Genomic DNA, 115,343 nt, shown 5'->3' with positions numbered 1-115,343 from the left:
TAACTTCAGGTCCGGCGACCGGCCCAGGCGGGGGGCGTGCCCGCGTCGCCGTCCTCCTCACCTGCAAGGAACCAGACGTGAACCTCTCCAGACGCCACTTCCTTGGCGCCGCAGGAACCGCTGCCGCGACCACCTTGGCCGCCGGCAGCGCCTTCCGGCCGGCCGCCGCCGCACCGTCCACGCTTCCGGCGCCCGGCGACTCGGGCATCGAGCACATCGTCGTCGTGATGATGGAAAACCGCTCCTTCGACCACTTCCTGGGCTGGCTGCCCGGTGCTGACGGCACGCAGTCCGGCCTCAGCTACACCGATCGCTACGGCATCCCCCACTCCACCTACCATTTGACCGACTTTCAGGGCTGCGGCCACCCTGACCCCGACCACTCCTACGAGGGCGGCCGGATCCAGTACAACAACGGCAAAAACGACGGTTGGCTGCGGGCGGGTGAGAACGACGAGTTCTCCGTGGGTTACTACAGCGAGACGGATCTTGACTTCTGGCGCCAGGCCGGACCGGACTGGACTGTCTGCGACCGATACTTCGCCGCCACCATGGCCGAAACGTACCCGAACCGCTTCTACCAACACGCTGCGGCCACGGACCGGATCCACAACTCCTCCACCACCTCCACCCTTCCCACCATCTGGGACCGGCTGGCCGCGGCAGGTGTTTCAGGCAAGTACTACTACGGCGACATCCCGTTCACGGCACTGTGGGGAACCATGTACCAGGGCATCTCCCGCCCGTACGCGGAGTTCCTTGCGGACTGCTCGGCGGGCGCTCTACCTTCCGTCTCTTTTGTGGACCCGCGCTTCACGGACGAAGGCTCAGGAACCTCCGGCGACGACCATCCGCACGCGGACATCCGCTCCGGCGAAACGTTCCTCGCCGAGGTCTACAACGCGGTCACGTCCGGCCCAGGCTGGGCGAACACCATGCTGGTGGTCAATTACGACGAATGGGGCGGTTTCTACGACCACGTGCCCCCGGCGACGGCACTCGACACCAGCCCGGAAACAGCGTTGCGCGGATTCCGTGTTCCCTCCTTGGTGGTCTCACCCCGCGCACGCCGCAGATACGTTGCGCACGACGTCTACGACCACACCTCGGTCCTGAAGGCCATCGAGTGGCGCTGGAACCTGCCTCCCCTGACACCCCGGGACCAGGCCGCACGCAATATTGCCGAGGTCCTGGACTTCGGAACGCCCGCAAACCTTGCCGCCCCCACGTATCTGGTCCCGCCCTTTGTGGCCGGCCCTGCCTGCACCCCGGTGGGCCCGCCTCCAGCCGAGGAATGGTCCGGCCTGAAAGAAAAAGCACTTGCTGACGGATGGAAGCTCCCGTGAAAATCAAACTCCGCCCCGCCCTGGCCGCCATGGCCGTGCTTGCCGCCGCCCTCGGCGGAACTGCGGCCACCCTCAACCCCGCCGCCGCCACCAGCGCCCCCACTGCGTCGACACCAAGCCAGGGCTACCTGCCAGGAGCCAACCACGTCTTCGTGATCAACCTCGAAAACAAGGGCTACGACGAAACGTGGGGCCCGGCGTCGGCCGCTCCCTACCTCTCCCAGACCCTGCGCAGCCAGGGCGTCCTGCTGAACCAGTACTACGGCACAGCGCACAACTCCCAGCCCAACTATGTTGCCCAGATTTCCGGGCAGGGCCCCAACGCCCAGATGCAGGCCGACTGCCAGACCTACACGCCGTTCGTGGGCGCCGGCACCGCGAGCCCCGGCCAGGCCGTCGGTGACGGGTGCGTCTTCCCCACTGGCGTTCCCACCGTCGCCGGTCAGCTGAAAGCGGCCGGCAAAACCTGGAAGGGCTACATGGAGGACATGGGCTCTCCCTGCCGGCACCCTGCCCTGGGCGCCGTCGATGATACGCAGAAGGCGCGGGTGGGCGACCAGTATGCGGCGCGGCACAACCCGTTCGTGTACTTCGCGGGGATCACCGGATCGCCCGACTGCGCCGCGAACGACGTCGACCTGACCGCCTTAGCAACCGACCTCGCCTCCGCTGCCACCACGCCCAACCTGTCGATGATCACCCCCAACCTGTGCCACGACGGGCACGATTCCCCCTGCGTTGACGGACATCCGGGCGGGCTTGCGAGCGCCGACGAATGGCTCAAGCAGTGGGTTCCGGCCATCACGTCCTCCCCCGCGTTCAAGCAGGACGGCGTCCTGGTCATTACCTTCGACGAGTCCGACGGGCCGCAGTCGGACGCGAGCGCCTGCTGCGGGGAAGGTCCCGGACCGAACGCTGCGCTGCCCGGCATCACAGGGATGGGCGGCGGCAGGGTGGGAGCCCTGGTGCTGTCTCCGTTCACCAAGGGCGGGACATGGTCCACCACCCCCTACAACCACTACAGCCTGCTGGCCAGCATCGAGGACACATTCGGCCTGCCGTACCTGGGGTACGCCGGAACGCCCGGACTCAACCGGTTCGGACTTGACGTCTACAACGCAAAGGTCTGACGCGCTCAGGGCTCTGGCCGCCGACCCGGATAGCAGCATCGCCGGGCGGGCTCCACACCCTGGCGCTCTTTGACAGCCGAGGGGTAACGCGGGTAACGTGGATCACATCAAAGTAACGCGCGTTACCTAAAGGTGTTGGCCACAAGCCCTCCCGGGAGAGGGCGCGTTTCCTCAAGAAGTACAGGTGACGGTTCAATGGCGGCGGCGGGAAATGCGGCGTCGTCGAAGGACGCCGTTTAGCCACCTCCGGAGATATGACGGTGAGCGCCTTCCAGAACGTGGCACCTGGTGGACGCCGCCCTGACAGCAGGACAGTCGACCACTGCCGGCCAGCAGTTGGTCGACTGTCCGCCGCTAAAACGCTCTTCAGTCTGACCGCGAAATCAACGTCGAAGAGCACATCCCCCACCCACCCTTCACCTTGCTGATGAAGACAGGAAAGAGATATTCCATCATGACACAAAACCCGATTCTTCAGGCCGGCCCAGGCGCCGCCTGCCCGGGTCAGGGCAGCATCTTCATGCCAACCCACGGCCTCTCCATGGCACTGCGGACCGCGCACACGGCCATCAAACGAGAACAATGAACAGCGTCACCCCGACCCTCGACACCTACCGGCCGGCCATCCACTACGCTGCCAGGAACACATGGCTTAACGATCCCAACGGACTGGTCTTCCACGAGGGCGTCTACCATCTCTATTACCAGAACAACCCCTACGGAAACGTTCACAGCAACATGTCGTGGGGCCATGCCACCTCAGCAGACCTGGTCAGCTGGGAGGAACAACCGGTAGCAATCCCCTGCGATGAAACCGAGGAAATCTTCTCAGGCAGCGTCGTGGTGGACACCGGCAACACCAGTGGATTCGGCGCAGACGGAAAAGCCCCCTTGGTGGCCATCTACACGAGTGCATACAAACCGGGTTCCCCCCATCAGGGCACCCAGGCCCAGTCCATCGCATGGAGCACTGACGGCGGCTACGCCTGGACGAAGTATGCCGGCAACCCGGTCCTCACCAGGAACTCACCGGAATTCCGGGACCCAAAAGTCTTCCGCTATGACGGCCCGGGCGGCAGCTACTGGGTCATGGTGGCCGTCGAAGCACATGACTTCACTGTCCTGCTTTACCGCTCGGAAGACCTCAAGAACTGGGAATACCTCAGCACCTTCGGCCCTGCAAACGGCACCGGCGGGATCTGGGAGTGCCCGGACCTCTTCGAGCTGCCGCTGAACGGTGACACCTCGGTCAGGAAATGGGTCCTGACGGTGAACATGAACCCCGGAGGCCCGAACGGCGGGTCGGCAGGCCAGTATTTTGTGGGAGAGTTCGACGGCGCCACGTTCCGCTCCGAGACAAGCCTCACCGAGGGTTTGCAGGATCCGGAGCGCGTACCCGACTACCAGTGGCTTGACTGGGGCCGGGACTACTATGCAGCCGTCTCGTTCAGCAACGTTCCAAAAAACCGGCGGTTGATGATCGGCTGGATGAACAACTGGCAGTATGCCAACCACATTCCCACCGCTCCCTGGCGCAGTCCCATGAGCCTGGTCAGGGACATTTCCCTTGTTTCCGTGAACGGTCAACCCAGGCTCGTTCAGCAACCCGCGCCGGAAGTAAAAGCAACGTCGGAGTCCGGCCCCTTGCAGTGGCTAACCATAAACGGCCAGGCAGCAGTCGAGGGCGGCGCAGCAGTACAGGCCATTGACATCATCTTTACGCCGGGCGGTGCCGAGGAGTTCGGCCTTGTTGTCAGGGGTTCAGCCGACGGCACGGCCGGGACGCGGATCGGGATCCGGCCCCGCAGCGGAGAACTCATCGTGGACCGTACCCGCTCCGGGGACACCGGCTTTCACGAAGCTTTCCCCTCCACCAGCCTCGCTCCGATTGCCGCCCGGCAGGACGGCAGTTACGCGCTCCAGATCTTCGTTGACCACTGCTCCGTGGAAATTTTCGCCAACTATGGGCTCGCCACCGTGACTGAACTGATCTTCCCTGACCGTGCCCAGAAATCCCTCACCCTGTACTCCACTGGGGGCACAGCCGACGCTGCGCTCCAACTCATCGATTTAGGAAAGGAAAAAGCCTGATGGAACACCGCAAGCTGGGATCCTCCGGCCTATACATCAGCGAAATCGCGTACGGAAACTGGTTCACACACGGTGAGCAGATTGACCAGGATGCAGCGACGCAGTGCGTCAAGCAAGCACTGGATTTGGGCATCACCACCTTCGACACCGCCGATGCCTATGCCGGAACCCGGGCCGAGCAAGCGTTGGGCGAGGCGCTCAAAGGGACCCGCCGTGAAAGCGTCGAGATCTTCACCAAGGCCTACTTCCCAACGGGGGACGGCCGGAACGACCGCGGCCTGTCACGAAAACACCTCATGGAGTCCATCAACTCATCGCTGCGCCGTCTCCAAACCGACTACGTCGACCTCTACCAGGCCCACAGATACGACTACGAGACCCCGCTGGAAGAGACCATGCAGGCCTTTGCCGATATCGTCCGGGCCGGGAAAGCGCACTATATCGGGGTCTCAGAGTGGACGACGGACGAGCTACGGTCGGGCGCCGCCCTGGCCAACGAACTTGGCATCCAGCTCATCTCCAACCAGCCGCAGTATTCCATGCTCTGGCGCGTCATCGAACAGGAAATCGTTCCACTGAGCGAGGAGCTGGGCATAAGCCAGATCTGTTGGTCTCCGCTCGCCCAGGGAGTCCTCACCGGCAAGTACGCTCCCGGCGCCGCGGCCCCACAGGGTTCCCGCTTCCGCGCCGACAACGGCGGCCTGAAAAACGACCACCGCTTTCTCAGCGAGGACATCCTCACCCGTGTCCAGCAACTGAAACCCCTGGCCGAAGAGACCGGACTGTCGATGGCAGCCTTCGCTGTCGCATGGGTACTGCAGAACCCCAACGTCTCGGCAGCCATCGTGGGAGCATCCCGGCCCGGGCAACTCGTCGACAACGTCCAGGCTGCAGGAGTCAAGCTTGACCCGGAACTTCTCGTGAGAATCGATGAGATCCTCGGCCCGGTGGTCGAAAGAGACCCGGGGAAGGTCGAGTCCTTCAAGAACCGTCCCTAACCGCCACACGTCCCGGCCGGAAAACGGCTGGGGATGTCCGCGCCCACCAGCGGCTATTGACACCCCTTAGTAACGCGGGTAACTTTGACCACACGCGCAAGGTAACGCGAGTTACTTGCAACCGGGCTGGACAGTTGTCCTCCCGGCAGAACTGGCACTACCCGGCTCAATGAAGACCACTGGAGCATTCAATGGCGAAAAACGCCTCCTCAAGCAAACCCGTTGCTGCACGGCAGCGTGGTGTCACCATGAGTGACGTCGCCAAGCATGCCGGAGTCTCACGGACGGCTGTCTCATTCGTGCTGAGCAACCGCGAAAACGCCAGCATCTCGGAAGAGACGCGGACCCGGATCGCCGACGCCGTCCAGGCCTTGGGCTACCGTCCAAATGCCGGGGCCAGGGCGTTGGCATCCCAGCGCAGCGACTGGTATGGGATTGTCACCGAGATCGTGACCGCACCCTTCGCAGTGGACATCATCAAAGGCGCCCAGGACCAGGCCTGGATCGACCATCGATTCCTGCTTATTGCCCCGTCGGACCAGGGCGATACGGCCGGCCCCAACCAAGGAATGGAGGAGGCTGCCGTTGAGAAGTTGCTGGAGCAGCGGGTGGAAGGCCTGCTGTACGCGGCAACGCACCACCGCGGTGTACATGTGCCCCCAAGCGCGCACGAAGTGCCCACGGTGCTCGTCAACTGTTTCGACCTGGACGGAAAGCTGCCCTCGATCGTCCCCGACGAAAGGGCCGGCGGACGGGTGGCCATCGAACGCCTCCTCCAGGCCGGCCACACCAGGATCGGTGTGATCAACCTGGACCCGGGCATCCCTGCAGCTGTCGGGCGTCTGCAGGGGGTCCGGGAATCCCTGGCCGACGCAGGCCTTGAGCTCGATCCGGAGCTGGTGGTGGCCGGGTATGCAACGGCAGATGGCGGCTATGACGCTGCCTGCCAAATCCTTGACCGGTACCCGGCCAAGGAGAGGCCAACCGCACTTTTTTGCCTCAATGACCGCATGGCCATGGGCGCTTACGACGCCATCAAGGAACGTGGCCTGGCCATCCCCGGTGACATCGCCGTGATCGGCTTCGACAACCAGGAACTCATCGCAGCCTACCTCAGGCCCAAGCTGACCACGGTTGCGTTGCCGTTCGAAAAGATGGGCGCTCTGGGAGTCCAGACGCTTGCCGCCCTTACAGCAGGACAGCCGATCACTGCCGGCCAGCAGTTGGTCGACTGTCCGCTGCTAGAACGCTCTTCGGTCTGACCGCGAAATCAACGTCGAAGAGCACATCCCCACCCACCCTTCACCTTGCTGATGAAGACAGGAAGAGATAAACCATCATGACACAAACCAGGTTCTTTACGTCTGCCCGCATTGCCGCGGCCGGACTGGCCGTAGGCGCGATGCTGCTGACCGGCTGCGCCGCCACCGGCAACAAGCCCGGCGGCACCGACGCCGCGGCCAACGCGAGCGCGTTCCTCACCATTCCCCGTGAAGACATGGGCACGTTCGTGCAGAACTTCAACCCGTTCGCACCCACCGTCAACCCCATGGTCCAGCAGTCCATTTACGAGTCCCTCCTGGTCTTCAACCCGGCCCAGGGGAACACCGTGCCGTGGCTCGCCACCGACTGGAAGGCCGCGGACGACGGCAAGTCCATCACCTTCACCTTGCGCGATGGTGTGAAGTGGTCCGATGGCCAGCCCCTGGTTGCCGACGACGTGGCCTACACGTTCGAGCTTCAGAAGAAGCTGAAGGGCGGCTACGAGTACCTCGACGGCGTGAGCGCAGAAGGCAACAAGGTCACGTTCAACTTCAACAAGCCCTGGTCCCCCGCACTCTACGACGTCGGCCAACTCAGCATCCTGCCCAAACACATCTGGTCCGCACTGGCCGATCCGGAGAAGGAGGCCAACGCCAAACCGGTAGGCACCGGGCCGTACACCGAGGTGGACAGCTTCCAGGCCCAGTCCTTCGTGCTGAAGAAGAACCCCAACTACTGGCAGCCGGAGAAACAGAAGATCGCCGGCATCAAGATGCTCGCCTTCGCCGGGAACGACGGCGCCAACCTCGCCGCAGCCAACGGCGACGTGGACTGGGCTCCGCAGTACATTCCGAACATCGGGAAGACCTTCGTCTCAAAGGACAAGGACCACCGGCACTACTGGTTCCCGCCGACCGGCGCCATGATCAACTGGCAGCTGAACACCACCAGGGCGCCGTTCAACGACGTGGACGTCCGCAAGGCGCTGAGCATGGCCGTGGACCGGGACCAGGTCACCAAGATCGGCATGAGCGGCTACGCCCAGCCCGCGGACTGCACCGGCCTGTCCGGCAACTACGAAACCTGGAAGAACAGCCAGGTCAAGGACAACTGCACCTGGACCAACCACGACGTCCAGAAAGCCAATGAGCTGCTGGACAAGGCGGGCTACGCCAAGGGCGCCGACGGCAAGCGCACGCTCAAGGACGGCAAGCCGTTCGAGTTCAAGATCTCCGTGGGTTCAAGCTCGTCCGACTGGCTCTCGGTTGCCAACGTGATCTCCCAGAACCTGGCAGAAGTCGGTGTGACCGCGAAAGTGGACTCCCCGGACTGGGCCGCTGTTGTGTCAGGCTACGAAACCGGTGACTTTGACTCCGGCATCGTCTGGAGCGCCAACGACCCCAGCCCGTACAAGTACTTCAACACCTCCATGGGCTCCTCCACGGTGAAGCCGGTGGGTACCAAGACGTTCGACAACTACCACCGTTTCGGCGACCCCAAAGCCGATGCCCTGCTGACGGAGTTCGCTACCGCCACGGACCAGTCCAAGCAGAAGGACATTGCCAACAAGCTGCAGGAAGAGTACAACGACGCCGCACCGCTGGTGCCGCTCTTCTCCGGCCCGGAGTGGGGTGCCTACAACGACACCCGCTTCATTGGCTGGCCCACCCAGGACAACCCCTACGCCACCCTCTCGGTTCGCGCACCCACCACGGTTCTGGTGCTGACCAGCCTGGAACCGCGCAAGTAAGGGCCTGGCCGCCCACCGCGCGACACCGCTGGCCGCCGGACTATCCGGCGGCCAGCCCCCACACTTCACCACTCCCGAATTGGAGGGAAACCGTGCGCTTCATCCTGCGCCGCCTGGGTTTCTACCTGATCGCCTTCTGGGCATCCATCACCCTGAATTTCCTGCTCCCCCGCTTCATGCCCGGGGACCCCGTCTCCCGAATGTTCGCCCGCTCCCAGGACCGAATGCAGCCCGAACAGATTGAGGCCCTGCGCAAGTTGCTCGGCGTCGACGACCGGCCCATCTGGGAACAGTACGCCGGCTACCTCCAGAACATCCTCACCGGGCAGATGGGGGTATCGATTTCACGGTTCCCCACACCGGTCACCGAGGTCAACTCGTCCCAGATCGGCTGGACCCTGCTGCTCGGCGGGACCGCCCTGGTGATTGCCGCCGTCGTCGGTAACCTGCTGGGCATCCTGGCAGCGTGGCGCCGCGGCGGCGCGGTCGATTCAGCCCTGCCTCCCGTGCTGGTCTTCATCGGTTCGTTTCCATACTTCTGGCTCGCGATGGGCGCGCTGTACCTGTTCGGCGTGGTGTTGGGCTGGTTCCCGATCCGGCACGCGTTCACGGACGGCCTGGAGCCGGCGTTCACCACCGAGTTCCTCGGAGACGTCGCCGCCCACCTCGTACTGCCGGCGCTGACCATCGTGCTGGTCTCCATCGGTGGCTGGATGCTTGGCATGCGGAACACCATGATCGCCACCAACTCCGAGGACTACATCACCATGGCCGAAGCAAAGGGCCTCCGCCCGGCCCGCATCATGCTCCGGTACGCCGCCCGGAACGCGATGCTTCCGTCCGTCACCAGCTTCGGCATGGGCCTGGGCTTCGTCGTGGGCGGGGCCCTTCTCACCGAGGTGGTGTTCGCCTACCCCGGCGTCGGCTACCAACTCCTCAACGCCGTCCAGGGCCTTGACTACCCACTCATGCAGGGCCTGTTCCTGACCATCACCGCCGCCGTGCTGCTGGCGAACTTCCTGGTGGACATCCTCTACGTCCGCCTCGACCCCCGCGTGCGCAGCAACTGAGCACTGCGTACCCCGTAACCAAGGGACCGACCATGACCAGCGTTATCCTACAGCAGCCAACCGAAGCAAAAGCTGCCCGCAAAACCAACCGCGGCTTCATCCACGGACTCACCACCAACAAGAAGGCCATGACCGGCATGGCCATCATGCTCGTCTTCATCGTCCTGGCGCTGGCCGCGCCCATGCTGTTCCCGGGCGACCCCTCCCGGATCACCGGCATGGCCTCACTGGAACCGGACGGCGAGCACTGGCTCGGAACCACTGCCAAGGGCCAGGACGTGCTCGCCCTGACCGTCCACGGCGCCCGGAGTTCCCTGTTCGTGGGCCTTACCGTCGGGTTTGCGTCAACCTTCGTCGGTATCCTCGTCGGGCTGGCATCGGCCTATTTCGGGAAATTCGTCGACGAAACACTGTCGCTGCTGACCAACGTCTTCCTCCTCCTTCCCGGCCTGCCGCTGCTCGTCATCCTGGCCGCCTTCCTGCCCCCGGGACTGGGCACCGTGATCCTGGTACTCACCGTCACCGGATGGGCCGGCTCGGCTCGCGTTCTCCGGTCACAGGCCCTGTCCATCCGTTCCAAGGACTTCGTAGCTGCCGCCGTCGTGTCCGGTGAGCGCGCTGGCCGCATCATGTTCCGCGAAATCCTGCCGAACATGGCATCAATCGTGATGGGGACACTCCTTGCCTGCGTCATCTACGGCATCGGGGCCCAGGCCGGCCTCGAATTCCTTGGCCTGGGGGACGTCAGCACCGTCTCGTGGGGAAACAACCTCTTCTGGGCCGGAAACGAAGGCGCCCTGCTCACCGGAAGCTGGTGGGTCTTCGTCCCCTCCGGCCTCTGCATCGCCCTGGTGGCATTCGCCCTGGCACTCATCAACTACGCAGTCGACGAAGTAACCAACCCGCGGCTGCGGAAGATCCGCAAACCCGCACCCACCGAAAGGGGCGCGGCACAGTGACCGTCTCCCAGACCTCCTTCGGCTCCCACGAACCAGTCCTCGACGTCAAGAACCTCACCGTCAAGTACATCGGAGACACCCGCTCGACCACGGCCGTGGACAACGTCTCCTTCAGCATCGGCGCCGGTGAGGTGTTCGGGCTGGCCGGCGAATCGGGTTGTGGAAAGTCGACCATCGCCAACTCAATCATGCGGCTGCTCAAGGACCCGGCGAAGATCGCTGCCGGCAGCATCTCCTTCGGAGGCAGGAACGTGCTGGCGATGAGCCAGGACGAGTTGCGCCGTTTTCGCTGGCAGGACGTTGCCATGGTGTTCCAGTCAGCCATGAATTCGCTGAACCCGGTGCTGACCATCGGGGAGCAGATGGCCGACATTTTCACCACGCACGCCGGTTACTCGCGCCAGGAATCCCTTCGACGCGCAGCACAGCTGCTGGAGCTGGTGAGAATCGATCCGGGCCGCCTCAAGTCGTATCCGCATCAACTCAGCGGCGGGATGCGGCAACGCGCCGTTATCGCCATGGCCGTCGCCCTGAAGCCGTCACTTCTGATTCTGGACGAGCCAACCACCGCGCTGGATGTGGTGGTGCAACAGGAGATCATGGCGCAGATCAAGGACCTCCAGCGCGAACTGGGCTTCTCCGTCCTGTTCATCACCCACGACATGTCCCTGATGGTGGAACTCTCCCACCGCATGGCCGTCATGTACGGCGGCCGCATCGTGGAGACCGCCAAAGCCCAGGACATCTACACCACACCCGGCCACCCCTACACCCAGGCCCTCATGGGCGCTTTCCCGCCGCTCACGGGCCCGCGGGTCCCGCTCAAGGGCCTGCCCGAAGGCGTGAAGTTCCAGAACATCCCGGACCTTACCGAAATTGCGCCGCGCCACTTCGTGGCACCGTTTGACGCCGAAGCCGCCGTCTTTGAAGGAGCAGCACAATGAGCCACACCGTCCACTCCCCAACACGGCCGGATGTTTCCACCCGGACCCCGGCCCTGGAGGTGCGCGGACTGGGAAAGTCATTCCACACCGGCGGCCTGTTCTCCAGCCAGACCGTCCGGGCACTGCACCATGTAGACCTCACCATCGGCCGCGGAGAAATCGTGGCACTCGTCGGGGAATCAGGTTCCGGCAAAAGCACCCTGGCCCGCTGTGTCGCGAGGCTTGAGAAACCCAGCGAAGGCGCCATACTGCTCGACGGCGTCGACGTCCTCAAACGCGACCGCTTCCAGGCCTCACGCACGTTCCGCTCCCGGCTTCAGATGGTCTTCCAGGACCCCTTCGGCTCCCTCAACCCCGTACACCGGGTCGAGCACTTCCTGCGACGGTCACTCGTGATTCACGGCAAAGGCGGCTCCGGCCGGCGCGGAACCGAAGAGCAGACCCGGCATCGTCTCGAGGAGCTCATGACCACCGTCGGGCTGCAGGCTGACATGCTCAACTCCTACCCCCACGAACTCTCAGGCGGGCAACGTCAACGGGTCGCCATCGCACGCGCGCTCGCCGTCGAACCTCAAGTCATCCTGGCCGACGAACCAACGTCCATGCTGGACGTCTCAGTTCGCATCGGCGTGCTGAACCTGATGCGGAAACTACGCGATGAACAGGGCATCTCCATGCTCTACATCACCCACGACCTCGCCTCAGCCCGGTACCTCGCGGACCGGACGGCTGTCATGTTCGCCGGCGAAATCGTGGAAGAGGGCGAATCCCTGGACCTGCTGGCCAACCCGGCCCACCCCTACACCCAATTGCTGGTCTCGGCTGTTCCGGATCCGGCCCGTGCCGGCTCCTACGACCCCGTTCAGCGCGCCCGGCTCCGGCAGGCTGTCATGGCTTCCACCACCTGCCGCTTCGAAGGCGATCCGGGTCAGCGCTGCTCAGCCGAGGAACCCGTCCGGCACCAGGTGGGCGATCCGCTGGACCGCCACTGGGTCCGCTGCCACCTCTACCGGCCAGGCGCCGGCGGCGGCCACGCACTCTCAACGGAACCGCAGCCTGCAACCTGAAATCCTGTTTCACAAACGGGCTACCCGTCCCGTCTGTCCTGGCAGGTGCACGGTACATCGAATACGACAGCAGCACCGCCCTGCGCTGCCCGAAAACATCAATATCCATGCTGTAGCAGCACCGAAGCTGTCTACCGAAAGGGAACCCATGCAAAATTTACCCCCTGTCTCCCGGCGTGCCCTCCTCACCGGAAGTGGAGCGGTTGCCTTCACAGGATCGCTCGCACTCTCCGCCTCCCTGGCCCAGCCGGCAGGAGCAGCACCACCAGAGACCCCAAGCGCCACTCCGGCCAAGCCGCCCTTTAAAGGACCAACCCGCATGCGCCCGACTTATCACTTCAGCGTCCCCGACAACTGGAAAAACGACCCTCAGCGGCCCATCTATATCGATGGCGAATACCACTACTACTACCTCTACAACGGCGATTACCTACAGGGTGGTGGAGGCACATCGTGGCGCCGCGCGACCACCACCGACCACGTCTCCTTCCGCGACCGCGGCGTCGCCATTCCAAAGTTCAGCAACGACAACGGCGACTGCTGGTCAGGATGCCTTGTCATCGACGAACGAAACACTGCCGGATACGGCGAGAACGCCGTGATCGCCCTCGTAACGCAGGCGCCCCAAGGCCGCCAGGCCCAATACCTCTGGTACTCCACGGACCGCGGGCGCTCGTTCCAGCCCGGTGACCCGGCCCCGGTCCTGCCCAACCCCGGAGTACAGGACTTCCGCGACCCGAAAGTGATCTGGGACGCCGACCGGGGTCAGTGGTTCATGGTCAACGCCGAAGGGCAGAAGCTCGGCTTCTACACATCCCCCAACCTGCGCTCCTGGCAGCGGGTCGGCGAGTTCATCCGCACTGATCTGGGGCTGCTTGAATGCCCCGACCTTTTTCAAATGACCGCCGACGACGGTACTTCGCACTGGGTCCTCGGCACGAGCGCCAACGGCAAAGGCCGCGGCCTGCCCGCAACCTACGCATACTGGATCGGGTCATTCAACGGCACCTCTTTTGTTCCCGACCAGGCCGAGCCGGAATGGCTGGACTACGGCTATGACTTCTACGGAGCAGTCACCTACCCCCACCACGACACCTCCGGAGCAGAGGATGCCACCCTGCGCCGGGCGCTCGGATGGGCGAACTTCTGGGACTACCCCCACAACACCCCGACCCTGGCGACTGATGCGTACAACGGCGACGACATGATCGTGCGCGATGTCCGGCTGAAGAAGGAAGGCACCAGCTACCACCTCGTCTCAGCCCCGACAGCCGGCCTGAGCGACCACGTTAAGCAAAGCCACCGCCTTGGTGACGTCACTGTCACCGGCACCCGGGACCTCGATATCAACTCACTGGCCTATGACCTGAACTGTGAGCTGAGGTGGGATCCGGCCAGCCCGCCCGCCAACGTTGGTCTTGAGATCTGCCGTGCAGCCGGCGGGGGCCGGCACGTCGCGGCCGGCGCATTCCTCCGCGGCCCCTTCGTGTACGTCAACCGGCGACCCACCATCAACCCAACGGGCGGGGAAAGCCAGACGCCCATCGACCCCTCGGCAGGGCGCCTAACGCTCCGCATCCTCGTTGACCGGACAAGCGTCGAACTGTTCGTAGGAGACGGACGGGTAGTGCACTCACACCGGGTGTTCCCCCTTGACGGGGACAATGGCATCCGTCTTTACGCACACGAGGGAACTGCCACCTTCGGCAACCTCACGATCAACGAAATCAGCGCGCTGTCATAACCCAACGCAAAACGCTACGGACAGGCCATTCTGCCATCGGCCGCCGAATGGCCTGCCCGCTCCCCTACCATCACCTGCCGGAGAGAAGATCATGGCAAACCCCAAAACAACTCCCCATGACGCCCAACGCTTCCTGGACGTCCTGGTTGTCGGCGAAGCACTCGTCGACGTGGTCACCACTCCGGACGGCCAGGTTGAGCATCCCGGTGGATCGCCGGCCAACGTCGCCTACGGCCTAGGGCTTTTGGGCGTCGCCACCGGGCTGCTGACGGCCATCGCCCCGGATGCACGCGGCACACTGATAGAAGAGCACCTACACCGGGCAGGAGTGACTCTCCTGCCGGGATCAAAGCTTCTCGCGCGCACGGCAACGGCCGCAGCAATCCTTGGGCCTGACGGCTCCGCGGAGTACGGCTTCGACATCCACTGGGAATTGCCACCAGCAACGCCTGCCTACTTGCCGAAAATCCTCCACACGGGTTCCATAGCCACCTTCCTGGACCCCGGGGCGGGCGTGGTTAAGGCCCTGATGGAACAAGCCCACGCACAGTGCACCGTGACCTACGATCCGAACATCCGTCCCTCGTTGCTGGGCAGCCATGCAGAAGCGAAAGGGATTTTCGAAGAACTCGTATCCCTGACCGACGTCGTGAAACTCAGCGACGAAGACGCCCACTGGCTCTATCCCAACAAGACCCTTGAGGAAATTGCCGACCATATCCTCCGGCTCGGCACCGGCCTGGCGGTCATAACAAAAGGGGCCGAAGGGTCCCAATTCACCTCCGCTGCCGCAGGCGTCACAATCCCTGCGGTGAGGACCTCGGTCGTGGACACCATTGGCGCCGGGGACTCCTACATGGCCGCGCTCATCCTTGGTCTCCTCACCCGCGGAACTGAAGGCTTCGCCCCTGCTGTCCTGGAGCAGCTGGGACGCACTGCAGCCACAGCGGCGTCCATCACCGTACAGCGGGCCGGAGCCAACCCGCCGACTTTGGACGAACTGAAAGGTGCAGGCGAAGCACCCGACTCCGCAACATCGAGACCCGCAACAGAACAAACCCACGGGAGCACTCCTGTAGTGGCTTCTTTGCCCTGACATGCTTCGACCCGGAAGGTGAAGAGGGTCTCGAGTCCACCGACGTCGGTGGGCTGGGCGCAGCTTCACTCACCTCAACGAAGTCCGCGCAACGTCGGACTATAACGAATGGGTCACGAAGACGCGCCTTATCATTGACAGCGCTGTCAGTAAGCGAGTTAAATCACACTCATGAATGACAGCGCTGTCGGAGCATCACCGAAAGAAGCATCAAAACAGGCGTTGCCCCGACTTGCGGACGTCGCAGCTCATGCCGGGGTTTCCGCCAAGACGGTGTCCCGCGTCGTCAACAACGAAGCCAATGTGCGGCCGCAGGTCCGCGCCCAGGTCCTGCGTTCGGTGGCGGCCTTGGGTTATCGCCCGAACGCAGCTGCCCGTGCCCTGGTTACGCAACGGACCCATCAAATCGGGCTGATCGCAACCGCAAGCTCTCTTTACGGGCCCACCGCGGGATTGTTCAGCCTGGAACAGGCTGCCTGGAAGGCTGGCTATGGCCTGACACTCACCACGGTCAGAGAGGCTTCCGAGGCGCAACTTGAAGAAGCCATTCATTATCTGATGGTGCGTGGCGTTGAGGGAGTGATTGTTTCCGGTGTGGCGGGAGCCCTCCATCTCGAAGCGTCTGCCCTGACTGACATGCCCTTGGTCACCACGAGCCCCATAACGACCGAGTCAGCCAAGTACGTGCTGGTCGACTCGGATCAGGTGGCAGGCACGAGGACTGCCGTCCGCCATCTTTACAACTCCGGGCATCGTCGGATTGCGCACCTTGCCGGACCGCTTAGTTGGGACTCAGCAGCCCAGCGCCGCGACGGATGGCTGCAGGAAGTGGAGGACCTGGGACTAAACCCGGGCCCCCTCCTTGAAGGTGATTGGTCACCCAAGTCCGGATACGAAGCGGCACTGACCCTCGATCGGGCGGCCGCGACTGCCATCGTTGTCGCCAACGATCACATGGCGATGGGCGCCATCCGCGCCTTCACCGAGCAGGGCATGCGCATCCCAAATGACATATCAGTGATCGGCTTCGACGACGTTCCCGAAGCCGCCTACCAAATGGTTCCCCTCACGACGGTTCGCCAAAACTTTTCCTCCGTCGCAGAACGTTCCGTCCGCGAACTCATTCATCTCATTGAGGGACGCGAAGCGGAAAACACCAGCATTCACCTTGCCACCGAACTGATCGTGCGGGCATCCACCGCACCCTACTTCGGCAGTCTGGCCTGACAGGCCAGCTTCACCACCTCCCGTAAGAACGAACACCACCCACGTTCACTGGCGCAGCGGCGCGTCAACCTTACGGGCGAACTGCCGCACCCACGTCACCCTCCCAATAGAAAGCAGAAGTCATGCCACGAGATATTTCACGTCGCTCCGTCCTGGCCGCGTTCCCTTTGGCTGCGCTAAGTGTTAGCGCTCTCACCGCTTGTGGCGGTGGGACGTCCCCGGCGTCGGGCGGCCCCTCCTCCCCCGTATCCCAGGCTGATATTGATGCGGCCATGAAAAAGGACACGAAGCTGACCTTCTGGACGTGGGTGCCGGACATCCAAAAAGAAGTCGACCTGTTCCAGGCCAAGTACCCTGCCGTCAAAGTCGAGGTAGTGAACGTCGGCCAGGGCGGGGCGCACTACCAGAAGCTGCGGGCAGCGATACAGGCTGGAAAGGGTGCACCGGACGTGGTGCAGATGGAGTTCGACAAACTTCCTTCGTTCACCCTTACAGACAACCTGTTGGACCTGTCCCCGTACGGCATCGGTGACCTGAAGGCCGACTACCCGGCCTGGGTTTGGGACGGCGTGACGCCCGGTGGCAAGGGGATCTACGGCGTTCCGCAGGACACCGGCCCCATGGGGATGCTGTACCGCGAGGACTTGTTCACGGCCGCCGGAATCGCCATACCCAAGACGTGGGACGACTTCGCGGCCGCAGTTTCGAACTATCGGGGCAAGAACCCATCGAGCATGCTCGTGAACTGGGCACCCAGCTCGGAGGCGAACATGCTGGGCCTCTTCTGGCAGGCCGGGGGCCGGCCCTTCTCATACGACGGAACAAAGAACGTCAAAATCAACCTCACCGGCGACGCCGCGTGCAAGAAGGTCACCGCCTACTGGAACGATCTCTTCCGTTCCGGGAACATCGGTAACGAACCCGACTTTGCCGACGCCTGGTACCAGGGCCTGAACAACGGAAAGTACGCGGCATGGCTGACAGGTGCGTGGGGCCCGGTGTTCCTGCAGGGAACCGCGAAGAGCACGGCCGGCAAATGGCGCGCCGCACCACTGCCGCAGTGGGACCCCTCGAAGCCCGCCAGCGGCAACTACGGCGGTTCAACCGACGCCGTCCTGAAGTCAAGCGAGAACCCCATTGCCGCTGCCATGCTGGCCCGCTTCGTCAACACGGATGACAAGGCGGCACTGACCCTGGCCAACGAACAGTTCCTGTTCCCGCCGTCGACGAAAACCCTCAAGAACCCCGCCTTCGCCGATGCGGCAGCAAGCTTCTACGGTGGCCAGAAGGTCAACAAGGAGTTCACTGACATCGCTTCGACCGTGCAGGAGGGCTTCCAGTTCCTGCCGTTCAACGACTACGCCGCCAGCAGCTACGACAAGACCATGGGCAAAGCCATCGGCGACCGGGGCGATCTCAACGCCGCCTTGTCCGCTTGGCAGGATGACCTGGTGCAATACGCCAAGGGACAGGGCTTCACCGTTGCAAGCTGAAACCGCTCCCCGGCAAGCACAGCGGACCCCGCGCAGGAAGACGGCGAACATCGCGCGGCGGCGCCAGTACGTGGCAGCCTACGCGCTGTCCATGCCCTTCATGGTCACCTTCATTCTGATGGTCGCGGTACCTCTCGGCTATGCAGGCTATCTCTCCCTCTTCAAGAAGCAACTCATCGGAGGCATCTCGTTTGTCGGCATGGACAACTACGCCCGCGCCCTGACTGACCCGTCCTTCCTGAGTGGAGTCGGCCGTATGGCGCTGTTCCTTGTAATCCAGGTTCCGGTCATGCTTGGCCTGTCACTGCTCTTCGCCCTCATCCTGGACAGCGGGATGCTGCGCCTGCAAAAGTTCATTCGTCTCGGGGTGTTCCTGCCGTACGCGATTCCCAGCGTGATCGCCACACTGATGTGGGGTTACCTTTACGGGAAAGACTTCGGCCCCTTCGCGCAACTGGCCAAGTCGCTTGGGCTTCCGGCGCCGGACTTCCTCGCCGGGGGTAACGTCCTTTTCTCGATCATGAACATCGTGACGTGGGGATTCGTCGGTTACAACATGATCGTGATGTATGCGGCCCTCAGGTCCATCCCCGCCGAACTGTACGAGGCGGCGCGGGTCGACGGCGCCAGTGAGTGGAGGGTGGCGTGGTCCATCAAGATACCCGCCATCAAAGGTGCCTTGCTGCTGACCACGATCTTCTCCGTCATCGGATCATTCCAGCTCTTCAATGAACCGAACCTCCTGCGGGTGATCGCCCCCGCAGCCATCGGTCAGGATTACACGCCGAACATGTACGCCTTTCAGCTTTCCTTCGTCAATCAGGATGCCAACTATGCAGCGGCCATCGCCTTCCTGCTTGGAATCGTGATTATGGCCGTCAGCTATGGGGTTCAACTGACCGCGAACAGAAGGGAAAAGGCATTATGACGGCTACAGTCGCCGACCGACCCGCAACAGGAACCCAGGCTACGGCGCCGGCGCGGCGCAGACGCTCGGGCCGGAGCACGCTCCTGACCGTCGCCATGCTGCTGTGCCTGGTCTATTTCCTCCTGCCGATCTTCTGGCTCGTCGTTGCCTCCACCAAGGCAAACGATGACCTGTTCAGCAGTTTCGGCCTCTGGTTCTCCCACATGAACCTGGCCGAAAACCTGCACAATGTCTTCACCTTCCAAAACGGCGTCTTCCTCCACTGGATGATCAACAGCCTGGTCTACGCCGTCGTCAGTGGCCTGGGCGCATCATCTCTGGCTACTGCCGCGGGGTATGCCTTCGCTAAATACAAGTTCCCCGGTGGTGACGCGATGTTCACCCTCGTGTTGGGCGCCGTGATGATTCCCATGACGGCCCTCGCCATCCCCACGTACTTGCTCTTCGCCGGGGCAAACCTGACCAACACCCCCTGGGCAGTAATCCTGCCGTCCCTTGTCAGCCCGTTCGGCGTGTACCTCATGAGGGTCTACGCCGCCGACGCAGTCCCGGACTCACTCATCGAAGCCGCCCGCGTCGATGGGGCGGGTGAAATGCGCATCTTCTTCCAAATCGTCCTCCGGCTCCTCGTACCCGGCTCGATCACGGTGCTGCTGTTCGCACTCGTCGCCTCCTGGAACAACTACTTCCTCCCCCTGATCATGCTCAACAGCCCTGAACTGTTCCCTCTTCCGGTCGGACTTGCCCAATGGCAGGCAGCATCGGCAGCCGGTTCCGGATCCCAGGCGCTGTTCTCCACCGTCATCACCGGGTCACTGGTTTCGGTACTCCCCCTCATGGCCGCGTTCCTGTTCCTTCAGCGGTATTGGCAGTCCGGCCTCGGCACCGGTGCCGTCAAAGCGTGACGCACCCCTCCTCCTCCACGAAAGTTAAAATCCATGACTGAACGACCCCGCAAAGTACTCTTCGGCGCCGCCTACTACCACGAATACCAGCCCTCCCCCCGCCTCCAGCAGGACCTCGACCTCATGGCAGCGGCCAACATGACCGTCATCCGCGTTGGTGAATCCACCTGGTCCCAATGGGAGCCCGAGGACGGCAAATTTGCCCTGGAATGGATGGCCCCGGTCCTGGACGGAGCCCACGAACGCGGCATCTCCGTGGTCTTGGGTACCCCGACCTACGCCATTCCGATGTGGCTTGCCCGCCGCTACCCGGAAATCGCGGGAGAGCCGAAGACCGGCCAGCAACTGGGATGGGGTGCCAGGCAGGAAGTGGACTACACCCATCCCGCTTTCAAATTCCACGCCGAACGGATCATCCGCAAAATCGTCCAACGCTTCGCGACGCACCCTGCGGTAATCGGCTACCAGGTCGACAACGAGCCGGGCCTCCTCGCATTCCACAACCGCGGCGTCTTCCAACGCTTTACAGACGAACTCCGGCACCAGTACGGAACGGTGGAGAACCTCAACAAGGAATGGGGCCTGGTCTACTGGTCCCATCAGCTCTCCACGTGGGCGGACCTCTGGACACCGGACAACAACGCCCAACCGCAATACGATCTGGCCTGGCGCCGGTTTCAAGCGCGGCTCACCACCGAATTCCTTCAATGGCAGGCCGCCATCGTGAGGGAGTACTCCACCCCGGAGCAGTTTGTCACCACCTGCATCGCGTACGACCGTCCCTCGCAGCACGATCAGGACATGACCCGGGATTTCGATGTCACGGCAGGTAACCCCTATTACGCCATGCAGGACGCGTTCGCCATCCCGCCGTCGAAAAGCTCACCCCAGGGGTGGGCGACCAGCGGCGCCTGGACGCTCTTCCAGAGCGGCGACCGTATGTACTCATCCAAACAGGCACCTTTCCTGGTTACCGAGACCAACGCAGGAGCAATCGGCGGGTCAGCAATGCAGTACCCGGCGTTTGACGGGCAGTGGCGACAGGCTGCTTATGCGTTCATCTCGCGGGGCGCCGAAATGATCGAATACTGGCATTGGGCCACCAACCACTACGGCGCTGAAACCTACTGGGTTGGTGTCCTTCCACACGACCAGAAACCCGGACGCGTCTATCGGGAACTTGCCCAGCTCGGAGCCGAGCTCAAAACTGCAGACAAAGCCCTGGTCGGCCTCACACCGGATGCGAAAGTGGGCATGATCTACTCCAACGACTCCAAGTGGGGCCTGGCCGGCCAGCCCTGCTTCCTGTCCGAGCCGCCCATGACGGGAGACGAACGCTCCTACCAGAAGATCTTCGAAGCCTTCTACCAGGGTGCCTTCCGGGCGGGAACTCCCGTTCGGATCCTGCACGACCGCCAGATCACCGGCACGGAGGGCCAGAGAATGGACCCTGCCCATGTGGCTAAGGAACTGCCAGTCCTGATTGCCGCGGGCCTGTACATTGCGGACGACGAACTCCTGGACTGGCTGCGGGCTTACGCCGAAGCCGGCGGCCACCTCGTATTGGGAATGCGCACCGCATACGCGGACCATGAAGCCCGGGCCCGGCTCGAAACCAAACCTTCCCGCCTCGCCGAACAAGCAGGGGTCAGCTACCAGGAATTCTCGCAGCTCGCCGACCCGCTCAAACTGGAAGCGGCAGAAGGATTCCATCTTTCAACGGGCAGCCTGGCGACCCAGTGGATCGACTACCTCGAGCAGCAGAATGGCACAGCCCTTGCCAGCTACGTCCACCCGCAATTCGGCCGCTACCCCGCCATCACCACGACGACGGCGGGGGCCGGCAGGATCACCAGCGTCGGCACGTTGCCCAATACGGAACTTGCAGCGGACCTGGTGCGCTGGCTGGCCCCGGAAAACGCCTCAGGCTGGGAAGACTTGCCGGAGACTGTCACCGTCCACTCCGCGACAAGTGCTGACGGTGGCCGTCTCCACTTCGTGCACAACTGGGGCTGGGAACCAGCCACGGTTGCCGCGCCGGCTTCCATGGACGACCTGCTCGATGCGGAGAAGACCAACCTCACCAAGATCGAGCTGGGGGCCTGGGACGTACGGGTCCTCCTTGAGACCTCGGAGCAGGACGGCAAGGGCTAACTTGTCGGAGCATCGGGAGGCGGAGGGCCGGACACTCGGGTCCTCCGCCTTACGGGCCGTTCTTACGACCGGCTCTCAATCAAAAACTCACGATGGAGACCAATTGCCGACTACAGCACGCATGGCAGATGTGGCCGTGGCAGCGGGCGTCTCAGTGGCGACCGTTTCCAATGTTCTCAACCAGCCGGACGTTGTCGCTCCGGATACCCGCGAGAAAGTAAGGGAAGCGATGCGCGCCCTGCAATATACGCCGCCCGCCCAGGTGGTACGTCGTTCCGAGCAAGAGCCGGGGACACGCCACCCCAAACCTAACCCCGCGGGGGCGACCGAGTGGGGAACGTGTTCATTTTCAAAGGCGAAATCGGCTGCCCACATCAACCCATATTTCACCGCCGATCAGGCTGACCAGGTCCGGGCGGCCCTTCAGGCCGCCGGACCCGGGGAAGGGTACGCCTCGCTCTCTGATCTCGTGGTTGCCGCGACGATGGAGGAAGTCAAGCGACTCCAACGCAAATACAACGAGGGTCAGACCTGGCCCGGTATTCCTGCCGGAAAGCTCCGGCGGGGACGGCCCACCCTTGGTGAGGCTACGACGCGCAAGGAGTAGCCGTGACCTTCAAGAATCCAGTGCCAACCGGGCTGCCGTGCTGCCTGATAAGTACTGCAGCCGGATCACGCAGCGAGAAGGGAGGGGGCTGGCGTGGCGCACCGGCATGCTGGTTCAGGACGGTTGAGAGGACCCGTCCTCCGCCGGCGTGGCGCTCGAGGCAGGCGTGTGGTCTGCAGCAAGCGCCTGGCGGCGACGGTAAATCTGGATACCGATAGCCACCGGTATGGCAGTGACGGCGACTGCCCGCATCCACGGCCTGTCCAAAACATGACCGGTGAGGGCATCCAGGGAAACCCGCCCTGGTCCCCCGATCGCGAAGGACGTGGCCGCAAGCCCGAGCACTGCGGGGTATTCCAGGCCGCCGTCCATGGCGAAGAAGCCGTTCGGCGCGTGCACACTGGCCGCCACCCCCATGGTGGTAGCAGCGGCCGCTCCCGCCGCAGGCGTGGCGAACCCCAGGGCAAGCGCCAGCCCGGCACCGGCTTCACCGAGACCAGCCAGCATGGCACTGGTCTTCGCAGGGCGGAAGCCCATGGCATCCATGCCCTTGCTGGTCTCCTCAATACCGCCGCCGCCAAACCAACCGAAGAGTTTCTGCGACCCGTGTGCGACGAGCACACCGCCAAGCGCGGCACGGAACAGGGTACGGGCCGCCGTGGTGGCGGCCGGCGTTACATTTTCATTACTCACGCTGATGAACCCTTCGGTCAGTGGTGCGGGATCAAGCCTTGACGCCATTCTAGGACTCAGGAGACGGGGAATGCTGGGGACTGGAAAGATAACGGCCCGGCGACCGCGGCGCACGTGACGGCTTTGTCATGGGCGAGGTGGCTGATGGCTGACGTGGCCGTAGTTGGAATCTTCGTGGCCTGCATGGGCTTCGTGTAGTGGATCGGTCAACTTTTGACTGGCGTCGCCGGGCAAGACGGAGCGTAGGGCGGACAGTGAATGCTGATGCGCTCAGGTGGCTGATCCTGCTGGCAAGACTGGGCTTGTTCGGCTACCTGCTGGCCAAGACCTTCCTCGCGGGACCTGCAGTCTTCATCCCCATCGGGGTCTATTTGGCCCTTGCCGGTGTGCTCGCGGTCAGGCCACCTACGTCCGGACTGGGCGCGGGTCTGCTTTTTGGCCTCGGGATTTTCATCCTGCTTGGCGGCGGGATCTGCATCATGGCCCTCTCGCAAATGAGTCGCCAGATTTGGATCCATCCCGGTTGCCCGGCGTTACGTCGTTTGGAAGTACAGGTGCGTGTGGGCGCCACACCGTTCGTTAAAACGCGCGCCGCAGTAGGGGCACGATGAGGTTGCCAGATAGGTATGGATGGACATCTCACCTTTGCAGACACCGCAGAGAACTGCCGGCTCGGACCACTCGTTCCGCGGCCACGTTTGGGCCCGGTGATCTGCCTCATGGCATAGATGGCAGGGATAGTACCGACGACAGCACTTGAACTTGATCGCTATCACGTCTTCCTGGGTGTGGTAGTGAATGCAGCGGGTTTGGTCGTCCACGGTCCTGCCGAAGATCATCATGGGTCCGGCCCCGCTCACTTCACCCGGCGCACGAGGATGTCCGGGAAGGCTCGGTGCGCGGCCACCGCTGCTGCGGACGCCACCGCGTCCTTCACAATGTCGCCCGGGTAGAAGATCAGGTCACTGGCGAAGGCAGCCGGCCACGACAGCTTGAGGTTGACCATCATGCCGAGCACGCCGGGCAGGTGCGATGCCACCACGGTAACCACGACGGCGGAGAGGAAGAACCAGAGGCCGCGCCGCGCCGGATGACCTGCTCCGCGGCCATGCCGACAAGCAGGGCGGCGAGGATGAACCCCGCGATGTATCCGGCCGATCCGCCGGCGAGGACCTGCAGTCCCGCCCGGCCGCCGGAGAAGATCGGCAGGCCAGCGAACGCCAGGAGGAGGTACAGCGCTACGGCGGCTGCGGCACGCGGTCCGCCCAGGACGAGGCCGGTCACCATGATGGCCAGGGTCTGCAGGGTGATGGGCACCCCGAAGCCGCCGACAGGGATGCCCGGGACGATCGCCGAGGCTGCGATCAACGCGGCGAACACGGAAATAAGGGCCAGTGACTGCGCATCCCATATCCGGCGGGTCGTGCGGGGTCCGGTCCCGGCCGCGGGGCGCGGTGCCTGGGCCGGGGACTGGGACGGGGCCGGGCTCGGCGTCGCCGGTCGGGTCATGGTTCCTCCTGTGGTGTTGGACGGGGTCCTGCGAAGAAGGCTACACAGCCCTGCCTCCGGCCTTTTTGTAGCGAGGCCACCACCATGCCGGTGATCTTTGGACCAACCACTACAAAAGCGGACGGCCCGTCGAGCCGACACCGAAGGGCGGCGCTGGCCCCGGCCAGGAACTCATCGAAATCAACACCATCTGTGCCGACGCGTGGGGCCGCGTGGGGAGTCGAGGAACTTCATCGGCGTCACAGCCGCACGGAACATCCGGACACGGTCTTCCCAACGCGTGATGAACACTTGCCGAAAGCATGTTTAACCCCGGCGCGTGGGAGCCCGCTCTGACTTCGAGGCACCCTAANGAGCCCGAGGAGGGCCGGTGCAGGACCAGTTCGCCCAGGGCGCGCAGGATCAGGAACGCGAAGAACCCGCACACCGCGTACGCGATGACCAGGGACGGGCCCGCGGCGTTGAGCCGGCCGCCGGCGCCCAGGAACAGGCCGGTACCGATCGCACCGCCAATCGCGATCATCTGGATCTGCCGCGGCTTCAGGTTCTTGTGGTAACCCTTGTCCTCCGCGTGCAGGGAGGTCTCGGACGCATGCGCGTGACCACCATCAATAACGTGGTCGAACTCAACCTCTTCATTGGGGTTGTTGGGCATGGGTATTCCTTTCGATCCGAAAAAGATCTTGCTGGATGGGGAAACTTAGAAGACTGACCAGCCGGTGCGGTCGGAGAGGTCGGCCAGGGCTGCGGTGCCGGCAAGGGAATTGCCCTTGGCGTCCAGCCGCGGACTCCAGACGCAGATGGCGCACTGCCCCGGGACGATCACCAGGATCCCGCCGCCTACTCCGCTCTTGCCGGGCAGGCCCACCCGGTATGCGAATTCGCCGGCGGCGTCATACATGCCGCAGGTCAGCATGATGGAGCCGATCCGCTTGGCCTCGCTGGGGGACAGCACCCTGCCGGTTGATCCCTGGCCGTCGTTGGCAAGGAACAGGCCGGCACGGGCCAGCTGGACGCAGGTCATCATGATGGAGCACTGGCGGACGTAGTTCTCCACCACGACGGCGGCGGGCTGGGTGAGGTTGGCAAAATCCTTGAGGAAGTGCGCCAGGGCCAGGTTGCGGCTGCTGCCGGCCAGCTCACCGTCAGCAGCGGCTTCATCGATGAACGGTGCGTGGGAGCCTGGCTCCGCCTCATGGCTCCCCGCTTGTTCGGTGAGGAACCGCAGGAGCTGCGTGGCGGCGTCGGGCGTCTCTTCCAGCAGGTGGTCGGTGACCACCAGGGCGCCGGCGTTGATGAACGGATTGCGCGGGATGCCCTTTTCGGCTTCCAACTGGACCAGTGAGTTGAAGGACGTTCCGGAGGGTTCGCGCAGCACCCGGGACCACAGGGCAGCGGACCTGCCGCCCTGCAGGGCCATGGCCAGGGTGAACACCTTGGAGATGCTTTGGATGGAAAAGGGAACGCCGGCGTCCCCGGAGCTGAAGACCTCGCCGGAGGTGGTGGCGACGGCTATGCCGAAGCGGTCGAACGGGACCGTGGCCAGGAAAGGGATGTTTCCGGGAACGCTGCCCGCGTTCTGCCTGGGCCGGTGGCGCCGGACGATGTCCTCAAGGAGGAGGCCCAGGGGCGGTGCGCTGAGTGTGGTGCTCATTTCCTGCCTGGATTGTCGGTGGAGGCGGCCCACTCCTGGAGATGGAGCAGGGCCACCAGTGAGTCGCGGGGGTTGCCGAAGTCCAGGCCGGTGACCCTGGCTGCTTTGGCAACGCGGTAATAGACGGTGTTTTTGTGCAGGTTCATGTGTTTGGCGCATTCGGAGACGTCGAAGCAGGCGTCGAAGTAGGCCTGCAGGGTTGCTGCGAGTTCGGCATCCTCCTGGAGCAGTGCCGCCATGCTGCGGTGCCGGAAGGGTGAGCTGTGGAAGTTCCGTACGGCCTCGCGGTAGAGGATTTCCGCCTCGAAATCGTCAACGGTGGCCACCGTGCCCGGTGTGGCGTTCCGCACGCAGGCCAGCAGCGCTTCCGTGATGCCGGTGACCCCGTGGATGGACAGCAGGTCCGGCGCCAGCGGTCCGACGGCGGCGAAGGGAATGATGCCCAGGTGCTTGCGGGCATCCTTGACCACCGCTTCGGCAAGTGCCCTCAGCCCCGCCTCCGCCGTGCTGGACTGCAGGTCCGGCAGGATAATGGCCGTGTCACCGTTGAACTGGCCCACGACGGCGGATGCCTTGTACGCGGCGGCGTGAATGGAGGCCAGGTTGGCCAGTTCGCCGTGCTTGAGCGCGGCGTCGTCGGCCCGGGAGTCGGCGTCGGACATGCCGATCAGGAGCAGTGCCGCGGGACGCTCCGAGGGGATCTTTCCGCTGTGGGCGCTGGCGGCGGCCTCGGCGGGACCTGACAGGATCCGTGCCACCCGGTCCTCCCGCATGTGGACGGACTGCTGGTTGCGGTAGCGGATCAGTTCGGCGGAAACCCTGGCTGCGGATCCGGTGAGGACGTACTCCACGTCGGGGCCGAAGCCTTCTCCGGTCTCCTGGAGCCAGATGTAGCCCATGATCCGCTCCCCGGCGAAGAGTGCGATGGCCACCCGTTCACGCAGCCCGTCCTGGGGCCGGGCAGGCACGCGGACCGGCTGCCGGGTGCGGTGGAGTTCGCGGTATGCACCCAGGTCCTTGAGCAGCAGCTCGTACTTCCGCGGGCCGCGGCGGGACAGAATGGACGCTTTGCGGAGCTCGTCGATGTCGTTGGTGACCGTGGAGTACGCCAGGACCTTGTTGGCCGCGTCCTCGATCAGCACGTGGCTGGAGGTGAGCCTGGCCGTGGTCTGGGCGATGGCGAACAGGTCTTCCTCAAGCAGGGTGAGGACTTCGCTCTCGTAGCTGCGTGGCTGGATCCGGTCCTTTGCGATGGACAGCAGGCGGTCCCAGTCGGCGGCGGGATCAACCAGGAGGAGGCCCGAGCCCGCCGCCTGCAGGAGTTCTTCCGCTTCGGCGAGGTCTTCGCGGTCGCCCTTGACGGCTACCACCGGGGGCGGGTCCTTCAGGAGCCGCCGGAGCGCCGGCAGAGCGGAGCGGCCGCGGACACCGATGAGCAGGACAAACGCGCCGGCAGCCTCGACGGACTCGTCGTCGGCGTCGACAATAAGGAACCGTTCAATGGCCGGCACCGAAGGGGCTGGACGGAGGATGAGGCTGGCGAAGCCAAGGGGGAGATCCGAGAGGATGTCATCCACCGTAACCGCGGCCATGGGTTTTCCTTTTGCGTCGATCCCGCCGGACGGCTCTGTCCGGTCACCTCATGCTATCCAGCAGCCGCCGTCCTGATTATGGGCCCGGTCCCAAACGCGGACACGGATTTTTGGTTTGCGGCCCGAGGCGAAGGCCGGCTGCGTGGGAGGAGTCCGGCGGGCAACGGCAAAGGCGGGCCAGCGTAAGCTGGCCCGCCTTGGGTGCGGTGTGGCAGATGGCTTGCCCGTGCGCCGGATCTGCAGCTAGATCCAGGCCGGGGCCGGGGGCGCGGGGGTGACCGATCCGCCGTCGTGCTGTGCCGTGGTGCCGTCCGTGCCGCGGCCGGTGGCCCACCGTGCAATGGCGGCCAGGGAGCCGGACACCATGGTGGGGGAGGCGGCTGCCGTGTCACCGAAGACCAGCGCAGAGGGTTGGCCGGTGACCTTGACCACGAGGTCCTTGTCCGTGCCGCGGGTGTGCCAGGCGCCGGTGATGTCCGTGAGGAGCCGTTCCAGGACGGGTGCGGGGATGTCCCGGAACGTGGCCCCGTTGTCCAGGTCAACGGCGTGCACCCACACTTCCCTGGTGCGCATCCAGACGGTTTCTTCGGCCGGGACGGTCCTGCCCTGGACGGTCTTGACCTTGTGGTGCCAGTTGTCAGCCGGGAGGTCGCGCCACTCGACGTTCAGGTGCACGGCGGAGTGGTCGAACAGGTTCCGCAGCGCGATGGGACTGAGCGTGGCGCCGAAGTCGATCTCGTGGTTGCGGACCTCCACCGAGGGGTACATGGGGGTCTCCACGCCGGTGGCTGCCCATTCGACCAGCCGTGCCACGGCCCGCGCGTTGTAGCCCACGTGGGCCACAACGTGGCGGCGGGTCCAGCCCGGCAGGAGCGAGTCCCCGTCCAGTTCCGCGTCCGTGAGCTCGTTGAGCTTGCGGGCGAAGAACGCGGTGCCGCGCCGGGCCTGCAGGAGCCCGTCGAGCAGGACGGGATCGGTGGTCTGGTCGTGGCGGGCGACCATCAGGCTTCCTTGACCACGCGGTTGGTCAGCTGGCCCAGGCCCTCGATGGTGGTGACCAGGACCTGGCCCTCCTGCAGGTAGCGCTTGGGGTCTTGGGCGTGGCCCACGCCGCCGGGGGTGCCGGTGGCGATCACGTCGCCCGGGTTCAGGGTGATGATGGTGGAGATGTAGGAGACCAGGAACTCAGGGGTGAACACCAGGTCCGAGGTGGGGGTGGACTGCTGGACTTCGCCGTCCACGGCGGAGGTCATCAGCGGGCCGGCGGTGAACTCGTCCTTGGTGACCAGGGCCGGCCCGAACGGGGTGGACTTCTCCCAGGTCTTGCCCTGCAGCCACTGGATGGTCCGGAACTGGTAGTCGCGCATGGAGACGTCGTTGAGCACGGAGTACCCGGCGATGTGCTCAGCGGCTTCGGATTCGGGGATGCGGCGGCCGGCCTTGCCGATGACGACGGCGAGTTCGGCTTCCCAGTCCACGGTGTCCGATTCCTGCGGCAGGGCCAGGTCGTCGTTGGGGCCGATCAGGGATTCGGCGTATTTGGCGAACAGGGTGGGGTGCTCGGGAACCTCCCGGCCCATTTCCTTGATGTGGTTGCGGTAGTTGTGGCCCACGCAGATGATCTTCCCGGGGGAGGGCACGACGGCGGCGAGGTCGGCGCCGTCCACTGGGTGCGTTGCGCCGTTGGCCGCCTTGGCGGTGGTTTCCCAGTTGGGGTCCTTCAGCAGGGCCCCGACGTCGGAGAAGCCCGGGATCTCGGTGAGGGTGTCGCCGTCCTGGCGGACCGCCTTGGTGCCGTCAGCGGTACGGAGGGTGAGGAGTTTCATTACTTGGTGCGTCCTTCGATGTAGGTGCGGTTGAAGTTCAGGCGCTCAAAGATGGGTGCGTCGCTGAACCGGAACAGGTCAAACTCGGATTCGGCCTGCAGGGACCAGGCTGCCCAGGACGGGACCACGAACAGGTCGCCCTTGGCCAGGACCCTGGTTTCGCCGTTGAGCGTCACGGTGCCGGTGCCTTCGAAGACCTGCCAGACGCTGGAGCCCACCTCGCGGACGGTCTCGGTCCAGGCGCCGGCCCGCAGGCGGTGGAACTCCGCGCGGATGGTGGGCATGACATCCCCGCCGGTGGTGGGGTTGGTGTACCGGATGGCGGCGTGGCCCTGGGACACGGTGGCGGGGTGGCCCTCGTCCTCCAGGAGCAGCTGCTCGCGCAGGGCGGCGTCGGTGTACTTCCACCGGTAGGCAGCGATGGGGGAGTTGGTGGTGTTCTCCAGTCCGGAGAGCGGGCGCAGGCCGGGGTGGGCCCAGAGCCGCTCGGAGCGGGAGATGTCCGGCGTGGCCTCGTCCGTGACGCGTTCGGTGCCGAATTCGAAGAACCCGGCGTCGGCGTAATGGACGAACGGGATGTCCAGGCCATCGATCCACGCCATGGGCTCATCGGTGTCGTTGTGGTGGCCATGGAAGTTCCAGCCCGGGGTGAGCAGGAAGTCGCCGCGGGACATGCGTACGGGATCGCCGTTCACCACGGTCCACACGCCTTCGCCTTCGACGACGAAGCGGAAGGCGTTCTGGGAGTGGCGGTGCTCGGGGGCGGTTTCGCGGCCGCCCAGGTACTGGATGGCGGCCCAGAGGGTCGGGGTGGCGTACGGGGTCCCGGCCAGGCCGGGGTTGGCCAGGGCGATGGCCCGCCGTTCCCCGCCGCGGCCCACGGGTACCAGGTCGCCGGCGCGGGCGGCGAGCGGGTACAGGTCATCCCACCGCCATACGTGCGGTACCGCCTTGGGGGACGGGACCATGGGCATCAGGTCCGCGATCTCCGTCCACAGGGGAATCAGGTTTTCCTTGTTGAAGTCCTTGTACAGCTGCTCGAGCTGGGCAGCCTCCTCGGGGGTGGGCTCGGGAACATGGTGTTCCTGTGCCACGGATTCGTGCGTTTGGTTTTCAGCGCTGATCGACACTGGCCTTCTCCTTGCGTGCGGACTGACTGCGACGTGGATTCGACCCTAAGGAATGAGCGCTGTGATCCCCAGCATATTCTGTAGAGCAGAAAGAGCTGCCAGTCGTGGTCAGCCGCCCGCGCCGCCGTCGGCCGGATTGGCCGCGATGTCCATCTCCAGTTGGCGCCGGGTTTCCATCATCACGCCCACCAGCCCTGCGTCGAACAGTGGCCGGAACCTGGCCACCGGAGTGGCGACGCTCAAGGCGCCCACCACCATGCCCTTGCCGTTGTGCAGCGCCATCCCGAAGGCGCTGATGCCCTCCTCGGTGCCCTCGAAGTTGGCAGCGAATCCGTTGGCCCGCACCGACTCAAGTTCGCGCAGGAATGCCGGGTACTCGGCGTCGGGAAGGTAGTCGCCGGCCAGCTCCGCGTTGGGGCTGCGGAACAGCTGTTCCAGCGCGGCCGGTTCCAGCTCCGCCAGGATGGCTTTGCCTCCCGATGCCTTGTGCGCCGGGAGCAATGTCCCCTGGCGGTCGCCGACACGCAGGATGTTTGAGCTTTCCACCGTGTCCAGGAACCGGACCTTGGTGCCCACCCGGATCATCAGGTTGACGGTCTCGTTGGTGCGGGCGCACAGGACTTCCATGTGTGGCCGGGAGATGTCGCGCAGCTGCCGGGTCCAGCTGAACCCGGCAGGGCCGGCGCCCATCGCCGGGCCCGGCACGTAACGGCGCGTTTCGTCCTGCACCGCGAAGCCGCGGTAGACCAGCATGGCCAGGAGCCGGTGGGCGGTGGACGGGGCCACGCCCAGCTCCGCCGCGGCGTCCTTGAGCCGCAGGCTGCCCACGTCCCGCAGGAGCTGCAGCAGCTGCAGGGCGTTGTCCACCGCCTCAATGGAGTAGGTGGGCTTCCGTCGGGCCGGAAGATTCTGCATAACAGAATCTTATGTGCGGAGCGGTATGGCTGCCAGCACAGTGGTGGGATGAATCACACAACTTCCGCTGCAGCGCCGCAGCGCACGGCCGCCCCCGCCCCGGGCGCCGGCCGTTCCGGGTTTCCCCGGCGTTCCGTGCTTGCCGTCCTGGTGTGCTGGCTGCTGGTCGTTTTCGACGGCTATGACCTGATCGTCTATGGGACGGTCCAGGGCTCGCTCATCAGCGATACCGGCTGGGGCCTGACCAAGGCCACCGCCGGCACCATCGGGTCGATGGCCTTCATCGGCATGATGATCGGAGCGGTCTTCGCAGGCCGCATGTCCGATAGCTGGGGCCGCCGGCGCACCATCATCGGCTGCGCCGTCGTGTTCTCCCTCTTCACCATCCTCTGCGCCTTTGCCCCCAACGCGCCCGTCTTCGGCGGCCTGCGTCTCCTGGCAGGCATTGGCCTGGGCGGCCTGGTGCCGTCGGCCAATGCCCTGGTGGCAGAACTCGTTCCCGAAAAGTGGCGGTCCACCATCGCCACCCTGATGATGTCCGGCGTCCCCATCGGCGGTTCCATCGCCGCCCTCGTCGGCATTCCGCTGATCCCGGCCTTCGGCTGGCCGGTCATGTTCCTGGTCGCCGTCGTCGCCCTGGTGGTGGTCATCCCGCTGGGCATCCGCTACCTGCCGGAGACGCTGGCACCCGGCTCCAAGGGCGCAGCCCAGGGCAGCACCGCCAAGGACGCCGTGGGGTTCGGATCCCTGCTCCGTGCGCCCTACCTCGGCACCAGCCTGTTGTTCGCCATCGGCACCCTGGTGACCCTCTTCGCCTGGTACGGGCTGGGCACCTGGCTGCCCAACCTCATGCAGCTGGCAGGCTACAACCTCGGATCCGCCCTGACGTTCGCCCTGGCCCTCAACCTGGGCGCGGTGGCGGGCTCGGTGCTCACCGCCTGGGCCGGAACCCGGTTCGGCCCCATTCCCACCGCCATCGCGGCAGCGGCCGTGGCCGCCATCGGATTGCTGGTCCTGGTGACCGGGCCGCCGGTCGCCGTCGTTTACCTCATGCTGGTGCTTGCCGGCGTGGGCACGCACGGCACCCAGTGCCTCATCATCGCCGCCGTGGCAAGCCACTACCCGGCGCACCTGCGCGGCACCGCCCTTGGCTGGGCGCTCGGCGTGGGCCGGATCGGGGCTGTAGCCGCCCCGCAGGCCGGCGGGCTCCTGCTCGCGGCGGGGCTGGGCGTCAACTCGAACTTCCTGGCATTTGCCGGAGCAGCCGCAGCAGCAGCAGTCCTGCTCGCAGCCGTCGGTACCAAAATCAAGAAATCAACAGCAGTAGGAGTTTCCAATGTCTAACCTCAAAGGGTCCACCGACGTCCTGGTAGTGGGCGGCGGCATGGCCGGACTCGCCGGAGCGCTGGCGCTTCGCGAAAACGGCGCCGACGTCACCCTGGTTGAAGTGGCACCCGCCTTCGGCGAAGTAGGCGCCGGCCTGCAGATGGCCCCCAACGCTTCCCGCGTCCTCAAGCGCTGGGGCCTGCTGGAGAAGGCGCTGGAAATCGGCGTCCAGCCCAAGCACCTGGTGTTCCGCGACGCCATCACCGGCGAGGAACTCACCCGCCAGAGCCTGGGCGGCGAGTTCGAGGAACGCTACGGCGCCCCCTACGTGGTGATCCACCGCAGCGACCTGCACCGGATCCTGCTCGAAGCGTGCCAGGAAGCCGGCGTCACTTTGGTGAACGACGTCCTGGTGCAGAAGGTGGAGACCGACGGCGACCGGGCCCGCGCCTACACCGCCAAGGGCGAGGTGTTCGAGGCTGACGCCATCCTGGCAGCGGACGGGCTGAAGTCCACCCTCCGCGCCACCGTTGCCAACGACGGCCCCGTCAACTCCGCCTACGTGGCGTACCGCGGCACCGTGCCCATCACCGAGGAAACCCCCGCCGCGGACCTGGAGGACGTCATTGTCTACCTTGGCCCGAACTGCCACCTGGTCCAGTACCCGCTCCGCAAGGGCCAGCTGCTCAACACCGTGGCAGTGTTCAAGTCCCCGTCGTTTGAGCGCGGTGAAGAGCAGTACGGCGGCGTGGACGAACTCCAGGCTGCCTACAAGGACTGCGTCCCCGCCGTGCAGGAAGCCCTGAAGAACCTGGCCACCGGCATCCGCTGGCCCATGTATGACCGCAACCCGATCGAGAACTGGGTCTCCGGCCGCATGGCACTGATCGGCGATGCCGCCCACCCGATGCTGCAGTACCTGGCCCAGGGCGCCTGCCAGGCACTCGAGGATGCTGCTGTGCTGCAGGACGCCGCGCAGCACAAGGTCTTCACGCCCGAAGGCATCGACGCCGGGGCGTGGGAGGATGCCTTCCGCGAGTTCAACGAAACCCGCGCGGCCCGCACCGCCCGCGTCCAGACCACCGCCCGCATCTGGGGCGAGTCCTGGCACGTGGACGGCGTGGCCCGCGTCCTGCGGAACATGCTGTTCAAGAGCCGCGGCGACAACAACTTCCAGTACAACGACTGGCTGTACGGCCGCGACGTGCCCGGCGCCCCGGTGGAGGCTCCTGCCGGCGCCAAGCTCGTGGGAGCCTAAGCACCACGATTCACAGGCGGGTGTACGACGGCGGGTGGCTCCCGGCGTCGTACGCCCGCCTTTTCGGATGCAAGGGAAGGTGCAGGAATAGATCTACAAAGTTGAATGTTCAACCAATATGGACTTTGGCATTTTTACTTTTGGCGAACTGTCGCGCAACGGACGAACCGGGCTGGCCCAGTCGCCGCACCAGCGGCTGGAAGAAATCATTGGGCTGGCCAAGCTGGCCGACCAGGCGGGCATCAGCTTCCTGGGCCTTGGCGAGCACCACCGCAGCGACTTCGCCTTGTCCGCCCCCGAGATGGTGCTGGCCGCGGTTGCCCGCGAGACCACCAACCTGAGGCTGGGCACCGCCGTTACCGTACTCTCCACCCAGGACCCGGTGCGGCTCTTCGAACAGTTCGCCACCCTGGACCTGGTTTCCGGCGGGCGCGCCGAGATCATCGCCGGGCGTGGCGCGTTCATTGAGTCCTACCCGCTGTTCGGCTACGACACCGCCGATTACGACGCCCTCTTCGACGAAAAGCTGCGCATGCTGCTGGAGCTTCGGGACAACGCCACCCTGACGTGGCAGGGCACATTGACCCAGACCATCCCCGGCATGGAAATTGCCCCGCGGCCGCTGCAGGAACAGCTTCCCGTCTGGGTGGGAGTGGGCGGTACGCCAGCCAGCTTTGCCCGCGCCGGTCGCCTGGGCCTGCCCTTGTTTGTCGCGCTGCTGTCCGGACCCGAAAGGTTCCGCCGCCTGTTGGAGCTGTACCGGCACACCGCTGCCGAGGCCGGGCATGACGCCGCCGCCCTGCCGGTGGGTGCCGGCGGCCACTTCTACGTGGCCCCCACCTCCCAGCAGGCACGCGACACTTTCTACCCCTATTACCGGGCGTATTTCGAGCAAAACATGCCCCGCCCAGTAGACCACTTCCCGCGTTCAACCTTCGATGACTGGTCTGAACCCGGCGGCGGCCTGCTGGTGGGGAGCCCACAGCAAGTGGTGGAGAAGATCCTGGCCATCCATGAGGCACTGGGCACCAGCCGGTACATGGCGCAGATCGGACTGGGCGGGCTGCCGTTCGCCGAAACGGCGCGTTCCATCGAGCTGCTCGCCACCGAGATCATGCCCGCAGTCAACCGGGAAATCGGGGCCCCGGCCCCCGCCTGACCCAAGCCATTTCCACCACCAACACCGAGGACACGATATGCACGCACCGTTCGCCGAACCCACCGTCGCCTGGCAGAGCCCCGACGATCCCAACCGCCCGCTCGTGGTGCTGCTGCACGGGCGCGGATCGGATGAATCGGGAATCATCGGACTGGCCAACCACCTTCCCGCCGGCCCCTCCTACGCAGCTGTCCGGGCGCCGATCCCGGCAGGGGGCGGGTTCGCCTGGTTCGCGAACCGGGGGACAGGCCGGCCCGTCGCCGAGTCGCTGGCCCAAACTATGGAATGGTTCCGGACCTGGCTGGAGCCGATCGCGCCGGAAGGACGGCCGGTGATCCTGGTTGGCTTCAGTGGCGGTGCGGCGTTCGCCGGCGGGCTGCTGCTGGCTGATCCGCAGCGTTTCGCGGGCACCGCCGTCCTTTACGGGACGCTGCCGTTCGAGGCTGGCGTCCCGACGTCGCCCGACCGGCTTGCCGGCGCCCCGGTGTTCCTGGCCCACGGTGAAGCTGACACCGTCATCCCGGCTGACCTGCTGGGCCGCACGTGGGACTACCTCCTGGGCGCTTCCGGGGCGGACACGCACGCCCGCAAGGACCCGGGCGGACACGCCCTCACCGCGGAAACCGCCGCCGAACTTGGTGCGTGGATCACCGAACGGGCCTAGCTTCCCCTGCCCTGGTCAGCCTTCGTCGCAGAGCAGGTGGTACCAGCTGTCAGCCAGTACTTCCAGTGCGTGCTCGCGGTTTGGTTCCATCTTGCGGCGGGTCCACAGCGTGGCCACGTAGTCGAGTTGAGTGAAGGCCAGGGTGCCGCGGATGTGGCGGGTTTCCGCGGCAAAGCGCCCGGCGAGCTGCATGCCGCGGACCATGTCCGTGATGACTTCCTCATGCCAGCGTTCCACCATGGTGCGCACCTCGGGGTCCACTGCCGCGGCCTCGTCCAGGACATCCAGGTAGGGGCGGAAGACCGGCCACAGCGCTGCCCGGGATTCCAGCCAGGACAGGATGCCGGCCAGCTTGCCGTCCCGCACCACCTGCACCAGGTCCGGAGCGGTTGATCCGCTGTCGGGTCCGTCGGCGCGCTCCAGGACCGCGTTAACCCGGGCCATGAAATCCCGCATCAAGTCTGCGCGGGTGGGGTAGTACGCGTAAAAGGTCACACGGGTGGTTCCGGCTGACGCGGCGATTTCATCAATGGTGGTCGCGGCGTAGCCCTTTTTGGTGAAAAGCTCCAGCGCCCGTTCCACGATGGTGTCCCGGGTGAGCTGCTTCTGGGCTTCGCGCAGCGATGGCATAGCGTCAATCCTAACGTGGAGTCCGGGCGCTGGAACCGGAGGTGGTGGCCTCAGGCCGTCACGGGTTCGGCGGCCCAGGCCACCTGTGATCCCGTGTTGGCCAGCCGCCGCAGCTTGGGAATGGGGATGCGGTAGTTGATGGCCGCGGCGGTTCCGGAACCATCCGCATGCTCCCAGCGCAGCAGCGCCGAAGCGGCCCCGGCGCCCTGTTCCCGGAAGTCCGGCGCTCCTTCCACGGGCGTGAAGCCCACCGACTTGAGCGACAGTCCAAAGGCTTCCGTCCAGAAATAGGGCTGGAATTCCAGCGGCGGTGCTTCATCCCCCAGGAGGAGGCCGACGGCGGCGGCCTTGGCCTGGTCGATCGCACTGGTCCACAGCGGTACCCGGCTCAGTCCCCGCTGGGTGGGAAAGAATGCCACGTCGCCGGCTGCGACAATGTCCGGGCGCACGCGGCCGCGGGAATCGACCCGCAGGACGCCGTCCGTGAGCAGGCCGGAGCCTTCCAGCCATTCGACGTTCGGCTCGTCGCCGACCGCGCTGACCAGCAGGTCCGCTTCCAGGACCGTTCCGTCGGCCAACGCCACCTGCGGCGTGGTCCCTGACCGGATGAGCCGGGCCTTGGAGCCATTGACGATCCGCAGCCCGCTCGTGCGCGCCGCCGCGGTGAAAATGCCGGACAGGTGACTGCCCAGCTGCCGCACCAGCGGTTCGCCGTCGGTGACCAGGGTGACGTCGCAGCCGCTGTGCAGGCAGCCGGAGGCCACTTCCATGCCGAGCGGGCCACCGCCCACCACCATCACCGACGGCCTGCCGGCCACCAGTTCCTTCAGCCGGACGGCATCCTCCAGGGTGCGCAGGGTCAGCTCGCCGTCGTAGCCTGCCTCTGCGCTCCCGCCCAGCCGCCTGGCACGGGAACCGGAAGCAATCACCAGCCCGTCGTACGGCAGGCTCCCGCCGCCGTCGAGCATTACCCGGCGCGCCCCGGCGTCGAGCCTGGTGGCGCTGACGCCCAGCCACTCGTCCGCGCCGTGCGTCGGTGCGGGGAGCTCGTGTGCCGCCAGCCCGTCGCCGCCGTGTAGCAGCGCCTTCGACAGGGCGGGCCGGCTGTAGGGGGAGTGGCGCTCGGCGCCCACCACGGTTAGCTCGCCGTCGAAGCCCGCTGCCCGCAGCGAGTCGCACGCGGTGAGGCCTGCGATGCCGTTGCCGACGACGACGATCCGCCGTGCCGTCACACCGTCACCAGTCTCAGGGCTGCTACGGGGCAGACGCGGACTGCGGCCTTGGCCGCCGCGACGGCCTGGTCCCCGTCCACTTCAGGGACATCGATCACCAGCTCGCCGTCGTCGTCCAGGTGCATCAGCGCCGGCGCTGCTTCCTCGCAGAGGCCGTGGCCCTCACAGCGCGGCCGGTCCAGTTCGATCCTCATGCTGCTTCCACCTCCAGTACCTGCAGCTGTTCGAAGCTCCTGGTGATATTGCTCGGAACCCGGTACCCGTCGCCCAGGGACAGTGATTTCACCCGCCGGGCCAGGGCTTCAACGATGGCGTGCCCTTCCAGGCGTGCCAGTCCCTGGCCGGCGCAGCCGTGCGGACCGTAGCCGAAGGAAAGGTGGTCCACCGGGTTCCGGGTCACGTCGAAGGTGTCCGGGTTGTCGTAGTGCCGGTGGTCCCTGTTGCCGGCACCCAGGAGGATGCCGAGCTGGGCGCCTGCCGGAACGGTCACGCCGTCGAGCTCCACCTCGCGGGTGGTGGTACGGCCCCAGATGTGCAGGGGAGTCCAGTAGCGAAGCACCTCGGCGAAGGCCGCGGGAACCAGTTCGGGGTTGTTGCGGACCAGCTCGAGCTGCTCCGGGTGGCGGCCAAACAGGGCCACGATGTTGCCGATGGAGGCGATGGTGGTGTCGACGCCGGCACCCAGGTATTGGTGGATGATATGGCCTGCGGAGCCCTCGGGGATGTCCCCGCGGGCTTCGGCGTCGAAGATGCCCCGGCCGATGGAGCCGGGCGCCAGGTCCTCCGCAGTGACCGACGAGCACCAGCCATAGAGTTCGCCGGCGATGGGGAAGCTCTCCTGGGTGCGGTGGTTCAGCGGGCCGATCACCTGCATGGCCGCCTGGCCCCAGCGCAGCATGTTCTCCTTGACGTGGCCGCCGAACCCGATCAGGTCCGCCACGATGTCCAGCGGGAAAGCGCGGGCCAGGGAATCGATGGCCTCAAACGAGCCGGTGGACACCAGTTCGGCCACGAGTTTGTCCGCCTTCTCGTCAATGGTCACCTTGAGACCGCGGAGGGCCCTGGGCGTGAGGTTCGCCGAGAGGGTGGCCCGCAGCTGGGTGTGCATGGGCGGATCCGAGGCCAGCGACGTGCCCTGCAGAGCCTCGTTCACCATCGGGTTGAACCCGAGGCTGGTGGACGAGAAGGATGCAGGATCCGCCAGGACGTCGCGGATGAGGTCGTAGCGGGTGACGGCGTAGAGGTTGTTCTTCGGCAGGTGGACCACGCCGCCCAGTTCACGCAGTGCGGCGTAGGTGGGGTAGGGGTCCACGGTGATGTCGTCATCCCAGATGTCGATATCGGATTCCATGGGGTTCACAGTTGTCTCCTTGCGGATAGATGGGGTTTCCGGGCCTGGACCGTTCATGCCTGGACGGCCTCGGCGTTGGCTTCTGTGGTTTCGGCGATGGCATCGGCCGTCGGGGCCGATGAGCGGGAGCTGATGAAAAGGGTCAGGACGGCGGACAGGACGGCGGCGATGCCCGCCGCGAGGTAGACCGCCTGGAAACCCTGGCCCAGGGACGTTCCCGCTACCCCCTGGATCTGGGGCTGGACCGAGGCCAGGGCCTTCGCCATGCCGTCCACAGCCTGGGCGGGGGCACCGCCCGCAGCGGCCTGGCCGGAGAACTGGGCAACGACGCCGTCCCAGCCGGACAGGTAACCCAGCGGCGGTACGTGCGAGAGTCCGGCCACGGCCTCGGCGGGAAGGCCCGCTCCGCCCAGGATTCCGGCCAGGGGGCCTGCGAAGGCGGTGGCACCAACGCCGAACGCGATGGCTGATCCGATCACCGGGCCCAGGGCGAAGCCCAGGTCGCGCAGCAGGTTGGTGGTGGCGGACGCCATGCCGATGTGCTGCGGCGGTACGGTGTTGATGGCCACTGCGGTGATGGAGCCTACAGTGAGCGCGAAACCGATGCCCAGCAGGAGCAGGGGCGGGATGAACGCGGTCCACGGTGTCCCGCCGAACGCCTCCGGGACACCCAGCGGGATGGTGGACAGCCAGAAGGCGGAGACTGCCATGAAACCGAAGCCGGCCGTCAGCACCCACCGTGGTGCCACATGGTGGATCAGCCAGCCCACCACCGGAATGAAGGCGAACGCCGGGCCCTGGATGAAGACGAACAGCACGCCCACCTTCCAGGCCTCAGCCAGGGCAAGGCCGCCCACGGCGACGCTGGTGCTGTAGCAGACGGCCAGGAAGGCGAACATGCCGGTGACGGCCACGATTCCGGTGATGAAGTAGGCGCTGTTCCGGAACAGGGACAGGTGGACCAGGGGCTGGTGCGTCCGTGTCTCGATCACCACGAAGGCAACCAGGAGGGCAGCACCCACAACGTAGCTGGCGATGACCTCGGCGCTGCCAAATCCGGCGTCGACCGCCTGCACGGTGGCAAAGAGCACCGCAATCAGGCCCAGCGCCAGGGTGGCCTGGCCGGGCACGTCGAGCTTCCGCCCTTCAGCGGCAGCGGAGTCCTTCGCCCGGGTGGCCATGACCAGCACCACGACGGCGATCACGGCCGCGATGTAGTAGGCGACCCGCCAGCCGCTGAAGGCATTGGGTGAGCCTGCCGCGGGCCCCGGGACGGTGAACGCCTGTGACGTCAGGCCCGCCAGCATGGGCGAGATGACCGCGCCCAGCGACAGGAAACCGGCCCAGGTGGCGATGACCTTGGCCCTCGCCCGGTGGTCCGGGGTGATGGCCGCAATCATGGAGAGCGAGATGGGAAAGAGGATGCCGGCGCCGATGCCGCCCACGGCCTGGGCCGCGATCATCATTTCCGTGTTGACTGCCAGTGCCGCCAGGACGGATCCCGCGATGCTCACGGCCGCGCCGGCGTACAGCAGCTTCCGGCGGCCGAACAGGTCACCCAACAGGCCCCAGCTGAGCTCGAACACAACGATGCCCATCATGAACATGCCGGCGATCCAGGTCAGCCCGGCGCCGGAGGTCCGGAATTCGACGGCGAAGGTTCCGTTGAGTGCGCCGGGGAGGGCATTGGTGATTTGCGCGAGGGTCACGGCGCTGTAGGCCGCGATAAAGGTGGCACGTACCGAGCCGCGGCTCGAAACGGTGGGGGTCAGGCTCATCGATGAAACTCCCTTGTTCCATTGCGAAGTTGAGTGTTGTTTCCAACAGTCTGTAGTGATCCATTACACAGTGTCAAGGAAAATTCGCAATAAAAGTTTCCTTGACACTCTGTAAAGAAATGTGTGATGCTGGCTACACCGCAACGAGCGAGGGCTCGGCGGGACCCCTACTCAAGCACCCGGATTCAAGGGAGAACTTCGTGAGCATCCATCCGGCCGCCAATTCTTATGGCGCCCCCGTCCCCACCCAGGAACAGGGCACCGTCAACACGGTCCTGGGACCGGTTCCCGCTTCTGAACTGGGCGTGGTCGCCATTCATGAAGCGCTGCTGTCAGTCCTTCCGGGAGCCCAGTATGCCCCCGATATTTCAATGGACCGGGCGGACATCTTTGCGGCGCTCGCCGAAAAGCTCAGCGACTTCCGCCAGCACGGGGGCCAGGCGATCGTCGACAGCACCGGCATGTTCCACGGCAGGGACCTCAAGCTGTACGAGGCACTGTCCCGCTCCACCGGCGTGCACATCATCGCCTCCACCGGCCTTGGGCCCGAGGAGGAGCTCGGTGGCTACTTCCTGACGCCGCAGACCAACCCGCCCACCCCATGGCCGGCCGAAAAGTTCAGCGGTCTCTTTGGCAAGGAAGTCACCGACGGGATGGTGGTCCCGAGGGTTGAACGCCGCGCGGCTGCCGGAATGATCGCCACAACTGCTGACCGGGCCGGCATGACCCCCACCGAGGAAAGCCTCTTCCGCGGATCCGCGCGGGCTGCCCGGGAAACCGGCGTGCCCGTGTCCATCCGCTTCGGCGCCGATGCCCTCCATGACCTGGACATCGTCCTGGACGAGCAGCTTCCCGCGGACCGCGTGCTGGTTGGCGGCCTGGACCGCCTCGACGCCGCCGGCGCCGCAGGCAAAGTGGCCGAGCGCGGCGCCTTCGTGGGCATCGATCACGTCGGCCTCAACGACCACCCCGGCTACCTCACGGACCACGGCCGGGCCGAACTGGTCCTGGAACTCGTCGGTGCCGGCCATGCGGACAAGATCATCCTTTCCGGCAATTCCATCGGAGTGGCCAAGGGCCTGCCCGAATACAACCTTCCCTACAGCCATGTCCTGGCTACGTTCGTTCCATTCCTTAAAGCCCGCGGCCTGGCCGACGACGATGCCCGGCGCATCCTCGTGGACAACCCCCGCGCCCTGCTGGCAGTCCGCTGACCACGCTTCCATCACCCTCCAAACCCGAGGTAGAACAATGACCAAGGTCAATACAGTGCTGGGAACCATTCCGGCCGAAGAACTTGAAATCGTGGCCGTCCACGAACACATCGGCTACGGCATGCCCGGATCCGAGCTGGACACCAAATGGTGGAAGACGCCGGAACAGGCCTACGAGGAAACCGTGCCCAAACTCCGGAAGTTCCGTGAATACGGCGGCGGCACCATGGTGGACGCCACCGGCATCTGCAACGGCCGCGACATCGACTACTACAAGTCCCTGTCCCGGAAGACCGGCGTCAACATCGTGGCCTGCACGGGCTTCGTGGGCGGCGACACCGCGCTGCCCCACTTTTCCCGCGCCACGGTTGACTACCTGGCCAAGGTCTTCATCCACGAAATCACCGTCGGTATCGGCGATACCGGCGCCAAGGCCGGCGTCATCAAGGTGGGCGTCAGCCGCGGCGGACGCATGACGGACCTGGACAAGCGGATCTACCGGGCCGCGGCCCGTGCCGCCGTCGTCACCGGAGCCCCGATCCTGACCCACCTGGCCATCGACGCGGAACCGGCCGTGGCCATCTTCAAGGAAGAAGGCCTGCCGCTGGACCGAGTGCTGTTCGGCCACGCCGACGACGGCCTGAACGCGCCCATCACGCCGCACGACTGGATCTACGAACAGGGCGGCCGGATCGGCTTCGACACCTTCGGGTACGACCTCGAACTTCCCGACCCGCCCTTCTGGGGCCGGAAGCGCGCCGAACGCATGGAGCACTTCGTCAAGCTCGTGAACAAGGGCTACGCGGACAAGCTCCTGGTCTCCGCCGACGCCAACTGCAGCCCCCTTGGCTGGCCCGGCGTGAAGGGCCACACCATCAACTACATCTTCGAAGACATGATCCCGGACATGCGCGCCGCCGGCATCGACGACGCCACCCTCAAACTCCTGCTCCAGGACAACCCGGCCGACTTCCTGTCCCTCCACGCCTGACCCGCACAGGCCACCGCTTCCTCCCACTTCCCCAGGCCTTGCCTGGCCCACGAAAGAGACTTATCCAATGAAGGCTGAAGACCTCAAGAACCTCAAGATCGCCATCATCGGCGCAGGTTTCGGCGGCGCTGCCGCGGCCAAGGCACTGAGCCTGCTTGGCGCAGATGTCAAGGTTTATGAGCAGGCTCCCCAGATGGGCGAGGTCGGCGCAGGCATCGGCCTGCGCCCGGCCACCATGGCCCGGTTCCGCCAGTGGGGCATCTTCGACGCGATCGCCAAGGTAAGTACGGCAAGCGACTACTTCGAAATCCTGTCAGCCACGGGTGATCCGATCATGAAGGATACCTGGCCGGAATTCGGCGAAGAGAAGCACACGTACCTCATCCACCGCCGCGACTTCATCGATGCCCTTCTCGGTGTCCTCCCCGAGGGCATGGTGCAGTTGGGCCACAGGCTGGAGAGCATAGAGGACAAGGGCGGCAGCTCCGTCCTGACCTTTGCCAACGGCGAGACCGCCGAGGCTGACCTGGTGGTCGGCGCCGACGGCATCAAGTCTTCGGTGCGCGAGCAGCTTTTCGGCGACAAGGGCCCGGTGTTCTCCGGCGAGCATGCCTACCGCGTGGTGATCTCGGCCGACGACGCCCACGGCATGGTGACTGACGACAACCTGCGCATGTACATCGGCAAGGGCACCAAGGTCTACCTGCTGCCACTGCGCCACCGCAACCAGATGTCGTTCGACATCACCGCCCTCAACCCGGACGGCACCTGGGCGCCCAGCATCACCAAGGAAGACCTTCTGAAGACGGTGGAAGGCTTCGATGAGCGCATCGTCGGCATTGCCCGCGGCCTGGACATGGACAGTGTGAATATCCGCGCCGTCTACGACATCGACCCCGTGGACACCTGGCACACCGACTCGGTGGTGCTGATGGGCGACGCCGCCCATTCGATGCTCCACCACCAGGGCCAGGGCGCTAACTCAGCCATTGAAGACGCCGGAGCGCTGGCCGACGCACTGGCCCAGGCCGGCTCGGTCAAGGAGGCATTGGCCATGTTCCAGGCAACCCGCAAGCCCGTCACCGACGAGCTGCAGCGCATCTCCCGCCAGGGCTGGAGCGAAGAAGAGGTCAACGACGTCTTCCCGGGCCAGAAGCCAAAGTCCCAGCAGCCCGCCGCCGTGGCGCAGGCCTGAGCCGATGTCGCTGCATCCCGAAATTGCCAGGATCCTCGGCACCCTCCCGCCGCTGCCGCCGGGTCCGTTGAACCCTGAGGCCATGCGTGCCGGCGAAGCAGCGCAGGTTCCGCCGCTGGAGGACCGGCTCCCGCTGCACGCCGTCGAAGACGCCACTGCCGTGACTACGGCCGGCGACGTGCCCATTCGGATCTACACACCAGTCGACGCCGACGCCTACGGCCTGCTGGTCTACTTCCACGGAGGCGCCTTCTTCCTGGGCAGCCTGGACACCCACGACCACGTGGCGCGGGCCCTGGCCAAGGAAACCGGCCACAAGGTCATCTCTGTTGGCTACCGGCTTGCCCCCGAGTCCGCCTTTCCGACGGGCCTCGAGGACTGCTACGGCGTTGTCCGCTGGGCCGCCGGGCACGGCGACACCCTGGACTGGGACGGAAAGAACCTCGCCATTGCTGGCGACAGCTCGGGCGGAACCTTCGTGGCCGCCGTCGCTGCCAAAGCCCACGACGCCGGGTTCGACCGGATCACCCACCAGGTCATGTTCTACCCGTCCCTTGACCTGGACTTTGACGAAGACCGGTACCCCTCGATGCGGGAGAACGCCGTGGGGTACGGACTCGAAACTGCGGGTTTGAAGCCTTTCAACTCCTTCTACCTCGAGAACGGCGCGGATCCGGCCGATCCCTTGGTCTCGCCCATCAAACGCGGGGACCTCACCGGGCTTCCGGCGGCGCTCATCATCACCGCCGAGCACGACCCCCTGCGGGACGAAGGCGAACTGTACGGCCGACGGCTTGAAGAGGCCGGCGTGCCCGTCACCGTCAGCCGGTATGCCGGGGCCGGACATGGCTTCGTCCAGCACTTCTCCTGGCTCCCGGAATACCACCGGGCCTTCGAAGAGACGGCGGGGTTCCTGAACGGCTCACCAGTAAAAACGGAGGCCGGGCAATGACCCCACCTGTCGCTGTCCATCCGCTGGTCTCACCGTGGGGCCGCTTCGGCCTGTACAGCTTCTTCATTGATGCTCCGGAGCCGGCCATCGTGGATACCGGAATCGCGTCGTCCCCCGCGGAAGGAATGGCGCCGGCACTGGAGGCGATCGGCCGCCGGATCGAGGACGTCCGCTGGATCCTGCTTACCCATGGGCACATCGACCACATCGGCGGCGCGCACGCGCTGTGGGAGCTCACCGGCCGGCGGGCCAAGGTGGTCATCCACGAAGCCGATGCTCCGATGCTCCGCGCACGCCAGGCGCACGTGGACGAGTATCTATCCGGCCGGGGACAGTATCTGCAGGACCCCGACGGCGAAGCGAAGCAGATTGGCGCCGCCAACGCCGTCATCTCGGGGGAGATGGAACCGTCCATGCTGGTGCGCGGCGGTGAAACCCTCTCCCTGGGCGGTGACGTCACGGTGTCGGTGCATTCGATTCCCGGCCACACACCCGGGTCGGTGGCCTACGTCATCGACGGGCAGGATGACGTCTTCGTCGGAGACGCCGTGCAGGTCCACGGTGCGGCCAACGGATTCCCCGGCTACGTGGACCCGTCCGGCTACCGTTCCAGCCTGGAGTACCTGCGGGACGAGGTACGCCCGCGGCACCTGTACCTGGGGCACCCGTACCGCCGTTCGGACGGTACACCCTACGGTGTGGAACTGGGTGAAGACCAGGCACGCGAGGCCCTTACGGAAAGCCTGGCCATCGAGGCGCGCGTCGGCGGGGCCGCCTGCGGCTGCCTGGCTGCCGGCCTCCAGGAAACGCAGTCCCCGTACTCGCCGTTCGCCCCGGTTGCCCGCGAGCTTGATTACGACGGCGATCCCACCCTTGAGCCCTCGCCGTTCTTCACCACCATGAACGGCTACCGCACCCAGTCCACCACCACGCCTTTCCAGAGGAGCGTTCGCAACCATGGCTGAGTACCAGACGATCGACGCCGGCGGGCAGAAAATTGCCGTCCGCAAAGACCTGCGCGTCCCCATGCGGGACGGGGTTGAACTTGCCGCCGACGCCTACCAGGGCACCGACGACAAGCCGCGCCCCGCACTGGTGGCATTGAGCCCGTACGGCAAGGAGCTCCAGGCCCTGGCTCTGACCACCCCGCCGCAGCGCCGCCCCAGCCCCATGTGGGACGGCTGCATCGAAGCCGGCGACATCGCCCGGATCGTCAAGGAGGACTACGTCCACGTCATCGGCGACCTGCGCGGTTCCGGACACTCCGGCGGCGAGCACATCGGCAACTACAACGCCGGGGGAGTGTCCCTGGGCCAGGACGCGTACGACTTCATCGAGTGGGTGGCGGCGCAGCCCTGGTGCGACGGCAACGTAGGCATGGTGGGCATCTCCTACTTCGGGTCCATGCAGGTCCTCGCCGCCGCCGAACGGCCGCCGCATTTGAAGGCCATCTTCGTCTCCGGCGGACACTATGACTTCTACGAGACCACCTACCACGGCGGCGTCATGTGGTTCATGCCCCGCGCTGCCCGTGAAGGCAGGGGAGGGGACTCGGGCTGGGCCTTCACGGACCGGGTGAAGTCCCGGATGGTGGAGAAGTACTCCCCGGAGGAACTCAAGGAGCTCGTGGCCAAGCGGCTGCAGGACCCGGACGTAGCGGCGTGGCCCAACCTGGTCCATGTCCTGAATTACCCCACCAACCACGAGGCGTGGTTCGACATCGTCATGAACGAGCTCGACGGCGACTGGTACGAAGAGCGCAATCCCATCACCCTGGCCCCGAACATCGACATCCCCGTGTGGCTGCAGCTGGATCAAGGCCGCGGCTGGACGCTGGATGGCACCATCGAGCTGTTCAACGCGCTCAAGGGGCCGAAGAAACTGGACATCGGCCCGTACCCGCCCATGCAGTCCCGGCCCTTCATCGAAGAGCACGACAAGATGTTCCGCTGGTACGACTACTGGATCAAGGGCATCGACAACGGCGTGATGGACGAACCCGCCGTGTCCGTCTTCGTGGAAGGCTCCCGGGACGTGGTTACCGCCGAAGCGTGGCCGCCCAAGGACGTTGACTACCGGGCCCTCTACCTGCGCCCCCGGCACAAGCTCGCCACCGAACCGGAGCTGATGGGCACCGAACATGCGGCCCCAGACGGCTTTTACCAGGCGCCGCTGACGGTCACCGACAAGGTGCAGATCGTGAGCTGGAGCACCGAAACGTTTGAAGAACCCACCGAGATGATTGGTACCGGGGCGGCGCACATCTTCGCGGAGATCGACCAGCCGGACACCAACTTCATCCTGCGCCTGTGGGATGCCGCGCCGAACGGGAAGCGCCAGCTCATCACCACCGGCTATCTGAAGGCTTCCCACCGCGAACTCGATGACCGCACCACCGAGGGCAACCCTTACCACCCGCACACCCGCGCAGTTCCCGTGGAGCCCGGGAGGATCGAGGAATACGTGGTGCGCCTCTACCCGTTCGCCAACACCTTCAACCCCGGGCACCGGCTGGTAGTGGAGCTGTCCAACGGCGAGCCGCTCGCGGACGAACACAACTCGCTGCTCCCGCCCGACGCCTTCCACCTCCCGGTGGGCAGGCCGGTCACCCACAAGATCTACCGCGACGCGCACCACCAGTCCCGCTTGGTCCTGCCGTTCACGGTGGGCTGATCAGGCCGGGGCTGGGCCTGTTGATTCCCTGACGGTCAGGTGCGTTGGCATGACGGCGAGCTGCCTGCTGGCACTTCCGGACAGCGGGTTGAGCTGCGCCAGCAGCATGGACACGGCCACCCTGCCGGCCTGCTCGATAGGGCTGGAGATCGTGGTCAACGGAGGGTTGCAGAAGTCCGCGCCGAAGATGTCGTCCGAGCCAATGATGCTCATGTCGGCAGGAACCCGGATGCCGCGGGCCTGGAGGCGCTGGAGCATGCCGATGGCCAGCAGGTCGTTGAAGACGATGCATGCCGTTGCCCCCGTCCTGACGGCCGCATCCGCCGCCGCCGCGCCGGACGTGGTCTTCGGGGCGTAGGGGCCGATCCGGTGGACCTCCATACCCCGTTTGGTCGCGTCCTCCTCGAAGACTTTCCACCGCATCTGGTTGGACCAGGAGGTGGGCGGTCCGGCCACATAGCAGACTTTGTGATGGCCCAGCGAGGCCAGGTGCTCAAGGGCCTGGATGATGGCAGAGGGAGTATCGATCATCACCGTAGGGGCACTGGTGGAGGCGCGGTTGAAGGTTACCAGGGGCTGCGACTGCGAGACCTCCGCAAGCTGGGCGTCCGTCAGGCGTGACGCGGCCAGGATAAAGCCGTCCGCGGACTTGCGCATCTTGTGCAGGGCATCGAGTTCCATCTCACTGGACTCCTCTGTGTCCACCAGGAGCTGGGTGACGCCGGCCGCCTTGAGCTGGTGCTGTGTGCCGCGGATGATGTCGAAATAGAACGGGTTGGTGATGTCGGGGACCAGGACAGCCACCGCGTTGGTCCGTCCGGAACTGAGGCCGCGGGCCTGGGAGCTGGGCACGTAATTGAGCTCCGCGGCAGCTTCCTCGATCCGGATCCGGGTCCGCGGGTTGACCCGGTCGGGCCGCGCGAGGGCCCGCGACACGGTGGAGGTGGCCACTCCGGCGAGCTCTGCCACGTCCCGGATGGTGGGTGGGCGGTCCCGCCGGGTGCCCGCGTCAAGGCCTGCCGGGACTGACGACGCCGTGGTTGCTGGGTCTGCCATCGCTGGGCCTTCCTCGCGGACCGGGATAAAACCGGCCATGTGGGGTTTCCAAGGCTACTCGTTCCCGGAATCCTGTTGAACTCAATCTGAGCATTTATGGCAACTTTTGGCAACCGCTTGCCATGCACGTTGCCATCTTCCTAGACTGACTCTCGAGTCGCCTGCAGTGATCCCCGCCACAGGACGGATGTGGCCATGCGGGTGTCCTAGAGGAGAAAAACAATGAGGTTTAAATCGACTACTGGGCTCGCGGCAATTGTCACCGCTGCAGCACTCGCCCTGACCGGTTGTGGATCCGGAGGCTCCGGCAGCAGCGGAGGATCAACCAACGCGAACGGGAAAGTGGATGGTACGGGCAAGACCCTGAACGTCCTGGTCGGCGTCCTGAGCCAGTACCCCGAACAGCAGAAGCAGTGGCAGAGCGATATCGCCGCCAAGTTCAAGGCCGAGACCGGGGCGGACGTGAAATTCGAAACCTTCGCCTCGGCCAACGACGAGCTCACCCGCATCCAGACCTCGGTGGTATCAGGCCAGGGACCTGACATTTATGGCCTTGGCACAACGTTCACCCCCACGGCCTACGCCACCAAGGCGTTCGTGACCCTTTCCGATGACGACTGGAAAGCAGTGGGTGGCAAGGACCGCTTCAACCAGGCCGCACTCGGGATTTCCGGGCCGGACAAGGACCATCAGGCCGGCATCCCCTTTGTGAGCCGTCCGTTCGTGATGGCCTACAACAAAGACCTGCTGGCCGCAGCCGGCATCGACAAGCCCGCCACCACGTGGGACGAGCTCGCAGCCCAGGCCAAGAAGATGACCAAGGGGGACACCTACGGCATCGCCACTGGCTACAAGGACAACTACGATCCCTGGAAGTTCATCTGGGCCATGTCCGTCCAGGCCGGCAACCCGCTGGTTGACGGCAACAAGCTGAAGATGGACGACCCCACCGTCAAGAAGGCCTACGAGACCTACTTCGGTTGGCTCACCCAGGACAAGGTTGTCGACCCTGCATCGGTCGGCTGGAGCAACAGCAACGCCGTGGCTGCCTTTGCCAGCGGCAAGGCCGGCTACCTGATGATGACAACCTCCAGCTCCATCCCCACGCTCGACAAGTCGGCGGTTGCCGGGAAGTACGAGTACACGCTGATGCCCACCGTTGCGCCCGGTGAAACGCAGTCCAAGTCCGACGGCGACGCGGCCAGCATCCTCTCGGGCGACAACCTGGTGGTGGCTGACTACTCGAAGCAGAAGGATTTGGCCTTCGCCTACATCAAGCTGATCACCTCCAAGGACGAGCAGCTGAACTACCAGAAGACCTTCGGCGACCTGCCTGCCAACGCCGAGGCCCTGGCCAGCCTGACAGACCCCAAGCTCAAGCCGCTGGCCGACGCCGCCGCCAAGTCCAAGGCCACGCCGTTCACCGGTGCCTGGGGCGACATCCAGCTGGGACTCCTCAACGTCACTGTCCAGTCCGTCCCCGATCTTGCCGCAGGCAAGGTGGACGAATCAGCCCTGGACCAAAGGATCAAGGACGCCCAGAACAAGGGCCAGGCTTCCCTGGACCGGGCCTCCAAAGGATAGGTTCTGATGTCAACCGACGCCTCCCATGAAGTCCGGCTTGCGGCGGATACCGCCGCAGGCCGGGCGCCCCGGAACACCGACGACGCCGGGCAGCAGCCCGGGCACAAGGGCGGTCCGCGCCGCAAGGGCCTGAGTGAACGGAACCGCCCGCTCTGGATGCTGATCCCGGGCGGAGCCCTGATGATCATCATCATCGTGGTCCCGCTGCTGCTGGGCATCTACATGTCCGTGCTCAACCTGGACCAGTACACCCTGCGGAAATGGATCAGCGCACCGCTGATCGGAGCCGAGAACTTCGTTGAAGCGGTCACGGATTCGCCGCTGATCCACGCCGTCTGGCTCAGCGTCAGCTACTCGCTGCTGGCCATGGTGGTGACACTGCCCCTGGGTATCGCCGCCGCAGTGGCAACGCAGAACGCGTTCAAGGGGCGGGCGGTGATCCGTTCCATCTTCCTTATCCCGTATGTCCTCCCGTCCTTCGTGGTGGCAACGGTATGGCGGACCATGCTCCAGCCCGGCGGAATCGTTGATGAAGCCCTTGCCACCGTGGGGATCCACGTGGGGCTGTGGCTCAACGGGCCGCAGACCTTCTGGACGCTGGTCCTGGTCCAGATCTGGGCGTCCTGGCCGTTCATCTACCTGCTGGCGCTGTCCGGCCTGCAGTCCGTTGACCATGAGGTGCATGAGGCCTCGGCTCTGGACGGGGCATTGTGGTGGAACAAGTTGCGGTACGTGGTTTTTCCCTACCTCAAGGGCCCGCTGTCGCTGGCCTTCCTGATCGGGATGCTGCACCACATCAACAACTTCACCCTCCCGTTCGTGCTCTTCGGCGTCCCGGCCCCCGCCGACGTCGAAGTCCTCCCCATCCTGACGTACGTCACGAGCTTCCAGAGCTTCCGGTTTGGCCTGAGCGCCGCGATGGCCTTCATCTCCCTGGTGCTCATCGCCATCCCGCTGTTCGTCTACCTGCGTGCCGTCAAGCTTGACGACGCCGAAACACCAGGAGGCAAGAAATGAGCGCCACCACAGCCACACGGCAGAGGCCGGCCACCGACCACGTCGACCGTCCCGGCTCACACCGGCAGCACGAGGTCCTGCGCCTTCTTCCCACCCCTTTGCTGATCTTCGTCCTGGTCTTCCTGGGTGCCCTGGTCCTGATTCCGGTGCTGTACATCTTCCTGGCCTCCGTGAACTCTGACATCGGGGTGGCCAACGGCGAGTTCTGGCCGTCCTCGGTCACGTTTGAGAACTACTCCAAAATCTGGACCAGCGTGGGCCTGGCCACCGGCCTCGCCAACAGCGTCCTGGTGGCCGGCGCAACCGCCGTGGTGTCCGCTGCCTTGTCCGTATCCACCGCCTTCGTCCTGGTCCGCTACACCTTCCGGGGCCGGCTGACCATCCTGCGGGGCCTGCTGGCCCTCCAGTCGGTGCCCGGAACCCTCATGGTGCTGCCGGTCTTCGTCCTGTTTTCCTCGGCTTCCACCTACCTCGGGATCCAGGTGATTGGTACCCAGTGGGGACTGTTCGTCACCTACCTGACGTTCGCCATGCCGTTCTCCACCTGGGTGATGGTCACCTACCTCCGCGGGCTTCCCAAGGAACTGGAAGAGGCAGCCCGGATCGACGGCGCCTCCAACCTGGGGGTCCTCTTCCGGATCATCCTCCCGCTGAGCTGGCCCGGCATCGTCGTCTCCGGCATCTTCGCCTTCCTGCTCGGCTGGAATGACGTCCTGTTCGCCTCGGTGATGACGCGCCCCGAAAGCCAGACCGCCGCCGTCGCACTCCAGATCTTTGGTGCCTCCCAGGAAGGCGGCGCCATTCCCTACTACGGCCAGATGATGGCGGCGGCCCTGGTGTGCGCCGCACCGGTGGTCATTCTCTACCTGATTTTCCAGCGTTACCTAGTAGGCGGGCTGACCGCCGGAGGAGTTAAATAACCATGGTTTCGACCAACCAGGTCACCTGGCAGCTGTCAGGCTTTGGCGACGAGATCGACGACGACCCCGCGGTCCAGATCGCAGTGCTGCAGGCGCTGGGCGCCAACCACATCGAAGTCCGCAGCGCGTGGGGCACCAACATCGTGGACCTCAGCGATGAGCAGCTGCAGGCACTGGCCGCACTGCTCGCCGAAAAGGACATGAAGGTTTCAGCCATCGCTTCCCCCATCGGAAAGGTGGATGTCAGCCTGCCCGTGGAGCACGAGGTGGAGCGGCTCCGCCGGGCTGTCAACGCTGCCAAGGTCCTGGACGCCAGGTACATCCGCATCTTCTCCTTCTACTACGGCGAATCGGTGCAGGTGGACAACATCCGCGACGCCGTCATGGAACGCATGCGGGCACTCGCCGACGTTGCCGAAGAAGGCGGCGTCATCCTCCTGCACGAGAACGAAAAAGACATTTTCGGGGATGTTCCGGACCGGGTCCTGGACATCATCGAGACCGTGGACTCGCCGGCCCTGAAGGTCGCCTGGGACGCCGCGAACTTTGTCCAGGTGGGCGTCAAACCCTTCGACGAGGGCTACGCCAAGCTGCGCCCGCACCTGGAGTATCTGCAGGTCAAGGACGCCCTCTTCGCCAACGGCCACGTTGTTCCTGCCGGGGAAGGGGACGGCGATGTGCTCCGCACCGTCGAAGCACTCAAGGCCGACGGCTACGAAGGCTTCGCCTCCCTGGAACCCCACCTGGCAGGTGCGCACGGCCTGGGCGGCTTCTCCGGGCCCACCGCCTTCGGCATCGCAGCACGCGCCTTCGCAAAAGTCACCGCAGAAGCAGGAGTCCAGACCGCATGAGCACCTTGAACGTAGCCATCACCGGATGCGGCGTCATTGGGCGCACCCACGCCGTAGCCCTCCAGTCCTTCCCGGAAGCCCGGATTGTTGCCCTCGTCGACGCCATTCCGGCGGCATCCGAAGCGCTCGCCGACTTTATCGAGCAGCAGGGCGGGCAGCGGCCCCAGCAGTTCACCACGCTGTCGGACGCCTTCGCGGCGGAGGACATCGACCTTGTTGCCCTGGCAACGCCCAGCGGCCTGCACATCCAGCAGGGCCTGGAAGTCCTGGCCGCCGGCAAGCACGTGGTCATTGAAAAGCCACTGGACGTGGACCTGACGCGGGCCCAGGAAATCGAAGCCGCGGCGAAGGAAGCCGCGGGCAACGGGGTCGTGGCCTCCGTTATCAGCCAGCACCGGTTCGACCAGTCCAGTGTTGCCGTTGCGGATGCCGTGGCAAAGGGCCGCTTCGGCCGGCTGACCTCTGCCATCGCATCCGTCGCGTGGTGGCGCAGCCAGGGCTATTACGACTCCGGTGACTGGCGGGGCACCTGGTCCATGGACGGCGGCGGCGCCCTCATGAACCAGGGCGTCCACACCGTGGACCTGCTGCTGTGGTTCATGGGACGCCCCGTGGAGATCCACGCCCACACCGCCAGGCTGGCCCACGACCGGATCGAGGTGGAGGACACTGCCGTAGCGACCATCACCTTCGAAAACGGGGGCCTGGCCGTGCTGCACGCCACCACTGCCGCCTACCCCGGCCTGACCGTCCGCGTGCAGCTGATGGGATCCGAAGGATCAGCCGTAGTGGATAACGACCGCCTGCAGTACTTCCACAGCAAGGACGCCGGCGGCGAATCCGCGGACATGGGCCTCCAGGGCGGGGGCAACCAGGCCGAGGAGGAACTGGCCAAGTACCCGGAGGAGGACTACAAGGCAGCGGATCCCACCACCTACCCCGCCGGACACGTCCGGCAGTACCGGGACATCCTGGCCGCCATTGCCGGCGGAAGGCAGCCCGGCGTCACGGTCAGCGACGCCGTCAACGCGCTCGCAGCGGTGCGGGCCGTGTACGTATCGGCCACCCTGGGCCAGCCCGTCCTCTTCGACGATGTGCTGGCGGGCAAGTACAACGACCTCGAAGTCCGCACCGGCACCGCGGCAGAAAGCGCCTGAGCCATGAAGTTTTCAGTATTTACCGCATCAACCCCGGAATGGGAGCCCGAAGAGGCTGTCCAGCACCTCGCGGACCAGGGCTGGGACGGCGTCGAATGGCGCATCACCGACCAGGCCGATGCGGCGGAACCCGGCTTCTGGGCCAGCAACAGGGCCACGGTCCCGCTCACGGGAATGGAGGACCACCTGGACCGGATCGCGGCCATCACCGGCAGCGCGGGACTGCAGTTCTCCGGAATCGGCGGGTACGCACGGTGCGACAACCACGCCGACGTGGACCGGATGCTGGCCGCCACAGCCAGGCTGGGCGCCGGCCAGGTCCGGGTAACAACGCTTCCATTGGGAACTGCGGCCTGGGGAAACGAACCGGCCAGTGGTACGCCCTACCCGGAACTCTTTGCCGGAGCCCGCCGTGATTTTGAATGGATCGCCGAACGGGCTGAACACCATGGCGTGAAGGCACTCGTTGAGCTGCACCACCGGACCATCACCGCTTCCGCGTCGTCAGCGCTGCGGCTGCTGGACGGACTGGATCCGCGGCACGTGGGTGTCATCCACGACCTCGGCAACCTGCTCATCGAAGGGCAGGAGGACTACTTGCCGGCGTTCGAGCTCCTGGGCGACTACCTGGCCCATGTCCACGTGAAGAACGCGCTCTGGGTCAACAGCGGCGAAACCGATGAGTCCGGCGCGGCCGTCTTCCGGAACGAGTGGGCTCCACTCCGCTCGGGCCAGGGCAGCGTGCTGCAGTACTTCAAGGCACTCGCGGCCTTTGGCTATGACGGGTGGGTGACCGTGGAGGACTTCTCCACCGACCTTCCGTTGGCCGAGCGGACGGCTGACAACCTGGACTACCTTCGTTCCACCGCAGCCTTGGCGGGGCTCTCCGTCCCGGCAGGAAGGCGTTGAGCATGGGCCAGCCCATAGCGGACCACCCGGACCGGCTGCTGCCTGCCGATCCCGGCGTCCGGGACATCGCACGGTCCCTCTTCAAGAAGGTGGAAGGACTGCCGATCATTTCCCCGCACGGACACGTGGACGCGGCAATCATCGAACAGAACACCCCCTTCCCTGACCCGGCGGCGCTACTGGTCACGCCGGACCACTACGTCACCCGCCTGATCCACGCGGGCGGGGTGCCCATGGACCAGCTGGGCCTGGGCAGCCAGCCTGCCGATTCACGGCAAGTCTGGCGCCACTTCTGCGAGGCGTGGCCGGACTTCGAGGGGACCGCGTCCGGGTATTGGATCCGGCAGGAGTTTGCCCACGTGTTCGGGCTGCCGGAGGAACCGTCCGCGGACAATGCGGACCGGCTGTATGACGCGCTGCAGGCCAAACTGTCGGAGCCGGGATTCCGGCCGCGGGAACTGTTCAAGGAATTCAACATCGAGGTGCTCGCCACCACCGATGACCCACTGGACTCGCTGGACAGCCACGCGGCCCTGCACGCCGACCCCTCATTTGCCGCAAGGGTGCTGCCCACCTTCCGGCCGGACCAGTACCTGAACATGGCGCATCCGGCGTGGCGGGACAACGTGGACCGCCTCATCGACACCGCAGGGGAGGGCGCTTCCGGCTACGCCGGCTACATCAAGGCACTCGAAGCGCGCCGGCGCCACTTCGTGGAGCGCGGCGCGGTGTCCGCCGACCACGGCGTCTTCACGCCCGCCACGCTGAAACTGGACGACGGCGAGGCGGAGCGGCTTTTCGAGCGTGGCCGGGCCGGCCAGGCCAGTCCTGCGGACCGGGACGCCTTCGAAGCGCACATGATCTACCAGATGGCCCGGATGTCGGTGGAGGACGGCCTGGTGATGACCATCCACCCCGGCTCGTTCCGCAACCACCATTCGCCCACGTTCGAGGCCTTTGGCGCGGACACCGGCCATGACATTCCGGTGGCGGTCAATTACACGGAGGCGGTGCGCCCGCTGCTGCAGGACTTCGGCACGGCCAAGGACTTCCACCTGGTGCTGTTCACCCTTGATGAGACGGTCTTCTCCCGGGAGTTGGCCCCGCTGGCGGGCTTCTACCCATCGGTGTACCTGGGCGCGCCGTGGTGGTTCCTCGATGCCCCGGATGCGATGCTGCGCTTCCGGTCGGCGGTGACGGAGACGGCCGGCTTCTCGCGGTCCTCGGGCTTCATCGACGACACCCGTGCGTTCTGCTCCATCCCGGCCCGGCATGACACCGCCCGGCGGATCGAGGCATCCTTCCTGGCCAGGATGGTTGCTGAGCACCGGGTCACGGAGGAACGGGCACATGAACTGATCGTGGATCTCGTGGACGCGTCTCCCCGGCGGGTGTTCAAGCTGTGAACGCCGCGCCGCCTGCACTCAACCGCAGCCTGAAGCCGCTGCCCAAACCCCCGGTGCGCATCGTGCACCTTGGGCTGGGCGCGTTCCACCGGTCCCACCAGGCCTGGTACACCCAGCATGCCCCGGACGCGGCGGAGTGGGGGATCGCGGCGTTCACGGGCCGCCGCCCCGACGCCGCGGCAGCGTTGTCCCGCCAGGACTGCCTTTACACGCTGGTGGAGCGGTCGGCCGGCGGCGACAGTTTCGAAGTCATTGGCAGCATCGTGGAGGCGGTGGACGGGGCCAACATTGCACGGCTTTGCGAGCTGGTCGCGGCGAAGGAAACGGCAATCGTCACGCTGACGATCACCGAGGCTGCCTACGGGCTGGCCGCGGATGGAACGTTCGACGCCGGCGCTCCAGGTGCGGCGGATGACCTCCGGGCGCTGTCGGCAGCAGCGTCCGGGGAGGCAGGAGTGCCCGGCACGCCGCTGGGGCGCCTGGTGCTGGCCCTCGCCAGGCGCCGGGACAGCGGCGCCGGCCCACTCGCCGTCGTCAGCTGCGACAACCTGTCCGCCAACGGTGACGTTGCCCGCCGCGCAGTCCTGGGACTGGCATCCGGGTGGGGTTCCGGGCTGGCGGGGTGGATCGAAGCAAACGTCAGCTTTGTCAGCACTTCCGTGGACAGGATTACGCCGCGGACCACCGGGGCGGACATCGCAGAGGTGGAGGAGCAATGCGGATACAGCGACAATTCGCCGGTGGTGGCCGAACCTTTCCGGAACTGGGTACTCAGCGGGGACTTCCCGGCCGGGCGTCCGCGCTGGGAGGAGGCCGGCGCCGTCGTGGTCAGTGACATCGAACCCTACGAGAACCGGAAGCTGTGGCTCCTCAACGGCTCGCACTCCATCCTGGCCTACGCGGGACAGCTCCGCGGGCACGCCACCGTGGCCGACGCCCTGGCGGATCCCCTCTGCCGGAAAGCCGTGGAGGACTTCTGGGACGAGGCAGCGCGCCACCTGCAGGGGGAAGGGCTGGACATCCCGACATATCGCCAGGCCCTGTTGGAGCGCTTCGGAAACGCACGCATCGCCCACCGGCTCGCCCAGATCGCGGCCGATGCCACCACCAAGCTGCGCATGCGCGCGGTGCCCGTGATGACGGCGGAACGGGCCGATGGCCGCCGTGGCGCAGGCAGCGCGTTGATGCTTGCCGCCTGGATTGACTACGTCACCGCGGGAAGCGACTTCCAGGATCCGCTCGCCGCCGAAATCCAGGCAGCTGTGGCGCTTGAGGGAACCGAACGGGTGCAGGGGTTGCTTCGCCTGGTCAGCGCTGCCCTCGCGGACGACCCCGACGTCGTCGCCCTTGTTGCCCGGCTGTGCGGATCCTTCGCGACGACCCCGGCCGAGACCCCTGCACGTACCTGAATCCAGCTTTTACTTCCGGAAGGAACAGTTAGTCCCATGAAAATCGTTGCCGCCGATGTGTTTGTTACCAGTCCGTCCCGGAATTTTGTGACCCTTCGGATCACGACCGAGGATGGTGTGACCGGGATTGGTGATGCCACGCTGAACGGCCGGGAGCTGGCTGTTGCCGCGTATTTGAAGGAGCACGTCGCGCAGCTGCTGATCGGGAAGGACCCGCACCGGATCGAGGACACCTGGCAGTTCCTGTACCGGTCTTCGTACTGGCGGCGCGGCCCCGTGACCATGGCTGCCATCGCTGCCGTGGACATGGCGTTGTGGGATATCAAGGGCAAGCTCGCCGGGATGCCGGTCTACCAGCTCCTCGGTGGTGCGTCGCGGAACGGGCTGCGGGCGTACGGGCACGCCTCGGGGTCCGATATCGAGTCCCTGTTCGACTCGGTCCGGGAGCATTTGGAGCTGGGGTACAAGTCGATCCGGATCCAGACCGCCGTGCCGGGCATCAAGGCTGTGTATGGTGTTGCGGCGCAGGCGCAGGCCTCGGGGGAGCGGTATGACTATGAGCCGGCCGGGCGGGGTGCGTTCCCGGTGGAGGAGGACTGGGACACCCGCGCTTACCTGCGGCACCTGCCCACCGTGTTTGAAGCGGTGCGGAACGAGTTTGGTCCGGAGATCCCGCTGCTGCATGACGGGCATCACCGGATGACGCCGATCCAGGCGGCGAAGCTGGGCAAGGCGCTGGAGCCGTATGACTTGTTCTGGTTGGAGGACTGCACCCCGGCGGAGAATCAGGAGGGGTTGCGCCTGGTGCGGCAGCACACCACCACGCCGTTGGCGATCGGGGAGATCTTCAATACCGTGTGGGATTACCAGACGCTGATCAAGGAACAGTTGATCGACTACGTCCGGGCCGCGTCCACGCACTTCGGCGGAATATCGCCGTTGAAGAAGGTAATGGATTTCGCTGCGCAGTACCAGATCAAGTCCGGCTTCCACGGGCCGACGGATATTTCCCCGGTGGGGTTCGCGGCGCAGCTGCACGTGGGGTTGGCGATCCATAACTACGGGATCCAGGAGTACATGCAGCACTCGGATAAGACCAACGAGGTCTTCGAGCAGTCCATGACGTTCGTGGACGGGTACCTGCACCCGGGCGACAAGCCCGGCATCGGCGTCGAATTCAACGAAGAAGCCGCCGCAGCCTACCCGTACCAGCAGGCCTACCTGCCCTACAACCGCCTGGTCGACGGCACGGTGCACGACTGGTGAGCGCGGCCACGACTGGTGAGGCACCAAGAATGACAAAGCACCGCATCATCGTCATGGGTGTTTCCGGCTGCGGCAAGACCACCATCGGTGACCTCGTGGCCCGCGAACTGGGTGTCCCATTTCTCGACGGCGATTCCCTCCACCCCGTGGAGAACGTGGCCAAGATGGCAGCCGGCACCCCGCTGACGGACGAGGACCGCTGGCCCTGGCTCGCAACCGTAGGCGCGGAGTTGGCCAAGGCAGGCGACGGCGGACTGGTCCTGGCCTGCTCCGCGTTGCGCCGCAGCTACCGCGATGCCATTCGGGAGCAGGCTCCGGACACCGTGTTCCTGCACCTGAACGGCAGCAAGGAGGTCCTCGCGCAGCGCGTTGAAGGCAGATCGGGCCACTTCATGCCCACCACGCTGCTGGACTCCCAGCTCGCCACCCTGGAACCGCTGCAGGAGGACGAGGCCGGCGTGGTGGTGGACATCGCCCTCCCCGTCCCGGACGTGGTGGCCCAGGCACTCAAGGGGATTGCCGCCGTCGTACGTCCTGCCAACGGTGCCCATGGCACCGCGCCGCGCCGGTTCGACGTCGACCTGGCAGCTGCCCCGTTCAATCTCGACGGCGACGCCATCGCCTGGGTGGAAGGCACCCTGGGTGCCATGACGCTTGAGGAGAAGATCGGGCAACTGTTCATCAACCACAACAACGACTACTCACCCGCGTACCTCGACGGCGTGCTGGAAAACTACCACGTGGGCGGCATGCGGTACCGCCCGGGCCCTTCAGCGGCCGTGCAGGAACACATCCGCTACGCACAGTGCAGGACCCGGATTCCGCTGCTGATCGCGTCCAACCCTGAAATGGGCGGCGCGGGCAGCTGTGACGACGGCACGTTCGTGTCCACGCACCTCCAGGCCGGCTCGCACCCGGACAAGGCCATCGCCCGGCAGATGGGGCGGGTGGCCGGAGTGGAAACCGCGGCACTGGGGTGTAACTGGGCGTTCGCGCCGATCGTGGACATCCACTACAACTGGCGGAACACCGTCATCTCCACGCGCTCCTTCGGGAACACTCCGGAAATCGTGGTGGAGCGTGCCAAGGAATACTTCGACGGCATCAGTGAATCGCCCACGGCCTGCGCCATGAAGCACTTTCCGGGCGACGGGATTGACGAGCGCGACCAGCACGTGGTGACGTCCTACAACACCCTCCCTTATGAGGAGTGGAACCGGACGTACGGCCACGTGTACCGGGAGATGATCGCGCACGGCGTGCAGTCCATCATGGTGGGCCACATCGGGGCGCCGGAGGTTTCCCGGCACTTCCGGCCAGGCCTCTCCGACGCTGAGATCCTTCCCGCCACGTTGTCCCCGGAACTGCTGCAGGACCTGCTGCGCGGCGAACTCGGCTTCAACGGATTGGTGCTCACCGATGCGTCACAGATGGTGGGCCTCACGCAGGCGCGGAAGCGCAGGGACCTGGTGCCGGCCACCATCGCTGCCGGCTGTGACATGTTCCTGTTCTTCCGCAACCCGGCCGAGGACTTCCAGTACATGCTGGACGGTTACAAGTCCGGGATCATCACCGAGCAGCGGCTCCACGATGCGCTGCGGCGGATCCTTGGGCTGAAAGCGTCGTTGGGGCTGCACCTGAAAGCCGCTGACCAACTGGTCCCGCCGGCCGAGGCGCTTGCGGTCATTGGATCCGCTGAGCACCGTTCGGTGGCCGCCGAGATCGCGGACAAGACGGTGACCCTCATCAAGGACACCGCCGGCAACCTGCCCATAACCCCGCAGACGTATCCCCGGATCCGTTTGTACGGCATTTCCGGCGGCGCCGACTTCACCCGTGCCGATCCGCTGGCCTACCTGGAGGTGGTCAAGGAGGAACTCGAAGCTGCCGGTTTCGACGTGCACCTGTTCCGCACCGCCGAGCAGCGCGAGGCAGCGGGGGAGACCGGGGTGAACTTCATGTCCATCATTTCCGAGGAAGCCACGGGGGACTACGCGGAGAAGTACGACGCTGCGTTTGTCTTCGCCAACGTCAAGGGCTTTGCGCAGGAGGCAGCCATCCGGATCAAGTGGTCTTCCCCGATGGCAGCGGAAATCCCGTGGTACGTCACGGAAGTGCCCACGGTGTTCGTCTCGCTGAACCAGCCGAACCACCTGATCGACGTGCCCATGGTCAAGACGGCGATCCACGCCCATGCGGGCACCCGGGAAGCCATCCGGGCAGCCGTGGACAAGATCCAGGGCAAATCGGAGTTCCAGGGCACGTTCAACGACAACGTGTTCTGCGGGTCCTTCGACACCCGGCGTTAGGAACCAACCGAAGGAGGCGCCACCGCAGCAGCGGTGGCGCCTCCTTTATACGTCAGGCCCGGGTCCCCCTAGGCGTCTTCACGCTCCGGGTTCTCCAGCCGGAAGAAGTTGGACTGTCTCCCATCGGACCTCTGTTCCTGGTAGATGAAGTTGAGCCCGCGGTCGTCAAACGTCTTGAACCACTCCTCCCAGCTGACTTCGCGAAGGTTCGCGTCCTTCTCCCTGAAGTCGATGCGCAGGACGCCCAGGTGGTCCCCGTGTTCCGTGCCGTCAACAGTCGCCGGAACGCCGCCGCGTTCTTCCGCCCACTGCCTGATGACCTCATGGTGTGTGGTCGCGAGGCTGCGTCCTTCGCGCTCTGGCTCCTCCTCGGTGGACGTAATTTCCTGCGAGTACTTCAACGACTTGGAAGAGTCGTCGCCATGGCGGACCCTGCCGCCGTCGGGGCCGGCTCCCAGGTCTTCTTCGTCGTCCGCCCCGGAGCGGCTGTTGCGGCCCCGGCCGTTATCCGCGTCCTCCTGCCGGGCCTGGGCCACCTCTTTCACAAGTTCTTCCTTGCGCATGCCCGAAGCGCCGGCGATGTGCTCCTGCTTGGCATCCCGGCGGAGTTCGTCCACCTTCTTGTTGCGCAGTTCGGTTTCACTCACATCAGGCGTGTTGGGGGTCTGGTTCCCTGGCTTGTCGCTCATGGCATGTCCTCCTTTTGCGGAACGGGTGTGCATCATTGGGAAATGATAAGGCTACTTACTTTCTAGCGTGTGCCGGACGGCACCGTCAAGCATTGGGCGCATATCAGCTGTGGAGGGTGGGGCGCCGGCACGGGGAGGGCTTTGGACTCTGGGTCCCCGGGGAACCCTGTCCATATGCTCCTTGCATCCGATCGCGGAGGAGAGACGCCATGACCAGCCTGATGCCGGGTTTCCTGGCTACCGTAAAGCCATCACAGCGGGGGAACCGGGCAAGTGGTGGTTTGCGCTTTGCTGGTTCGCGCTCCGCTGGTTTCCGTCCTTGGTTGCCGGCGGTTTTCGGCTTTGCTGCCGCGGCCGGTTTCATTACGCATGGTCTCCTGCCCCGCACCCTGGGCGCGTGGGGAGCGACGGAGCCGGAAAGATCGATGCCCCTTCCCGGCGACGGACTGATTCCCGCTCCGGCTGAAGTGCAGACCATGGCGGTCACCATCCCCGCCCCGCCGGAGGAAGTCTGGCCATGGCTTCTGCAGATGGGGGTGGACCGTGCGGGCCTGTATTCCTACACCTGGCTGGAGAACGGGCTGCTCCATTTGGGCGTCACGAATGCAGACCGCATCCACCCCGAGTGGCAGGACCTGCAGGTGGGAGACATCATTGCCTTCACGCCGGAAGGTTATCCGGGCGGACGCAGCGGGCCGCGTGTGGTGGACATGGAGAGCTGCCGCCATCTGGTCCTGGACTTGAGCCCTGGTGCGCCGCCTGGGACGGTCACCGGGACCTGGCAATTCGTCCTCCATGATGCCGGGGACGCGGGGACCAGGCTGCTGCTCCGCACCCGGTCCGGCCCCGGACGGCCATGGGGTCTTCGACTGATGGATTTCGTCCTTCGGCCGGGCTACCTCGTCATGGATCGTGCCATGCTGCTGGGCATCAAAAAACGCGCCGGAAGGGACGCGCAAAGGAAGCCGCCGCCGTCGGCACAGCTGTGACAGCAGCGACGCCCTCAGCGGTCAGTGCGGATCGCCCCGCCTGGCGTGCCGGCCCGGTTGCCCTGCTCCGAAAGCCAGTGCAGGGCATCGGGGCCGTTGGTGAAGTATGCCGTGGGAGTCAGGGACCGCTGGGAAAACGCCGCCACAACCTTGCCCATCGGGCCAGCCCCAATGAGGGCGACGGCGGAGAACCCGCGGTAGGCGTTCATCCCGGCCCTGGCCTCGGGCGTCAATGCCGCAACCCCCGCGAGGTCAACAAGAAGAGGCAGGACCCGGCCGCCACTGAGGCCTTCCAGGACCCGCGCCGCCCGGACGGCAATGTCATAGGTGATGAGGACTTCGGGACTCCACTGCAACCGCAGCACGCCCTTGTCGAAAGAAGCAGTAAAGAATTCGTTCATTCCCGTCCTGGATTCTCATTGAGGACCTGTATTCCAGAGCTTGGACCAATTCAGGCCCATTCTGCCTGATGGTGACGACAATTGGTGCAGCGGCAGCAGGGGCTCATCGCTGGCCGGGGGCAAAGTGCTGGCCCGGGACACGTGGTGGGCCTCGGCGGCGCGCTTTTCCGGCTGTGTAGCCTGAACCAGTGGACTTCTCCTGTGAACTCGCTGACGGCATCGTTCTCCGTCCCGTGAGGCTGCCGACGCGGGACCGCTGGCTGGGGCGCTCCAGGCCAACCGTTCCCACCTTGCCCCGTGGGAACCGGTCAGGGCAGAGGAGTTCTATACCGTTGAAGGCCAGCGCGAGCTGATCAGGAGAAGGCGGGATGACCTTGACGCAGGCACAGCGCTTTCCATGGTGCTGGCTGGTGGAGACGGCATTCTGGGACTCCTGACGCTCAGCTCGATCGTCCGGGGCGCCTTCCAGAACGCCCACCTGGGCTACTGGATCGCCCAGTCTGTCCAGGGCCGGGGGCTCATGACGGCAGCAGTGGCCGCGGCAACCGACATCGCGAAGGATAGGCTCGGCCTCCACCGCCTCGAAGCAGCCACCCTGGTGCACAATATGGCATCGCAGAGGGTGCTCGAAAAGAACGGCTTTGAGGCCTACGGCACCGCGCGCGCCTACCTTCGGATCGCCGGCCAGTGGCAGGATCACCGCATCTACCAGCGGCTTCTCTGACCGCCGCGCCGTTTGGGGCGCGCCGTTTGGGACAGGCCCGACGACGGCCCCCTGCGTCACGCCGCGGCCCGGGCGTGATCTTGGGGAGGTTTTTCAGCGCATCGGCGCCGCGTGGGAAGATGTCGGCCGGAGCCGCTCAAGGACGCGGGCGGCACAACGTCGATATGTGGAGGTCATGTGCGCGCGATTGTCTTGGACCAGATAGCAGGGCCGCTGGCCGTCCGGGAGGTTGGAGAGCCTGAGGTGCCGGTGGGCGGCGTCGTCATCAGCGTCGTTGCGACGGGGCTCTGCCGCAGCGACTGGCATGCCTGGGCAGGACATGACGATATAGCGCTGCCGCATGTCCCGGGCCACGAATTCGCCGGTGTCGTTGCCAGTGTTGGCCCGGGAGTGACGAAGTGGACGGCCGGCGACCGGGTTACCGCACCTTTCGTCGAGGGCTGTGGCGCGTGCGAGTGGTGCCTCAGCGGCAACGCACAGGTTTGCCCGGAGCAGCAACAGCCTGGCTTCACGCACTGGGGTTCGTTTGCCGGGCAGGTGGTGATCCACGCGGCGGACACCAATCTCGTGGCAATTCCCGAGGGCGTCAGCTTCGAGGCAGCCGCCAGCCTGGGATGCCGGTTCGCCACTGCCTACCGTGCGCTGACTGGCCGGGCCAGCCTGAAAGCCGATGAATGGGTTACCGTCATCGGGGCAGGCGGCGTGGGGCTCAGCACCGTCATGATCGCCAAGGCCCTCGGCGGCAAAGTGATTGCTGTTGACCGGAACCCGGCCGCCCTTGAGGTGGCTGCACGGCTCGGCGCGGACCACGTCCTGGTTGCAGACGGTTCAGACATTCCGGCGCAGGTGCACGCGCTCACGGGAGGTAGCCATGTCTCGGTCGACGCCGTCGGCAGCGAACAGACGTGCGCCGACGCGCTCCTGAGCCTGCGCCGCCGGGGCCGCCACGTCCAGATCGGGCTCCTGCCGCCGGTGGAAGGACACCCCCGTGTTCCCATGGCGCGCGTGATCGCGTGGGAACTGGACGTCTTCGGAAGCCACGGGATGGCCGCTGCGGACTACCCCGGAATGCTCGCCTTGATTGAGTCGGGAGCGCTCGAACCGCAGAAGTTGATCGAACGCGTGATTGGTCTGGAGGAGGCTGCCGAAATGCTTCCCCGGCTTGATACCGCCAACGTTGCGGGCATGACGATGATCGATCCGACCCGCTGAGGCTCTCTCCGCCGACCAAGCGGTAGTCCACATCATGGCGTTTCTGGGGGACCTTTCCCCCGGGATGAAGAAAGGCCCTGCTTCCCTTGTATAAGGGAAGCAGGGCCTTTCTATCTGGCGGTGACGGTGGGATTTGAACCCACGTTGGCTTTTACACCAAACAACATTTCGAGTGTTGCACCTTCGGCCGCTCGGACACGTCACCAACCTCAATAGGGTACCGGAGCAAGGCCTGCATCCCCAAAACGTGCGTACCACCAGCCAGTGCTGCGGCGGCCGGTCTTGATTGTCGTACCCCTTTGTCATGATGGGTTTATGGGGAAGGCGGCGGTGGCGAGGGCGTTCGGGGAGATCCGTGCTGCCCTTGCTGTGCTGAGTGCTGAGGTGGACGGGGCCGGTGCGGTGCCTTTTTCTGCGGCTGACCCGTTGGCTGGTTTGGCGGATGGTTGCCTGGAGATTCTGGCCGGGACCCGTGAGGTGGAGGCCGGGATCGCTGCGGTGAAGGCCAGGGCTGCCGTTGGGTATGTGGAGAGCGCCGCTGCTGTTGCGGGGCCGGATGTTCCGGTGCAGGCGCAGGAGACGGCGGTCGCGGCGGAGATCGGGTGTGTGCTGGCCCTGGGGCCGCGGGCGGCGTCGTCGTTCCTGGTCACCTCGCACGCGGTCACGGCGACGTTGCCGCGAACGTTGGAGGCGTTGCAGGCAGGGGTGATCTCCTGGAGCCACGCGGTGGTGATGGCGGACGAGACAGCGTGTCTGGATGGTGCGGGGGCTGCGGCGTTGGAAGCGCATTTCCTTGACCCGGACCCCCCGGACCCGGCGCGGGGGTGCCCGGTGGGGCAGTTGCCGGCGCACCGGTTCAAGGCCAAGGCCCGTACCTGGCGGGAACGCCACCAGGCCGGGTCCATCGAAAAACGCCACGCCAAAGGGGTCGCTGACCGGCGGGTGGAGTTCCGGCCGGACCAGGACGGGATGGCCTGGCTGTCCGCGTACCTGCCCGCGGACCAGGCCCTGGCCGGGTGGAACCGGCTCACCGTGGCCGCCCGGGGCATGCAGGGACCGGACGAGCCCCGCAGCATGCCCCAACTGCGTGCCGACACCTTCGCCGAGGCGATCCTCACCAGCGGCACCAGCACCGGCAACGGCGCCGGAACCGACCAGCCGTCGTCGGGTATCCGGGCGCAGGTGCTGGTCACGGTCCCGGCGTTCTCCCTGCTGGGCCAGACCGACGAACCGGCGATGCTGGACGGGTACGGTCCCATCCCGCCGTCAATGGCCCGGCGGCTCGTCGCTGGCGGTGCTGGCTCGTTCTACCGGGTGCTGGTGGACCCTCGGGACGGGGCACCACTGGAAATCGGCCGGACAAGCTACCGGGTCACCAAAGCCATGCGGGCGTGGCTGCGGCTGCGGGACGGCAAATGCCCGTTCCCGGGCTGCAGCAACAACTCCCTGGACAACGACGCCGACCACATCCTCGCCTGGGTCAACGGCGGCACCACCGGAATCAGCAACCTGGGACAGCCCTGCCCGAAACACCACAAACTCCGCCACACCACCGCCTGGAAACCCACGGCCGCCACGAAGAACGAACCACCCGGCTGGACCTCACCCACCGGCCGCCACTACCAAAGCGAACACCAGGACTGGGAACCACCACGCTGGCCCTCGCGATTCCTGCAAGGTGAAAGGTACCTGCCAGGTGGGCACATCATGCCGGGCGAAGGGGCGGTGCCTGGAGAACCGAGCCTTGCCAAAGAGCACAGCCTCCTCGAAGAAGCGCTCCTCCAGCACCTTGTCTCGTGAAGCAATGAACCCTGCCACGCGCCGTCGGACTTTCCCCGTCCCTGCGCGTCCGGTTAGATTCATCAGCAAGATGACAAATTCACAGACTCCCATCCACGCAACCGCATACTGGACCACTGCCAAGGAGCACGGCGAACTCAGAACCGAGGACGTGCCGGCCCCGGGCCCCGGCGAAGCGCTGGTCCGTGCCCTCTACTCCGGTATCAGCAAGGGCACGGAAATGGTGGTCCACGCCGGGGCAGTGCCGCCACGGGTCGCAGAGGAAATGCGGGCCCCGCACCAGGAAGGCCAGTTCCCCGGCCCGGTGAAATTTGGCTACCTGTCTGTCGGCATCGTGGAGGAAGGGCCCGAGGGGTGGAAAGGCCAGCGCGTCTTTTGCCTGAACCCGCACCAGGACCTCTACGTGGTTCCGGTGGAGTCCTTGACCAGGATTCCCGACGACGTCCCCTCCCGGCGTGCGGTCCTCACCGGGACGGTGGAAACAGCAGTCAACGCCCTGTGGGAAGCCGGGCCGCGGCTCGGGGACAGGGTTGCCGTCGTCGGTGCAGGCCTGGTGGGCGGCATGGTGGCCACGCTCCTGCGCACTTTCCCGCTGCAACGCCTTCAGCTGGTGGACCTCGATCCCGGCAGGAAGCAGCTCGCGGACACACTGGGCGTGGACTTCGCACACCCCGACGACGCCCTGGCCGATTGCGACATCGTGTTCCACTGCTCGGCCTCGCAGGAAGGCCTGGAACGCAGCCTGCAGCTGGTCGGCGACGAAGGCGACGTCATCGAAATGTCCTGGTACGCCAACCGGGAAGTCACTGTCCCGCTGGGGGAGGACTTCCACGCAAGGCGGTTGTCCATCAGGGCCAGCCAGGTGGGCATGGTGGCGCGTGCCCGGCGCCACCGCCGCACCAATGCGGACCGCCTGGATCTGGCAGTGTCCCTGCTGAAGGATCCCGTCTTCGACGCATTCCTGACCGGCTCTTCCAAGTTCGAGGACCTGCCGGGCGTCGTCCAAAGCCTGGCGGACGGCACCTTGGAAGCGCTGTGCCACGTCGTCGAGTATCCTGCCACCAACCAAGCACCCACTCCAGCCGCCCACCACTCCGAAGACTTGAGGTAACCCATGTTCAGCCTGACAGTCCGCCGCCACTTCATGATTGCCCACAGTCTTCCGCGTGAAGCGTTCGGCCCGGCCCAGGGGCTCCACGGGGCAACCTTCGTCGCCGAGGTGACCTTCCGTCGCCGTGCCCTGAACGATGACGCGATCGTCCTGGACATCGGCGCCGCCGGAACCATCATCGAGGACGTGCTGGCCGGCCTGAAGTACCGCAACCTCGACGAGCACCCGGATTTCGAAGGCAAGCTCACCACCACGGAAGCGCTCGCCGAGTACATCGCCCAGGAAGTCGCCGCCAGGATCGAGGACAGCGACGACGGCCGCGAACTCGCAGGCCTCGACGTCACGCTGCGCGAGAATCCGGACGCGTGGGCCGCTTATTCCCTGGACCTCACCGCCTGACCGTGCGCCACATCCGGCTGCTGGTCCCGGGCAACATCCGCCACAGCTCAGGCGGCAACGTCTACAACGCCCGCCTGGTGTCAGGGTTGCGGGAACTTGGCGCCGCGGTGGACGTCATCAGCGTTGAGGGGGACTGGCCGCACGCCGGCGCCACCGAACGACGCCGGCTGGGCACCTTCCTCGAAGCAAGCGAACCTGGGGGAGGTCCCGGGCAGGCAGTGGCAATCGTCGACGGGCTGGTGGCCGTTGGTGCCCCGGCAGAGCTGGAAGCCGCGGCCCGGGCGGGACAGGAAACATGGGTGCTGGTGCATATGCCGGTGCCGGAAAGTTCAGGCGAATCAGCCCTGGCAGACGAGGCCAGGGCGCTCAGCGCAGCAACCGGTGTGATCTGCACCAGCACCTGGGCCGCATCTGTCCTGACCGAAAGAGGGCTTCCGCAGGCACACGTCGCCCTGCCCGGAGTCGACCCCGCAGCCCAGGCCGGCGGTTCCACGCCTCCGCACCTGGCAGTCGTCGCCGCCTTGCTGCCCAACAAGGACCAGATGCTGGCGGTGGAAGCACTCGCCCTGGTCCAGGACCTCCCTTGGACCGCGGCCCTGGTGGGCTCGGACCGGGCAGACCCCGACTATGCGCGGGAAGTCCAGGCTGCCATAACGGAGAATTCGCTGCAGGAACGGGTGCGGTTCACCGGTGAGCTCGCCGGCGAAGCACTGGAAGCTGAATGGGCGCGGACTGATCTCAGCCTCCTGGTGTCACGGCAGGAGGCGTTCGGCATGGCCGTAACCGAGTCCCTGGCCCGCGGCATCCCGGTCCTGGTCCGTGAAGGGACAGGGGCGGAGGAGGCGCTGGGGCTGGCAGGATTAACAGCGGCCGACGGCGGACCCCGGCTTCCCGGGGCAGCGCTGCCACTTCCGGAAGGTGGTCAGGAGAGCCCGCGCCTGCTGGCCGGCGACCTGCGCCACTGGCTGCAGGACCCGGACACGAGGGAAAGCTGGCGCGCAGCAGCGCTGGAGGCGCGGACACGCCTTCCGGACTGGGGTACTACGGCAAGGGGAGTGCTGGCCCTGCTGGCGGAACAGGACTAGAGGCTGCTCCGCGGTGACCGGCGAAAAACCCGCGCAGCAACACGGCGCACTCATCCTCGCGCACTCCCGGATACACCTCAACCCAGTGGTTGAGCCGGCGTTCGCGGAGGATGTCGAACACCGAGCCTGCGGCGCCGGCCTTCTCGTCCCACGCCCCGAACACCACCCGCGGGATCCGGGCCAGGACAATCGCTCCGGCACACATCGCGCAGGGTTCCAGTGTGACCACCAGCGTGCAGTCGGACAACCGCCACCCGTCGCCGCGGCCGCCGTCGATCCGTGCCCGTTCCTGCAGCCGTGCCGCCGCTTCACGGATGGCTACCACCTCGGCATGGGCCGTAGGGTCGCCCAGTTCCTCCCGCTGGTTCCGGCCGGAACCCAGCACCCCGCCGTCGGGCCCTATCACCACGGCGCCGATGGGAACATCCTCCGTGGCGAGTGCCCTGCGGGCTTCCGCCAGGGCAAGGCCCATCCAGGCATCATGTTTCTTTTCGGGCAACGGCATGGCTCAATGATAGTTTCGGGATACTCAGGTTACTTACGGATGCCGGGAGGCACCATGGACACTCTTCGGGATCGGCTAGGTCTCTGGTTCAAACCTTACGCGGCGCTCGTCCTCACCATCCTTGTGGGCGGCGTCATCATCGTGTCCCTGGCACTGCTGGGTGCCGAGGTGTACGACAACGTGGTGGATTCTGCCGGCCTGGCCAACCTGGACAAGCCTGCCCTTGCCCTGGCCGAGAGCCTGCGCAGCCCCGGACTTGATGCGTTCGTTACCGGCTTCACCAACATCGGCGGCGGCATCGGCATGCCCATCCTTGCCAGTATCCTGACCGCCTGGCTGACGTTCCTCAGCCGGAACTGGCGCCCGCTCGTCCTGATCGGCGGTGCGGCGGGGGTCTCCATCATGGCCACCACCTTTGGCAAGAAACTGGTGGGCCGCACCCGCCCGGACTATGCGGACGCGGTGCCCCCCTACGAGGATTCACCCTCCTTCCCCAGCGGCCACACCCTGAATACCACCGTGGTGATCAGCCTGGTGGTGTACCTCATCTGCCTCCAGTTCAACACCATGCTGGTGCGCGTCACCGCCATCACGGCCGGCGCGCTCTTCATCATCGCCATGGGGCTCAGCCGCGTCTTCCTAGGCCACCACTGGCTGACGGACGTCATGGCAGGGTGGCTGCTGGGCCTCACCTGGGTGGGCGTCGTGATCCTGGCCCACAGGCTGTTCCACCTGGTCCGCAGGCGGGAGCACGCCGGTGCGGCTCCGTCGTTCGACCGTCCGATCGTCCGTGACGTGGTGGCAGAGGAAGTGCACCACCACGGCGGGGACGGCAACGAGCATGCCCACGGCAGCCACAACAAGGACACCGCCGGATGATAGTTTTGGGGGATGCGTACTCTCGTTGTTGACCACCCCCTGGTCGCCCACAAGCTCACCGTCCTGCGGGACAAGAACACGCCGTCGCCGGTCTTCCGCCAGCTGACGGAAGAGCTGGTGACCCTGCTGGCCTACGAAGCCACGCGGGAGGTCCGCACGGAGCCCGTCACCATCGAAACCCCCGTCAGCACCACCATTGGCACGGCGTTCACCAAGCCCACCCCGCTGGTAGTCCCCATCCTGCGCGCAGGCCTGGGCATGCTGGAGGGCATGACCAAGCTGGTCCCCACCGCCGAGGTTGGCTTCCTGGGCATGGCCCGGGACGAGGAGACGCTGGACATCATCACCTACGCGGAGCGCCTGCCGGAGGACCTGACCGGCCGCCAGGTATTCGTCCTGGATCCCATGCTGGCCACCGGCGGCACGCTGCGCGAGGCCATCAAGTTCCTGTTCAAGCGGGGCGCGTCCGATGTCACCTGCATCTGCCTGCTGGCGGCCCCGGAGGGCCTGGCCAAGCTGGAGGAGGAACTGGGCGACGCGAACGTGCACATCGTCCTGGCCTCCATCGACGAGAAGCTCAACGAGAAGTCCTACATCGTTCCCGGCCTGGGCGATGCCGGCGACCGCCTGTACGGCATCGCAGGGTAGCCTTCCCCCTTTTCCGGCAGGATCACCGCCGCTAGCCTGTGCGGATGGACTGGAAACTCGAACTTGTCTTTGTCCCCGTGTCCGACGTCGACCGCGCCAAGGATTTCTACGTCAACAGGGTGGGCTTCAACGCCGACTATGACGAGCGGCCTTCGGACGACATCCGCTTTGTGCAGCTGACGCCGCCCGGATCCGCCTGCTCCATCTGTTTGGGGGAGGGGCTGGTGGACGCACCTCCGGGCACGTGGTCAAACCTGCAGCTGGTGGTGGACGACATCCAGGCCGCACACGACCACCTGAAGAACAACGGTGTGGACGTCAGTGATATCGAAGTGCTGCCGTGGGGCCACTTCGTGTACTTCGCCGATCCGGACGGCAACAAGTGGTCCGTCCAGTACATCCCGTGGCGGAACGCCGGGCCGGACGCAACCGAAAGCACCGCAATCACAGGCTCCGCAACCCCAACCACCGCGACCCTAACGTCCGCACCATAGGGCACTGCAGCTCAACCCCCCCCCGGGGTTAAGGCAGCCTGGGGTTAAAACACCACTGCCCGCATCCGTTTGGATGCGGGCAGTGGTGATGCTGCAATTCCCTGCTGTGCCCCTGCCCAAGGCGTACGACGGCGGAGAGCCGGGACGCGCCGTCGGCCGCGGTCAATGCAGGGCAGGCTCCGCGGAGGGTGGTCCTTCGACGCGCAGCCGCAGGGGAGCGGTGCCTAGTACCAGTTGTGCGCCAGGTGGAAGTTGAGCGCACCGCACGGGGAGGCATAGCTCTTCTTGATGTAATCCAAGCCCCAGTTGATCTGGGTGCGGTAGTTGGTGAGGTAGTCCGCGCCGGAGCTGGCCATCTTCTCCGCGGGCAGGGACTGGACGATGCCGTACGCCCCACTGCTGGGATTGGTGGCCGTGGTGGTCCAGTCCGATTCCTTGGTCCACAGTGTCTGCAGGCACTGCATCTGGTCAGGGCCCCAGCCGAAAGTTGCCAGCTGGCCGGCGGCGTAAGCCTGGGCGCCGGCGGGGTCGTTGACCGCGACGGCGGGTGCCGGCTCAGGAGCCGGGGCGGGCTCGGGTGCAGGTGCCGGTGCAGGTGCAGGCGCTGGCGCGGCCGGCGCGGGGGCCGGGGCCGCGGGAGCGGGCTCCGCCGCCTGCGGCGCCACTGCGATTGCGGCGGGAGCGGGGCTCTCCGCCGGGTTGGAGCGGATCTCGCTTTTCTCGATGCTCATCTGGGCATCGGACGCTGCCTGGGTTGCCTGGGTCGATGACACCGGGGCCATGCTGCTGGTGGCCTGGCCGGCTGCGCCGACCCCAACCAGCACCGCGCAGGATACTGCGAGGATTCCGGCCCTGCGGCCGAGGGTGGTTTTCTTTGCCTGCTGCGTGGCCTTATGTTTAGCCTTGGCATGCAGGCGTGCTTCTGCCGTGTTTTTGGACATGATTGATCGCCTCTCACACCTGCGGAGTTAGCTGTCGGGTTCGGATGAGGGCATCCGGCCGTACGGAAAAATCACGTACTGGCTTAACCCCAAGGGCAATCATTGCCCGGGACGGTGGGTCCCCCGCCTCTGCCGTTGCTCAATCGGAAATCCGGGGAAGCGGCAGAGCTTGGCGTCAACCCGGGATATGCGGCCCGAACGGGGACCGCACCCAATCGACGGTACAGGAAGATTAAATGAAAGTCACATTTAGGTAACGGAAGTCACGGCCGGCAGCGCGTCGGGTTGTCTGACTGCGCCGGGAGTATCCCCGTAATGGACTGCCGGGCCCCCGGGCACCATTCACCCCGGGCACTCGCGTGCCAGAGCATCATTCGGCCGGGTCCCCGGGGCGTCCTCCGCTAGTGGCCGGTCAGTTCGTAGACCGTAGTGCCGCCCATGATCTGCGACGTGTAATTGGCTGCCACCCACTCCGCGATCCGGGTGGCAGCGTCCGAACCGGTGGTGGAGCGCATGGCTCCGCCACCGATAAAGTAATGGATCTCTCCCCGGGCTACCAGGTCCTGGAACTGCGCCAACGTGGGGGAGGGGTCGGTGCCGTTGAAGCCGCCCACCGCCATGACCGGCAGCTCCGTTGCCAGTTGGTAACCTGCGGCGTTGTTGGAGCCCACCACGGCCGCGGCCCAGGTGTAGCTTGAGGCGCTGCTCTTGAGTGCGGCGACCAGGTCAGCCGACGGCGTGGGCGCACCCAGGAGGCCACCCACGCCACCCCCGCGGCCACCCGCGAAGCCCGTGCCGCCCTGGGCGTTCGGCTGCCGGAAGCCCTGTCCCGCAATACTTGAACCGCCGGTGCTGTTCGGGCCGGACCCGTTCAGGCTGTTCCGGACGCCGGCGGGAGCACCGCCCGGCCCAGCGCCGAAGCCGGCCGTGGGGCCGGCACTGACGATTGCCCCGCTGTGCGCTGTGGACGCCGTGGAGATGGAGTAGGCCAGCGGTCCGGCGAGCGACGCCGTGATGGCCAGGGCCGCCGTCGCCCGCTGCACCGAACGCATGCCCAGGAACTTGCTGAAGCCCGCTCCTGCTGCCCCGGCCAGCCCGCCTGCAAGGACCACCCAGCGCAGCCACGGACCGTAGGCCGAGGTGGTGCCCAGCAGGGAGAACGCCGTCAGGGCCGCCGCGGCCACTGCGGCCCCGAGCACGATTGCGGCGGCCGCCTGCTGCCTGTGCTGCCACAGCAGGACTGCGCCCAGGCCGGTCAGCCCGGCGATGCCCGGCGCCAGCGCCACGGCATAGTAGGGGTGGATGATGCCCGCCATGAAGCTGAACACCAGGCCGGTCACCAGCACCCAGGAGCCCCAGACCAGCACGGACGCGCGCACCGGATCCGTCCGCGGTGCCCGCCGGCCGACCCACAGCAGGCCGGCCGCAAAGATCAGGGCGGAAGGCAGCAGCCAGGCGATCTGGCCACCGAACTCGTTGTTGAACATCCGGAACAGGCCCGGAACGCCCCAGCCGTTGCCGCCGCCCACGCTGCCCGTTTCGTCGCCCGTCAGCCGGCCCAGTCCGTTGTAGCCAAGGGTCAGCTCCAGGATGGAGTTGTCCTGCGAACCGCCGATGTAGGGCCGCATGCCGGCCGGCGTCAGCTGCACAGCCACGAGCCACCAGCCCGCGGAAACCACCATCGCCGCCCCGGCCGCGGCCAGCCGCAGCAGGCGCCGGCCCAGCCTGCCCGGCCCCGCAACCGCGTAGGCCACGGCAAAACCGGGAACCACCAGCAGGACCTGCAGTTGCTTGGCCAGGAATCCAAAGCCCAGAAACACCCCGGCCAGCAGGAGCCAGCGCAACCGGTCCTCCTGGACCGCGCGGAGGACCGCGTACGCGGCCGCCGTCATGAGCAGCACCAGCAGGGCATCCGGGTTGTTGAACCGGAACATCAGCGTGGCAACCGGGGTGAGGGCCAACACCGCGGCTCCCAGCAAGCCCGCCCGGTGGGCAGCGGTGGCATCTCCGGTGGCATGCACCGCGGTCCGGCGCACGGACAGGTAGAGCAGCCAGGCGGCCGCTACGCCCATCAGCGCCTGAGGAACCAGGATGCTCCACGGGTTCAGCCCAAACAGCCGGACCGACAACCCCATGACCCACAGGGACGCCGGCGGCTTGTCCACCGTGATGGAGTTGGCAGCGTCCGAGGAACCGAAGAACCAGGCCGTCCAGTCCTGCGAACCCGCCTGGGCCGCGGCGGAGTAGAAGGCGTTGGCCCAGCCGGACGCCCCGAGATTCCACAAGTACAGCGCCGCCGTGCCCGCCAGCACCGCTGCCAGTTCGAGGTTCCGCCGTCGGCCGAGGGGATCCCGGCGCCGGCTGCCGGGCCTGGTCCCCCGGGCCGTGGTGGCCCCGCCCCCTCCCGACGCGTGATGCAGGCGGGGGCGCGTGGACCCGGTTGTTGGGCCTGAAGTCATGGAGCTGGGGTAGCGGCTGGCCATGGCGGGCTACTTGGCCAGGTCGTAGACGGTGGAATTGCCCACGGTCTGGGCCTGGAAGTTGGCCTGCACCCAGGCCGCCACCTCCGAGTTGCCGCCCCGGCCGCCCATGCCGCCACCCATGCCGCCGCCCTGGATGTAATATCCGATCTCACCCTTGGACACCATGTCCTGGAACTGGGCGAGCGTGGGGTATGGATCCCCGCCGTTCCAGCCGCCGAGCGCGATGACGTTGGTGTTCGTGGCAAGTTCCAGGCTTGCTGCCTGGCTGGCGCCGGAGACGATTGCGGACCACTTCGTGGTGGTGGAGGAGAGCAGCGCGGTCACCGCGGCATCGGCAGTTCCCTCACCGGGGCCGCCGGCCCCGCCGGGACCACCGGCGCCGTCGGGACCACCGGCGCCGTCGGCTGCGCCGCCCATTCCATTTGCGGGGTCAGACCCGTTTTGGGGGGCAAACCCGTAGGTTCCGGTGGCGGCGTCCGTGCCGCCGGTGCGGTCGCCGCGGAAACCAGCTGCCCGGTTCCCAAAGCCGCCTGCCGCCGAACCTGCAGGCCCCGACGTCGGAATGGAACCCGAATGCGCGGACGCTGCGGTGGCCACGGTCCAGGCACCCGCCCCGAGTCCTCCGGCCAGGAGGGATACGACGACGACGGCGGCAGCGCCCGCGCGCCGGAACCGTCCGGCGGTGCCGAGGCCGTCAACGCGGAGCAGCAAGCCGGCGGCGGCAAGGACGCCAAGGACGATGACGACGATGCGCAGCCAGGGGAGCCAGGACGCGTCGCGGCCCAGGAGGACAGCCGACCAGATGGAGGTGCCCAGGACCGTTGCGGCCAGGACAATCCTGGCCGGCCAGGACGCCCGGCCGCGCCAGAGTTCCACGGCACCGGTTCCCACCAGTGCCGCGATCCCCGGTGCCAGCGCCACAGAGTAGTAGGGGTGGACAATGCCGCTCATGAAGCTGAACACACCCGCGGTGACCAGGAGCCAGCCGCCCCACAGGATCAGCGACGCGCGGCCCATCGAGGTGCGGACTTCCCTCCGGGTGAACCAGAGGCCGGCAACCAGCAGGACGAGGGCGGCGGGCAGCAGCCAGGACACTTCGCCGCCAAAGCTCGTCCCGAACATCCGCAGCAGGCCCGCAGCGCCGCCGAATCCACTGTTGCCGCCGCCGAAACCGCCGCCGGGCCCGCCGGCCGCTCCGCCGCCGGGCATGCCTTCACCCGAGCCGGTGATGCGGGCCAGGCCGTTGTAGCCGAAGGTCAGCTCCAGGAAGCTGTTGGTGGTGGACCCGGCCATGTACGGGCGGGCTGAAGCCGGGGTCAGCTGGAAGAGGGCGATGTAGCTGCCGGCCACCACGATGATGCCTCCCAGTGCGCCCATGAGGTGTGCCAACCGGCGGCCGATCGGGGTAGGGGCGGCCCACAGGTAGGCCAGTCCCAGCGCCGGAACGACCAGGAAGCCCTGCAGCATCTTGGTGAGGAAAGCCAGTCCGATCACGGCTCCGGCCGCAACAAGCCACTTCCAGCCAGCCCGTTCGATGGCCCGGATGGTGAAGTACGCCGCCAGCACCAGGCACAGGGTGAGCATGGCGTCGGGGTTGTTGAACTTGAACATGAGCGCAGCCACTGGCGTCAGCGCCAGCGCTCCGCCGGCCAGCAGCCCTGCGGCCGGTCCTGAGACCCTCTTGACCGCCAGGTAGAGGACGCCGACGGCGGCCACGCCCATGAGTGCCTGGGGCACCAGCATGCTGAGGGACGAGAACCCGAAGATGCGGCCCGCCAGGGCTGGAATCCACAGTGCCGCCGGGGGCTTGTCCACCGTGATGGCGTTTCCGGCGTCGAGCGATCCGAAGAGGAACGCGGTCCAGTCCTTGGTGCCCGCCTGGATGGCGGCGGCGTAGAACGAGTTCCCGTAGCCGGTGGCTGCAAGGTTCCACAGGTACAGGACCGCCGTGGCCACCAGGAGCGCGGCGGCCGAGGGTCGCACCCAGCGCGGTTGGCTGCCGAACGCGTAGCGCGTCCAGCGCGGGGTGGGTTGTGGAGCTCCTGTGGCAGAGGCCGGGCCACCGGCGTTTGCGGGCAGCGGTGTGGCAGTTGAGCCGGCGCCTGCCGGTGAGATGGTGGAGGTCATGGTGCACCCGTTTCTGTGGAGGTGGTGGCGTGGGTTGTCTTGTTGGTGCCGGCTCCCCGGAAGACCCAGAGCCGGAACAGCAGGAACCGCACTGCCGTGGCCGCCAGGTTCGCCGCGACCACGGTGAGGACTTCCATCCACCGGTCGGGCGTCGTGGTCCGGTGGACCAGGGCGAGCGCCCCGGAGGTGAGCACCAGGCCGATGCCGAACACAATCAGCCCCTCAAAATGGTGCCGGACCGGGTTTCCGCCCTGGATCCCGAACGTGAAGCGCCGGTTGGCCCCGGTATTGGCCACGGCCGTGACCAGCAGGGCCAGGAAGTTGGCCAGCTGCGGATCCATGAAGCCCCGGCAGAACAGGAAGATCAGCAGGTAGGCCAGCGTTGAGGCGGCGCCGATGGCGGCGAACCGGACCAGTTGGCCGAAGAGGCTGCTGCCGCGGGTCTGTTCGCCAGCCCGCGACGACGCCGGGAGCGGACCCCTGGCAAGGGCGGCGCGCAGTTCCGGAACCGGGATGCGGCCGTAGACCAGGTCCCGGGTGAGCCGGGCCATTCCACGGACGTCGGCCAGCGCCGTGCGGACCACGTCCACGCTGGAGTCGGGATCGTCGACCCAGTCCACGGGAACTTCGTGGACGCGCAGGCCGCAGCGCTCAGCCAGGACCAGGAGCTCGGTGTCGAAGAACCAGGAATTGTCCACGGTGTAGGGGAGGATCTGCTGCCCGACGTCGGCCCGGATGGCCTTGAACCCGCACTGGGCGTCACTGAACCGGGCTGCCATCAGGGAGTGGAGCATCAGGTTGTAGCTGCGCGAGATGAACTCCCGCTTGGGTCCGCGGACAACCCGGGAGTTGCGGGTCAGCCGGGTGCCGATTGCCAGGTCGGAGTGGCCGGAAATCAGGGGGGCCAGCAACGGGGGCAGGGCTGCCAGGTCGGTGGAAAGGTCCACATCCATGTAGGCCAGGACCGGCGAGGGGGACGCGAGCCATACCTTGCGCAGCGCGTTCCCGCGGCCCTTCTCATCAAGGTGGACCACGGTGACCTCCGGGAACTCGCGGGCCAGCCGTTCGGCGATCTTCAGGGTCCCGTCCGTGCTGGCGTTGTCCGCCACGGTGATCCGGAAGCTGTGCGGAAAGGTGTCGCGCAGGTGTCCGTGGAGCCTGCGGAGGCATTCCTCAAGGTCGCGCTCCTCGTTGAAGACGGGGATGGTGACATCAAGGACGGGGACTGCGGTGCGCGTGTTCACGGGGGCACGCCGTACGGCACGTCCCGGGGAGGGAAGGCCCGGCGGCGCCACCGCGGCGTCCTGCAGGGTTCCTGAAGTGTGGTCGGTGAGCGTCATGCATCAAGAGTGGCGCCGCCTGATTTGAAGGCTTTAGGCACAACCTGTGACGCGGCTGTGTAAGTCAGGGCGCTTCAGGGCTGCGCGGGCCCGGCCGCCGGAAGGCGGACCGCGAACTCGGTCCTGCCCGGCCGTGACACCAGTTCCACGGTGCCGCCGTGGGCCATGACAATGGATTCGACAATGGACAGGCCCAGGCCGGAGGAACCCTCGGAGCCGGAGCGGGCGGCGTCGGCCCGCGTGAAGCGCGAGAAGATGCTGCCCTGGAATTCGGCTGGGATGCCGGGCCCGTCGTCGGTGACCGTGACCACCACACTGCCGTCGGCCGAGCGCATCACGCCGGTGGTCACGGTGGTGCCGGCCGGGGTGTGCTTGCGGGCGTTGGAGAGCAGGTTGGCCAGCACCTGGTGGAGCTGGGTGGGGTCCCCGCGGACCGTGACGGGTTCGTCGGGCAATTGCAGCTGCCACGCGTGGTCCGGGGCCATGACCTTTTCGTCGCTGACGGTTTCCACCACCAGCTGGGTCAGGTCCACGTCGGTGGCCTTGGTTGCCTTGCCCTCATCCAGCCGTGCCAGCAGCAGCAGGTCCTCCACCAGCGCGGTCATGCGCTCCGACTGGCTTTGAACCCGCCCCAGCGACTTCTGGCCGTCCTCGGTCAGGGGTTCGGTCATGCGCATCAGCTCGGTGTACCCGCGGATGGCGGTCAGCGGTGTTCGAAGTTCATGGGAGGCGTCGGCAACAAACTGGCGCACCTTCGTCTCACTCCGCTGGCGTGCTTCCAGCGCACTGGAGACGTTGTCCAGCATCAGGTTCAGGGCGTGGCCCACGCTGCCCACCTCGGTGGTGGGATGCGCCGCAGAGGGCGGCACGCGGACAGCGAGCGCAACCTCACCGGCGTCCAGGGGGAGCTTGGACACTTTGGTGGCGACGTCGGACAACTGTTCCAGCGGCCGCATGGTCCGGCGGATCAGGGCAGTGCCGGCCAGCCCGATCAGGACCAGGCCGCCCAGCGAAACCAGCACCATGGTCAGGACCAGCGAGGCCTCGGTGCTTTGTTTCGTTGCCAGTGGCAGGCCGGTGATCACCACGTCGCCGTATGGGGTTTCGGTTGCCATCAGCCGGTAGTCGCCGTTGGACAGCTCACGGTCCACCGGCATGCCGTCGTGGGGGAGTGCCTGCAGGGTGGCCGCGTCCCGGGGGGTCAGGGCTGTGCGGGTGGCGTCCGAGGAGAGGAAGCCCGCTTCCCGGCTGACCTGTCCGCCCACCACCCTTGCATTGAGCGTTCCCACGCTTTGTCCGCGTGCGTCGAGGGGGTCGGGACGGCCGGAGGGGTTGCCTTCCGGCGGCCGGCCGCGGGATGCCAGCTTCAGCTGGGCGTCCAGCTGGTTGGTGAGGACCACATCCATGGAGGCATAGCTGACCACGCCGATCGCACTGGAGATTGCCACCAGGAGGGCCATGGAGAGCAGGATCAGCCGGGTGCGGAGGTGCCAGGTTGAGGGGTTGAACCAGGAGCGGCCGGCAGGCCGGGGGACACCGGAAAGAGACACGCGTTTCCCCGTCTAGTCGGCGGGCTTGATGACGTAGCCCGCGCCACGCACGGTGTGGATCATCGGCGGATGGTTCGCTTCGATCTTCTTGCGCAGGTAGGAGATGTACAGTTCCACGATGTTTGCCTGGCCACCGAAATCGTAATCCCACACGTGGTCAAGGATCTGGGCTTTGCTGACCACGCGTTTTGGGTTTTCCATCAGGTAGCGGAGGAGTTCGAACTGGGTGGCCGTCAGCTGGATGTCGTCCCCGGCACGGGTGACTTCCCGGGTGTCCACGTTGAGCACCAGGTCGCCCACCACCAGCTCGGCGGTGTCCATGGCGGCCACCCCGGAACGCTGGACCAGGCGGTGCAGGCGGAGCAGGACTTCCTCCATGCTGAAGGGCTTGGTGACATAGTCGTCCCCGCCGGCTGCCAGCCCCACGATGCGGTCCTGGACGTCGTCCTTGGCCGTCAGGAAAAGCGCGGGGACCTCCGGCGCGAAGGCGCGGATCCTGCCCAGCAGCTCCACGCCGTCGAACCCTGGCAGCATGACATCGAGCACCAGGACGTCCGGGTGGAAGTCCTTGGCGAGCTTCACGGCGGTGGGCCCGTCGCCGGCCACGGCCACCGACCAGCCTGCCATGCGCAGGCCCATGCTCATCAGTTCCGACAGGCTGGGCTCGTCATCCACCACCAGGGCGCGGATCGGGGAACCGTCCGGATGGGTGAGCTGGGGAAGGTTGTTGGTCATGGGGTGCGGGGATGCCATGGGACAACTCTCCGATCTGTCGGTTTGCCGATGCTTTGACGTTGCTGTGTTCCGGCTGTGAGCTCCAGCCTAGCCACCTGTGACCCCGGCGAGGTGGCGGCTTGGCTGGGGCCCTGTCAGGTCACAGCCAGGCTTGGTCCGCCGCACAGCCCCTGCACAGCAAAGCGGCACAGCCTGTTGGGACAACAGGACCACCACTAACACCGACGACTTTTTGGAGAAAGCCATGGAACAGCAAGACAACGCCTACCCCGGGGCAGCAGGCCACAACGGCCAGGCGGACCCGTCCGCAGAAGGCCGAAAGCAGCCGGGCCAACCGGCCCCGGTGTGGGAAGGCGCGGCAGATGGTGCCGCCCGCGACGGTGCCGCGCAGGGCTGGAACGCCCCCGTTCCCGGTTCGCCTTCTGCAGCGTGGGGTACGACGACGGAGCAGGGCCGGGTGCCCGACTCCGGCATGGGATGGGGCGCACCCCGGCAGTACGCACCCACTGATTCGACCCGGGCAGGGAAAGGGAACTGGACCGCGAAGAAGGGCCTCCTGGTGGGTGGCATTGCGGTGGTGGTGGCAGCGGCAGCCGGTGCCGGCGCCTATGCTGCCGGAAACGGGAGCGGAACGGCTTCAGCGAACAATGCCCAGGGCGGCACGGGTGCCATGGGCCAGTTCGGCCCGGGGAGCCAGGGCGGCATGACCGGTCCGGACGGCCAAAGCAGCACGGGTGGCGGCATGGCAGGTGGCATGGACGGCGGCATGGGAATGGACGGCGGGCCTGGTGGCCTGGGGATGGGCTCGGCAGGGCTCAACGCAGCCGTCCACTCCGAATACGTTGTCCTCCAGGGCTCCAGCTACGTCACCATGGCGGGGCAGGCCGGCACCGTCACCGAGATCTCCGGCACGTCCATGACCGTAAAGAGTGAGGACGGGTTTTCCCGGACCTACGCCGTCGGATCAGACGTCCAGGTGACCCAGGGGATGCGGCAGCGGGGCGGAGGTTCGCCAGGCACCACGCTCAGCCTCTCCAATGTGACCGCAGGGGCCAGCGTCCGGGTCACCGCCCTGAAGAATTCGGACACCTACTCTGCCGAGAGCATCCAGCTGGCCGCAGCCACCACCGCCACCACCCCCAGCCAGGGCACCAGCAGTAACTGACGGCGGCCTGAAACGATGTTTGGACTGTCCTGCCTCCGGCTCAGCGGCGCTCGCGGGCAAAAAAATCTGCTGGGGGCAGGACGCCGGTTGGACACGCCGCAGAGGTCCGGGGCTGATTCCACGTCAAACGGTTGAATTTCGGACACATTCGGTAATCTGCGATATCAGCGAAGATTCTTCTGAAGAGCATCAAATTTCGGCCGTTTGCCGATTCGACTGTCCCAAATCATCCCCGCTGCCGAAATAGTGACATGCAGCACAATTTCCGGATCTGTCTCACAATGCGGACGATTCAGTCCATTGTTACTTGCAAGTTGGCATTGTTACGCGGCACACTTCCAATGTGAACAAGAACTCAACAGCACCTGCAGCCGCAGAATATTGGCCCAGCACATCCGCTGCTGCCGACATGCGCTGTTGTCGAATGCACGCCTGACCTTCCCACCCACCGAAGTTCTTAGGCATTCGCCCCCAAGCCCAGCGTCGGGCGTCCCTCCCCGGTCCGCGTGACGGGGAAACCAGCATTCGAGCCGCGGAGCCGGCCATTTCACATTGAGGTAAGCATTCATGTCAGTTGCATCCGGATACGTCCACATCTCTGTCCGTAACGCCGCCAAGGCCGGCCAGGCCACCGGCCTCCGTCCCGGCTTCGGCCCGCGTCCCTCGCTTGCTCCCTCCGCATCCGGTAGCAGCTTCCCGGCCCAGGGCTTCGCCCCGCAGGGTTACAACCCGAATTCCTACGGCCAGCTTCGCGCCGTGCATCCCGCCGAGTCTGCTCCCGTTACTGCCCCTACCCCTGTGGTGCCAGGTGCAAACCAGGTCCGCCCGGTAGCCAACGACAACGTTGCCCGCGGGTTCGTCCTCTACATGGGCATCGATGAGGAGACCGCGGCGGCAGCAGGCACCTCCATCGCCAAGCTTGCGCAGGAAATCCGCGCCTACGCCCAGTCGCTCGTCTCCGGTGCCGAAAGCTACGCAGCCGTGGCGGTCGCGCCGGCCGGCACCCCCGGTTCCGCGCTCGACGTCGTCCGCTCCACCTTTGGCGACCCCACGGTCAACTCCCGCCAGCGCACCGAAACCCCGCGCCCTGCCCAGCCGCAGGAACCGCGTCCCTCCGGTGTGCTCATCGACCTCGCCCGCCGCGAAGTCCACCTCGACGGCGAATCCCTGAACCTGACGTTCAAGGAGTTTGAGCTCCTGAACTACCTCGTTGAAAACGGCACCCGCACCGTGGGCCGTGACGAGCTCCTCGAGGGGCTATGGCGCAACGCCGAAGAAGTGCCCAACGAGCGCACCATCGACGTCCACATCCGCCGCCTCCGCTCCAAGCTCGGCCGCCTCGCCAACACCGTCCGCACCGTCCGCGGCCAGGGCTACCGGTTCTACGAGCACCCGGAGGTTGTTGTCTGGGCCGCTCCGGAGTACTCGATCTAGGAACTCCCTTTCTTTCGCGCGCGAAGGCGACCTGTTCCCGTGGAACTGGTCGCCTTCGCTCTAGCGAGGCATCCTTCGGCGCCTGCGCTCGTGCCTCACGCAACAACGGCGCCTTCGCGATGCCTCGCTACGCTGCGGCGACCTCCTCTCCTAAATGCCCCTTTTGGCATCCTGGGCCCTCTCCAAGCACTGTGCCTTCGCGGCTGCTTGGCCTCGCGTCACTAAGGGCATGCTTTTGAGCTCTGCTTGAGTGGTGAAGCCTAAGCCCCGGCCATGGATGTTCCCGGGCGAGGCTGAAAGCGTGCTCTCCGTGACGGTGTTTTCGCTGCCGGGTCCTGCTTCGCGTGCTTTTGGCTGGCGCTAGGCTTGGGCCATGAGTTCGCACCACGTTCGACGCCTTGTGATCATGCGCCATGCCAAGGCTGACTGGCCCGGCGGCGTGGCTGACCACGAGCGGCCGCTTGAGGAACGCGGACACCGGGAGGCGCCGCTGGCCGGGCGCTGGCTGCTCAACCACAACATCGTCCCGGACTTCATTCTGTGCTCCAGTGCCCTGCGCACCCGGCAAACCTGCACCTGGGTGTGCTCCGAACTCGGCGACAAGGCCCCCACGCCGAAACTCGAAGACGGCCTGTACGCGGCATCGGCGCTGCGGATGCTGACAGTGGTCAACCATGTGCCGGACACCGTGACCACGCTGATGCTGATCGCGCATCTGCCGGGCGTACAGGACCTGGCCATGCACCTCGCCTCGCGGGATTCCGACCACGACGCCTATATGGACGCCGCCACCCGTTTCCCCACCAACGCGCTTACCGTCCTGGAGACGGAGAAGCCGTGGGCGGAACTCGACGGCCAGGACGCCCGGATTACCCGGTTCGCGGTGCCCCGGGCCCACTAGCTGCAGCTCCACTGCCGGCAATCCCGCGCAGCAGCGCGGCCACGTGCCTGATGCCCGGGCTGGCCGTCATGGTCCTGCGATGGACCAGCCCCACCTGCCGGGCCTGGATGGGGTTAACTACAGGAACGGCCACCACGTCCGGAGGCAGTGCCGGCCGTCCCAGGCGGGGCACCAGCGCAACGGCCACGCCCTGCTCCACCAACGCAATGTGGGTCGCAAAATCCGGGTCGTAGATCCTGATGTCCGGGACCCGCCCAAGATCGGCGAAAATCCGCAGGAGCGCTTCATTGCAGATGGCGCCGTCGGGCGTACTGATCCAGCGTTCGTCCACCAGTTGTGCCGGCTCCACCTCCGCCTGGCGTGCAAGCGGATGACTGCTGTGCACCAGGACGTCCGCCACGTCCTCGCAGAGCCATTCAAGCGTCAAGTGCTCCGGGATCACCAGCGGCACCGAGTTCCAGTTGTGCACCAGGCCAAGGTCTGCCTCGCCGTTGGCAACCCTCGCCACCGCCTCGCGCGGGTCCTCGGCCAGGACGGACAGGTCAAGCGCGGCCCCCGACTGACCGATCCGCGCCAGCAGCGGGCCCACCAGCCCCCTGACGGCAGTGGAAAAGGAAACCACGCGGAGGCTGCCGGTGGGTTTGGCCGGATCCGCCAGGAGCGTGGACTCAAGCTCCTCGAGCTCGGCCAGGATGCGCCGGCCGTACGCCGCCAGGGCCAGCCCGCGCTCGGTCAGCAGGACGCCGCGGCCGCGGCGCTCCAGGACTGCGAAGCCGCCCTCCTTCTCCAGCTTCTTCACCTGCTGGGAAACGGCCGACGGGCTGAACCCCATCGCCTCCGCGGCGGCAATGACTGTGCCATGCTGCTCAATGGCCGCGAGGGCACGCAGCGACCCGATATCAATCATGAAGCAAAGGTACATGATTCAATGCTGAATTAGGCGCTGGTGCTTCATCCGCCGCTCTGCCACAGTAGGAGCGTGAACCTCCGTGATTCCCTCCTTGCCGTCGTCGTGGCCCTGCTGTGGGGCCTGAACTTCGTGGCCATCGACATTGGGCTCCACGCGGGCGGCCAAAATTTTCCCCCGCTGCTGTTCGTGGCCATGCGCTTTGTCCTGGTGGTTGTCCCGTGGATCTTCTTTGTGCGGAAACCCGCGGTGTCCTGGAAGGCCATCATCGGCGTGGGGCTGTTCATGAGTGCGGGCCAGTTCGGCCTCCTTTACCTGGCCATGGCGCTGGGCATGCCGGCGGGCCTCGCATCGCTGGTGCTGCAGGCACAGGTGCTGCTGACGGTCCTGCTCGCGGCGGTGTTCCTCGGTGAGCGGCCCAGCCGGCGCCAGTTGGCGGGGGTGGCGCTCGGCGTGGCCGGACTCGCCCTCGTGGCGGTGGGACGCAGCGCCGTGGCGCCGCTGCTCCCGCTGGTCATTGTCCTGGCCGCGGCCCTGTCCTGGGCCGCCGGGAACGTCATTGCCCGGAAGGCCAGGGCAGCCTCGGGCCTGGGGCTGGTGGTGTGGTCCGGCGCCGTGGTTCCGCTTCCGCTGGCAGCGCTGTCAGTGCTGGTGGACGGGCCGGGAACCGTCTGGGAGTCGCTGTCCTCTCTTCAGGCACCCACCATGCTCAGTGCCCTGTACACCGCTGTTTTCGCCTCACTGGTGGGCTACGGAATCTGGAACCGGCTCCTGGCGACCCACCCGTCGTCGGCCGTGGTTCCGTTCACCCTGCTGGTCCCGGTAGTGGGCATGAGCGCTGCGTGGCTGGTCCTCGCGGAGGTGCCGTCACCGACGGAGCTGGCGGGCGGAATGCTCCTGTTGGGCGGCGTGGCGACGGCGGTCCTCACCCGGGCCGGAGGGCGGCGTCAGCGGCGGGGGAGCGGGCCGTTGCCGGATCTGGGTGCGGGCCTGGGCGAAGGCGGGGCGGACGACGACGGCCGCCGGGCTGCGGAGGACGTCCCCCGGGCGGGGGTTCGGGGAGCCGACGTCCGCTGAGCGGCAGCTCCTTGGGCGCCGGCTCCCTGGCCGCTTGTCCTGGATGCGCCTGTCTTGGGTGCGCCGGTCCGGGGCGTGGCGGATCTGGGTGCGGCAGCGCGGGGGCCGCGCGCCGCCGTCGGGCCAGTCCGCTGTGAGGTCCCGCGCTGTGATGGGCCGCGCTTGGCCGCCTGCCGAGGCGCCGGCCTGCGCGCCGCAGCCGTCCGTCGCTGCCCCGGCCACAGGGCACCCAGGAAGAGGACCCCGAACGTGGCCACCAGGGCGCCCGCAGCGCCGATGAAGTAGTTGTCGGGATCGTCGGTGGGCAGCGGGGTTCCCAGGAAGGAGGACTGGCCGTCGAACGCCAGCTCCCACGTGCTGAGGAATGCCAACGAAAAGCCAAGGGCGAGGGCGGTCCCGGCGCCGGCTGCAAACAGCGCAAAGCGGCGCCGCCTCACCAGGACCTCGGCCACAGCGGCCAGGTAGGCCAGCCCCAGGACTCCCAGGAACGCGAGGAACACCGGCTCTGCGAGGGTCATGGCCGTGAGCACCAGCAGCCCTGCAGCAACGACGCCGCAGATCACCGCGAACTTTCCGCTCTTCCCCGTATGGCGCATGTGCTCCATCATCCCTGAGGAGCTGGCCCCTTCAGGACGTAGCCGCGCATGATGGCCATGATTGCTGCAACGCTTTGGTCACGGGTGCGCTCGGGGTTGTACGTCTGCCGGTCCAGGCCCACCACGAAGCACGCACCGAAGATGGCTGTTTCCAGGCTTCCCCTGGACACGGAATCGTCCACCGGGTAAGCCTCGGCCACTTTTTCCACGGCCTGGCCGATGACTTCCAGTAGCTCCCCGCGCAGGACGGAAAACGTGCCCTGCCATTCGCTGGGAATCCGCCAGTTTTCGCTGACCCACAGGCGCGCGAAGGACGGGTACTCCGCCATGAAGTCCATGGCCTGGCCGATCATCGCCTCCATGGCGAGCAGCGGGTCGCGGCCCGTTGCTCCGCCGCTGGCGGCCTCGAGCAGCCGCGCCTTGAGGATGTCCACGCCGTGCCGCAGGAGCTGCGCGATCAGCTCCGACTTGCTGCCGAAGTTGTAATAGACGGTGCCCTTGGAGACTCCGGCAGCTGCCGCGATCTCATCCACGGTGACGCTGGCGGCCCCGCGCTCGCCGATCAGCTCCATGGAGGCGTCGAAGAGCTTCTGGCGGGTGGCGTTGGTCCGGGCGGGCCGCAGCCCCTTGCCCGCGGATGTGGGTTCGGTGGTCATACCGCGATCTCCGGCTTCAGGGTCTTGAGTGTCCAGTACTTGTTCTTGCGCACCGCGAGCGTGGACATGGCCGCGCCCAGCACCGTGTAGCCCAGCAGGCCCACGAAGGTGGGGGCAATCATGGACAGGTCCCCGCCGTAGACCAGGTGCCGCATTCCGGTCACCACGTATCCCATGGGCAGGACCTGGTGCACCACATGCAGCGGCTCGGGGGTGGTCTGCCACGGGAACGTGCCCCCGGATGACACCAGCTGCAGGACCAGCAGGATGAGCACCACCAGCTTGCCGGGGGAGCCCAGCAGTGCCACGATGCCCTGGATGAGCGCGCTGAACGCCATGGCGGCGGCCAGCATCAGCAGCCACATCAGGACCGGGTGGGCGGGATTGAGGCCCAGCGCGAGGTCGGCCACCAGGGTCAACAGGGACGCCTGCACCACCGAGACCAGGAAGAAGGGCAGCCAGCCGCCCAGGGCGATCTTCCACGACGGTGCGTTGGAGGCCAGCGCCCGCTGCGTGATGGGGCGCATAGCCTGCACCAGCATGAAGATCCCGATCCACATGGCGAGGGTGAGGAAGAACGGTGCCAGTCCTGCGCCGTACGATCCGGCCTTGGCCTGCGAGACGTTGCTGACCGCCACGGGATCCGCCATCACCTGGGACAGGTTGCTCTTCTGCGCGTCGTCGGGGTTGGGAACCTGTCCGGCACCCTTGCCGATCTCATCGGAGAGGGTGCGTGAACCTGTGGCGGCCTGTCCCGCCCCGTCCGAGAGCTGGGCGGCCCCGGCCTCAACCTTCCGCGCTCCGTCGGCAAGGCCGGCGGCGCCGTCGACGGCGGACTGCTCACCGGCTGCGAGCGCGGCGGCACCCGTGTGCAGCTGGTCAGCCCCTGCCGAGGCCTGTGCGATGGCACCCTTGAGTTCCGGCATCCCGGCTGCGAGCTGGGCTGCGCCGACACTCACGGCCTCGGATCCGGTGGCCAGCTGCTGGACCTGGGCAGCATCCGCCTGGATTTTGCCCTTCGCAGCAGCCATCGGGCTGGCCGCGGCGGTGGCATCGAAATCGGCCAGGACTTTGTCCGCCTGCGCCTGGGTGAGGACGCCTGACGCGACGAGCCTGCTGTTGGACTCCACCACGCGGTTGCGCAGGCCCTGGTCCACCGCCTCCAGCTGGGCCGCCACGTCCTGCACCCTGGTGTTCAGCTGTGCGTTCCCGGCGGCAACCTGGGCGGCGCCGGAAGCGAGGGTCTGGGTGTCTGTGGGCAGGGTGCCTGTCTTGTCCTTGAGGACTGCCAGGCCGCTGCTGAGCTGCCCCGCGCCGTCGGTCAGCTGGTTGGCCCCGTCCCGCAGCTTCAGCTGGCCGGCGTACAACTGGTCCGCGCCGCTGCTCAGGGCTGAGGTCCCTTCGTGGAGGGTGACCGTTCCGTCCCGGAGCGTGGCGACGCCGTCGGCCAGCTGGGAAGCGCCGTCCGCCGCCTGGACCATCTTGGAGTGGATGGTGCCGAACCCGGTGAGCAGCTGGTTGGCGGTTTCCTCGCCCACTTCCTTGGCCACCGTGGTGTGCACGGCAGTGGTCAGCTTGTCCACGATGGTGCTCAGGAGGTAGTTGTTGGCATCGTTTGTGGTCACGTTCAGCATGGCCTGGCTGGCCGAGTCAAAGCTCCCGGGGGAGACCAGGTTGGCGGAGAAGTCCTTCGGGATCTTCAGCGCAAAAGCGTACTGGCCGCTGCTGACGCCGGCATCGGCTTCCGCTGAGCTTTCCACCGGCACCCAGTGGAATACGTTGCCCTCCACCAGGCTGTCCGCCACCTTCGCCCCTGCCTCAAGGCGCGTGCCGTCGGCGTTGGTGGCGCCGGAGTCCTCCACCACCAGGGCAGCATCCAGGTTGTTGAGGTGGCCATAGGGATCCCAGTTGGCGTACAGGTAGACGGCGCCGTACAGCAACGGGACCATGGTCAGCGCCAGGATGGTCAGCTTGGGCAGGAGCCCACCGGTCATGCGCTTCAGTTCGGAGCGGGCCAGCCGCAGGACAGTCACTTGGCAACCTCAGTTTCGAGTTTGGTTTCCTGGTTTTCCGCCTCACGGACGGTTTCCGCGGTCTCTGTTTCCCCGGTCTGTGCGGCGTGCTTGCCGGCGGGGGCAGGCTCGGGTGCGGCATTGCCGATCCCGGCCACCGGGCCGTTCCACGAGGCGGGGACGGCACTGACTGCCGCCACGACGGCGAGCGGCCGGCCGGCGTCGTACGCCAACTCCTGGAGGCGCGGCAGCCAGGTGAGCTCATCCGCACTGTGGCGGTCCGGCGAATCGACCACCAGCAGGTCCGTGCGGGGGTTGGCCAGCGCCAGCGCGGTCAGCAGTTCAAGCCGCCGCCCGGGTTCCAGCTGCTCGGTCCACAGGCCCGCGATGTCCTCGAAGCGGTTGACTTTGAGCCAGGGGCCGCTGAGCAACGCTCCCCGGTAGCGGCGGGGTATCAGGGCGAGGTCTTCGGTCACCAGGTCGCGGACGCTGAGGTGCTCCTCGGGTTCGTTGACACCCGGGGAGTCCACCAGGGCTGCGGCCAGGCGGAGCTGCTTGGTGCGGGAACCGCCGTCCCAGCTGAGCTGCCCGGCGGCTGCCCTCATCCTGCCGCTGAGCAGCAGGGACAACGCCGTGCGCTGGTCCTGCCTGTCGCCGGTCACGAGCAGCAGTTCACCGCGCGCCACCCCCAGGGAGGTGGGGGGAAGCAGCGGGTCCCGGCGTCCTTTGGCCTGGAGCTGGTGTGCTGAGAGCAAGGATTGCCTTTCGCAGAAGAAGTCTGCATCAAGGCTAACCGAACTGACTGGTCAGTTCAAATAGAGCTCAGAGACCGTACTTCTCCAGGAGGCGGAGCCACACCTCACTGATGGTGGGGTAGGAGGGGACGGCATGCCACAGGCGGTCCAGCGGCACCTCACCCACTATGGCGATGGTGGCGGCGTGCAGCAGTTCGGCCACATCCGGGCCGGCGAACGTTGCGCCGAGGAGAACCTTCCGGTCTTCGTCGACCACCAGCTGGGCCCAGCCGTCGTAGTTCTCCGAGTGGAGGGAGGAGCCGGCAACCTGGATGGGGAGCTCCACGGACGAGGCGTTGTACCCGTCCTTCCCCGCCGCCTTCAGGGTCCGTCCCACGCCGGCCAGTTCGGGGTCGGTAAAGACCACGCTGGGCACGGCATGCTGGTTGGCCGTCTGCGCGTAGCGCGTCCAGTCCTCCGGGGTCCCCTTCAGCCCGCCCCTGGCCCGGGCGGCAATGGCGTCACCCGTGGCGCGGGCCTCGTATTTGCCCTGGTGGGTGAAGAGGTTCTTGCCGGCGGCGTCGCCCACGGCGTAGAGCCAGGGATCGTCGCCGGGTATTTCGCGGACCAGGCCCGAGGCGTCCGTTGACAAGGACAGGTGGCCTGATTCGTCGGGCTCGAAACCCACGCTTTCCAGGCCCAGGCCCTCCAGTGCCGGGTGGCGGCCGGTGGAGACCAGGACCTTGTCCGAGGTGACAGTGGTTCCATCGCCAAGGCTTACGGTGAGGGTTCCGTCGTCGTTCCCGCTGATCCGCTCCGTCGCGGTGTGCAGCCGGAGTTCGACGCCGTCCGCCCTCAGTCCCGCGGCGACCAGGGCCGCGGCCTCTTCCGGAAAAGTGCCCAGCAGTGCGCTGCGCGCCACCAGGGTAACGCTTGAACCAAGCCGGGCGAAGGCCTGGGCCAGCTCTGCTCCGGCCACACCGCCGCCCAAAACCGTCAGCCGGTCCGGGACCTCGCTGGCCGACGTTGCTTCGCGCGTTCCCCAGACCTGCACGTCCTGCAGTCCCTCAATGGGTGGGGTGTTGGGGGTGGAGCCCGTGGCAAGCACCACGGCATGCCGCGCCCGCAGGAGGTGCTGCGTGCCGTCCAGGCCAGCCACCTCGACGGCCTTCGGCCCGGTCAGCCATGCATGGCCGCGCACCAGTTCGATGCCGGTGTCCTTGACCCACGAAACCTGGCTGTCATCCTGCCAGTTGGCGGTGAAGTAGTTGCGGCGCTCCAGGACGGCGGCGGCGTCCAGTGTGCGCGTGACCGCCTCCTTGGCCCCCGGGGTGGTCTGTGCCCCATGGAGCGCAGTGCCGGGCCGGAGGAGTGCCTTCGATGGCATGCACGCCCAGTAGGAGCATTCGCCGCCCACCAGTTCCGCCTCCACGAGGACGGCCGTCAGGCCGCCCTGGACCACGCGGTCGGCCACGTTTTCCCCTACGGCGCCTGCGCCGATAACAACAACATCAAATTCGCGCCCAGCGGCCTCGGGATTCATGACCAAAGCCTAGCCGGGGACGGCCGGCCTGACAGCACAAAGAAGGTCCGCACCGGCGAACCGGTGCGGACCTTGTTGGTGCGCCCAAAGGGATTCGAACCCCTGACCTTCTGTTCCGTAGACAGACGCTCTATCCAGCTGAGCTATGGGCGCATTCCGTGTCCCGGGAGAAGAACCGCTCTCCCCGAACCTCGAATTACTTTACGCGAGGCGGGGCCCGATGCCAAATCGAAGCGGCTGTAATCTGTGCGACTAGACCGGTCTAGGTGACCTTCGTCACTTAATCGGCGTTTTCGCGGCAACAATTCCTTGATTTCCCGCGGAATTCACTTTCGGTGACCGGATATGTCAGTCAAGCTCCCCAAAAACTCCACAGGTCCGGACCATAGCATTTAGGACACACCGATGAACCCGAGGAAGGGAACTGCAATGGGCGATCTGGCGCAGAAGCCGCTGCTTGAGAAAGCACCCACCACACATGCCGGCCTGCTGGCATGGGTCGAAGAGGTTGCTGAGCTTACGCAGCCGGACCGCATCTACTGGGTTGACGGCTCCGAAGAGGAAAACACCCGCCTCACGGACGAGCTCGTTGCTGCCGGCACCCTGACCAGGCTCAACCAGGACCTGTTCCCGAATTCCTTCGCCGCGTTCTCCGACCCCGCCGATGTGGCCCGGGTTGAGGAGCAGACCTTTATCTGCTCCGAGAACAAGCGTGACGCCGGCTTCACCAATAACTGGATGGATCCGCGGGAGATGAAGGACAAGCTGCGCGGCCTGTTCGCCGGTTCCATGCGCGGCCGCACCATGTACGTCATCCCGTTCGTCATGGGACACCTCGACGCCGAGGACCCCAAGTTCGGCGTCGAAATCACGGACAGCGCCTACGTTGTTGCGTCCATGCGCATCATGGCCAACATCGGCACCGCAGTGCTGGACAAGATCACCGCGACCAACGCCTTCTTCGTTCCGGCCCTGCACTCGCTGGGTGCACCCCTGGCGCCCGGCCAGGAAGACGTGGCATGGCCCTGCAACCCGGACAAGTGGATTGTCCACTTCCCCGAGGAGCGCTCCATCTGGTCCTTCGGCTCCGGCTACGGCGGAAACGCCCTGCTCGGAAAGAAGTGCTACGCCCTGCGCATCGCCTCGGTCATGGCACGCGACGAAGGCTGGCTGGCCGAGCACATGCTCATCCTCAAGCTGACCTCCCCCGAGCGGAAGACCTACTACGTCTCCGCCGCCTTCCCCTCCGCCTGCGGCAAGACCAACCTCGCCCTGCTGGATCCCACCATCGAAGGCTGGGAAGTGGAGACGCTGGGCGATGACATCACCTGGATGCGGATCGGCAAGGAAGGCGAACTCCGCGCCACCAACCCGGAAGCAGGCCTCTTCGGCGTTGCCCCCGGCACTGGCTGGGGCACCAACCCCAACGCCATGCGCGCCATCGCCAAGGGCCACAGCATCTTCACCAACGTCGCCCTGACCGACGACGGCGGCGTCTGGTGGGAAGGAATGACGGACGAGGTTCCGGCGCACCTGACCGACTGGCAGGGCAACTCCTGGACCCCGGATTCGGACAAGCCCGCAGCACACCCGAACTCCCGCTTCTGCACGCCGATCGCACAGATCGACATGCTTGCCGAGGAGTACTACAGCCCCGAGGGCGTGGAGCTTTCGGCCATCCTCTTCGGCGGACGCCGCAAGACCACTGTTCCGCTGGTCACCCAGGCCCGCAGCTGGACCAACGGCATCTTCATGGGCTCCACCCTGTCCTCCGAGACCACGGCCGCGGCCGCCGGCCAGGTTGGCGTGCTCCGCCGCGATCCCATGGCCATGCTGCCGTTCATCGGCTACGACGCGGGCGACTACCTGAAGCACTGGATCAGCGTCTCCGGCAAGGCCAACCCGGAACGCCTGCCCCACATCTTCCTGGTGAACTGGTTCCGCCGCACGGCCGACGGCGGCTTCGCCTGGCCCGGCTTCGGCGACAATGCCCGCGTCCTCAAGTGGGCCATCGAGCGCATCGAGGGCAAGGCCGACGCCGTCGAGACCCCCATCGGATACGTCCCCGCCGGGCACGCGCTGGACCTCACCGGCCTGGACCTCACCCACGCCCACGTGGAGGACGCCGTCCGCGTCGACCGCGAGGAGTGGGACACGGAGCTCGCCTCCATCGAGGAGTGGTACGCCAGGTTCGGCGACTCGCTGCCCGAGGCCCTGCGCTCCGAGCTCGATTCCCTGAAGGCCCGGATGGCCCAGCACTAGCAGCCGCCCCACCTTCCATACGACGACGGCCCCGCACCTTTTCGAAAAGGTGCGGGGCCGTCGTCGTTCACGAAGGCGCCGGCAATCAGCTGGCGAGCCAGATGTCCGGGCCGAAGACCTCGTAGTGGATCTTGGTGGCCGGGATGCCGGCGTTGATGGCCTCGTTGCGGATGTTCTTCATGAACGGCAGCGGTCCGCAGAGGTACAGGGAGGCGTCGGCCGGCAGGTCGACTTCACGCAGGGACATGAATCCCTGCTTGGCGCCGTCCACCGGCTTCTCCAGCCAGAGCTGCAGTTCGGCACCGTCCAGGCGTTCGACGTCGTCCGTCATCTGGCTGCGCAGGGCCCAGCTGTCCAGGGTGCTCTCGGCGTGAAGCACCAGGACCTGGCGGTCGGAGCCGGACTCGGCGAGGGAACGGAGGATGGAGGCGGTGGGGGTGCAGCCGATGCCGGCGGAGGCCAGGACGACGGGTCCGTCGCCTTCCTTGAGCGTGATCTCGCCGTAGGGGTTGGAGATCTCGACGACGTCGCCCACCTGGACGGTGTTGTGCAGCACGGGGGAGACCTCGCCGCCGTCGTCCAGCTTGGTGGTGAAGGTGCGGCTGGTGCCCGCGTCGCCGGAAAGGGAGTATTGGCGCACCTGGCGCAGGCCGTCGGCAACGGCCACCTTGACGCTGATGTACTGGCCGGGAAGGGCCGGGGTGACGGGGGTGTCGTCCGCAGGCTCCAGGGTGAAGGTCATGGACCCGGTCCCTGCGGGGGTCTTGGCCGCCACGCGCCACGGCATCCACATTTCGTCATTGGCCTGGGCTGCGTACAGGCCCTTCTCGAGCTTGATCAGGGCATCGGCCATCAGCCAGTACACCTCGGTCCAGGCTTCGGCGATCTCGGGTGTGATGACCTCGGCCAGGTCCTCGGCGATGGCGCCGAACAGGTGCTCGTAGACCACCTGGTACTGCGGTTCGGTGATGCCCAGGGAGGCGTGGCGGTGGGCGATGCGCGAAAGGACCGTCTCCGGCAGGGTGCCCGGGCTGTTCACCAGGTGGGTGGCGAAAGCGGCGATACTCCCGGCCAGGGCCTGCTGCTGGTTGCCGGAGCGCTGGTTGGAGCGGCTGAACAGGCCATCCATCAGTTCGGGGTGCGCCGCGAACAGGCGGGCGTAGAAGTTGGGGGTGATGGAACCGATCCGGGAGCCGACCAGCGGCAGGGTGGCCTCAATGACGGGGCGGGACTTGTCCGAGAGCATCTGTACTCCTGAGGTTATGGCCGGGGCCTTCGTCCGGCCGGATGAAAACTCATATTTGAAATGCGAGTATTTCTGCCTCAGTTCTACACCTTGTAGAAGTTTGAAATCAAACCGGGAGCGGGCACCCGGATACGGGGCACTCAGAGGCCGGGGCGGAGGCCGATCATTTGGAAGACCGGCGCCATCTGCCGGGCCTGGGGAAGGTCCCCGATCACCACCGAATCAAGCTCGGCGTAAAAAGCTTCCCGCGCACGGGCCAGGGCGCCACGCAGCCTGCACTCGTTGATCAGGGGGCAGTTGCCGGCCGGGGAGACACAGTCCGCGGGATCCGTGCGGGTATCAAGCTGCCGCAGGATCTGGCCTACCGTGGCGATGCGTCCGGCATGGCTGAGCCGCGAACCGCCGGACCGGCCGCGCACCACCTCGATCAGGCCCATGGTCCGCAGCCTGGCCATGGCCTTGCTGACGTGGTTGTACGGTGTCCCCACCGAGTCGGCGATGCTCTGGGTGGTGAGCAGCGTGCCGTCCGGAACCGCTGCGAGCACCATGAGTGCCCGCAGGCTCACGTCAGCGAAGGCATTGATCTTCATGGCAGCAAATCCGGTCTAGTCCACCCAGATGACGGGCTCGCTGGCATCTGCACCGAGCTCGCCGAATTCCCAGGACTGGGTGGTGGCGTTGGCCGAATAGGGGAGCACCGCGGCGAAGAGCGAACCATCCCGGTGTTCAGCCGCCACATGGATGGCGTCCGAATCCTCCTCCACCAGCAGGATGTCGCACACCACGGCAGCGGCGCGGAAGTCGTCCCGGTTCTGGCGGAGGAGCGCCTGCAGGTCGTGGATCATGGCGTCGGCGTCAAAGTCCGCGTCGCTGCCCTCTCCGGCATCCGCGGGAGAGACGGCAACCAGCCGCACCTCGCCGTCGTTCTGGACGGTCAACGCGAAGGGCAGGAAGCCGCCGTTGCGCTGGAGCTGCTCCTGGGCCGCGCTGACGCCCGTGCCCAGGAGGTTCTCCAGGTCCGTTGCCGTGGCTTCGGAGACGGAATCACGCCAGCTGTCCTGCCCGCTGTTTCCGTCCGCTGCCTGCCCGGTATGGTCAGTCATCCGGTGCTAGGCCCGCACCAGGGAAAGGACGCGGTCGCGCACGCGTTCCATGGTGGCCCGGTCCGTGGCCTCGGCATTGAGCCGCAGGAACGGTTCGGTGTTGGACGGGCGCAGGTTGAACCAGTAGCTGCCGTCGTTGGCCGTGAACGTGCTGCCGTCCAGGTTGTCGATGGTGAGGTCCTCGTCCGCGAACGCCTGGCGCACGCGCTCCACCGCTGCCGGCTTGTCCTCCACCTCGGAGTTGATCTCGCCGGAGCTGACGTAGGGCTCGTATTCGCGGGCCAGTTCGGACAGCGGGCCGTCCTGCTCGCCCAGCGCCGCCAGCACATGCATGGCGGCCAGCATGCCGGTGTCAGCGTTCCAGAAGTCGCGGAAGTAGAAGTGCGCGGAGTGCTCGCCGCCGAACACGGCACCTTCCTTGGCCATGACTGCCTTGATGAAGGAGTGGCCTACCCGCGTGCGGACCGCACGTCCGCCGTCGTGCTCCACCAGTTCCGCAACGGCGCGGGAGGTGAGCAGGTTGTGGATGATGCTGGGCGTTTCCTCGCCCTGGGCCTTGGCGCGGGCGATTTCGCGGCGTGCCACCATGCCGGTGATGGCCGACGGCGAGACGGGCTCGCCCTTCTCGTCAATGACGAAGCAGCGGTCGGCGTCGCCGTCGAAGGCAAGGCCGATGTCCGCCCCGTGCTCGATCACTGCGGCCTGCAGGTCGCGGAGGTTTTCCGGCTCCAGCGGGTTGGCCGGGTGGTTGGGGAAGGAACCGTCCAGTTCGAAGTACAGCGGAACGATGTCGAAGGGCAGCTTGGGCAGCAACGTGTCACCCAGCACCGCCGGGGTGGTCAGGCCGGCCATGCCGTTGCCGGCGTCCACCACCACTTTCAGGGGGCGGGAGGCGGAGAGGTCAACGAGCTTGCGGAGGTACTCGGAGTAGTCCTTGAGCACGTCGCGGACGCTGATCAGGCCGCGGGCGCCGGCGGCGGGGATGGAACCGGAGTTGAGGTACTGCTCCGCGAGGGCCTGGATTTCCTTGAGGCCGGTTTCGGAGGAGATGGGAACGGCGCCTGCCTTGGCCATCTTGATGCCGTTGTATTCGGCGGGGTTGTGGCTGGCGGTGAAGGTGGCCCCGGCGCGGTTGAGGAAGCCGCAGGCGAAGTACAGCTCGTCGGTGGAGATCAGGTCCAGGAGCTCCACGTTGGCACCCCGGGTTGCCGCTCCGTTGGCGAAGGCCTTGGAGAACTCGGGGGAGGATGGGCGCATGTCGCCGCCCACCACGATGGTCTGGCCTTCGAGCTGCAGGACATCCACGAACGCGGCCCCCACGGCTTCGACGATTTCGGCGGTGATCGACTCGCCCACAATCCCACGGACGTCGTAGGCCTTGAAGGATGCCGAGAGATCAAATGTCGTTGTCTGTTCGCTAGTCACGGGCTTTATCTTACGTGTGCGGCGCATGTGGCCAACGGGTTTGGGGAGAACTTGCGTCACAGCAGTGGCTTTGCAGCGCGTACCCGGCAGGTTTCCACATACCGGCGCGATCGCTGTGCGCGGTGTCGGAGGGTGCTGGGATACTGAATCAATGGCCAATAACCAGTACGCTTCCACAGTTTCCGCTACCGCAGTTGCAGAGTCGGCAGGCCCGGATGGTCCGGGGACCGCCACGCACGCCGAGGCGCTGGAGGTCCTTCGGGGCCTGGTGGGGAACCCGGGCGCCGTTTTCCACGACGGCCAGTTTGAAGCCATCGAGGCATTGGTCGACGGCGGGCGGCGGGCCCTGGTGGTCCAGCGCACCGGCTGGGGCAAGTCCGCCGTGTACTTCGTGGCATCCCTGCTGCTGCGCCGCCGGGGAGCCGGGCCCACGCTGATTGTCTCGCCCCTGCTGGCCCTGATGCGGGACCAGGTGGCTGCCGCCGCCCGGGCAGGGGTCCGGGCCGTGGCCATCAACTCAGCCAACCAGCTGGAGTGGGACACGGTCCGTGAGCAGCTGGCCGCGGACGAGGTGGACGTCCTGCTGGTGTCCCCGGAGCGGCTCACAAATCCGGCGTTCCGGGAAACCCAGCTGCCGGAGCTGCTCCGCCGGACCGGCCTGCTGGTCATCGACGAGGCGCACTGTATTTCGGACTGGGGCCACGACTTCCGCCCCGACTACCGCCGGATCGCGGACCTCATCACCCGGCTGCCGGACACGGTGCCGGTCCTGGCCACCACCGCCACGGCCAACTCACGGGTGGTGCACGATATCGAAGAGCAGCTCGGCGCCGGGGTCCTGACCATCAGGGGCTCCCTGGGCCGCGACTCACTGCGGCTGGGAGTCCTGTCGCTGCCCAATTCCAAGGAGCGGCTGGGGTGGCTGCTGACCCACCTGGCAGACCTTCCCGGCAGCGGAATTATCTATACCCTGACCGTCTCCGCGGCGGAGGACACCGCCCGGCTGCTTTCCGAAGCGGGGCACAATGTGCTCGCCTACACCGGGCGGACCGATCCGGCGGACCGGGAGCGGGCAGAGCAGCTCCTGAAGGACAACCAGGTCAAGGCGCTGGTGGCCACGTCCGCACTTGGCATGGGGTTCGACAAGCCCGATCTTGGTTTCGTCGTCCACCTGGGCGCCCCGTCGTCGCCGGTGGCCTATTACCAGCAGGTGGGCCGCGCCGGCCGTGGGGCCGCGAACGCCGACGTCCTGCTGCTGCCCGGTTCCGAGGACCGCGAGATCTGGCAGTACTTCGCCACGGCGTCCATGCCGTCCGAGGAGAAGGCGGCCGCCGTGCTTACGGCGTTGGCCGAAGCCGGAACGGCACTATCAACGGTGGTGCTTGAAGCCCGGGTGGACCTTCGCCGCACTCCGCTTGAGCTGCTGCTGAAGGTCCTGTCCGTGGACGGGGCGGTGGAGCGGGTCGGCGGCGGCTGGCGCTCCACGGGCCAGCCCTGGGTTTACGACGCCGAGCGCTACAGCCGCATTGCGGAGGCCCGGGTGGACGAGCAGGACTCCATGGTCATCTACCAGGACACGGCCGGTTGCCGGATGGAGTACATCACGTCGGTCCTGGACGACGAGACAGCCCGTCCCTGCGGCCGGTGCGACAACTGCGCCGGCCAGTGGTTCCCTGCGGACGTGGCCGCCGACGCCACGGCGGCGGCCAACCAGACCCTCAGCAGGGCGGGCGGCGTCCTGGAACCGCGTCTTCAGTGGCCAAGCGGCATGGACCGTCTTGGGGTGCCGGTGAAGGGGAAACTCAAACCGGCTGAGGGCCTCTCGGAGGGGCGCGTCCTGGCCCGCCTGACGGACCTCGGCTGGGGCGGCGCCCTGCGGGAACTGTTTGCCGCCGGTGCGGAGGACCGGCCGGTGGACCCGGGCATGCTCCAGGCCTGCGTCCAGGTGTTGCGCGAGTGGGGGACCGGTGATGGCCGGAACCCGGGGTGGAGCGGGGTGGGGAGGCCGGCCGCGATCGTGGGCGTGCCGTCCCGCGGCAAGCCCCAGCTCGTGGGCTCGCTGGCCCGGGGAATCTCGGAAATCGGGCGCATCCCCTACCTTGGTGAGCTGCAGTTGGCCCACGGCGGACCCACCGGCGGCCGAGGCGGCAACAGCGCATACCGGCTGGCGGGAGTATGGGACCGGCTGGTGGTGGGTCCCGAGCTCGAGGCCGCCCTGCAGTCCGTCCAAGGCCAGCCGGTGATGCTCATCGACGACCTCACCGACAGCCGGTGGACCCTCACCGTCGCGGGGCGCGCCCTTCGGCAGGCCGGGGCGGGAGCGGTTCTGCCCCTGGTGCTGGCCCAGGCCGGCTGACTGCTGCCCCCGCGTGCCGGGGGAGCAGGATGCTGTCCACGGTGCTTGCCAGCATCAGGACGGCCATCGCCAGGAAAGCGCCGCGGAATGGGCCGGCCGGATCCTGGGCCGCGGAGGACAGGCCCTCGAAGGTCCGGATCAGCAGGGCAGCGATGGCGATGCCGGAGCCTGTGCCGAGCTGCACAAGCGTGGCGGACACGGTGTTGGCGGAGGTCAGCTGCGCCGGGGGAATGTCCGCATACTGGACCGAGGCGTAGGCCGAAAAGCCGATGGAGCGGAAGGCGCCGCTGCACACCAGCAGTGCGGCCATCAAAGCCACCGGGGTTTCCGGTGTCAGGAAGGCGCAGAGGGCGAACGTCACGGCTGATGCCAGCGAGGCGAACACCAGCATCGCCTTGAAACCGAACTTCCGGATCAACGGCGTGGTGGCCGGTTTGATCCCGATGTTCCCGACGAACACTGCTGCCACCAGGGCGCCGGCGTGCAGCGGCGACCAGCCGAACCCCGCCTGGAACATCAGCGGCAGCAGGAACGGGACGGAGCTGATGGTGACCCGGTACACGAATCCGCCCGTGGCCATGGCCCGGAACGTCCTGGTGCGGAAGACCTGCAGGTTGAACAGCGGATGGGGAGCCCGTCGCATCCACAGGACCGCCCCGGCCAGTGCCGCGATCCCGGCCGCAGCGCTGATTCCTGCCCAGGGCAGTCCCGGGTGGCTGCTGGCGAGCTCCAGGCCGGTCACCAGGGCACCGACGCCAACCGTTGTCAGGAGCATTCCCGGCCAGTCCAGCCGCCGGCCGGGATCTCCGGCCACCGCCGGAACCAGCCGCAGGGACGCCACGAAGGCGGCCGCCCCCAGCGGAAGGTTGACCAGGAAGATCCAGTGCCACGACAGGTACGTCGTGAGCGCCCCGCCCACCAGCGGGGCGAGTACGGGTGCCAGGAGCCCGGGCCACACCAGGAACGCGGTGGCACGCAGCAGCTCGGACTTCGGGGTGCCGCGCAGCACCACCAGGGTGCCCACCGGTACCATCATGGCGCCGCCGGCACCCTGGGCAATGCGGCTCATGGTCAAGGTGGCCAGGTCCTGGCTGAGCGCACAGGCCAGGGACGACAGGGTGAACACCGCGATGGCAGTGCAGAAGATCCGCCTGGCACCAAACCGTTCCGCCAGCCAGCCGCTGAGGGGAATGCCGATGGCCACCGTCAGCAGGTAGGCGGTCATGGTGATGTTGACGTCGGCGGCGGGGATGGCAAAATCCGCCGAAATACTGGGAATGGCGGTGGTGAGGACCGTGCCGTCCAGGAATTCCATGAAGAACGCTGCCGCCACCAGGAGTGCCAGGCGCGGATTCCATGCTGTCTGGACGACGTCCGGGTGGTGTGGGTTGCTGCGTGCCGCCATGGGCCAATCCTGCCACCGTGGCTCCGGCGGCGCCCGCCGCGTCCGACTACCGGACAGCGTTTTCCGACGGTTGCCGAGCCATGCCCCGGAGAGTCATAAGGTTGTTCGCGTTTCCGAAGCTTGAACGCCCGGATCTGCGAAGCAGCCCGGGACTGACGGGGCCCAGGCTGCAGAGGCCGTCGTGCAGCTACTCCTGGAAACGCAAAAGGCCCCGGTCCAAGGGACCGGGGCCAAACGCGGAGACGGGGGGATTTGAACCCCCGGTCGAGTTTAACCCCGACCCTTCATTAGCAGTGAAGTCCATTCGGCCGCTCTGGCACGTCTCCAGTTGCTATTACTAGCCCACCAAGGATACGCAGATCCGGCCATGCAGTGCAAAACGGTGCCCGCCACCGGCGCCGCCCCCGGTAAACGGGGTTCGGCTGCTCCGCGCTCAGCCCTGCGCCGGGCGGACCATCCGGATCTCCGGGAGGTCCTCCCACTCCGGCAGGACGTCCGCTGCGCCGTCCGGTGCAAAGCCGAAGCGGCGGTAGAAACCGATGGCCCGGCTGTTGGCGGCTGCCACCCAGAGGCTCGCCGCCCTGGAGCCGATGGCCGCGTCCAGCAAAAGGGCGCCCAAGCCAAGACCCTGATGCGAGGCCAGCAGGTACAGCCCCCACAACTCCAGATCTCCGGAGGCAGGCGGCGGATGCCCTTCCGGGGAGCCGGGGGCAGGCAGCCGGCGGGAACCGGCGAACCCCACCACCGTCCCGCCGTCGCACGCCACCCACGCTTCGGCGGGTTCGGCCCGGTCCAGAAGGTGCTGCCAGAGCCGCAGCCGGTCTTCCGGGTCCACGGCGGCGAGGAAGGCATCGGACAGCATGCCCCGGTAGGTCTCCTGCCAGCAGCGGACGTGCACCTGGGCCAACCGCTCCACGTCCGCGGCAACGGCCCACCGTACCGCCAGCCCGGGTGCCATGGCGGTCAGCCTGCCAGCGCTTTCCACAGGAAGTGCTGGCTGCGCGCCTGCAGGGCAGCGGCCTGCCGGTTGTCGGAGGCGCCGGCGTGGCCACCCTCCAGGGCCTCGTGGAACCACACGTTCGGGATGCCCATGGCAAGCATCCGGGCGGCCATCTTCCGTGCCTGCACGGGGCCTACCCGGTCGTCCGAGGTCGCGGTCCAGATGAACGTCTCCGGGTACTCCACCGCGTCCTTGAGCAGGTGGTAGGGCGAGAAGGTCCTGATGTACTCCCACTGCTCGGGAACGTCCGGGTCCCCGTACTCGGCAATCCAGGAGTGCCCGGCGGAGAGCTTGGTGTAGCGGCGCATGTCCAGCAGGGGAACGCCGCAGGAGACGGCCCGGAACAGTTCCGGATACCGGGTGAGCATGTTCCCCACCAGGAGTCCGCCGTTGGATCCGCCCACGCAGCCCAGCCGCCGCGGCGAGGTGACCCCGCGGGAGATGAGGTCCCGTGCCACGGCTGCGAAGTCCTCGTAGGCGCGGTGCCGGTTTTCCTTCAGCGCGGCACGGTGCCAGGCCGGCCCGTATTCGCCGCCTCCGCGGATGTTCGCCACCACATACACCCCGCCGCGCGAGTGGGGGGCCTTCCCGTCGCTGCCGTCCGAGAGCGTGGTCCGCCGCTCCAGCCATGCCCTGCCCACGGTGCCGCTGTAGGCGGGCGTCCGGGACACCTCGAATCCGCCGTAGCCGGACAGCTGGGTGGGGTTCTGCCCGTCCAAAGCCAGGTCCCGCGGAGCAACCTGGAAATATGGGACCCGGGTGCCGTCGTCGGACACGGCGAAGTGCTGCTCCACCTGGTAGTCAGCATCGGCAAAGAACGACGGCGAGGTCTTGACCACCGCATGCCGGCTCACCACGCCGGACGTCCCGGCGCTTCCGCGTTCCAGGGTGCCGCGCATCAGGGTGGTGGGGGTGGTGAAACCCGTGGCGATGAGCCAGAAGTCATCGCCCGCGCCGCCGTGCGCCGGCCCCTCGTCCTCGTCATCCACGGCGTAGGCGTTCACATCGTGCAGCGGCGGGCAGGCGTCCAGGAGCGTGGCCGCCCAGCCGCCGTCCGCGCCGCCGGATGGCCGGGACGGGTCCAGGACCCGGATCTCGGAGGAGACGTCCTTGAGCAGGTTGAGCAGGAGGAAGTTCCGGGTCCAGCTCCAGGACTGCAGGGACGTGTGCGCGTCGGGGGTGAACAGGACCGTGAGATTGCGGCTGCCGGCGAGGTAGTCCTCGAAGTTGGCGGCGAGCAGGGCCCCGGAAGGATACGTGGTGCCGTCCACAATCCAGTCCTGCTGCGGACGGAAGAGCAGCCATTCCCGGTGGGCGCTGACGTTGACGTCGGTGGGAACGTCGATCTGTACCCAGGATCCGTCCCGCAGCACAAAGTTGGAGCGGTTGAAGAAGTCGATGTAGTCCACGGCGAACGTCCGCTCAAAGCCGGGCGTGGAGTCATGGGCCGCCACGGCCATCATGTGGTCTTCCGCTACCTCGAAGAGGCGCGGAGCCGCTGCCAGGGACTCTCCGCGCTTGAGCGTCACCGCCGTCCGCGCGTAGGAGGACGCTGTCCTGGGCAGCCCGTCCGCGGTGGAAGCAACCAGCAGCGTATCGGCATCCAGCCAGGACACGTTGCCCTTCGCTGTCGGGAGGTCAAACCCGCCGCGGGCGGGGTCCACGAAGCCGCGCGCCTCGACGTCGAACTCGCGGTAGCGGTTGGCGTCGCCGCCGTCGGGGGAGAGGGCAAGCAGCGCCAGGCGGTAGGGCTCCCCGGCTGCGGGGCGCAGGAACGTGGCGCCGTGGAACACCCACTCCTCGCCTTCGGCGCGGGACAGTTCGTCCACGTCCAGCAGCACGTCCCATTCCGGGGAGTCGGTGCAGTAGCTTTCCCAAGTGGTCCGCCGCCACAGGCCCTTGGGGTTCTGCCCGTCCTTCCAGAAGTTGTAGTACCAGTCGCCGCGCTTGCCCACCATGGCGATCCGGTCCGTGGAGTCCAGTACTTCCAGGATGCCGGTTTCCAGTTCCGCGTAGCCGCCGTCCTCCAGCAGGTCCTCGGTGCGGGAGTTTTGCTCCTTGACCCAGGCCAGCTGTTCCTCGCCGTAGATGTCCTCCAGCCACACGTTCTCGTCGACGGGTTCCGGCGCGGTTTCCCTGGAGTTGCTGCCGGAGATGTCCCGGCCGGAGCCGGGTACGGACGCTTGATCAGCTGCTGTGGTGGTCATGCGCCCCATCCAAACAACATCCCCCATGGCTGGCAAGTCAAGCGTCCGGCGCACGCTCCGCTTCCAGCCCGTACGCTGGATGGCGTGGAAATATCGCAGAGCAACCGGGCCGTCATCATCGGCGGCGGTCCCCGCGGCACCAGCGTGCTGGAGCGGCTGCTCGCCCACACCGCCGTCGCCGGCAACCCAAAAACGGCCCTGCACATCGACGTCGTGGACCCCTGCCCGGCAGGCCCTGGACATGTGTGGCAACCGGGCCAGTCCCGGCTGTTCCTCATGAACACGCAGTCCTTCTACCCCACCCTGGTTCCCGAGGACCCTGCCCTTCCCGCTCCTGTTGCCGGCACCACGTTCGACCAGTGGCGGGCCCGGCAGCAGCGGGACCCGTTGCCGGCCCTCACCGCGGGGGACCGGGCGGAGCTGGCGGTACTGGGATCAAATGATTTTCCCAGCCGCGCCCTCTACGGACGCTACCTGCGCTGCACAGTGGAGGAATTGCTGGGCACGGCCCCCGACGGCGTCACCATCGAATTCCACGAAACGACCGCTGTGTCGGTGCGTCCCGCGGGGGACGGAATGTTCGACGTCGGCCTGGCCACCGGGGAGGGCATCCGCGCCCATTCCGTGGTGCTGGCCCTGGGGCACATCCCCTCCCGGCTGAATCCTGAACAGCGGGAGCTCCAGGCCGCCGCCGGACAGCTGGGCCTGCAGTACTTTCCCCCCGCCGTCCCGGCGGACGTGGACTGGTCCCTGATCCCCGCCGGCGAGCCGGTCCTGGTCCGCGGCATGGGCCTGAACTTCTTCGACACCATGGGCCAGCTCACCGAAGGCCGCGGCGGCAAGTTCGTGTCCAACGGCGCAGGCCTGGAGTACGAACCGTCCGGCCAGGAACCCCTGATCATCGCAGCGTCCCGGCGCGGGACCCCGTACCGTGCCAAGGCGGCACTGGACGGCTACTACGCCTCCTCCATCACGCTCCGCTACCTCACCGAGGCCGCCATCGGGCGGCTGGCGAAGGCCGGGATCCGCCCTTCGTTCGACCATGACCTGTGGCCGCTGCTGCACCGCGACGCGCTGTGGGCCTACTACTCGACGCTGGTGCGCTCGCAGCCCGGCGCAGTGCCCGACGCGCCCGCGTTCCTCGCAGCGCTGGAGGAAGCCCTGCAGCCGCACGCGCACAGCGCCGCGAACTGGGAGGACGGCGTTGAGAGCGTCCTGGCCGTCCACGTGGGTCCCCGGCACCGCCTGGACCTGCCCGGGCTCGCGGCTCCACTGGCAGGCCGTTCGTTCGATTCCCGCAGGGGCCACGACGCCGCCGTGGTGGAGTTCCTGCTCGACGATGCCCGCCGGTCGGCCCTGGGCGAGGACGATCCGGTCAAGATGGCCATCGCCGCGCTGCACCACGGGCGCGCCGTCCTGAAGACGGCAGTGGCCGACGGCGGCATCACCGACGAGTCATGGGTCGCCGGCCTGCGTGGCTGGTTCGAATCGTTCGTGGAGGGCCTGGCCAGCGGACCGCCGGCGCTGCGCTCCGAACAGCTCGCCGCCCTGGCCAGGGCCGGGGTGGTCAGCTTTGTTGGGCCGGACCCGAAATTCCGGGTGGACCGGAAGGCGGCCATGTTCACCGCTGCTTCGCCGTGGGTTTCCGCGCCGCCCGCCACGGCCCGGACCATGGTGGAAGCACTGGCCCCCGGAAACCGGGTCTCGGCCAACGATTCACCGGTACTGGAGCAGCTGCTGGCCGATGGGCTGGTGCGGCCCAAACTCATGATGACCGCCGAAGGTGCCCCCATCGAGTCCACCGGCCTGGACGTGGAGGCGCACCCGTACCGCCCGGTTGCGGCCAACGGGTCAGTGACCGAGGGCCTGTTTGTGCTGGGGCTGCAGTTGTCGTCAGCGCAGTGGGGCACCGCCATCGCCGCCGAGGCCGTCCAGCCCGGCGGCCCCGCGTACCGCAGTGGCCAGCGCACGCTCCGCGATGCGGACGAGATCGCCGTCGCCATCCTTCGCCGGGCTTAACTCACAGGGCTTAACTCGCAGGGCCTTAAACGGCGATGCGCCATCACTTATGGCCGCTGAACCGGCGGAACAGGGACCACAAGTGATGGCGCATCCAGGGTATTAGCCCCGCAGGCAGGCGCGGTAGGCGGCCATGGCCTGGCCGTAGTTCGCCTGCCCCCTGACGTCAGCGGGACGGGTGGGCTTGACCGGCGGAACACAGACCGGCTGCGCCGGCGTATCGGCTCCCACCAGCACGGCCACCTTCACCACGGTGCCGGACTCGACGGCGGTGAGCACCAGGGTTGCCGCGCCCTCCGCCGCCCCGGCCGGGACAGCCAGGTCCACCGAAGCCGCACCGGCGGCCACCGGTACTGTGCCCAGCGCGGTGACCTTGCCGGCGGCATCGGTGAACGAAGCCTCCAGGGCCGTGTTCACCGGGCTGCCCAGGGAGGTCAGGTCAAGCTTCGAGACCGCCAGGGTGACGGGCCCACCGGGCTTGACCCCGTCGGCGGTGGTGTTGGTGACCGCCACCGAACGCCGCGCGAAGTCCGGAGCCACAGGGCTGCTCTTCTGGAGGTAGCCGATCCAGGCGTCCCGGTCCACCAGCCCGGAATCCCGGGTATTGGTGCCCTCGGTGAAGATCCGGAAGTTGTCGCCTCCGGTGGCCAGGAAGCTGAACGTGCCCACCCGGTAAGACCTGGCCGGGTCCAGCAGTTCACCGTTCACCCGCACCGCGGTGATCCGGTCACCCGCGGCCCGGGCGGCGTCGTAGGTGTAGTTCACGTTCTTGGACAGGCCCAGCTGCAGGTAGGCGCGGCTGGGGACCGTGCCGTCCGGGTTGGTCTGCCACTGCTGCTCCAGCAGGGTCTTGAACTGCGCACCGGTCAGCGACGTGGTCCACAGGTTGTTCACGAACGGCAGGACCGCGTTGGCCTCCGCGTAGGTGATGGTGCCGTCCGGCGCGTAGTACAGGTCGTTGCGCAGGCCGCCGGGATTCACGACGCCGATTTCCGCGCCGCCGAGGCCGGCGGGCTTCAGCGAATCGAGCAGGGAGTCGGCCACCAGGTTGCCCAGGGTGGATTCGCTGCCGCGGTCATCGCGCTTGGCGGCGCCGGTGGCATCGGTGGTGAAAGCCGTGGTGATGTCCTTGGTGACCGAACCCACGGGGTGGTTGCCCACCACAGCGGCGTCCGCCAGGGCCTTCTTGACGATGGCGTCGACGGCGGCCACGCGCGGGTAGGCAGCCACCAGGCCGGCGGCGGCGTCCGTGGTGCGCTTGACGTTCCCGGCCTTGTAGGCGGTCACCTGCTTGCTGGCGGTGTCCACGGTCAGCTGGATCTGGCCCACGTTCTCGCCGTAGTTGCCGGTCTGAACGATGGGCCGGGTCTTGCCCGCCACGCCGGGAACGGGTGCGTCCCAGGCGTATTCCTTGTGGGTGTGGCCGGTGAAGATGGCATCAACGTCGGCGGACGTTTCGGTGACCAGCCTGGCGAACGGGCCGCCGGCTGCCACTTCCTGCTCCAGGGTGGCGCCTTCCACCACACCCGAGCCGGCGCCGTCGTGATCTTCCACGATGATGACGTCGGCAATCTTGTCCGCGGTGATCTTCGCGGCCACCCGGTTGATGGCGTCCACCGGGTCCCCGAAGTCGAGGTCGGCGATGCCGGCCGGCGTCACCAGGGACGGAACCTCCTGGGTGACGGTGCCGATGACGGCCACCCTGACGCCGTTCAGGTCCAGCACGGTGTACTCCGGAAGTGCCGGCTCGGTGGTGCCCTTCTTGTAGACGTTGGCGCCCAGGTAGGGGAACTTCGCATTCGTGCCTCCGGCGATGACGCGGTCGCGCAGGTCCGCCCAGCCGCCGTCGAACTCGTGGTTGCCCACAGCAGATGCCTTCAGTTCCAATGCGTTCAGCACGTCAATGGTGGGCTGGTCCTTGGCGACGGCCGAGGCGAACAGGGAGGCACCGATGTTGTCGCCCGCGGACAGGAACGCCGTGGTCCCCGGAGCGGCGGCGGCGCGCAACTTCTCGATGGTGCCCGCGAACTGGACCGTATTGGCGTCGATCCTTCCGTGGAAATCGTTGATGTTCAGGAGGTTCAGGTCAACAGTGGCAGGTGTGGATGCCAGATCCAGGCCCACCACCACAGGATCGTGGTCGCTGGCGCGGAACTGGTCCGGCGTGTAGTAGTCGGTGACGTTGCTGTTGTAGCGGCTGTACTCCAGCGCCACGGATTCCACCGAGTTGATGTTCCAGATGTCCGCGCCCGTGACCACACCGTTGGCGGCGGGGGAAGCGAGGATGTGGTCGAGTGAGCCCACCAGGCCGCCGAAAAGGTAGGAGTGCTTGGCTGAGCCGTCGGGGTTGCGCGCCTTGTCATCCTGGTTGACATACCCCGCGCCCGTGAGGACGTTGATGGGGTCTTCCTTGCCATAGGAGTTGAAGTCACCGATCAGGAACACCTTGTCGGTGCCCTTGTCCTGCTGGAGGGAGGTGGCAAAGTCCAGCAGGGACTTGGCCTGGGCCGTGCGGGCGAGGTTGGAGGCGCCCTGGCCCTTGTCCGTGTCGTCCGGGGTGGCGGCCGAGCCCTTGGACTTGAAGTGGTTGGCAATGGCGATGAACTCACTGCCCGCGGCCCCGCCGACGGGCTTGAACACCTGGGCCAGCGGTTTGCGGGCGCTGGCGAAGGCAACGGTGTCGTTGTGGATGATGGATTCACCCACGGGTTCTGCCACGGCCTTCTTGTAGATGAATGCGGTGCGGATCATGTCCTCGTCCGTCAGCGGCGGAGCGTTGGCGGGCGTACGGACGTAGTCCCAGATGCCGGGCGTGGGGATGTTCAGGGCCTCGACCAGCTTGGCCAGGGCATCGTCCCGGTCCTTGCCGAACTGCGCGGAGTTCTCCACCTCCATCAGGGTCACCACGTCAGCGCCGGAGTTGCTGATGGCGGCAACGATCTTGTCCTGCTGGCGCTTGAAGTTCTCCGCGTTGGCTGCACCGCGGGCGTCGCAGCCGCCACGGACGGTGATGGGGTTGCCGGCGCGGTCCTCGTAGAACGTGCAGCCGGAGAGCATGTCACCGGTGGTGGGGAAGTAGTTCAGGACGTTGAACGAGGCGATCTTGACGTTGCCGCCAACGGCTGCCGGGGCATCCGTCCGGGTGGCTCCGAAGCCGGCCGGCTGGACCGTAGCCTTGTTGGCCTCGGTCAGGTGGGTCAGCGGCTGGAGCTTCCAGGAATTGTTGGCGTAACCCAGCACCACGTTGGTGGTGAAGTCCACCGGCGAACCCACGCGGACGGGGTCCGCGGTGGTCAGGTACGGCAGGACCTCGGCCTTGGTGGCGGCGTCCTTCAGGAAGTTGGTGCTGGACCCGTCGTCGAGCTTGATGCCGCGGGCAGCGTTGTCAGCCACCACGGCGGTGTACCCGGCGGAGCCGAACGGTGCCACAGCTGTGGGCTGGACCAGGGGAGTGGTCCCGCCCGCCAGGCCAATCTCGCCGTACTGGTTCAGGCTGTAGTTGTCGCTCACCGTCATGGGCCCCTGGGGTGCCAGCAGCATGCCTTCCAGGGATTCGCGGAAGGTTTCCGCGGCGGGAAGGGTGAAGATGGTGGGCTTGACCTCGGGGGCAGCGTCGGTGAGCTTGGTGAGGCCTGCCGCTGCCGTGACGTTGAGCTGGGTCATGCCGTAGTACTCGGCCACTGTGCCCGTCACCTGGATGTAGTCACCGGCCTGCACCGAAGCCGCGGTGGCGGGGGAGTAGACGAAGATGCCGTCGGATGCGGCGTGGTTGGTGGCCGTCAGGTCACCGCCCGTGCCGGGGGTCTGCAGGTAGTAGCCGTTGAGGCCGCCCGTGGGAAAGACTGCCGTGACTTTGCCCTTGGTGGTGACGGTGGCTCCGGCCAGCGGGCTTTCCGTCCCGGTGCCCTGGATCTCCGCGATGGTCCTGGAAACGGGATCCGGCGAGGGCGAGGGCGCGGGGTCGGGAGCCGGAGCTGTGCCGCCCGAAGGTGTTGGCGTGATGGCGCCAAGGAGCGTGAAGTCAGCGGCGTTATTGTTGCTGTCCGCCCCGGCGGCCCTGTTGAGGCTCTTCACATCCGTGTTTCCGGCAGGTGCCGCAGCAGCCTGGGTCTCAAAGGTGTTGGAGGCGCCGTAGCCCAGGAGGTCTGCCACGCCGGCTGTTTCCACCACGGAACCGGTGGGAAGCGCGACGGCGGTGGGCTGCTTGGCGAGCACGATGGTTCCCGAGGCCCCGGCGAAGTTCAGGGCGCTCGCCACCAGGTCAGGCTTGGGCAGGTCTGCGCCGTTGGTGCCATTGCTTCCGCCCTGCACCAGGTAGTAGCCCTTGGCCGGGATGGACCCGGACAGGGCAGCCACCCCGCTGGGCGCCGCAGCGCCGGTCCCGGAGCGGTACTGCACGGACCAGCCCTCAAGGGAGACCGGGGCGTCCGAAGTGTTGTACAGCTCCACGAATTTGTTCTTGTAGGCGGCGCCGCTGCTGCCGCCGCTGAGGTAGGCCTCGTTGATGACAACGGGGGAGGTGCCGGCCGCGGCTGAGACCTCCGCGGCTGCCGGGACAGCTGCCAGCGGGGCGGCGATGAGCCCCGCGGACAACGCTGTGCCCAGCGATAACTTCCATGTTTTTTGATGCATCCGCTCTTACTTTCATTGAGGTGTCCCGGGTGGGGACCCGGTGGAGTGCGTCCGTGGTTGTACCGATCGGACGTGGGCCCGGACCCTGCTCCTGGTCAAGTGGTGTCCGGCACATGACAACAGCGCTGAATGAACGCAGGGTGGCTAGAGCGTGCATTCGGCGGGACGTTCCCCAGCGGAGCGGCCCGCCCTGCGGTCCGGGGCTTCCCTAGCCCGGACCGGAGGTGCTGTTGGCGGGAGTGATGCTGCCGGCAGACACGCAAATGTGCCGGCAGTCACAAACAATACCCGCGGGTAGCTTTGGGTCCCGGGTTCGGCAGGGGATTAGTCCAAAGAATTTACGTCCGCGCAACAAGGCAGGCCGGGGCTGCTTAAAGCAAAAAACCCCTGGCGGCCGGTGCCGGCTGCCAGGGGTTCCCTTGCGGAAGGTAAGAGATTCGAACTCTTGGTACGGGGTTACCGCACACTGGTTTTCAAGACCAGCTCCTTCGGCCGCTCGGACAACCTTCCTCAGCTAGTAGTGTTTCATAGGCGCTTGCCTGCAACAAAACAGGCCCGGGGAAGCGCCCGGTGCACACTGGATGCAGCCAGGATTTTAGTCAAAAACGGGAGAGGTCCATGAAAGCCGTCTACATATCGGAACCGGGCGGCCCGGAAGTGCTGGAAGTGCGGGACGTGGACGCCCCTGTGCCCGGCCAGGGCGAAGTGCTGATTGACGTGGTGGCTGCCGGCCTGAACCGGGCCGATGTCCAGCAGCGCAGGGGCTTCTACCCGCCGCCGCCGGGTGCCTCCGAGGTCCCCGGGCTGGAAGTGTCAGGACGGATCGCCGGCTTCGGACCCGGTGTCAGCAAGCCGTTCTCGCTGGGGGACAAGGTAGTGGCCCTGCTGGCAGGCGGCGGCTACGCCCAGCAGGTGGCGGTCCCGGCCGAGCAGGTGCTGCGCGTCCCCGAGGGGGTTGACCTGGTCACCGCCGCGTCGCTGCCCGAGGTGGCTGCGACGGTGTACTCCAACCTCATCATGACGGCGCAGCTGCAGCCGGGCGAGACGGTCCTCATCCACGGTGCCACCGGCGGGATCGGCACCATGGCCATCCAGCTCGCCAAGGCCTTCGGTGCCAAGGTGGCCACCACGGCCGGAAGTGACGAGAAAGTCAGCACCGCCAAAGCCTTCCTCGGGGCGGATATCGCCATCAATTACAAAGAGGAAGACTTCCCGGAGAGCCTTCGGCGGCAGAACGAAGGCAAGGGGGCTGATGTCATCCTGGACGTGGTGGGGGCCAAGTACCTGCCGCAGAACGTGGACGCCCTGGCCGACTACGGGCGCCTGGTGGTGATCGGCCTGCAGGGTGGAACCAAGGGTGAACTGGACCTGGGGCTGCTGCTGAAGAAGCGGGCGGCCGTGGTGGCTACTGCCCTGCGGCCCAGGCCGGTGGCGGAAAAAGGTGCCATCATGACCGCCGTGCGCGACGCTGTGTGGCCGCTGGTGGCCGATGGCAGGATCCGTCCCCTGGTTGCCAAGACCTTCCCCCTGGACCAGGTGGGCGCGGCGCACCGGTACTTCGACAGCGGCGACCACGTGGGCAAGGTCCTCCTGGTGATGTAAGGCCCAGATGCATACCCGGTATTGCGTTCCGGATGCTTCCGGTTTAGGCTGCCTATACGCGGTATGCACTGGTCTTGGGGGCCTGTGCATACCGGCAATGACTAAGCCCGGGGGAGCACCATGTCGATTCGCCACAGCCTCCTCGCCCTGCTGCAGGACCAGCCACGCTATGGCTACCAGCTGCGGGTCGAGTTCGAGAGCCGCACCGGAGCCACCTGGCCCCTGAATATCGGGCAGGTGTACACCACCCTGGACCGGCTGGAACGCGATTCCCTGGTGGCCAAGGAAGGCGACGACGGCGAGGGCCACGTGGTGTACAGCATCACCGCCGCCGGCAAAGCGGAGGTGCAGAGCTGGTTCGCTGCCCCCGTGGAACGGAACAATCCGCCCCGCAACGAGCTCGCCATCAAGCTGGCGCTCGCCGTCATCCTGCCCGGGGTTGATGTCCAGGCCATCATCCAGGCCCAGCGCGTGGCGTCCATCAGGGCCCTGCAGGACTACACCAAAGCCCGGCGTGACACGGCCGCGAACCAGCGGGCCACGGATACCGC

General features: G+C 66.4%; 96 protein-coding genes, 4 tRNA genes, 1 pseudogene and 1 riboswitch (1 of these 102 only partly in view). Of the genes and pseudogenes, 58 read left to right on the top strand and 43 right to left on the bottom strand.

The window, feature by feature from the left end:
- Positions 1–77 precede the first annotated feature (77 nt).
- The 18 genes from BACI349Y_RS16325 to BACI349Y_RS20460 all read left to right on the top strand — a co-directional run bounded on the left by BACI349Y_RS16325 (position 78) and on the right by BACI349Y_RS20460 (position 22,772).
- Positions 78–1,346: an alkaline phosphatase family protein gene (locus BACI349Y_RS16325; protein ID WP_159633132.1), complete on the top strand. Its 1,269-nt coding sequence runs from the start codon at positions 78–80 to the stop codon at positions 1,344–1,346.
- Complete coding sequence (locus BACI349Y_RS16320) at positions 1,343–2,476, top strand: alkaline phosphatase family protein (RefSeq protein WP_236560866.1); 1,134 nt, start codon at positions 1,343–1,345, stop codon at positions 2,474–2,476. Before BACI349Y_RS16325 ends, BACI349Y_RS16320 begins: the two co-directional genes overlap by 4 nt.
- 582 nt (positions 2,477–3,058) lie before the next feature.
- Positions 3,059–4,567 (top strand): glycoside hydrolase family 32 protein, encoded by a 1,509-nt coding sequence (locus BACI349Y_RS16315; protein WP_159633129.1) that lies wholly within the window; start codon positions 3,059–3,061, stop codon positions 4,565–4,567.
- A complete protein-coding gene (locus BACI349Y_RS16310) occupies positions 4,567–5,565 on the top strand; it encodes an aldo/keto reductase family protein (protein ID WP_159633126.1) in 999 nt (332 codons plus the stop codon). The genes BACI349Y_RS16315 and BACI349Y_RS16310 overlap by 1 nt, the downstream gene beginning before the upstream one ends.
- A gap of 248 nt (positions 5,566–5,813) precedes the next feature.
- Positions 5,814–6,827 (top strand): LacI family DNA-binding transcriptional regulator, encoded by a 1,014-nt coding sequence (locus BACI349Y_RS16305; RefSeq protein ID WP_236560865.1) that lies wholly within the window; start codon positions 5,814–5,816, stop codon positions 6,825–6,827.
- A gap of 77 nt (positions 6,828–6,904) precedes the next feature.
- Positions 6,905–8,578, top strand: coding sequence for an ABC transporter substrate-binding protein (locus BACI349Y_RS16300; protein WP_159633120.1), 1,674 nt, complete (start codon positions 6,905–6,907; stop codon positions 8,576–8,578).
- 92 nt (positions 8,579–8,670) lie between these two features.
- A complete protein-coding gene (locus BACI349Y_RS16295; protein ID WP_159633117.1) occupies positions 8,671–9,648 on the top strand; it encodes an ABC transporter permease in 978 nt (325 codons plus the stop codon).
- A 32-nt stretch (positions 9,649–9,680) separates the two neighbouring features.
- Complete coding sequence (locus BACI349Y_RS16290; RefSeq protein ID WP_159633114.1) at positions 9,681–10,607, top strand: ABC transporter permease; 927 nt, start codon at positions 9,681–9,683, stop codon at positions 10,605–10,607.
- Complete coding sequence (locus BACI349Y_RS16285) at positions 10,604–11,551, top strand: ABC transporter ATP-binding protein (RefSeq protein WP_159633111.1); 948 nt, start codon at positions 10,604–10,606, stop codon at positions 11,549–11,551. Before BACI349Y_RS16290 ends, BACI349Y_RS16285 begins: the two co-directional genes overlap by 4 nt.
- On the top strand, positions 11,548–12,618 hold the full coding sequence (locus BACI349Y_RS16280; RefSeq protein WP_159633108.1) for an ABC transporter ATP-binding protein: 1,071 nt from the start codon (positions 11,548–11,550) through the stop codon (positions 12,616–12,618). Before BACI349Y_RS16285 ends, BACI349Y_RS16280 begins: the two co-directional genes overlap by 4 nt.
- A 319-nt stretch (positions 12,619–12,937) precedes the next feature.
- Positions 12,938–14,362: a glycoside hydrolase family 32 protein gene (locus BACI349Y_RS16275; protein ID WP_159633105.1), complete on the top strand. Its 1,425-nt coding sequence runs from the start codon at positions 12,938–12,940 to the stop codon at positions 14,360–14,362.
- 91 nt (positions 14,363–14,453) lie between these two features.
- Positions 14,454–15,458 (top strand): carbohydrate kinase family protein, encoded by a 1,005-nt coding sequence (locus tag BACI349Y_RS16270; protein WP_159633102.1) that lies wholly within the window; start codon positions 14,454–14,456, stop codon positions 15,456–15,458.
- Between the two features lie 171 nt (positions 15,459–15,629).
- Positions 15,630–16,685 carry a LacI family DNA-binding transcriptional regulator gene (locus BACI349Y_RS16265; RefSeq protein ID WP_159633099.1) on the top strand — a complete coding sequence of 352 codons (1,056 nt, stop codon included), beginning with the start codon at positions 15,630–15,632 and terminating at the stop codon, positions 16,683–16,685.
- 272 nt (positions 16,686–16,957) lie between these two features.
- Positions 16,958–18,178, top strand: a complete 1,221-nt coding sequence (locus BACI349Y_RS16260; protein ID WP_236560864.1) for an ABC transporter substrate-binding protein — start codon at positions 16,958–16,960, stop codon at positions 18,176–18,178.
- Positions 18,168–19,106, top strand: coding sequence for a carbohydrate ABC transporter permease (locus tag BACI349Y_RS16255; RefSeq protein ID WP_224025969.1), 939 nt, complete (start codon positions 18,168–18,170; stop codon positions 19,104–19,106). The genes BACI349Y_RS16260 and BACI349Y_RS16255 overlap by 11 nt, the downstream gene beginning before the upstream one ends.
- A complete protein-coding gene (locus BACI349Y_RS16250; protein WP_159633090.1) occupies positions 19,103–20,011 on the top strand; it encodes a carbohydrate ABC transporter permease in 909 nt (302 codons plus the stop codon). The genes BACI349Y_RS16255 and BACI349Y_RS16250 overlap by 4 nt, the downstream gene beginning before the upstream one ends.
- A 33-nt stretch (positions 20,012–20,044) precedes the next feature.
- Positions 20,045–22,165, top strand: a complete 2,121-nt coding sequence (locus BACI349Y_RS16245) for a beta-galactosidase (RefSeq protein ID WP_159633087.1) — start codon at positions 20,045–20,047, stop codon at positions 22,163–22,165.
- A gap of 121 nt (positions 22,166–22,286) precedes the next feature.
- Positions 22,287–22,772, top strand: a complete 486-nt coding sequence (locus BACI349Y_RS20460; RefSeq protein WP_328699867.1) for a ParB family protein — start codon at positions 22,287–22,289, stop codon at positions 22,770–22,772.
- A gap of 114 nt (positions 22,773–22,886) precedes the next feature.
- Here the strand turns inward: BACI349Y_RS20460 and BACI349Y_RS16235 are convergent, their stop codons facing one another.
- Positions 22,887–23,465: a DoxX family protein gene (locus BACI349Y_RS16235; RefSeq protein ID WP_201302463.1), complete on the bottom strand. Its 579-nt coding sequence runs from the start codon at positions 23,463–23,465 to the stop codon at positions 22,887–22,889.
- 254 nt (positions 23,466–23,719) lie between these two features.
- On the opposite strand from BACI349Y_RS16235, the gene BACI349Y_RS16230 reads away from it, so the two are divergent.
- On the top strand, positions 23,720–24,076 hold the full coding sequence (locus tag BACI349Y_RS16230) for a hypothetical protein (protein ID WP_159633084.1): 357 nt from the start codon (positions 23,720–23,722) through the stop codon (positions 24,074–24,076).
- Here the strand turns inward: BACI349Y_RS16230 and BACI349Y_RS16225 are convergent.
- The 10 genes and pseudogenes from BACI349Y_RS16225 to BACI349Y_RS16185 form a co-directional block, all read right to left on the bottom strand.
- Complete coding sequence (locus BACI349Y_RS16225; protein ID WP_328699875.1) at positions 23,999–24,304, bottom strand: CHY zinc finger protein; 306 nt, start codon at positions 24,302–24,304, stop codon at positions 23,999–24,001. The genes BACI349Y_RS16230 and BACI349Y_RS16225 overlap by 78 nt on opposite strands.
- A gap of 17 nt (positions 24,305–24,321) precedes the next feature.
- The gene (locus BACI349Y_RS20455; RefSeq protein ID WP_328699866.1) at positions 24,322–24,504 is read right to left on the bottom strand and encodes a hypothetical protein; all 183 of its coding nucleotides are present in this window, start codon (positions 24,502–24,504) and stop codon (positions 24,322–24,324) included.
- Positions 24,471–24,974 carry a biotin transporter BioY gene (locus BACI349Y_RS20450; protein WP_328699865.1) on the bottom strand — a complete coding sequence of 168 codons (504 nt, stop codon included), beginning with the start codon at positions 24,972–24,974 and terminating at the stop codon, positions 24,471–24,473. Before BACI349Y_RS20450 ends, BACI349Y_RS20455 begins: the two co-directional genes overlap by 34 nt.
- A 353-nt stretch (positions 24,975–25,327) precedes the next feature.
- Positions 25,328–25,629, bottom strand: a pseudogene (locus BACI349Y_RS20560) (amino acid permease); the annotation flags it as partial.
- 45 nt (positions 25,630–25,674) lie between these two features.
- Positions 25,675–26,628, bottom strand: a complete 954-nt coding sequence (locus BACI349Y_RS16210; RefSeq protein ID WP_159633078.1) for a glutaminase — start codon at positions 26,626–26,628, stop codon at positions 25,675–25,677.
- On the bottom strand, positions 26,625–28,220 hold the full coding sequence (locus tag BACI349Y_RS16205; protein ID WP_159633075.1) for a PucR family transcriptional regulator: 1,596 nt from the start codon (positions 28,218–28,220) through the stop codon (positions 26,625–26,627). Before BACI349Y_RS16205 ends, BACI349Y_RS16210 begins: the two co-directional genes overlap by 4 nt.
- A gap of 243 nt (positions 28,221–28,463) precedes the next feature.
- Complete coding sequence (locus BACI349Y_RS16200) at positions 28,464–29,222, bottom strand: maleylpyruvate isomerase family mycothiol-dependent enzyme (RefSeq protein ID WP_159633072.1); 759 nt, start codon at positions 29,220–29,222, stop codon at positions 28,464–28,466.
- A complete protein-coding gene (locus BACI349Y_RS16195; protein WP_159633069.1) occupies positions 29,222–30,046 on the bottom strand; it encodes a fumarylacetoacetate hydrolase family protein in 825 nt (274 codons plus the stop codon). Before BACI349Y_RS16195 ends, BACI349Y_RS16200 begins: the two co-directional genes overlap by 1 nt.
- Positions 30,046–31,176 (bottom strand): cupin domain-containing protein, encoded by a 1,131-nt coding sequence (locus BACI349Y_RS16190; RefSeq protein WP_159633066.1) that lies wholly within the window; start codon positions 31,174–31,176, stop codon positions 30,046–30,048. Before BACI349Y_RS16190 ends, BACI349Y_RS16195 begins: the two co-directional genes overlap by 1 nt.
- 108 nt (positions 31,177–31,284) lie before the next feature.
- Positions 31,285–32,091: an IclR family transcriptional regulator gene (locus BACI349Y_RS16185; protein WP_159633063.1), complete on the bottom strand. Its 807-nt coding sequence runs from the start codon at positions 32,089–32,091 to the stop codon at positions 31,285–31,287.
- Positions 32,092–32,139: 48 nt separating this feature from the next.
- On the opposite strand from BACI349Y_RS16185, the gene BACI349Y_RS16180 reads away from it, so the two are divergent.
- The 4 genes from BACI349Y_RS16180 (at position 32,140) to BACI349Y_RS16165 (ending at position 36,498) form a co-directional block, all read left to right on the top strand.
- Positions 32,140–33,435 carry an MFS transporter gene (locus BACI349Y_RS16180; protein ID WP_159633060.1) on the top strand — a complete coding sequence of 432 codons (1,296 nt, stop codon included), beginning with the start codon at positions 32,140–32,142 and terminating at the stop codon, positions 33,433–33,435.
- On the top strand, positions 33,428–34,675 hold the full coding sequence (locus tag BACI349Y_RS16175; RefSeq protein ID WP_159633057.1) for an FAD-dependent oxidoreductase: 1,248 nt from the start codon (positions 33,428–33,430) through the stop codon (positions 34,673–34,675). The genes BACI349Y_RS16180 and BACI349Y_RS16175 overlap by 8 nt, the downstream gene beginning before the upstream one ends.
- 118 nt (positions 34,676–34,793) lie before the next feature.
- Positions 34,794–35,834 (top strand): LLM class flavin-dependent oxidoreductase, encoded by a 1,041-nt coding sequence (locus tag BACI349Y_RS16170; protein WP_159633054.1) that lies wholly within the window; start codon positions 34,794–34,796, stop codon positions 35,832–35,834.
- 37 nt (positions 35,835–35,871) lie between these two features.
- Positions 35,872–36,498 carry an alpha/beta hydrolase gene (locus BACI349Y_RS16165; protein WP_159633051.1) on the top strand — a complete coding sequence of 209 codons (627 nt, stop codon included), beginning with the start codon at positions 35,872–35,874 and terminating at the stop codon, positions 36,496–36,498.
- 15 nt (positions 36,499–36,513) lie between these two features.
- On the opposite strand, the gene BACI349Y_RS16160 is transcribed toward BACI349Y_RS16165, so the two are convergent.
- Genes BACI349Y_RS16160 through BACI349Y_RS16140 form a run of 5 tightly spaced genes read right to left on the bottom strand, consistent with a single transcriptional unit; the run spans position 36,514 to position 41,489 of the window.
- A complete protein-coding gene (locus tag BACI349Y_RS16160) occupies positions 36,514–37,128 on the bottom strand; it encodes a TetR/AcrR family transcriptional regulator (protein ID WP_159633046.1) in 615 nt (204 codons plus the stop codon).
- Positions 37,129–37,178: 50 nt separating this feature from the next.
- Positions 37,179–38,360, bottom strand: coding sequence for an NAD(P)/FAD-dependent oxidoreductase (locus BACI349Y_RS16155; RefSeq protein WP_159633043.1), 1,182 nt, complete (start codon positions 38,358–38,360; stop codon positions 37,179–37,181).
- Positions 38,357–38,554, bottom strand: coding sequence for a ferredoxin (locus BACI349Y_RS16150; RefSeq protein WP_159633040.1), 198 nt, complete (start codon positions 38,552–38,554; stop codon positions 38,357–38,359). Before BACI349Y_RS16150 ends, BACI349Y_RS16155 begins: the two co-directional genes overlap by 4 nt.
- On the bottom strand, positions 38,551–39,711 hold the full coding sequence (locus BACI349Y_RS16145) for a cytochrome P450 (RefSeq protein WP_159635789.1): 1,161 nt from the start codon (positions 39,709–39,711) through the stop codon (positions 38,551–38,553). The genes BACI349Y_RS16150 and BACI349Y_RS16145 overlap by 4 nt, the downstream gene beginning before the upstream one ends.
- A gap of 53 nt (positions 39,712–39,764) precedes the next feature.
- Positions 39,765–41,489 (bottom strand): MFS transporter, encoded by a 1,725-nt coding sequence (locus BACI349Y_RS16140; protein WP_159633037.1) that lies wholly within the window; start codon positions 41,487–41,489, stop codon positions 39,765–39,767.
- Between the two features lie 200 nt (positions 41,490–41,689).
- Between BACI349Y_RS16140 and BACI349Y_RS16135 the strand changes: the two genes are divergently transcribed.
- The 6 genes from BACI349Y_RS16135 to BACI349Y_RS16110 all read left to right on the top strand — a co-directional run bounded on the left by BACI349Y_RS16135 (position 41,690) and on the right by BACI349Y_RS16110 (position 48,514).
- The gene (locus BACI349Y_RS16135) at positions 41,690–42,703 is read left to right on the top strand and encodes a phosphotriesterase (RefSeq protein ID WP_236560863.1); all 1,014 of its coding nucleotides are present in this window, start codon (positions 41,690–41,692) and stop codon (positions 42,701–42,703) included.
- Positions 42,704–42,740: 37 nt separating this feature from the next.
- Positions 42,741–43,694, top strand: coding sequence for a phosphotriesterase family protein (locus BACI349Y_RS16130; RefSeq protein ID WP_159633033.1), 954 nt, complete (start codon positions 42,741–42,743; stop codon positions 43,692–43,694).
- Between the two features lie 67 nt (positions 43,695–43,761).
- The gene (locus tag BACI349Y_RS16125) at positions 43,762–44,889 is read left to right on the top strand and encodes an FAD-dependent oxidoreductase (protein ID WP_159633030.1); all 1,128 of its coding nucleotides are present in this window, start codon (positions 43,762–43,764) and stop codon (positions 44,887–44,889) included.
- Between the two features lie 4 nt (positions 44,890–44,893).
- A complete protein-coding gene (locus BACI349Y_RS16120; protein ID WP_159633026.1) occupies positions 44,894–45,841 on the top strand; it encodes an alpha/beta hydrolase in 948 nt (315 codons plus the stop codon).
- On the top strand, positions 45,838–46,806 hold the full coding sequence (locus tag BACI349Y_RS16115) for an MBL fold metallo-hydrolase (RefSeq protein ID WP_159633023.1): 969 nt from the start codon (positions 45,838–45,840) through the stop codon (positions 46,804–46,806). The genes BACI349Y_RS16120 and BACI349Y_RS16115 overlap by 4 nt, the downstream gene beginning before the upstream one ends.
- Positions 46,799–48,514, top strand: coding sequence for a CocE/NonD family hydrolase (locus tag BACI349Y_RS16110; RefSeq protein WP_159633020.1), 1,716 nt, complete (start codon positions 46,799–46,801; stop codon positions 48,512–48,514). Before BACI349Y_RS16115 ends, BACI349Y_RS16110 begins: the two co-directional genes overlap by 8 nt.
- Here BACI349Y_RS16110 and BACI349Y_RS16105 read toward each other — a convergent pair whose 3' ends face one another.
- Complete coding sequence (locus BACI349Y_RS16105; protein WP_159633018.1) at positions 48,515–49,570, bottom strand: LacI family DNA-binding transcriptional regulator; 1,056 nt, start codon at positions 49,568–49,570, stop codon at positions 48,515–48,517.
- Between the two features lie 222 nt (positions 49,571–49,792).
- Here BACI349Y_RS16105 and BACI349Y_RS16100 point away from each other — a divergent pair, with 222 nt between their 5' ends.
- From BACI349Y_RS16100 to BACI349Y_RS16055, 10 genes are read left to right on the top strand one after another with little or no spacing between them, the layout of a single operon-like run.
- A complete protein-coding gene (locus BACI349Y_RS16100; protein ID WP_201302462.1) occupies positions 49,793–51,154 on the top strand; it encodes an ABC transporter substrate-binding protein in 1,362 nt (453 codons plus the stop codon).
- A gap of 6 nt (positions 51,155–51,160) precedes the next feature.
- Complete coding sequence (locus BACI349Y_RS16095) at positions 51,161–52,171, top strand: carbohydrate ABC transporter permease (protein WP_159633016.1); 1,011 nt, start codon at positions 51,161–51,163, stop codon at positions 52,169–52,171.
- A complete protein-coding gene (locus tag BACI349Y_RS16090; protein WP_159633014.1) occupies positions 52,168–53,091 on the top strand; it encodes a carbohydrate ABC transporter permease in 924 nt (307 codons plus the stop codon). Before BACI349Y_RS16095 ends, BACI349Y_RS16090 begins: the two co-directional genes overlap by 4 nt.
- Before the next feature lie 2 nt (positions 53,092–53,093).
- Complete coding sequence (locus BACI349Y_RS16085) at positions 53,094–53,942, top strand: sugar phosphate isomerase/epimerase family protein (protein WP_159633012.1); 849 nt, start codon at positions 53,094–53,096, stop codon at positions 53,940–53,942.
- Positions 53,939–55,099, top strand: a complete 1,161-nt coding sequence (locus BACI349Y_RS16080) for a Gfo/Idh/MocA family protein (RefSeq protein ID WP_159633010.1) — start codon at positions 53,939–53,941, stop codon at positions 55,097–55,099. Before BACI349Y_RS16085 ends, BACI349Y_RS16080 begins: the two co-directional genes overlap by 4 nt.
- Positions 55,100–55,102: 3 nt before the next feature.
- A complete protein-coding gene (locus tag BACI349Y_RS16075; RefSeq protein ID WP_159633008.1) occupies positions 55,103–56,008 on the top strand; it encodes a sugar phosphate isomerase/epimerase family protein in 906 nt (301 codons plus the stop codon).
- A gap of 2 nt (positions 56,009–56,010) precedes the next feature.
- A complete protein-coding gene (gene uxaC, locus BACI349Y_RS16070; protein WP_159633006.1) occupies positions 56,011–57,414 on the top strand; it encodes a glucuronate isomerase in 1,404 nt (467 codons plus the stop codon).
- The gene (locus BACI349Y_RS16065; protein WP_159633004.1) at positions 57,411–58,823 is read left to right on the top strand and encodes a mannitol dehydrogenase family protein; all 1,413 of its coding nucleotides are present in this window, start codon (positions 57,411–57,413) and stop codon (positions 58,821–58,823) included. Before uxaC ends, BACI349Y_RS16065 begins: the two co-directional genes overlap by 4 nt.
- 36 nt (positions 58,824–58,859) lie before the next feature.
- Positions 58,860–60,089, top strand: coding sequence for a D-mannonate dehydratase ManD (gene manD / locus BACI349Y_RS16060; protein WP_159633002.1), 1,230 nt, complete (start codon positions 58,860–58,862; stop codon positions 60,087–60,089).
- A 29-nt stretch (positions 60,090–60,118) separates the two neighbouring features.
- Positions 60,119–62,398 (top strand): gluconokinase, GntK/IdnK-type, encoded by a 2,280-nt coding sequence (locus tag BACI349Y_RS16055; RefSeq protein WP_159632999.1) that lies wholly within the window; start codon positions 60,119–60,121, stop codon positions 62,396–62,398.
- A gap of 68 nt (positions 62,399–62,466) precedes the next feature.
- Here BACI349Y_RS16055 and BACI349Y_RS16050 read toward each other — a convergent pair whose 3' ends face one another.
- Positions 62,467–63,087: a Rho termination factor N-terminal domain-containing protein gene (locus BACI349Y_RS16050; protein ID WP_159632996.1), complete on the bottom strand. Its 621-nt coding sequence runs from the start codon at positions 63,085–63,087 to the stop codon at positions 62,467–62,469.
- Between the two features lie 425 nt (positions 63,088–63,512).
- Between BACI349Y_RS16050 and BACI349Y_RS16045 the strand changes: the two genes are divergently transcribed.
- Positions 63,513–64,076: a hypothetical protein gene (locus BACI349Y_RS16045; RefSeq protein WP_159632993.1), complete on the top strand. Its 564-nt coding sequence runs from the start codon at positions 63,513–63,515 to the stop codon at positions 64,074–64,076.
- A 14-nt stretch (positions 64,077–64,090) separates the two neighbouring features.
- Here the strand turns inward: BACI349Y_RS16045 and BACI349Y_RS16040 are convergent, their stop codons facing one another.
- On the bottom strand, positions 64,091–64,477 hold the full coding sequence (locus BACI349Y_RS16040) for a DUF7793 family protein (protein ID WP_159632990.1): 387 nt from the start codon (positions 64,475–64,477) through the stop codon (positions 64,091–64,093).
- Between the two features lie 256 nt (positions 64,478–64,733).
- Between BACI349Y_RS16040 and BACI349Y_RS16035 the strand changes: the two genes are divergently transcribed.
- Entirely contained in the window at positions 64,734–65,201 is a 468-nt protein-coding gene (locus BACI349Y_RS16035) for a GNAT family N-acetyltransferase (protein WP_159635783.1), read from the top strand.
- A gap of 177 nt (positions 65,202–65,378) precedes the next feature.
- Positions 65,379–66,413, top strand: coding sequence for a zinc-dependent alcohol dehydrogenase family protein (locus BACI349Y_RS16030; protein WP_159632987.1), 1,035 nt, complete (start codon positions 65,379–65,381; stop codon positions 66,411–66,413).
- A 115-nt stretch (positions 66,414–66,528) separates the two neighbouring features.
- Here BACI349Y_RS16030 and BACI349Y_RS16025 read toward each other — a convergent pair.
- Positions 66,529–66,618 (bottom strand) — tRNA-Ser (locus BACI349Y_RS16025).
- Positions 66,619–66,728: 110 nt separating this feature from the next.
- On the opposite strand from BACI349Y_RS16025, the gene BACI349Y_RS16020 reads away from it, so the two are divergent.
- The 4 genes from BACI349Y_RS16020 to BACI349Y_RS16005 all read left to right on the top strand — a co-directional run bounded on the left by BACI349Y_RS16020 (position 66,729) and on the right by BACI349Y_RS16005 (position 70,808).
- Positions 66,729–68,213: an HNH endonuclease signature motif containing protein gene (locus BACI349Y_RS16020; protein WP_159632984.1), complete on the top strand. Its 1,485-nt coding sequence runs from the start codon at positions 66,729–66,731 to the stop codon at positions 68,211–68,213.
- A gap of 70 nt (positions 68,214–68,283) precedes the next feature.
- Complete coding sequence (locus BACI349Y_RS16015; RefSeq protein WP_159632981.1) at positions 68,284–69,324, top strand: zinc-dependent alcohol dehydrogenase; 1,041 nt, start codon at positions 68,284–68,286, stop codon at positions 69,322–69,324.
- A 3-nt stretch (positions 69,325–69,327) separates the two neighbouring features.
- Positions 69,328–69,723, top strand: coding sequence for a 6-pyruvoyl trahydropterin synthase family protein (locus tag BACI349Y_RS16010; RefSeq protein ID WP_159632978.1), 396 nt, complete (start codon positions 69,328–69,330; stop codon positions 69,721–69,723).
- Positions 69,724–69,725: 2 nt separating this feature from the next.
- Positions 69,726–70,808, top strand: a complete 1,083-nt coding sequence (locus BACI349Y_RS16005; RefSeq protein WP_201302461.1) for a glycosyltransferase family 4 protein — start codon at positions 69,726–69,728, stop codon at positions 70,806–70,808.
- Here the strand turns inward: BACI349Y_RS16005 and BACI349Y_RS16000 are convergent.
- Positions 70,765–71,313 (bottom strand): nucleoside deaminase, encoded by a 549-nt coding sequence (locus BACI349Y_RS16000; RefSeq protein ID WP_159632975.1) that lies wholly within the window; start codon positions 71,311–71,313, stop codon positions 70,765–70,767. The genes BACI349Y_RS16005 and BACI349Y_RS16000 overlap by 44 nt on opposite strands.
- Before the next feature lie 54 nt (positions 71,314–71,367).
- Here BACI349Y_RS16000 and BACI349Y_RS15995 point away from each other — a divergent pair, with 54 nt between their 5' ends.
- Genes BACI349Y_RS15995 through BACI349Y_RS15985 form a run of 3 tightly spaced genes read left to right on the top strand, consistent with a single transcriptional unit; the run spans position 71,368 to position 73,334 of the window.
- Positions 71,368–72,192 (top strand): phosphatase PAP2 family protein, encoded by an 825-nt coding sequence (locus BACI349Y_RS15995; protein ID WP_236560862.1) that lies wholly within the window; start codon positions 71,368–71,370, stop codon positions 72,190–72,192.
- Positions 72,193–72,204: 12 nt separating this feature from the next.
- Positions 72,205–72,840 carry a uracil phosphoribosyltransferase gene (gene upp / locus BACI349Y_RS15990; protein ID WP_141158139.1) on the top strand — a complete coding sequence of 212 codons (636 nt, stop codon included), beginning with the start codon at positions 72,205–72,207 and terminating at the stop codon, positions 72,838–72,840.
- Between the two features lie 44 nt (positions 72,841–72,884).
- Positions 72,885–73,334 (top strand): glyoxalase superfamily protein, encoded by a 450-nt coding sequence (locus BACI349Y_RS15985; protein ID WP_159632971.1) that lies wholly within the window; start codon positions 72,885–72,887, stop codon positions 73,332–73,334.
- Positions 73,335–73,558: 224 nt separating this feature from the next.
- Here the strand turns inward: BACI349Y_RS15985 and BACI349Y_RS15980 are convergent, their stop codons facing one another.
- The 6 genes from BACI349Y_RS15980 to BACI349Y_RS15955 form a co-directional block, all read right to left on the bottom strand.
- A complete protein-coding gene (locus BACI349Y_RS15980) occupies positions 73,559–74,275 on the bottom strand; it encodes a hypothetical protein (RefSeq protein ID WP_159632969.1) in 717 nt (238 codons plus the stop codon).
- A gap of 5 nt (positions 74,276–74,280) precedes the next feature.
- Positions 74,281–74,442, bottom strand: a riboswitch (cyclic di-AMP (ydaO/yuaA leader).
- Positions 74,443–74,676: 234 nt separating this feature from the next.
- On the bottom strand, positions 74,677–76,734 hold the full coding sequence (locus BACI349Y_RS15975) for an ArnT family glycosyltransferase (protein WP_236560861.1): 2,058 nt from the start codon (positions 76,732–76,734) through the stop codon (positions 74,677–74,679).
- A 30-nt stretch (positions 76,735–76,764) separates the two neighbouring features.
- Complete coding sequence (locus tag BACI349Y_RS15970) at positions 76,765–78,885, bottom strand: glycosyltransferase family 39 protein (protein WP_159632965.1); 2,121 nt, start codon at positions 78,883–78,885, stop codon at positions 76,765–76,767.
- Positions 78,882–80,225: a glycosyltransferase gene (locus tag BACI349Y_RS15965; protein ID WP_159632963.1), complete on the bottom strand. Its 1,344-nt coding sequence runs from the start codon at positions 80,223–80,225 to the stop codon at positions 78,882–78,884. Before BACI349Y_RS15965 ends, BACI349Y_RS15970 begins: the two co-directional genes overlap by 4 nt.
- Before the next feature lie 74 nt (positions 80,226–80,299).
- Complete coding sequence (locus BACI349Y_RS15960) at positions 80,300–81,775, bottom strand: sensor histidine kinase (protein WP_159632961.1); 1,476 nt, start codon at positions 81,773–81,775, stop codon at positions 80,300–80,302.
- A 12-nt stretch (positions 81,776–81,787) separates the two neighbouring features.
- Positions 81,788–82,528 (bottom strand): response regulator transcription factor, encoded by a 741-nt coding sequence (locus tag BACI349Y_RS15955; protein WP_159632959.1) that lies wholly within the window; start codon positions 82,526–82,528, stop codon positions 81,788–81,790.
- Positions 82,529–82,754: 226 nt separating this feature from the next.
- Here BACI349Y_RS15955 and BACI349Y_RS15950 point away from each other — a divergent pair, with 226 nt between their 5' ends.
- The 3 genes from BACI349Y_RS15950 to BACI349Y_RS15940 all read left to right on the top strand — a co-directional run bounded on the left by BACI349Y_RS15950 (position 82,755) and on the right by BACI349Y_RS15940 (position 86,010).
- Complete coding sequence (locus tag BACI349Y_RS15950) at positions 82,755–83,675, top strand: hypothetical protein (protein WP_236560860.1); 921 nt, start codon at positions 82,755–82,757, stop codon at positions 83,673–83,675.
- A 567-nt stretch (positions 83,676–84,242) separates the two neighbouring features.
- A complete protein-coding gene (locus BACI349Y_RS15945; RefSeq protein WP_159632957.1) occupies positions 84,243–85,109 on the top strand; it encodes a winged helix-turn-helix domain-containing protein in 867 nt (288 codons plus the stop codon).
- A gap of 373 nt (positions 85,110–85,482) precedes the next feature.
- On the top strand, positions 85,483–86,010 hold the full coding sequence (locus BACI349Y_RS15940) for a SixA phosphatase family protein (RefSeq protein WP_159632955.1): 528 nt from the start codon (positions 85,483–85,485) through the stop codon (positions 86,008–86,010).
- Here BACI349Y_RS15940 and BACI349Y_RS15935 read toward each other — a convergent pair.
- Complete coding sequence (locus tag BACI349Y_RS15935) at positions 85,979–86,917, bottom strand: LysR family transcriptional regulator (RefSeq protein ID WP_159632953.1); 939 nt, start codon at positions 86,915–86,917, stop codon at positions 85,979–85,981. The two genes, BACI349Y_RS15940 and BACI349Y_RS15935, sit on opposite strands and share 32 nt — an antisense overlap.
- A 72-nt stretch (positions 86,918–86,989) precedes the next feature.
- Between BACI349Y_RS15935 and BACI349Y_RS15930 the strand changes: the two genes are divergently transcribed.
- Entirely contained in the window at positions 86,990–87,994 is a 1,005-nt protein-coding gene (locus tag BACI349Y_RS15930; protein WP_159632952.1) for an EamA family transporter, read from the top strand.
- A gap of 604 nt (positions 87,995–88,598) precedes the next feature.
- Here BACI349Y_RS15930 and BACI349Y_RS15925 read toward each other — a convergent pair.
- From BACI349Y_RS15925 to BACI349Y_RS15905, 5 genes are all read right to left on the bottom strand, one after another.
- Positions 88,599–89,246: a TetR/AcrR family transcriptional regulator gene (locus BACI349Y_RS15925; protein ID WP_159632951.1), complete on the bottom strand. Its 648-nt coding sequence runs from the start codon at positions 89,244–89,246 to the stop codon at positions 88,599–88,601.
- Positions 89,243–91,279, bottom strand: a complete 2,037-nt coding sequence (locus BACI349Y_RS15920; RefSeq protein ID WP_159632950.1) for a YhgE/Pip family protein — start codon at positions 91,277–91,279, stop codon at positions 89,243–89,245. The genes BACI349Y_RS15925 and BACI349Y_RS15920 overlap by 4 nt, the downstream gene beginning before the upstream one ends.
- The gene (locus BACI349Y_RS15915; RefSeq protein ID WP_159632949.1) at positions 91,276–92,013 is read right to left on the bottom strand and encodes an ABC transporter ATP-binding protein; all 738 of its coding nucleotides are present in this window, start codon (positions 92,011–92,013) and stop codon (positions 91,276–91,278) included. The genes BACI349Y_RS15920 and BACI349Y_RS15915 overlap by 4 nt, the downstream gene beginning before the upstream one ends.
- A 67-nt stretch (positions 92,014–92,080) precedes the next feature.
- Entirely contained in the window at positions 92,081–93,535 is a 1,455-nt protein-coding gene (locus tag BACI349Y_RS15910) for a dihydrolipoyl dehydrogenase family protein (RefSeq protein ID WP_159632948.1), read from the bottom strand.
- 76 nt (positions 93,536–93,611) lie between these two features.
- Positions 93,612–93,688, bottom strand: a tRNA-Arg gene (locus BACI349Y_RS15905).
- Between the two features lie 276 nt (positions 93,689–93,964).
- Between BACI349Y_RS15905 and BACI349Y_RS15900 the strand changes: the two genes are divergently transcribed.
- Positions 93,965–95,797, top strand: a complete 1,833-nt coding sequence (locus tag BACI349Y_RS15900; protein WP_159632947.1) for a phosphoenolpyruvate carboxykinase (GTP) — start codon at positions 93,965–93,967, stop codon at positions 95,795–95,797.
- Positions 95,798–95,882: 85 nt separating this feature from the next.
- Here BACI349Y_RS15900 and BACI349Y_RS15895 read toward each other — a convergent pair whose 3' ends face one another.
- The 4 genes from BACI349Y_RS15895 to BACI349Y_RS15880 all read right to left on the bottom strand — a co-directional run bounded on the left by BACI349Y_RS15895 (position 95,883) and on the right by BACI349Y_RS15880 (position 99,571).
- On the bottom strand, positions 95,883–97,043 hold the full coding sequence (locus tag BACI349Y_RS15895; RefSeq protein ID WP_159632946.1) for a globin domain-containing protein: 1,161 nt from the start codon (positions 97,041–97,043) through the stop codon (positions 95,883–95,885).
- A gap of 140 nt (positions 97,044–97,183) precedes the next feature.
- Positions 97,184–97,633, bottom strand: coding sequence for an RrF2 family transcriptional regulator (locus BACI349Y_RS15890; RefSeq protein WP_159632945.1), 450 nt, complete (start codon positions 97,631–97,633; stop codon positions 97,184–97,186).
- 15 nt (positions 97,634–97,648) lie between these two features.
- Positions 97,649–98,146, bottom strand: coding sequence for a hypothetical protein (locus BACI349Y_RS15885; RefSeq protein ID WP_159632944.1), 498 nt, complete (start codon positions 98,144–98,146; stop codon positions 97,649–97,651).
- A 6-nt stretch (positions 98,147–98,152) separates the two neighbouring features.
- The gene (locus BACI349Y_RS15880; RefSeq protein WP_159632943.1) at positions 98,153–99,571 is read right to left on the bottom strand and encodes a phosphomannomutase/phosphoglucomutase; all 1,419 of its coding nucleotides are present in this window, start codon (positions 99,569–99,571) and stop codon (positions 98,153–98,155) included.
- Between the two features lie 151 nt (positions 99,572–99,722).
- On the opposite strand from BACI349Y_RS15880, the gene BACI349Y_RS15875 reads away from it, so the two are divergent.
- Positions 99,723–101,927, top strand: coding sequence for a RecQ family ATP-dependent DNA helicase (locus BACI349Y_RS15875; RefSeq protein WP_159632942.1), 2,205 nt, complete (start codon positions 99,723–99,725; stop codon positions 101,925–101,927).
- On the opposite strand, the gene BACI349Y_RS15870 is transcribed toward BACI349Y_RS15875, so the two are convergent.
- From BACI349Y_RS15870 to BACI349Y_RS15855, 4 genes are all read right to left on the bottom strand, one after another.
- Positions 101,851–103,332, bottom strand: coding sequence for an MFS transporter (locus BACI349Y_RS15870; RefSeq protein ID WP_159632941.1), 1,482 nt, complete (start codon positions 103,330–103,332; stop codon positions 101,851–101,853). The genes BACI349Y_RS15875 and BACI349Y_RS15870 overlap by 77 nt on opposite strands.
- Positions 103,333–103,569: 237 nt before the next feature.
- Positions 103,570–103,658, bottom strand: a tRNA-Ser gene (locus BACI349Y_RS15865).
- A gap of 107 nt (positions 103,659–103,765) precedes the next feature.
- The gene (locus BACI349Y_RS15860; protein WP_159632940.1) at positions 103,766–104,290 is read right to left on the bottom strand and encodes a GNAT family N-acetyltransferase; all 525 of its coding nucleotides are present in this window, start codon (positions 104,288–104,290) and stop codon (positions 103,766–103,768) included.
- Between the two features lie 5 nt (positions 104,291–104,295).
- Complete coding sequence (locus BACI349Y_RS15855; protein ID WP_159632939.1) at positions 104,296–106,539, bottom strand: prolyl oligopeptidase family serine peptidase; 2,244 nt, start codon at positions 106,537–106,539, stop codon at positions 104,296–104,298.
- Positions 106,540–106,623: 84 nt separating this feature from the next.
- On the opposite strand from BACI349Y_RS15855, the gene BACI349Y_RS15850 reads away from it, so the two are divergent.
- Positions 106,624–108,558, top strand: a complete 1,935-nt coding sequence (locus tag BACI349Y_RS15850) for an FAD/NAD(P)-binding protein (protein ID WP_159632938.1) — start codon at positions 106,624–106,626, stop codon at positions 108,556–108,558.
- 102 nt (positions 108,559–108,660) lie between these two features.
- On the opposite strand, the gene BACI349Y_RS15845 is transcribed toward BACI349Y_RS15850, so the two are convergent.
- On the bottom strand, positions 108,661–113,190 hold the full coding sequence (locus BACI349Y_RS15845) for an ExeM/NucH family extracellular endonuclease (protein WP_159632937.1): 4,530 nt from the start codon (positions 113,188–113,190) through the stop codon (positions 108,661–108,663).
- 422 nt (positions 113,191–113,612) lie between these two features.
- Positions 113,613–113,700 (bottom strand) — tRNA-Ser (locus BACI349Y_RS15840).
- 108 nt (positions 113,701–113,808) lie between these two features.
- On the opposite strand from BACI349Y_RS15840, the gene BACI349Y_RS15835 reads away from it, so the two are divergent.
- Together BACI349Y_RS15835 and BACI349Y_RS15830 are read left to right on the top strand one after the other, a co-directional pair.
- Positions 113,809–114,792, top strand: coding sequence for an NAD(P)H-quinone oxidoreductase (locus BACI349Y_RS15835; RefSeq protein WP_159632936.1), 984 nt, complete (start codon positions 113,809–113,811; stop codon positions 114,790–114,792).
- Between the two features lie 120 nt (positions 114,793–114,912).
- Positions 114,913–115,343, top strand: partial view of a PadR family transcriptional regulator gene (locus tag BACI349Y_RS15830; protein ID WP_159632935.1) — the 5' portion only. It continues 175 nt past the right edge of the window; the window shows 431 of its 606 coding nt (coding positions 1–431); it begins with the start codon at positions 114,913–114,915; the stop codon falls past the right edge of the window.

It is taken from the genome of Arthrobacter sp. 8AJ, from assembly GCF_902506025.1.
Classification (GTDB): domain Bacteria; phylum Actinomycetota; class Actinomycetes; order Actinomycetales; family Micrococcaceae; genus Arthrobacter.
The sequence above is the reverse complement of the archived record's forward strand: the minus strand, read 5'-3'. Positions and strand labels throughout refer to the sequence as shown.

Coding starts and splice junctions, on each gene's coding strand:
- BACI349Y_RS15955 (WP_159632959.1), bottom strand. CDS start 82,528: ATGGCATCCCCGCACCCCATGACCAACAACCTTCCCCAGCTCACCCAT.
- BACI349Y_RS16055 (WP_159632999.1), top strand. CDS start 60,119: ATGACAAAGCACCGCATCATCGTCATGGGTGTTTCCGGCTGCGGCAAG.
- BACI349Y_RS16195 (WP_159633069.1), bottom strand. CDS start 30,046: ATGAAACTCCTCACCCTCCGTACCGCTGACGGCACCAAGGCGGTCCGC.
- BACI349Y_RS15945 (WP_159632957.1), top strand. CDS start 84,243: ATGTCAGTTGCATCCGGATACGTCCACATCTCTGTCCGTAACGCCGCC.
- BACI349Y_RS15925 (WP_159632951.1), bottom strand. CDS start 89,246: ATGACCACCGAACCCACATCCGCGGGCAAGGGGCTGCGGCCCGCCCGG.
- BACI349Y_RS15995 (WP_236560862.1), top strand. CDS start 71,368: ATGGACACTCTTCGGGATCGGCTAGGTCTCTGGTTCAAACCTTACGCG.
- BACI349Y_RS16150 (WP_159633040.1), bottom strand. CDS start 38,554: ATGAGGATCGAACTGGACCGGCCGCGCTGTGAGGGCCACGGCCTCTGC.
- BACI349Y_RS16080 (WP_159633010.1), top strand. CDS start 53,939: ATGAGCACCTTGAACGTAGCCATCACCGGATGCGGCGTCATTGGGCGC.
- uxaC (WP_159633006.1), top strand. CDS start 56,011: ATGGGCCAGCCCATAGCGGACCACCCGGACCGGCTGCTGCCTGCCGAT.
- BACI349Y_RS16095 (WP_159633016.1), top strand. CDS start 51,161: ATGTCAACCGACGCCTCCCATGAAGTCCGGCTTGCGGCGGATACCGCC.
- BACI349Y_RS16015 (WP_159632981.1), top strand. CDS start 68,284: ATGACAAATTCACAGACTCCCATCCACGCAACCGCATACTGGACCACT.
- BACI349Y_RS16160 (WP_159633046.1), bottom strand. CDS start 37,128: ATGCCATCGCTGCGCGAAGCCCAGAAGCAGCTCACCCGGGACACCATC.
- BACI349Y_RS16000 (WP_159632975.1), bottom strand. CDS start 71,313: ATGCCGTTGCCCGAAAAGAAACATGATGCCTGGATGGGCCTTGCCCTG.
- BACI349Y_RS16270 (WP_159633102.1), top strand. CDS start 14,454: ATGGCAAACCCCAAAACAACTCCCCATGACGCCCAACGCTTCCTGGAC.
- BACI349Y_RS16200 (WP_159633072.1), bottom strand. CDS start 29,222: ATGGTCGCCCGCCACGACCAGACCACCGATCCCGTCCTGCTCGACGGG.
- BACI349Y_RS16085 (WP_159633012.1), top strand. CDS start 53,094: ATGGTTTCGACCAACCAGGTCACCTGGCAGCTGTCAGGCTTTGGCGAC.
- BACI349Y_RS16290 (WP_159633114.1), top strand. CDS start 9,681: ATGACCAGCGTTATCCTACAGCAGCCAACCGAAGCAAAAGCTGCCCGC.
- BACI349Y_RS15870 (WP_159632941.1), bottom strand. CDS start 103,332: ATGGCGGCACGCAGCAACCCACACCACCCGGACGTCGTCCAGACAGCA.
- BACI349Y_RS16125 (WP_159633030.1), top strand. CDS start 43,762: ATGAAGGCTGAAGACCTCAAGAACCTCAAGATCGCCATCATCGGCGCA.
- BACI349Y_RS15835 (WP_159632936.1), top strand. CDS start 113,809: ATGAAAGCCGTCTACATATCGGAACCGGGCGGCCCGGAAGTGCTGGAA.
- BACI349Y_RS16120 (WP_159633026.1), top strand. CDS start 44,894: ATGTCGCTGCATCCCGAAATTGCCAGGATCCTCGGCACCCTCCCGCCG.
- BACI349Y_RS16045 (WP_159632993.1), top strand. CDS start 63,513: ATGCCCCTTCCCGGCGACGGACTGATTCCCGCTCCGGCTGAAGTGCAG.
- BACI349Y_RS15875 (WP_159632942.1), top strand. CDS start 99,723: ATGGCCAATAACCAGTACGCTTCCACAGTTTCCGCTACCGCAGTTGCA.
- BACI349Y_RS16205 (WP_159633075.1), bottom strand. CDS start 28,220: ATGGCCGCGGTTACGGTGGATGACATCCTCTCGGATCTCCCCCTTGGC.
- BACI349Y_RS15885 (WP_159632944.1), bottom strand. CDS start 98,146: ATGACTGACCATACCGGGCAGGCAGCGGACGGAAACAGCGGGCAGGAC.
- BACI349Y_RS16210 (WP_159633078.1), bottom strand. CDS start 26,628: ATGAGCACCACACTCAGCGCACCGCCCCTGGGCCTCCTCCTTGAGGAC.
- BACI349Y_RS15900 (WP_159632947.1), top strand. CDS start 93,965: ATGGGCGATCTGGCGCAGAAGCCGCTGCTTGAGAAAGCACCCACCACA.
- BACI349Y_RS16300 (WP_159633120.1), top strand. CDS start 6,905: ATGACACAAACCAGGTTCTTTACGTCTGCCCGCATTGCCGCGGCCGGA.
- BACI349Y_RS15860 (WP_159632940.1), bottom strand. CDS start 104,290: ATGGCACCCGGGCTGGCGGTACGGTGGGCCGTTGCCGCGGACGTGGAG.
- BACI349Y_RS15965 (WP_159632963.1), bottom strand. CDS start 80,225: ATGACGCTCACCGACCACACTTCAGGAACCCTGCAGGACGCCGCGGTG.
- BACI349Y_RS16245 (WP_159633087.1), top strand. CDS start 20,045: ATGACTGAACGACCCCGCAAAGTACTCTTCGGCGCCGCCTACTACCAC.
- BACI349Y_RS16110 (WP_159633020.1), top strand. CDS start 46,799: ATGGCTGAGTACCAGACGATCGACGCCGGCGGGCAGAAAATTGCCGTC.
- BACI349Y_RS15940 (WP_159632955.1), top strand. CDS start 85,483: ATGAGTTCGCACCACGTTCGACGCCTTGTGATCATGCGCCATGCCAAG.
- BACI349Y_RS20450 (WP_328699865.1), bottom strand. CDS start 24,974: ATGACCCGACCGGCGACGCCGAGCCCGGCCCCGTCCCAGTCCCCGGCC.
- BACI349Y_RS16140 (WP_159633037.1), bottom strand. CDS start 41,489: ATGAGCCTGACCCCCACCGTTTCGAGCCGCGGCTCGGTACGTGCCACC.
- BACI349Y_RS15910 (WP_159632948.1), bottom strand. CDS start 93,535: ATGAATCCCGAGGCCGCTGGGCGCGAATTTGATGTTGTTGTTATCGGC.
- BACI349Y_RS15950 (WP_236560860.1), top strand. CDS start 82,755: ATGGAACAGCAAGACAACGCCTACCCCGGGGCAGCAGGCCACAACGGC.
- BACI349Y_RS20460 (WP_328699867.1), top strand. CDS start 22,287: ATGGCAGATGTGGCCGTGGCAGCGGGCGTCTCAGTGGCGACCGTTTCC.
- BACI349Y_RS16100 (WP_201302462.1), top strand. CDS start 49,793: ATGAGGTTTAAATCGACTACTGGGCTCGCGGCAATTGTCACCGCTGCA.
- BACI349Y_RS16040 (WP_159632990.1), bottom strand. CDS start 64,477: ATGAACGAATTCTTTACTGCTTCTTTCGACAAGGGCGTGCTGCGGTTG.
- BACI349Y_RS16175 (WP_159633057.1), top strand. CDS start 33,428: ATGTCTAACCTCAAAGGGTCCACCGACGTCCTGGTAGTGGGCGGCGGC.
- BACI349Y_RS15970 (WP_159632965.1), bottom strand. CDS start 78,885: ATGACCTCCACCATCTCACCGGCAGGCGCCGGCTCAACTGCCACACCG.
- BACI349Y_RS15890 (WP_159632945.1), bottom strand. CDS start 97,633: ATGAAGATCAATGCCTTCGCTGACGTGAGCCTGCGGGCACTCATGGTG.
- BACI349Y_RS16165 (WP_159633051.1), top strand. CDS start 35,872: ATGCACGCACCGTTCGCCGAACCCACCGTCGCCTGGCAGAGCCCCGAC.
- BACI349Y_RS16050 (WP_159632996.1), bottom strand. CDS start 63,087: ATGAGCGACAAGCCAGGGAACCAGACCCCCAACACGCCTGATGTGAGT.
- upp (WP_141158139.1), top strand. CDS start 72,205: ATGCGTACTCTCGTTGTTGACCACCCCCTGGTCGCCCACAAGCTCACC.
- BACI349Y_RS15980 (WP_159632969.1), bottom strand. CDS start 74,275: ATGTCCAAAAACACGGCAGAAGCACGCCTGCATGCCAAGGCTAAACAT.
- BACI349Y_RS15895 (WP_159632946.1), bottom strand. CDS start 97,043: ATGCTCTCGGACAAGTCCCGCCCCGTCATTGAGGCCACCCTGCCGCTG.
- BACI349Y_RS16010 (WP_159632978.1), top strand. CDS start 69,328: ATGTTCAGCCTGACAGTCCGCCGCCACTTCATGATTGCCCACAGTCTT.
- BACI349Y_RS16180 (WP_159633060.1), top strand. CDS start 32,140: ATGAATCACACAACTTCCGCTGCAGCGCCGCAGCGCACGGCCGCCCCC.
- BACI349Y_RS16115 (WP_159633023.1), top strand. CDS start 45,838: ATGACCCCACCTGTCGCTGTCCATCCGCTGGTCTCACCGTGGGGCCGC.
- BACI349Y_RS16260 (WP_236560864.1), top strand. CDS start 16,958: ATGAAAAAGGACACGAAGCTGACCTTCTGGACGTGGGTGCCGGACATC.
- BACI349Y_RS16225 (WP_328699875.1), bottom strand. CDS start 24,304: ATGATCTTCGGCAGGACCGTGGACGACCAAACCCGCTGCATTCACTAC.
- BACI349Y_RS16130 (WP_159633033.1), top strand. CDS start 42,741: ATGACCAAGGTCAATACAGTGCTGGGAACCATTCCGGCCGAAGAACTT.
- BACI349Y_RS16145 (WP_159635789.1), bottom strand. CDS start 39,711: ATGGAATCCGATATCGACATCTGGGATGACGACATCACCGTGGACCCC.
- BACI349Y_RS15855 (WP_159632939.1), bottom strand. CDS start 106,539: ATGACCACCACAGCAGCTGATCAAGCGTCCGTACCCGGCTCCGGCCGG.
- BACI349Y_RS16185 (WP_159633063.1), bottom strand. CDS start 32,091: ATGCAGAATCTTCCGGCCCGACGGAAGCCCACCTACTCCATTGAGGCG.
- BACI349Y_RS16090 (WP_159633014.1), top strand. CDS start 52,168: ATGAGCGCCACCACAGCCACACGGCAGAGGCCGGCCACCGACCACGTC.
- BACI349Y_RS15975 (WP_236560861.1), bottom strand. CDS start 76,734: ATGACTTCAGGCCCAACAACCGGGTCCACGCGCCCCCGCCTGCATCAC.
- BACI349Y_RS16265 (WP_159633099.1), top strand. CDS start 15,630: ATGAATGACAGCGCTGTCGGAGCATCACCGAAAGAAGCATCAAAACAG.
- BACI349Y_RS16020 (WP_159632984.1), top strand. CDS start 66,729: ATGGGGAAGGCGGCGGTGGCGAGGGCGTTCGGGGAGATCCGTGCTGCC.
- BACI349Y_RS15845 (WP_159632937.1), bottom strand. CDS start 113,190: ATGCATCAAAAAACATGGAAGTTATCGCTGGGCACAGCGTTGTCCGCG.
- BACI349Y_RS15935 (WP_159632953.1), bottom strand. CDS start 86,917: ATGATTGATATCGGGTCGCTGCGTGCCCTCGCGGCCATTGAGCAGCAT.
- BACI349Y_RS16275 (WP_159633105.1), top strand. CDS start 12,938: ATGCGCCCGACTTATCACTTCAGCGTCCCCGACAACTGGAAAAACGAC.
- BACI349Y_RS16170 (WP_159633054.1), top strand. CDS start 34,794: ATGGACTTTGGCATTTTTACTTTTGGCGAACTGTCGCGCAACGGACGA.
- BACI349Y_RS16105 (WP_159633018.1), bottom strand. CDS start 49,570: ATGGCAGACCCAGCAACCACGGCGTCGTCAGTCCCGGCAGGCCTTGAC.
- BACI349Y_RS16315 (WP_159633129.1), top strand. CDS start 3,059: ATGAACAGCGTCACCCCGACCCTCGACACCTACCGGCCGGCCATCCAC.
- BACI349Y_RS16305 (WP_236560865.1), top strand. CDS start 5,814: ATGAGTGACGTCGCCAAGCATGCCGGAGTCTCACGGACGGCTGTCTCA.
- manD (WP_159633002.1), top strand. CDS start 58,860: ATGAAAATCGTTGCCGCCGATGTGTTTGTTACCAGTCCGTCCCGGAAT.
- BACI349Y_RS16075 (WP_159633008.1), top strand. CDS start 55,103: ATGAAGTTTTCAGTATTTACCGCATCAACCCCGGAATGGGAGCCCGAA.
- BACI349Y_RS16250 (WP_159633090.1), top strand. CDS start 19,103: ATGACGGCTACAGTCGCCGACCGACCCGCAACAGGAACCCAGGCTACG.
- BACI349Y_RS16280 (WP_159633108.1), top strand. CDS start 11,548: ATGAGCCACACCGTCCACTCCCCAACACGGCCGGATGTTTCCACCCGG.
- BACI349Y_RS16310 (WP_159633126.1), top strand. CDS start 4,567: ATGGAACACCGCAAGCTGGGATCCTCCGGCCTATACATCAGCGAAATC.
- BACI349Y_RS15985 (WP_159632971.1), top strand. CDS start 72,885: ATGGACTGGAAACTCGAACTTGTCTTTGTCCCCGTGTCCGACGTCGAC.